Annotated in this window: 88 protein-coding genes and 2 pseudogenes (1 of these 90 only partly in view); 55 read left to right on the top strand and 35 right to left on the bottom strand. The window is 56.6% G+C overall.

Features of this window, described 5'->3' with window-relative positions; all coding sequences use genetic code 11:
- From ACR0BU_RS10895 to ACR0BU_RS10885, 3 genes are all read right to left on the bottom strand, one after another.
- The coding region (locus ACR0BU_RS10895; protein WP_480737298.1) for a hypothetical protein at positions 1-188 on the bottom strand (188 nt) is incomplete at its 3' end.
- Between the two features lie 294 nt (positions 189-482).
- Positions 483-1,736 (bottom strand): ArsB/NhaD family transporter, encoded by a 1,254-nt coding sequence (locus ACR0BU_RS10890; protein ID WP_480737297.1) that lies wholly within the window; start codon positions 1,734-1,736, stop codon positions 483-485.
- 24 nt (positions 1,737-1,760) lie between these two features.
- The gene (locus tag ACR0BU_RS10885) at positions 1,761-2,972 is read right to left on the bottom strand and encodes an MFS transporter (protein ID WP_299079511.1); all 1,212 of its coding nucleotides are present in this window, start codon (positions 2,970-2,972) and stop codon (positions 1,761-1,763) included.
- Positions 2,973-3,745: 773 nt separating this feature from the next.
- On the opposite strand from ACR0BU_RS10885, the gene ACR0BU_RS10880 reads away from it, so the two are divergent.
- The 6 genes from ACR0BU_RS10880 (at position 3,746) to ACR0BU_RS10855 (ending at position 8,185) form a co-directional block, all read left to right on the top strand.
- Positions 3,746-5,560: a BCCT family transporter gene (locus ACR0BU_RS10880; protein WP_480737295.1), complete on the top strand. Its 1,815-nt coding sequence runs from the start codon at positions 3,746-3,748 to the stop codon at positions 5,558-5,560.
- A 131-nt stretch (positions 5,561-5,691) separates the two neighbouring features.
- A protein-coding gene (locus tag ACR0BU_RS10875) for an IS5 family transposase (RefSeq protein WP_480737294.1) occupies positions 5,692-6,494 on the top strand; the annotation gives its coding sequence in 2 pieces (ribosomal slippage) (positions 5,692-6,040 and positions 6,040-6,494; 804 coding nt in all).
- 57 nt (positions 6,495-6,551) lie between these two features.
- Positions 6,552-6,905, top strand: a complete 354-nt coding sequence (locus ACR0BU_RS10870; RefSeq protein ID WP_480737292.1) for a DUF1801 domain-containing protein — start codon at positions 6,552-6,554, stop codon at positions 6,903-6,905.
- A 71-nt stretch (positions 6,906-6,976) separates the two neighbouring features.
- A complete protein-coding gene (locus tag ACR0BU_RS10865) occupies positions 6,977-7,309 on the top strand; it encodes an ArsR/SmtB family transcription factor (protein ID WP_480737290.1) in 333 nt (110 codons plus the stop codon).
- The gene (locus tag ACR0BU_RS10860) at positions 7,309-7,764 is read left to right on the top strand and encodes an SRPBCC family protein (protein WP_480737288.1); all 456 of its coding nucleotides are present in this window, start codon (positions 7,309-7,311) and stop codon (positions 7,762-7,764) included. Before ACR0BU_RS10865 ends, ACR0BU_RS10860 begins: the two co-directional genes overlap by 1 nt.
- Entirely contained in the window at positions 7,739-8,185 is a 447-nt protein-coding gene (locus tag ACR0BU_RS10855) for an SRPBCC family protein (protein ID WP_298934075.1), read from the top strand. Before ACR0BU_RS10860 ends, ACR0BU_RS10855 begins: the two co-directional genes overlap by 26 nt.
- 527 nt (positions 8,186-8,712) lie before the next feature.
- Here the strand turns inward: ACR0BU_RS10855 and ACR0BU_RS10850 are convergent.
- From ACR0BU_RS10850 to ACR0BU_RS10835, 4 genes are read right to left on the bottom strand one after another with little or no spacing between them, the layout of a single operon-like run.
- Positions 8,713-9,495, bottom strand: coding sequence for a dimethylarginine dimethylaminohydrolase family protein (locus tag ACR0BU_RS10850; protein ID WP_300073598.1), 783 nt, complete (start codon positions 9,493-9,495; stop codon positions 8,713-8,715).
- Positions 9,496-9,497: 2 nt separating this feature from the next.
- Positions 9,498-11,102 carry a 5-guanidino-2-oxopentanoate decarboxylase gene (locus ACR0BU_RS10845; protein ID WP_480737286.1) on the bottom strand — a complete coding sequence of 535 codons (1,605 nt, stop codon included), beginning with the start codon at positions 11,100-11,102 and terminating at the stop codon, positions 9,498-9,500.
- Positions 11,099-12,283 carry a pyridoxal phosphate-dependent aminotransferase gene (locus ACR0BU_RS10840; protein ID WP_480737285.1) on the bottom strand — a complete coding sequence of 395 codons (1,185 nt, stop codon included), beginning with the start codon at positions 12,281-12,283 and terminating at the stop codon, positions 11,099-11,101. Before ACR0BU_RS10840 ends, ACR0BU_RS10845 begins: the two co-directional genes overlap by 4 nt.
- A complete protein-coding gene (locus ACR0BU_RS10835) occupies positions 12,280-12,936 on the bottom strand; it encodes a TetR/AcrR family transcriptional regulator (RefSeq protein ID WP_298934079.1) in 657 nt (218 codons plus the stop codon). The genes ACR0BU_RS10840 and ACR0BU_RS10835 overlap by 4 nt, the downstream gene beginning before the upstream one ends.
- A gap of 78 nt (positions 12,937-13,014) precedes the next feature.
- Between ACR0BU_RS10835 and ACR0BU_RS10830 the strand changes: the two genes are divergently transcribed.
- The 5 genes from ACR0BU_RS10830 to ACR0BU_RS10810 all read left to right on the top strand — a co-directional run bounded on the left by ACR0BU_RS10830 (position 13,015) and on the right by ACR0BU_RS10810 (position 16,914).
- A complete protein-coding gene (locus tag ACR0BU_RS10830; RefSeq protein WP_480737284.1) occupies positions 13,015-13,812 on the top strand; it encodes an ABC transporter ATP-binding protein in 798 nt (265 codons plus the stop codon).
- A 41-nt stretch (positions 13,813-13,853) separates the two neighbouring features.
- Complete coding sequence (locus tag ACR0BU_RS10825) at positions 13,854-14,618, top strand: transporter substrate-binding domain-containing protein (RefSeq protein ID WP_480737282.1); 765 nt, start codon at positions 13,854-13,856, stop codon at positions 14,616-14,618.
- Positions 14,619-14,624: 6 nt separating this feature from the next.
- Positions 14,625-15,377: an ABC transporter permease gene (locus ACR0BU_RS10820; RefSeq protein ID WP_480737280.1), complete on the top strand. Its 753-nt coding sequence runs from the start codon at positions 14,625-14,627 to the stop codon at positions 15,375-15,377.
- Positions 15,374-16,171 carry an ABC transporter permease gene (locus tag ACR0BU_RS10815; RefSeq protein ID WP_480737279.1) on the top strand — a complete coding sequence of 266 codons (798 nt, stop codon included), beginning with the start codon at positions 15,374-15,376 and terminating at the stop codon, positions 16,169-16,171. Before ACR0BU_RS10820 ends, ACR0BU_RS10815 begins: the two co-directional genes overlap by 4 nt.
- Positions 16,172-16,542: 371 nt before the next feature.
- Positions 16,543-16,914 carry a DUF6614 family protein gene (locus tag ACR0BU_RS10810; RefSeq protein WP_298934086.1) on the top strand — a complete coding sequence of 124 codons (372 nt, stop codon included), beginning with the start codon at positions 16,543-16,545 and terminating at the stop codon, positions 16,912-16,914.
- 120 nt (positions 16,915-17,034) lie between these two features.
- Here the strand turns inward: ACR0BU_RS10810 and ACR0BU_RS10805 are convergent, their stop codons facing one another.
- From ACR0BU_RS10805 to ACR0BU_RS10795, 3 genes are all read right to left on the bottom strand, one after another.
- A complete protein-coding gene (locus ACR0BU_RS10805) occupies positions 17,035-17,814 on the bottom strand; it encodes a HalD/BesD family halogenase (RefSeq protein ID WP_480737277.1) in 780 nt (259 codons plus the stop codon).
- 845 nt (positions 17,815-18,659) lie between these two features.
- Positions 18,660-18,875, bottom strand: coding sequence for a hypothetical protein (locus ACR0BU_RS10800; protein WP_480737276.1), 216 nt, complete (start codon positions 18,873-18,875; stop codon positions 18,660-18,662).
- A gap of 373 nt (positions 18,876-19,248) precedes the next feature.
- The gene (locus ACR0BU_RS10795; protein ID WP_299079473.1) at positions 19,249-19,491 is read right to left on the bottom strand and encodes an EF-hand domain-containing protein; all 243 of its coding nucleotides are present in this window, start codon (positions 19,489-19,491) and stop codon (positions 19,249-19,251) included.
- 499 nt (positions 19,492-19,990) lie between these two features.
- Here ACR0BU_RS10795 and ACR0BU_RS10790 point away from each other — a divergent pair, with 499 nt between their 5' ends.
- Positions 19,991-20,761 (top strand): leishmanolysin-related zinc metalloendopeptidase, encoded by a 771-nt coding sequence (locus tag ACR0BU_RS10790; protein ID WP_298934096.1) that lies wholly within the window; start codon positions 19,991-19,993, stop codon positions 20,759-20,761.
- A gap of 614 nt (positions 20,762-21,375) precedes the next feature.
- On the opposite strand, the gene ACR0BU_RS10785 is transcribed toward ACR0BU_RS10790, so the two are convergent.
- From ACR0BU_RS10785 to ACR0BU_RS10770, 4 genes are all read right to left on the bottom strand, one after another.
- On the bottom strand, positions 21,376-21,540 hold the full coding sequence (locus tag ACR0BU_RS10785; RefSeq protein ID WP_366140878.1) for an HGGxSTG domain-containing protein: 165 nt from the start codon (positions 21,538-21,540) through the stop codon (positions 21,376-21,378).
- 182 nt (positions 21,541-21,722) lie between these two features.
- Entirely contained in the window at positions 21,723-22,172 is a 450-nt protein-coding gene (locus ACR0BU_RS10780; protein ID WP_298934098.1) for a MarR family winged helix-turn-helix transcriptional regulator, read from the bottom strand.
- Positions 22,169-23,305 (bottom strand): Acg family FMN-binding oxidoreductase, encoded by a 1,137-nt coding sequence (locus tag ACR0BU_RS10775; RefSeq protein ID WP_480737274.1) that lies wholly within the window; start codon positions 23,303-23,305, stop codon positions 22,169-22,171. The genes ACR0BU_RS10780 and ACR0BU_RS10775 overlap by 4 nt, the downstream gene beginning before the upstream one ends.
- A 423-nt stretch (positions 23,306-23,728) precedes the next feature.
- Entirely contained in the window at positions 23,729-24,709 is a 981-nt protein-coding gene (locus tag ACR0BU_RS10770; protein ID WP_480737272.1) for a LacI family DNA-binding transcriptional regulator, read from the bottom strand.
- 178 nt (positions 24,710-24,887) lie between these two features.
- On the opposite strand from ACR0BU_RS10770, the gene ACR0BU_RS10765 reads away from it, so the two are divergent.
- The 10 genes and pseudogenes from ACR0BU_RS10765 to ACR0BU_RS10720 all read left to right on the top strand — a co-directional run bounded on the left by ACR0BU_RS10765 (position 24,888) and on the right by ACR0BU_RS10720 (position 35,403).
- Positions 24,888-25,967 carry a sugar ABC transporter substrate-binding protein gene (locus tag ACR0BU_RS10765; RefSeq protein WP_480737270.1) on the top strand — a complete coding sequence of 360 codons (1,080 nt, stop codon included), beginning with the start codon at positions 24,888-24,890 and terminating at the stop codon, positions 25,965-25,967.
- A gap of 83 nt (positions 25,968-26,050) precedes the next feature.
- Positions 26,051-27,568 (top strand): sugar ABC transporter ATP-binding protein, encoded by a 1,518-nt coding sequence (locus ACR0BU_RS10760; RefSeq protein ID WP_480737269.1) that lies wholly within the window; start codon positions 26,051-26,053, stop codon positions 27,566-27,568.
- Positions 27,561-28,523, top strand: coding sequence for an ABC transporter permease (locus ACR0BU_RS10755; protein WP_480737268.1), 963 nt, complete (start codon positions 27,561-27,563; stop codon positions 28,521-28,523). Before ACR0BU_RS10760 ends, ACR0BU_RS10755 begins: the two co-directional genes overlap by 8 nt.
- On the top strand, positions 28,523-29,467 hold the full coding sequence (locus tag ACR0BU_RS10750; protein WP_480737267.1) for an ABC transporter permease: 945 nt from the start codon (positions 28,523-28,525) through the stop codon (positions 29,465-29,467). The genes ACR0BU_RS10755 and ACR0BU_RS10750 overlap by 1 nt, the downstream gene beginning before the upstream one ends.
- Positions 29,464-30,420 carry an SMP-30/gluconolactonase/LRE family protein gene (locus ACR0BU_RS10745; RefSeq protein ID WP_480737266.1) on the top strand — a complete coding sequence of 319 codons (957 nt, stop codon included), beginning with the start codon at positions 29,464-29,466 and terminating at the stop codon, positions 30,418-30,420. The genes ACR0BU_RS10750 and ACR0BU_RS10745 overlap by 4 nt, the downstream gene beginning before the upstream one ends.
- A complete protein-coding gene (gene ltnD, locus ACR0BU_RS10740; RefSeq protein ID WP_480737265.1) occupies positions 30,417-31,316 on the top strand; it encodes an L-threonate dehydrogenase in 900 nt (299 codons plus the stop codon). The genes ACR0BU_RS10745 and ltnD overlap by 4 nt, the downstream gene beginning before the upstream one ends.
- Positions 31,313-32,545, top strand: a complete 1,233-nt coding sequence (gene otnK / locus ACR0BU_RS10735) for a 3-oxo-tetronate kinase (protein ID WP_480737263.1) — start codon at positions 31,313-31,315, stop codon at positions 32,543-32,545. The genes ltnD and otnK overlap by 4 nt, the downstream gene beginning before the upstream one ends.
- Positions 32,542-33,189, top strand: a complete 648-nt coding sequence (gene otnC / locus ACR0BU_RS10730; RefSeq protein ID WP_480737262.1) for a 3-oxo-tetronate 4-phosphate decarboxylase — start codon at positions 32,542-32,544, stop codon at positions 33,187-33,189. Before otnK ends, otnC begins: the two co-directional genes overlap by 4 nt.
- The gene (locus ACR0BU_RS10725; protein ID WP_480737260.1) at positions 33,186-33,953 is read left to right on the top strand and encodes a hydroxypyruvate isomerase family protein; all 768 of its coding nucleotides are present in this window, start codon (positions 33,186-33,188) and stop codon (positions 33,951-33,953) included. Before otnC ends, ACR0BU_RS10725 begins: the two co-directional genes overlap by 4 nt.
- A 773-nt stretch (positions 33,954-34,726) precedes the next feature.
- Positions 34,727-35,403 (top strand): annotated as a pseudogene (locus ACR0BU_RS10720) (IS6 family transposase).
- 267 nt (positions 35,404-35,670) lie between these two features.
- On the opposite strand, the gene ACR0BU_RS10715 reads toward ACR0BU_RS10720, so the two are convergent.
- Complete coding sequence (locus ACR0BU_RS10715) at positions 35,671-36,681, bottom strand: LacI family DNA-binding transcriptional regulator (protein WP_298934123.1); 1,011 nt, start codon at positions 36,679-36,681, stop codon at positions 35,671-35,673.
- A 212-nt stretch (positions 36,682-36,893) separates the two neighbouring features.
- Between ACR0BU_RS10715 and ACR0BU_RS10710 the strand changes: the two genes are divergently transcribed.
- The 7 genes from ACR0BU_RS10710 (at position 36,894) to ACR0BU_RS10680 (ending at position 43,367) form a co-directional block, all read left to right on the top strand.
- Positions 36,894-38,162 carry an ABC transporter substrate-binding protein gene (locus ACR0BU_RS10710; RefSeq protein ID WP_480737259.1) on the top strand — a complete coding sequence of 423 codons (1,269 nt, stop codon included), beginning with the start codon at positions 36,894-36,896 and terminating at the stop codon, positions 38,160-38,162.
- Positions 38,163-38,238: 76 nt separating this feature from the next.
- Positions 38,239-39,084 (top strand): carbohydrate ABC transporter permease, encoded by an 846-nt coding sequence (locus ACR0BU_RS10705; RefSeq protein WP_299079430.1) that lies wholly within the window; start codon positions 38,239-38,241, stop codon positions 39,082-39,084.
- Complete coding sequence (locus ACR0BU_RS10700) at positions 39,081-39,917, top strand: carbohydrate ABC transporter permease (protein WP_170411550.1); 837 nt, start codon at positions 39,081-39,083, stop codon at positions 39,915-39,917. The genes ACR0BU_RS10705 and ACR0BU_RS10700 overlap by 4 nt, the downstream gene beginning before the upstream one ends.
- A gap of 23 nt (positions 39,918-39,940) precedes the next feature.
- Positions 39,941-40,981, top strand: a complete 1,041-nt coding sequence (locus tag ACR0BU_RS10695; protein WP_480737257.1) for an ABC transporter ATP-binding protein — start codon at positions 39,941-39,943, stop codon at positions 40,979-40,981.
- A 12-nt stretch (positions 40,982-40,993) separates the two neighbouring features.
- Entirely contained in the window at positions 40,994-42,271 is a 1,278-nt protein-coding gene (locus ACR0BU_RS10690; protein ID WP_480737255.1) for an MGH1-like glycoside hydrolase domain-containing protein, read from the top strand.
- A complete protein-coding gene (locus ACR0BU_RS10685; RefSeq protein ID WP_480737253.1) occupies positions 42,268-42,954 on the top strand; it encodes a D-lyxose/D-mannose family sugar isomerase in 687 nt (228 codons plus the stop codon). Before ACR0BU_RS10690 ends, ACR0BU_RS10685 begins: the two co-directional genes overlap by 4 nt.
- Positions 42,942-43,367 (top strand): GNAT family N-acetyltransferase, encoded by a 426-nt coding sequence (locus ACR0BU_RS10680; RefSeq protein WP_480737252.1) that lies wholly within the window; start codon positions 42,942-42,944, stop codon positions 43,365-43,367. The genes ACR0BU_RS10685 and ACR0BU_RS10680 overlap by 13 nt, the downstream gene beginning before the upstream one ends.
- A 58-nt stretch (positions 43,368-43,425) precedes the next feature.
- On the opposite strand, the pseudogene ACR0BU_RS10675 reads toward ACR0BU_RS10680, so the two are convergent.
- Positions 43,426-43,605 (bottom strand): annotated as a pseudogene (locus ACR0BU_RS10675) (DDE-type integrase/transposase/recombinase); the annotation flags it as partial.
- Between the two features lie 59 nt (positions 43,606-43,664).
- Between ACR0BU_RS10675 and ACR0BU_RS10670 the strand changes: the two are divergent.
- From ACR0BU_RS10670 to ACR0BU_RS10645, 6 genes are all read left to right on the top strand, one after another.
- Positions 43,665-43,961 carry an ABC transporter permease gene (locus tag ACR0BU_RS10670; RefSeq protein ID WP_480737251.1) on the top strand — a complete coding sequence of 99 codons (297 nt, stop codon included), beginning with the start codon at positions 43,665-43,667 and terminating at the stop codon, positions 43,959-43,961.
- Between the two features lie 11 nt (positions 43,962-43,972).
- Entirely contained in the window at positions 43,973-44,722 is a 750-nt protein-coding gene (locus ACR0BU_RS10665; RefSeq protein ID WP_480737249.1) for a L,D-transpeptidase family protein, read from the top strand.
- 42 nt (positions 44,723-44,764) lie between these two features.
- Positions 44,765-46,069 carry a ferredoxin reductase family protein gene (locus tag ACR0BU_RS10660; protein ID WP_480737248.1) on the top strand — a complete coding sequence of 435 codons (1,305 nt, stop codon included), beginning with the start codon at positions 44,765-44,767 and terminating at the stop codon, positions 46,067-46,069.
- A 152-nt stretch (positions 46,070-46,221) separates the two neighbouring features.
- Positions 46,222-47,625, top strand: coding sequence for an SLC13 family permease (locus ACR0BU_RS10655; RefSeq protein ID WP_480737246.1), 1,404 nt, complete (start codon positions 46,222-46,224; stop codon positions 47,623-47,625).
- 174 nt (positions 47,626-47,799) lie between these two features.
- A complete protein-coding gene (locus ACR0BU_RS10650; RefSeq protein ID WP_480737244.1) occupies positions 47,800-48,294 on the top strand; it encodes a hypothetical protein in 495 nt (164 codons plus the stop codon).
- A 1,383-nt stretch (positions 48,295-49,677) separates the two neighbouring features.
- Complete coding sequence (locus ACR0BU_RS10645) at positions 49,678-49,869, top strand: hypothetical protein (protein WP_298934149.1); 192 nt, start codon at positions 49,678-49,680, stop codon at positions 49,867-49,869.
- A 92-nt stretch (positions 49,870-49,961) separates the two neighbouring features.
- Here the strand turns inward: ACR0BU_RS10645 and ACR0BU_RS10640 are convergent, their stop codons facing one another.
- Genes ACR0BU_RS10640 through ACR0BU_RS10620 form a run of 5 tightly spaced genes read right to left on the bottom strand, consistent with a single transcriptional unit; the run spans position 49,962 to position 54,168 of the window.
- Positions 49,962-50,504, bottom strand: a complete 543-nt coding sequence (locus tag ACR0BU_RS10640) for a DUF3833 domain-containing protein (protein ID WP_298934151.1) — start codon at positions 50,502-50,504, stop codon at positions 49,962-49,964.
- Positions 50,501-51,118, bottom strand: a complete 618-nt coding sequence (locus ACR0BU_RS10635; RefSeq protein WP_480737242.1) for a DUF3833 domain-containing protein — start codon at positions 51,116-51,118, stop codon at positions 50,501-50,503. The genes ACR0BU_RS10640 and ACR0BU_RS10635 overlap by 4 nt, the downstream gene beginning before the upstream one ends.
- Positions 51,115-52,338, bottom strand: coding sequence for an MFS transporter (locus ACR0BU_RS10630; protein ID WP_299889721.1), 1,224 nt, complete (start codon positions 52,336-52,338; stop codon positions 51,115-51,117). The genes ACR0BU_RS10635 and ACR0BU_RS10630 overlap by 4 nt, the downstream gene beginning before the upstream one ends.
- Positions 52,338-52,883, bottom strand: coding sequence for a chalcone isomerase family protein (locus ACR0BU_RS10625; RefSeq protein ID WP_480737241.1), 546 nt, complete (start codon positions 52,881-52,883; stop codon positions 52,338-52,340). Before ACR0BU_RS10625 ends, ACR0BU_RS10630 begins: the two co-directional genes overlap by 1 nt.
- A complete protein-coding gene (locus tag ACR0BU_RS10620) occupies positions 52,837-54,168 on the bottom strand; it encodes an NAD(P)/FAD-dependent oxidoreductase (protein WP_298934158.1) in 1,332 nt (443 codons plus the stop codon). The genes ACR0BU_RS10625 and ACR0BU_RS10620 overlap by 47 nt, the downstream gene beginning before the upstream one ends.
- 230 nt (positions 54,169-54,398) lie before the next feature.
- Between ACR0BU_RS10620 and ACR0BU_RS10615 the strand changes: the two genes are divergently transcribed.
- Positions 54,399-55,124, top strand: coding sequence for an SDR family NAD(P)-dependent oxidoreductase (locus tag ACR0BU_RS10615; RefSeq protein WP_480737240.1), 726 nt, complete (start codon positions 54,399-54,401; stop codon positions 55,122-55,124).
- Positions 55,125-55,184: 60 nt separating this feature from the next.
- Here the strand turns inward: ACR0BU_RS10615 and ACR0BU_RS10610 are convergent, their stop codons facing one another.
- On the bottom strand, positions 55,185-55,472 hold the full coding sequence (locus tag ACR0BU_RS10610) for an I78 family peptidase inhibitor (RefSeq protein WP_480737239.1): 288 nt from the start codon (positions 55,470-55,472) through the stop codon (positions 55,185-55,187).
- 129 nt (positions 55,473-55,601) lie between these two features.
- Here ACR0BU_RS10610 and ACR0BU_RS10605 point away from each other — a divergent pair, with 129 nt between their 5' ends.
- Positions 55,602-56,714, top strand: a complete 1,113-nt coding sequence (locus ACR0BU_RS10605; RefSeq protein WP_480737238.1) for an S-(hydroxymethyl)glutathione dehydrogenase/class III alcohol dehydrogenase — start codon at positions 55,602-55,604, stop codon at positions 56,712-56,714.
- A gap of 78 nt (positions 56,715-56,792) precedes the next feature.
- Here the strand turns inward: ACR0BU_RS10605 and ACR0BU_RS10600 are convergent, their stop codons facing one another.
- The 3 genes from ACR0BU_RS10600 to ACR0BU_RS10590 all read right to left on the bottom strand — a co-directional run bounded on the left by ACR0BU_RS10600 (position 56,793) and on the right by ACR0BU_RS10590 (position 58,537).
- Positions 56,793-57,728: a DMT family transporter gene (locus ACR0BU_RS10600; RefSeq protein WP_480737237.1), complete on the bottom strand. Its 936-nt coding sequence runs from the start codon at positions 57,726-57,728 to the stop codon at positions 56,793-56,795.
- A gap of 155 nt (positions 57,729-57,883) precedes the next feature.
- Complete coding sequence (locus ACR0BU_RS10595; protein ID WP_298934166.1) at positions 57,884-58,297, bottom strand: group III truncated hemoglobin; 414 nt, start codon at positions 58,295-58,297, stop codon at positions 57,884-57,886.
- 51 nt (positions 58,298-58,348) lie between these two features.
- Complete coding sequence (locus tag ACR0BU_RS10590) at positions 58,349-58,537, bottom strand: hypothetical protein (protein ID WP_480737235.1); 189 nt, start codon at positions 58,535-58,537, stop codon at positions 58,349-58,351.
- On the opposite strand from ACR0BU_RS10590, the gene ACR0BU_RS10585 reads away from it, so the two are divergent.
- Positions 58,532-58,999 carry a DUF1203 domain-containing protein gene (locus tag ACR0BU_RS10585; protein WP_480737233.1) on the top strand — a complete coding sequence of 156 codons (468 nt, stop codon included), beginning with the start codon at positions 58,532-58,534 and terminating at the stop codon, positions 58,997-58,999. The genes ACR0BU_RS10590 and ACR0BU_RS10585 overlap by 6 nt on opposite strands.
- Here ACR0BU_RS10585 and ACR0BU_RS10580 read toward each other — a convergent pair.
- On the bottom strand, positions 58,996-59,988 hold the full coding sequence (locus ACR0BU_RS10580; protein WP_298934170.1) for an ABC transporter ATP-binding protein: 993 nt from the start codon (positions 59,986-59,988) through the stop codon (positions 58,996-58,998). The genes ACR0BU_RS10585 and ACR0BU_RS10580 overlap by 4 nt on opposite strands.
- A gap of 89 nt (positions 59,989-60,077) precedes the next feature.
- On the opposite strand from ACR0BU_RS10580, the gene ACR0BU_RS10575 reads away from it, so the two are divergent.
- The 3 genes from ACR0BU_RS10575 to polA all read left to right on the top strand — a co-directional run bounded on the left by ACR0BU_RS10575 (position 60,078) and on the right by polA (position 63,664).
- A complete protein-coding gene (locus ACR0BU_RS10575) occupies positions 60,078-60,254 on the top strand; it encodes a zinc-finger domain-containing protein (protein ID WP_299079370.1) in 177 nt (58 codons plus the stop codon).
- A gap of 70 nt (positions 60,255-60,324) precedes the next feature.
- Positions 60,325-60,795, top strand: a complete 471-nt coding sequence (locus tag ACR0BU_RS10570) for a hypothetical protein (protein ID WP_299889336.1) — start codon at positions 60,325-60,327, stop codon at positions 60,793-60,795.
- A gap of 70 nt (positions 60,796-60,865) precedes the next feature.
- Positions 60,866-63,664, top strand: a complete 2,799-nt coding sequence (gene polA, locus ACR0BU_RS10565; protein WP_480737231.1) for a DNA polymerase I — start codon at positions 60,866-60,868, stop codon at positions 63,662-63,664.
- Positions 63,665-63,709: 45 nt separating this feature from the next.
- Here the strand turns inward: polA and ACR0BU_RS10560 are convergent, their stop codons facing one another.
- Together ACR0BU_RS10560 and ACR0BU_RS10555 are read right to left on the bottom strand one after the other, a co-directional pair.
- Positions 63,710-63,940, bottom strand: coding sequence for a DUF2798 domain-containing protein (locus tag ACR0BU_RS10560; RefSeq protein ID WP_298934178.1), 231 nt, complete (start codon positions 63,938-63,940; stop codon positions 63,710-63,712).
- A 74-nt stretch (positions 63,941-64,014) separates the two neighbouring features.
- A complete protein-coding gene (locus ACR0BU_RS10555; protein WP_480737229.1) occupies positions 64,015-64,428 on the bottom strand; it encodes a TIM barrel protein in 414 nt (137 codons plus the stop codon).
- A gap of 180 nt (positions 64,429-64,608) precedes the next feature.
- Between ACR0BU_RS10555 and ACR0BU_RS10550 the strand changes: the two genes are divergently transcribed.
- The gene (locus ACR0BU_RS10550; RefSeq protein WP_480737227.1) at positions 64,609-65,547 is read left to right on the top strand and encodes a DMT family transporter; all 939 of its coding nucleotides are present in this window, start codon (positions 64,609-64,611) and stop codon (positions 65,545-65,547) included.
- Here the strand turns inward: ACR0BU_RS10550 and ACR0BU_RS10545 are convergent.
- Positions 65,544-66,122, bottom strand: coding sequence for a DUF1285 domain-containing protein (locus ACR0BU_RS10545; RefSeq protein ID WP_299079355.1), 579 nt, complete (start codon positions 66,120-66,122; stop codon positions 65,544-65,546). The two genes, ACR0BU_RS10550 and ACR0BU_RS10545, sit on opposite strands and share 4 nt — an antisense overlap.
- Positions 66,123-66,186: 64 nt before the next feature.
- On the opposite strand from ACR0BU_RS10545, the gene ACR0BU_RS10540 reads away from it, so the two are divergent.
- Genes ACR0BU_RS10540 through ACR0BU_RS10525 form a run of 4 tightly spaced genes read left to right on the top strand, consistent with a single transcriptional unit; the run spans position 66,187 to position 72,864 of the window.
- Positions 66,187-67,194, top strand: coding sequence for an AAA family ATPase (locus tag ACR0BU_RS10540; protein ID WP_299079353.1), 1,008 nt, complete (start codon positions 66,187-66,189; stop codon positions 67,192-67,194).
- Positions 67,191-68,066, top strand: a complete 876-nt coding sequence (locus ACR0BU_RS10535) for a DUF58 domain-containing protein (protein ID WP_298934185.1) — start codon at positions 67,191-67,193, stop codon at positions 68,064-68,066. The genes ACR0BU_RS10540 and ACR0BU_RS10535 overlap by 4 nt, the downstream gene beginning before the upstream one ends.
- Positions 68,063-70,825: a DUF4159 domain-containing protein gene (locus ACR0BU_RS10530; protein ID WP_480737224.1), complete on the top strand. Its 2,763-nt coding sequence runs from the start codon at positions 68,063-68,065 to the stop codon at positions 70,823-70,825. The genes ACR0BU_RS10535 and ACR0BU_RS10530 overlap by 4 nt, the downstream gene beginning before the upstream one ends.
- Entirely contained in the window at positions 70,822-72,864 is a 2,043-nt protein-coding gene (locus ACR0BU_RS10525; protein WP_480737222.1) for a hypothetical protein, read from the top strand. Before ACR0BU_RS10530 ends, ACR0BU_RS10525 begins: the two co-directional genes overlap by 4 nt.
- A gap of 9 nt (positions 72,865-72,873) precedes the next feature.
- Here ACR0BU_RS10525 and pbpC read toward each other — a convergent pair whose 3' ends face one another.
- Genes pbpC through ACR0BU_RS10510 form a run of 3 tightly spaced genes read right to left on the bottom strand, consistent with a single transcriptional unit; the run spans position 72,874 to position 80,889 of the window.
- Complete coding sequence (pbpC, locus tag ACR0BU_RS10520; protein ID WP_480737221.1) at positions 72,874-74,910, bottom strand: penicillin-binding protein 1C; 2,037 nt, start codon at positions 74,908-74,910, stop codon at positions 72,874-72,876.
- The gene (locus ACR0BU_RS10515) at positions 74,903-75,466 is read right to left on the bottom strand and encodes a putative glycolipid-binding domain-containing protein (protein WP_480737220.1); all 564 of its coding nucleotides are present in this window, start codon (positions 75,464-75,466) and stop codon (positions 74,903-74,905) included. Before ACR0BU_RS10515 ends, pbpC begins: the two co-directional genes overlap by 8 nt.
- On the bottom strand, positions 75,463-80,889 hold the full coding sequence (locus tag ACR0BU_RS10510) for an alpha-2-macroglobulin family protein (protein ID WP_480737218.1): 5,427 nt from the start codon (positions 80,887-80,889) through the stop codon (positions 75,463-75,465). Before ACR0BU_RS10510 ends, ACR0BU_RS10515 begins: the two co-directional genes overlap by 4 nt.
- A gap of 116 nt (positions 80,890-81,005) precedes the next feature.
- Here ACR0BU_RS10510 and ACR0BU_RS10505 point away from each other — a divergent pair, with 116 nt between their 5' ends.
- Both ACR0BU_RS10505 and ACR0BU_RS10500 read left to right on the top strand, forming a co-directional pair.
- Positions 81,006-83,219, top strand: coding sequence for a response regulator (locus ACR0BU_RS10505; protein ID WP_480737217.1), 2,214 nt, complete (start codon positions 81,006-81,008; stop codon positions 83,217-83,219).
- Between the two features lie 9 nt (positions 83,220-83,228).
- Positions 83,229-83,690, top strand: coding sequence for a VOC family protein (locus tag ACR0BU_RS10500; RefSeq protein ID WP_480737216.1), 462 nt, complete (start codon positions 83,229-83,231; stop codon positions 83,688-83,690).
- Here the strand turns inward: ACR0BU_RS10500 and yaaA are convergent.
- The 3 genes from yaaA to ACR0BU_RS10485 all read right to left on the bottom strand — a co-directional run bounded on the left by yaaA (position 83,681) and on the right by ACR0BU_RS10485 (position 86,902).
- Positions 83,681-84,451: a peroxide stress protein YaaA gene (gene yaaA, locus ACR0BU_RS10495; protein ID WP_300069034.1), complete on the bottom strand. Its 771-nt coding sequence runs from the start codon at positions 84,449-84,451 to the stop codon at positions 83,681-83,683. The two genes, ACR0BU_RS10500 and yaaA, sit on opposite strands and share 10 nt — an antisense overlap.
- 33 nt (positions 84,452-84,484) lie before the next feature.
- Positions 84,485-86,524, bottom strand: a complete 2,040-nt coding sequence (recQ, locus tag ACR0BU_RS10490) for a DNA helicase RecQ (protein ID WP_298934201.1) — start codon at positions 86,522-86,524, stop codon at positions 84,485-84,487.
- Positions 86,525-86,614: 90 nt separating this feature from the next.
- The gene (locus tag ACR0BU_RS10485; protein WP_298934203.1) at positions 86,615-86,902 is read right to left on the bottom strand and encodes a YggT family protein; all 288 of its coding nucleotides are present in this window, start codon (positions 86,900-86,902) and stop codon (positions 86,615-86,617) included.
- 132 nt (positions 86,903-87,034) lie between these two features.
- On the opposite strand from ACR0BU_RS10485, the gene ACR0BU_RS10480 reads away from it, so the two are divergent.
- From ACR0BU_RS10480 to ACR0BU_RS10450, 7 genes are all read left to right on the top strand, one after another.
- Positions 87,035-88,402: an MFS transporter gene (locus ACR0BU_RS10480; protein WP_480737214.1), complete on the top strand. Its 1,368-nt coding sequence runs from the start codon at positions 87,035-87,037 to the stop codon at positions 88,400-88,402.
- Positions 88,399-89,262 carry a penicillin-insensitive murein endopeptidase gene (mepA, locus tag ACR0BU_RS10475; protein ID WP_298934207.1) on the top strand — a complete coding sequence of 288 codons (864 nt, stop codon included), beginning with the start codon at positions 88,399-88,401 and terminating at the stop codon, positions 89,260-89,262. Before ACR0BU_RS10480 ends, mepA begins: the two co-directional genes overlap by 4 nt.
- A complete protein-coding gene (locus ACR0BU_RS10470) occupies positions 89,235-90,119 on the top strand; it encodes an esterase-like activity of phytase family protein (RefSeq protein ID WP_480737213.1) in 885 nt (294 codons plus the stop codon). The genes mepA and ACR0BU_RS10470 overlap by 28 nt, the downstream gene beginning before the upstream one ends.
- A 96-nt stretch (positions 90,120-90,215) precedes the next feature.
- On the top strand, positions 90,216-90,860 hold the full coding sequence (locus tag ACR0BU_RS10465) for a queuosine precursor transporter (protein ID WP_480737211.1): 645 nt from the start codon (positions 90,216-90,218) through the stop codon (positions 90,858-90,860).
- Positions 90,861-91,123: 263 nt separating this feature from the next.
- Positions 91,124-91,543, top strand: coding sequence for an alternative ribosome rescue aminoacyl-tRNA hydrolase ArfB (gene arfB / locus ACR0BU_RS10460; RefSeq protein WP_299079313.1), 420 nt, complete (start codon positions 91,124-91,126; stop codon positions 91,541-91,543).
- Positions 91,544-91,603: 60 nt separating this feature from the next.
- Positions 91,604-92,350, top strand: a complete 747-nt coding sequence (locus ACR0BU_RS10455) for an SDR family oxidoreductase (protein WP_480737210.1) — start codon at positions 91,604-91,606, stop codon at positions 92,348-92,350.
- 24 nt (positions 92,351-92,374) lie between these two features.
- On the top strand, positions 92,375-93,239 hold the 5' portion of the coding sequence (locus tag ACR0BU_RS10450) for a P1 family peptidase (RefSeq protein WP_480737208.1). Its footprint extends 152 nt past the window's final position; only the first 865 of its 1,017 coding nucleotides appear in the window; its start codon is at positions 92,375-92,377; the stop codon falls past the right edge of the window.

Below are 93,239 nucleotides of genomic sequence, written 5' to 3'. Positions count from 1 at the left end.
GGATGCACCCAACGCTGCGGGACAACCCAGCCTTTATCAAAGTAAGCCGTGTCCAGCTCATAGATCCCAGCCGCTTCGTTCAACGCCTTGTGTTGAGAGGGAATGGAAAACGTATGTAGGCGACAAATAGTACTGCCGCCAGCGACAGGACCTTTGCTTTTTTTGGCCTCACATCTTTCACCCAGCATCCAAACTGATTCCGTTGATCCTGACCTCTTTTCGGAAAAATCAGGGCAGGTTTTTGGGAACAGACACCGTAGGCGCCTGTTCCTGCTGATCTGCCACGTGGCGAATGCGGATGGGGCAAGGCAACTTAACTAGATTAGTCAAGGGCGAAAGCAGAAGTTCGCCGCATGTGCAAAACTCAACTTGTGGTTATGTGATAGGAGACATTCGGGTAGGAATTCTCAGATCAATTGATAGCGTCTGTCCCCAGAGCAGCGAAGTCTACCTCATGCCGCAACAGTCGCTCGGTTATTTGCCTAAAACGCTTTGCCTGACAGGTGTTCTTCAAGTAGCAATACCCACCCGATCGTTACGAGCGTCGAGACAATGCCAATTGGCAGAACCGCCTTCATGAATTGAGTGAAAGTCACCTCGGCAGTCCCCATGCGATCAGCCATTTGCAGCACTATCACATTGCTGGCGGCGCTGATGATGAACACGTTTCCGGCAAGTGTTGACACTCCGGCCAGCATCATAAGGTTCGGGACCTCATACGAAGGCAACAGCTTGAGGTACATATCCACCAGCGGCACGTTCGAAAAGACCTGACTACCAAAGAAGCTGATCCCGGCGGTAACCAGTGGCTCGTTCATATGTTCGCGTTCTTCACCTAGAGTCGCCTGTAGCGAGCCAGAATCCAGCAGCGCACCGGTTACGATGAACATGGCAACGAAAAACACCAACGTTGGCCAGTCCAACCGTACAAAGGTTTTTGCGCGCGCACCGTCAAACAGATAGACCGGAAGACAGGCAATTGCCGCTGCGACGCCCAACGGATAGCCGAAATCGGAACCAGTGGCAGCCAGAACGCTTTCGACCGTAACCAATACGACCAGAACCGCGATGGCCGAAAGGACGGGCCACTGGGTGCCCTCGGCCTCTTGCACCAGATCAGATTGTTCATCGTCGGGCGTGGAGATAATCATGCGTTTTGACAGCCACAATGCGCTGCCCCCCAAACAGATCAACGTTGGTACGATCAGCCAATGCACGAATGTGACCATCGGAGCCGGCACTTCTCCGCTTGCGGCGATCAGCAGGTTCTGTGGGTTGCCGATGGGCGTGGCCATACTGCCAATGGTCACGGCCACACAGAGCGCCACTAGAAACGTCTTTTGATCCGCTCCAGTTTGACTTGCCAGCATCAAGGCAATGGGCGTGCCGATAATTGCAGCGGCGTCATTCGTCAGAACCGCGGCAACCAGCGCGAACAAGAGCATGAAGGCGACAAGAGACACTCCGGGCGTCCTCCAGCCAACCATCCATCCCGCAATCCGGTGCGAGATACCGTTTTCATACAGCGCCCGGCCAATGGAAAAGACCGAGAACAGATACAGCATGACGTTCCAGTCAATCGCCTCATACGCGGTCTTGGGCGTAATCGTTCCACTGATCAGCAGAACGACAGCACCTGCGGTCATCACGTGCCAAATCTTCAGAAAGGAGGGCAACCATTCGCGAATGGCGATGAGCGTGAAGACGGCGATGGAAACAGCAAGACTGAAGGACAAAGGGATCTCTCCGTTTTCTAGGGATCAGGAGGATTCGGCAGCGGGCTGTTTGTGGGCCGCCGTTTCGGGCATCAGGGTTGCAAAGATGATTGCGCCAAGGATGGACACTCCGGCCAGAAAGTAGAAGGCTAGGTCATAGCTGGCGAACTGTACGATTTCTTCCGCAATCAAGTTACTCGCAGACGCGCCAATACCCACAAGTGTCGCCAAAGCGCCCTGAGCAATGTTGAACCGCCCGGTTCCTTTGGTAACGTCCGAGACAATCAGTATGAACAAGACCGCAAAGATGCCATTTGCTACTCCATCCAGTGACTGGATCGCCACCAGAGCTACTGAGTTGTCCGTCATAGTATATAAGATCGCGCGAACTGGCAGAATCGCAAATGCCATCAAGAACAGAGGTTTACGTCCCCAGCTATCCGCTGTTTTACCGCACAGTATCGCCATGCCGATCATGATGAACTGGGCCGAGATGATGCAGGCCGAGGTGAACGCAATGCCCGATTTTGTATCCCCGCCACTGGCGACCTTTTGGCTGACCAATGGCAGCATGCTGGCGTTGGCGCAGTGAAACAGCACGATCGAAGCACCAAAGACAATCAATGTCCGATTGCCTAGTATGGTGGCGAACCCGCTAGGTCTTTCCTCGCCTAAGTCGTCCTCGGCCACGCCACCGCGGGCAGCTTCATGGTCGATATCTGAGGGTTTGATCATAAGCGTGCAAAAGATCATCCCGATACACATGACTGAGATCAGCACAAACACACCATCCACATACCCAGCCAGCGCCAGTCCTGCGGCGATTGCAGCGGCAACCACATTGCCCGCATGGTTCCAGGCCTGATTGGCGCTGGTCTGACGCGTGAACGCGCGTCGACCGACAACACCCAGGGTGATCGCCGCTATCAGTGGACCAAGAAAGGCAAGGGCCACACCCATCGTGGCCTGTGCGCTGTAAATGGCGTATTTCGCATCCGAAAATACAAGCATCAGCGCGGCCAAGCCCACAGCCGAGACGCATGCCACCATCAACAGGCGTTTTGCACTCGTCCAGTCAATCAATGCACCCGCCGGGGTTTGCGCCAGAACCGTCACAATCGATCCCAGCGCCAATGCAAATCCGATACTTTGCGGGGACCAGTGCAATTGTGCCAGAAGATAGATCGCAAGATAGGGCCCAAACCCCGCAGTCACATCACCGGCAAAAAAATTAATCCCTAAAAGCGGGCGGTTCAAAGCTTTACTGCTCTGTCCAGTGCTGCCGCCGCCTACCAAGATTCCTCGCGCAAGATGCCCGCCTCCCAAGTTGCTTTTTCCGATCTCAGCGCGCTCACGCCGGGCAGCGTTTGTCACGAATGTCGCTTACTTTGCGTCATCAAACAACCCACGCGTGTTTCTCAATTTGAAAACTATTAGTTAGCGATTTTGTTGTGGGGAACAATTTGGAGTCAGATTGACCCCAGACCCGTTCAATTTGGGCGATGCATTCATACGCCGCACGAAAGCCGCGCTAATTGCTCCAGCGGCTACACGCGACACCGAGATTGGGTTCACGCAGACGACGGTACGGCTGCTCAAGCTCTCTAAGAGCTGAAAATAGCTTGTCCAGATCTGATCCAATCTCGAACCGGACATTGCGGGCGCCTACCCGACGTTGAAAAGGGACAATATCACAGGATGCTGCGCTGCATCCGAGGCCAGCTTCGAGCCCAGACCCACAAAAATGTCGCGCTGCTCCGATGGTAGCTTTTGTCAAATAGTTGTTTCGTTGGTCTCGCAGTTCATTTCCCGACCCGCTGTTACTCAGCCCCAATGAGTAAGAACTTAATTAACGATATTTTCAGTGATTTGGGTCAGCCAAACGGTCACAGAGTTGATTCTAAGAAGTGAAAGGTGTTGCAGTCCTGACCCATATTTTGGATGTTTAATGCCTGCGGCGCAAATCTGTGAGGGACAAAAACCGACAGACCTGCGTGCGAAGTAATTGAAATTTGTTAAACCGGAACAAAATGGCGCTTGAGGACCCCTTCACAGACCTCAAAATAGAAACGCAATCGACCGGGTTTTACCAAGGGTACAATCTGCCAATTGCTTTGGCCAGCAAGCTCTCGGTGTCGCTGTTGGTCATTTGGGCGTTGGTTTGGCCGTTCTCGGCAAACGATACTCTTCGATCTTGGAAGTCCGGATTGCTGTCCGAATTCAATACATTCTACGATTTTTCAGTAGCGCTGTTTGCATTCTTTTTGTTTATCGTCGCACTCATCCCGGCAACTGGACGCATGCGGCTTGGCGCAGATGATGAACTGCCCGAATTTTCTAACTTCTCCTGGTTTTCCATGATGTTTGGTGCGGGATTGGGTGTGGGCCTGATGGTGTACGCAACGGCCGAGCCGCTAGGTCTGTGGGAAACGAATCCGCTGACCGTCTCGGGCGAGGTGAATTCCAAGAGCGAAGAGGCCATACGAGGGGCATACCGTTACACGTTCCTGCACACGGGTTTCCATGCCTGGGCCATCTACGTTGTAACTGGTCTAAGTCTCGCATACTACGCTTACACCCGTGACATGCCGTTGACGATCCGCGCGGCGTTGACCCCTCTTCTGGGGGAACATGCAAATGGAGTTACTGGTCATGTGATCGACATCCTCGGGGTTGTGGCGACGATACTCGGGGTGGCGGTCACCATCGGCTATGGCGTGTCTCAACTGGTCGACGGCGCATTTCTGATTACGGGTATGCAATGGTTAACGGACAATGCAGATTCGGCGATGAAACCTTCGACTGCGGGTCTGATTGCAGCGCTGGCTTTGGTCATGACTATGTCGACCTTGTCTGCCGTTTCTGGTGTCGGACTTGGTGTGAAATACTTGTCTAACCTCAATCTGATACTTTCGATGGTTCTGCTTGCGGTCTTCATAGCCTTTGGGTCGTTTACCTTTGCGATGACAACATACCTTCGAGCGCTGATCGACTACATCGTCAACTTCATCCCGCTGAGTTTCCAAACCCACAGCCCCGCGTCGCAAGAGGAATTTGCATCAGTCCTGCCGGTCGAAGCTGCGCCATTTATAGGTGAATTGTTTGCCGGAGCAACAGAGGCCTGGGGAACGAAAGAGACCTTTCTGCAGGCGTTGAGTGATGATGCGGCGGCCCTGCCTGATGCGACCAAAACCGCAGCTTACGATGCGGGCACCCAGGGGCGGTTATTTGAGTGGCAATCTGGTTGGACGACGTTCTACTGGGCTTGGTGGATTGCTTTTTCGCCCTTTGTGGGTCTGTTCCTTGCACGCATCTCGAAAGGACGTACAGTACGCGAGTTCATTTTGGGGGCAGTTGTTGCCCCATCTCTTGTTTGCTTTGGCTGGATGACGATCCTTGGCGGCTCGGCCATTGATCTGGAACTAAATGGTGATGCGAATGGTGCGATCCTCGCAGCCTCAACGACGGCAACCCTGTTTGTCACGCTGAGTGAGATGATCTCGGGCAATTTTTTGACGATCATCAGCATTATGTGCGTGATCCTGACCATGACTTTCCTGGTCACTTCCGCCGATTCCGGGATATTGGTAATGAACACGATCATGTCAGGCGGTGCCGAAGAAACGGACCTTAAACACCGTGTGATCTGGGGCGTTTTGCTGACACTCGTGATCGGAACACTGTTGATCGCGGGTGGTGGAGGTTTGGAGGCGCTAACCAATTCAATGATTATCGGTGCGCTTCCATTCAGCGTTGTTTTACTGCTGATGTGCGTCTCATTGGCGAAGGCAATGATCAATGACCTTCGGCGATCAAGCCAAAACGGATGGTCAAGCGCATCGTGAAATCAAGAACCAATGCTGCTGGATTTCCAATGAGCTACTAGTCCTATCCGGATTTGTCATACCCACATGAAGACCTTCAACCGAGTTCATTGCAAACCGGCGCTAGGCGGCGTTTACAACGCACCACAGGCATGCTTCAAGCTGGAATCCTCGATCAAGACCAGCTTGTCACGAGATCTGATGAGGAATGGGCGTTCTTTGAACACTTCATCCTCGCTATCCGTGCCACTAAAGGGAGCAAACCGACCAACCACCGCCTTGTTCTGGTTGGGATTTTCTGGATCTCCAGAACCGGCTCCCAGTGGCGGGACCTACCTGAGGAGTTCGGCAAATGGTCCAGCGTTTACCGCCAGTTCAGGCGCTGGACTCTGGCAGGGCTTTGGGAGGGCATCCTGGATGCCCTAAACCAAAGCGGAGCCGTTCCCGACGCCCTGCAAATGGTTGATAGCACCGTGATCGGCGCGCACCACCAAGCCGCTGATGCAAAAGGCGGACTCAGGAACAGGATTTTCGCCGCTCAAGAGGTGGGCTTTCGACCAAGATCCACCTCCGTTTCAACGCGCACGGCTTGCCAATGAGAACCGAGATCACGCCGGGGCAAACGTCAGATTACCTTGGCTTTGACCTTGTCATGGCTGACAACCTACCTAAGCCGAAAGTGCTGCTAGCAGATCGTGGATATGACGCTGATCCCATTCGGAAAAACATGAACGAGAGCATTATCCAGCCGCAAATCCCGATGCGAAAGACCCGCAAGATGCGTGTTGGAGTGGATCATACGCTTTACCCGCTGCGCAATATGATCGAGCGGTGCTGCAATAAGCACAAGGGCGCGCGCCGTGTCGTAACCCGCTACGACAAAACCGCTGAAAGTTTTCTGGGTTTCATCGACATCACGTCAATCCGTCTATGGTTCCGCCATTTGTCAACATGACTAGCGATTGGAGTCACGGCCTGTTCTGTCGTGATTACGTCGTTCTTGAAGCACGCTTTGAAACAGGGCCTCGGTTTCCGCCTGTCCAATTATGACAATCCGATGAAACCTGTGGTCGCAGAAATACGGAGGCTCGTGCTGGATGCAGACAGCAGAATTGGAGAGACGATCAAGTGGCAAGCTCCGACCTTCACATACAAGGGCAACATTGCGAGCTTCTTTCCACGTGCCAAAAAACATGCCTCGCTGATGTTTCACAAAGGGCCGTTCATCGAAGGCGAACTTCCCAACCTGGAAGGAGGCGGTAAAGAGGCCCGGAGTTTCAAAGTTGCCAACTTGGAAGAGCTCAAAAACAAGGCCGACGAACTTATGGCTATATGTATCGCCTGGTGCGATCAGCAGGATAGGTGAGAGTCTCACGCAATCAACTCGGTCTTGGCATTGATATTGACATTTAAGCATAAACTTAAATATAAATAGTAATGCCGCCAAGCAAAGCATCATCGGACGTCTTTCACGCCATCGCCGACGCCAACCGTCGGACGCTTTTGGGGTTTCTGGCACGTGAGGCCCGCCCTGTAGGCGATTGTGTCGAAGAACTTGGGATCACCTATGCAGCAGTGTCGCAGCACCTGAATGTGCTGCATGAAGTGGGGCTGGTCGAACGGAAGGTACATGGTCGACAAAGGCTGTACCGGAGCCGGTTTGAACCTCTTCAGGAAGTTCATGACTGGACAGATAGGTATCGTCCTTTCTGGCAGCATCGGCTGAAACGGCTGGGTGATTATCTGGACAAGTACGAGGGTGATAAGTGATGCAGGATCTCCGTCTGACGCTGAAAGAATTTTACCCACACCCTGTCGAATCCGTCTGGCAAGCTCTAACTGATCCGGCGGCCATCGCTGAATGGCTAATGCCCTGCGATTTTCGTCCAATTGCCGGCCACCAGTTTTTCATTCGAGGCACCGCGACAAACAATTGGCGGGGGTTTACGGAGTGTGTTGTCGTCTTAGTTGAACCGCCACGACGGATGGAGTGGCAATGGGCCAGCGCGGACATTCCTGAGCCGACCTGCGTGCGGTTTGAACTGGAACCCGTCGATGGCGGAACTCAACTCACTCTGAGCCACAAAGGGATGACCACACAGGCCGATATCGAAAGCCTGTCGCAGGGATGGCCCGTGAAACTCAAGCAATTGCGCGTTTGCCTAGCGAATTCTAACCGATTGTTGTGGGAGACAGATTATGACTGGATTCAGCAGAACCTTTGAAATCAACGCCTCCGCAGAAGAGGTGTACCAGGCCATTACCATGGGCATTACGCATTGGTGGACAACAGGGTCCGGGAGTGCCTCACAAGTTGGCACTGTCTTTGCAACCCGGTTTGGTAAGACGTACAACCACATCAAAGTGAGCCAATTGATCGCAAACCAGCGGGTCGAATGGGACATTGAGGAACATTTCCATGACAACGAATCTCTGACCCGGGATGATGAATGGACAGGAACGAAAATCCATTGGAACCTGTCTCCCGTAGGGGAAACCAAAACCCGGCTGAGTTTCACACATGAAGGTTTGGTCGAAAGCATGGAATGCTGGGAGATTTGCGAGGCAGGTTGGGACTTTTTTCTATTTGAAAGTCTCAAGACCTACCTCGAAAGCGGCAAAGGCCAACCCTTTCAGCACGAATGATGTCAATATGACGTGGCGCTATTGCAGCATTGGTCAATTGAGTCCGCTTGGCCCAAGGACGGCAGGTTTGTCCCCGCACTCAGGCTAATAAAACTACGAACTCGCGCCCATAGCGAATGTCGGGAAAGCGGGTTGCGGCTGCAGCATCTTGAGGGTTGGCCGAAGGTCTGGAACGGGCCGCTTCCTCTGGAACGAAATGTGTTTCCCGTGCAGTTGTAGTGCTTGCTCAGGCGGCGGAAGTGAGCCCATAGTAGATTGCTGGATGATCTACACATATCTGTTCAGTGGATCTCATGACGACGAATCCACCTGTTTCTTAGATCCGATTCTTTGAACAAAAAACAATCGTCAAAGGCATGCTTCCAGCCATCCACAGAACGCCACTGACACGTATTTCGCAGCCAAACTCCTCCGAATTTTGCGCGCATTCGAAGGCAATCATGAGTTAGTTTCGGTCAAATAAACTTGATATTCATTCAGTTGTTGGTTCCAAGAACGCCAATGATCAAAAGCTACTTGTCAAACCCTCAAAACCTTAGCGAAAGGCAGGACATACCACCATCCAGCTTTGCGCAGTCGGTATTGTCGATCTCAACGACCTTATATCCTTCACGATCCAGCAACTCTGCGGTGCGCGGGAAGCCTGCAGCCATCATAACCAGACTGTTGAAACGGATAGCATTGGCGGCAGCCTCTTCCCCATCAGCAACATGCAGCACCCGGTAGCCCTCAAAGCAGCCAGATGCATCCAACCGCCGGGTTGACAGGATTGTCTCGGCATCCATCAGCGAACAATCTGTCTTGAAGTGCAAAACGCCTTCGGGCGTAAACACCTCGCGCAGTTTGTGGCCCCACTCGGAGGTGATTTTAGCCAGCTCGCTGACACCTTCAGCGTCAGTGCGGTCTGACCGGCCCACCAGTATTTCGCGACCGGTTACAAGGATATCCCCACCTTCGATATGACCAGGGCCTTTGATTTCGAAGACAGTTTCGTAGCATGCATGAAGTGTCGAGGCCATTTCGGCCACCTCACCCATTCGCGATGGTGCACCCGGCCGCATCAGCACAGCACCCTGCGGCAGGCAAAGGGCTGTGTCCTCGACAAACTGCGCGTCAGGGAACGCATCAAGGGGATCAAGTTCGATCACCTCAGCTCCGGTGCTTTTTAGTGCTGCCACGTAAGCCTTATGCGCCGCCATCATTCCTTCGAAATCCGGGTTTCCGATATCTTCTGCACGCAATCCGCCAGCTATGGTCGGAGCCGGGCGACGGGTGATGGCGTGGGAAAACTCAAAGGTCGGGTCTGACATGTTCAATCTTTCTGAGGTTCGAATTTCGAGGCGGTGACTTCGATCATTGACGGACCATCCAAGGCCGCGATTTTGCGCAACGCGTGCGCGACGGCCTGTGGTTCGGCTTGAGCCGTGGTGAAAGGAATGCCAAATGACTTGGCCGTTGCAGCAAAATCGGGGGGCGAGGGATCACATCCTATGACTGATACCCCCACATCCTGCATCGATGCCGCAATTTCCCGGTACCCGTGATTGTTCCAGATCACGAAAGTGACAGGCAGATTTTCGTCTACTGCTGCCATGATTTCAGGCAAAGAGAACTGCGCGCCTCCATCACCGATAATGCAGATCACCCGTGCTGCAGGATCGGCGATTGATGCACCGATGGCCGCGGGTATCCCATAGCCGAGCGCCCCATAACCCGTCGCTGCGTTGAACCAGCCACCGGCCCGGTCGTGGTCATAGAAAAGATTGCCGGCATAAATTGGTTGGGTGGAGTCTCCGACTATTAGCATATTTGGGGCCGCAGAGCGTATCGCATTCAGGATTTCTACCAGATGGCGATACTCGGGACCAATTTCCTCCCAGGCGGCGTCGCGTGTCTTGCTGGCACGGTCCGCACCATCGCTTTGCTTTGGCTTATGCGGCAAGGCCTCAAACAGCGCCGGCACAACCAGGTCAACGTCACCTTGGATGGTGAGTGCTGCCTCATGTCGTGTTAGTTGATCGCTGCACCGATCAACCCGTATCAGGCCTGACAGTTCCGCAAATTGACCGGTGGCATACATGTCATAGTCGGTCGGCCCCAGCTCCGTTCCCAGGGCCAGTACGCAATCGGCGCTTCCTATTAGTGCGCGTACCGCGTTCAGGCTGGGGCTGGCCGGAACGGTCAGGGAATGTCCGTGCATCAGGCCGCGCGCGTTGACGGTTTGCACCACGGGGGCATCCAGAGCTTCGGCCAGTGCTTGCAATCCGGCCTCAACACGTTTCGCGCCGCCACCCACCAGAACGACAGTTTTCTTCGCTTCAGCCAGTTGCTTTGCGGCTTGTGTGATCAATACCGGGTCGACCGGGGGCTCTGGATCGAATGTCTCAACGGGTGTTTCCTGATACTCCGCCGCTGCGATATCCAACGGAACCTCGATATGTAAGGGCCCGGGGCGACCGTTTGTGAGGCTGTGAAAAACACGGTCCAAGATCGGGTCCAGTGCTTTGGTGTCAGCAACTTGCTCGGATACCAGCGCAACCGTTTTAGCCAACCCAAGTTGGTCAGGCAATTCATGCAGATGTCCTAAGCCCTTGCCGAGCGATGCGGTTTTGTTGACACCGGAAACCACTAGCATTGGTACTGAATCGGCGCGCGCCTGGGCCATCGGCGTCAGCGTATTGGTCAACCCGGGGCCGGTGATCACAAAGGCCACGCCCGGTTTGCCCGAAACACGCGCATAGCCATCGGCCATAAAGCCCGCACCCTGTTCGTGCCTGGGCGTAACATGGCGAATTCCCGAGGCCGCGAGCCCTCGGTACAGCTCAACCGTGTGAACGCCCGGAATTCCGAAAACGCAGGTCACACCCCTTTGGCGAAGCTTGGCAACCAGAGCTTCGCCGATTGTAATTCCGTTCATGCAACCTCGCGTGATTTGCTGTTGGCGTGATCGATGATGCGATCGATCGCGGTGGCAAAGCCGGTGTCGCTGATGGTCAGCGCGACCCGCACCCAGTCTTTCAGGCTATCCCCAAAGGCAGATCCCGGCATGACAGCCACCCCGGCCTGCAACAGGTCCCATGCATACGCTTCGCCATCCAGCCCGGTGGCGGAGACGTTGATGAGGGCGAACATTCCCGCTTCGGGTCGGTGAACAGTCAGATCCGTTTCCGCTTCAAGGCGATCGGCCAGCAAGGTGGCGCGCCCTGAGAAACGGGCGGCCATGCCGGGGGCCACCTCGGACCCGTCGCGGATCGCCTTTTCCGTCATGTCTGCGATGAAAGGCTGATTACCAAAGAGCATGGTCTCGGAGTACGGCAGCAGCGCTTCACAAAATGCTGCGGGTCCGACACACCAACCGCTGCGGAACCCCGGGGCAGCATGCGACTTTGAGATTGATGATACGCCTATGACACGATTCACCAACTCCGGATTGGCTAAAGGCGAAACGAATTGGGCACCGTCAAAGATCAGTTCTTCATAGACCTCGTCCGAGATGATCCACAAGTCATGCGCAATCGCAAGCTGCCCGATCTCGACAATTTCGGCAGCGGTCAGGATCGCGCCCGTCGGGTTGTGCGGTGTTGTCAGAAGAATGGCGCGGCTGCGCGGAGTGATGCGGGCCGCGATATCTTCGGCCTGCATGCGAAATCCATGCTCGGGCCGCAGCGGAACGGGCACCATTTCCGCCCCAGATGCACGAACGACACCTTCATAGGTCGCGTACATCGGATCGCCGACTAGAACTTCGTCACCGGCCTCTGCAACACCGGCCATGGCTGCAAATAGGGCGGTTTGCGTTCCGGGAAAGCACAGAAAGTTCTCGGGTCTGAACACCCGCCCGCGAGCGGCTGAATAGCGCGCAGCAAGTGCGTCAAGCAGCCCGGCTTCGCCGCGCCCATTGGAATACCCTGTCCGCTGTGCTCGCAATGAGGTGACTGTAGCTTCGGTCAATGCTTCCGGCACAGGTACATCCGGCTCTCCAATCGTCATTTCGACGATATCCGCTCCGGCTTTGATAAGTTCGCGCGCTTTCAGGTGTACGCCCCATTTGGTGCCACCCAAGCCCGCTAACCGTTCTGTCACCGATGTGGTCTTCATGACTGCTCCACCTCTTTGGTCAATGGAATCCCGACGATGGCGCCGACAGAATCCAAACCGATCTGCGCCAGTTGGCCTTCGGAAAAAGCATCCGGAAGCGCGCCTCCTTCCAGCCAGAGGCCGTCAATCACCGCGTTGCAGGCAATGGCCAGCTGCGTTGCTTCCGATGCTTCGACTGACCGCCCGGTTTCTTGCAATGCGGCGACGATCAGCTTTTCGAGTTGATCCCGGAAGTAGTTATAGGTTTGCTGGTGGATGCGCTGCATTTTCGCATCATGCTGCACCTTGTTCAGGAAACCGGCCCACAAGGCCACAGCACTTGGATCAACGATTGGTGGCCGCAGCGATGCGTCAACGAAGTTGGTCAATTGAGAAACCGCGCTTCCCTGTCCTGACGAAGCAGCTGTCTGATCGGTCAGCGTATTCATGTGGTGTTCATATGCGGCCTGAACCAGCTCTTCCTTCGACGAGAAGTAGTGCCGGATTAACCCTTGCGTCACGTTCGCGCGGGCAGCGATCTCTCGCACCGTGGCGCCCCGAACGCCCATCTCGGCGATCAGGTCCAAAGTTGCCAGTATCAGCGCCTCGCGCCGAAACTCGGCAGACTCACGTTTGAATTTGCGGCTGTCGTCCTGCACGTCAGTGTCATCCATGGTATGGAGTTATTATACACTTGCATAATTGCGAGATTCGGGGCTTACTGCAAGCTGAAAATCAAAAGATTCTTGGATATGGACACAGCCAAAGCAGTATCACCCACACTCGAAGCAGCCGCATCCATTGAGGCGATAAAGGTTGACGACCTGCACAAATCCTTCGGTACGCTGGAGGTTCTGAAGGGTGTGTCCCTGACGGCTAACAAGGGGGATGTTGTTGCCGTCATCGGGGGGTCGGGTTCTGGCAAATCCACTATGCTGCGCTGTATCAACTTCTTGGAAACGCCAAGCTCGGGAAAGATCACCATCGGCGGTGAGCTGGTTGAAATGCATACCGATGGTAGCCCCTCCAACCGCCGCCAGATTGAGCGTATCCGTACGCGGCTTGCCATGGTTTTCCAGCAGTTCAACCTGTGGACACACCGTACGCTTTTGGAGAACGTGATCGAAGTGCCGGTACATGTCCTCAAGGTTCCAAAGGCAGAGGCTATCGCGCGGGCGCACGAATTACTGAAGAGGGTAGGGCTCGGGGACAAGGCCGACACCTATCCGGCCTATCTTTCAGGCGGTCAGCAACAACGCGCCGCCATTGCCCGGGCGCTTGCAGTAGACCCTTCGGTAATGCTTTTTGACGAGCCCACCTCGGCACTTGACCCCGAGTTGGTGGGTGAAGTTCTCACTGTAATCCGCGATCTTGCTGCGGAAGGGCGCACCATGCTGCTTGTCACCCATGAAATGAAATTCGCGCGCGAAGTCGCCGACCACGTCGTCTATCTCTTCGAGGGCCGCATTGAAGAGCAGGGGCCACCTGCCGAGGTCTTCGGTAACCCAAAATCAGAACGGCTGAAGCAGTTCCTCAGCTCAGTTGCCTGATCCAGTCAAAACAAACGAATGAACCAAAAGGGAGTAATAAAATGAACGTCAAGAAACTGCTCGCGTCCGGCCTTGCCGCCGCTATCCTTTCGGCTGGTGTCGCCAGCGCCGAAGAGGTCAAGATCGGCATTGCGGCCGAACCTTATCCGCCATTCGCTTCGCTGGACAGCTCAGGCAACTGGGTGGGTTGGGAGATTGATGTAATCAATGCTGTTTGCGCAGCTGCGGAACTTGACTGTGTTATCACGCCGGTGGCCTGGGACGGTATCATCCCGTCGCTGACCGGGCAGCAAATCGATGCCATCATGGCCTCCATGTCGATCACCGAAGAGCGGCTGAAAACCATTGATTTCAGCGATCCCTACTACAACACACCTGCGGTCATCGTCGCAGATAAATCGATGGATATCGAAGCGACCCCAGAGTCGCTGGCTGATAAAGTTGTTGGCATTCAGGCTTCGACCATCCACCAGGCCTATGCGCAGGAATACTTCAAAGATGCCGAGCTGCGTGTATACCAGACTCAGGATGAGGCTAATCAGGACCTGTTCGCCGGCCGCATTGATGCCACCCAGGCCGACAGCATCGCCATGGCTGATTTTGTGAACTCGGATGCCGGTGCCTGCTGCGAAATCAAAGGCGCAGTTGCAGATGATCCAGCCATTCTGGGACGGGGTGTTGGTGCCGGTGTGCGCAAAGGGCAGGATGACCTGCTTGCGGCGTTGAACAAAGGCATCGCCGCCATTCTGGCCGATGGCACACATGAGAAGATCACCTCGAACTACTTCACAGCCAGCATCTACTAAGCTGCTGTGTCCGGACTGTTAGACTCACTAGGTTTGGCGCAGAGCGCAGAGCTTCTGTCGCTCTCGCCACCGGGGTGGGGAGCCAATTTGCTGCGCGGATTGTCTCACTCATTGCAGATCGCTTTTGGTGCGTATGCGCTTGGCCTCGTGATCGGATTGCTCGGAGCTTATGGCAAACTTTACGGCGGGAAGGTCACGCGCGATCTTCTCGCCATTTATACGACTGTGATCCGGGCTGTCCCGGAACTGGTTCTGATCCTGATCCTGTATTACGTAGGATCTGACATCATCAATAAGATCTCCGCCGCAATGGGCGGTGGGCGGGTTGAGGTTAATGGTGTTGCCGCGGGCATTTGGGTGCTAGGTGTCGTTCAGGGCGCATACGCGACCGAGATTCTGCGCGGTGCCATTCAGGCGGTTCCACCCGGTCAGATCGAGGCCGCCAAATCCTATGGGATGCCTGCCATTATGACCATGCGCCGCGTGACAATCCCGGCCATGATGAGCTTCGCTGTACCTGGTCTGGCCAACCTGTGGCTGATTGCAACCAAAGACACCGCGTTACTTGCCGTTGTGGGCTTTAACGAACTGACGCTGGAAACCCGACAGGCTGCCAGCAGCACACGCGCCTATTTCACCTTCTTTCTGGCAGCGGGTTTTCTCTATCTCATGGTCACGCTGTGCTCAGGCGGTATCTTCGCCCGGATTGAGAAATGGGCCCGTCGCGGCCAACCCTCTCTGAAGGGAGGGAGCAGATGATCGATTTCAGATCGCTGATGCAGCCACATCGCATCGTGATGATGCTGATATTCGCCGGTATCGTTATCTGGTGCGCAGTATCGCTGCAGTGGGACTGGATGCCGAAGTACGTCCCGCTGGCCCTCCAGGGCATTTGGACGACAATCTGGCTGTTGATTGTTACCGTTGTTCTCGGTTTCCTGCTCGCGATCCCGCTTGGGTTGGCGCAGGCGGTTGGGCCCTGGTATCTTGCCGCTCCTGCGAAGGCATTTTGCACCATCATCCGTGGCACGCCGCTGCTGCTGCAGCTTTGGCTATTGTACTATGGGCTAGGCTCGCTCTTCCCCCAGTTTCCTTGGATTCGTTCGTCAGAACTCTGGCCTTATCTGCGACAGGCGTGGCCCTATGCAGTGCTGGCGCTGACGTTGTCCTATGCCGGGTACGAAGGCGAGGTTATGCGTGGCGCTTTCAAGGGCGTCGCTAAGGGGCAGCTTGAAGCGGCCAAGTCATTTGGAATGCCACGGCTTACCATGTTCCGCCGTATCTGGTTACCACAGGCGATCCGCAATGTTCTTCCGACTTTGGGTGGTGAAACCATCCTACAACTGAAAGCCACGCCGTTGGTTGCGACCATCACTGTTGTCGACATTTACGCGGTGTCTTCGCGCGTGCGGTCCGACACGTTCATAATTTATGAGCCGCTCATACTTTTGGCCATATTCTATATTCTCGTTGCGGGTGTGATAGCTTTGGGTTTCCACTGGCTGGAAGTAAAGGTCCTTGGGACTGGACGTCGCAACGGGGCTGTCGGTTAGTACCGGCCAGAAGCCGAAGCCTAAACTCACTGCCTACAGGGTCGCGCTTCTTAACGAATTGTCCTGACCTACTGGCGTTGCGAGTATACCGGCAAGGCGGTCAATTGAAGCGGCATAGAGAGGGCCAGTATTATCTCGCGAAGTGCTAGTTCAACGAGTCGTTTGTTTTGCGCTCGCAGCGAATGGCTGGTTTGACGGGCCGCGCTGCAGCATCGAGGTTATGTGGTGAAGGTCTCAGGAGAGCCCAAACCTACAATTTTGTCATGACGCGGCGATTGGCCGAAATTGGATCTCTCTGTGTCGCATAGATCAAAGCAAGTTATGAGTTTCAGTCCAAATTTAGTTAAACCGGATGACGAGGAAGTGGCGAAGTGACCCCGAAAACGTCAGACACATGCTCGATGCTTGGAGCCTTCAATCTCAGAAAGGGATATGATCTTGAAACGTTCAAGGCAGCCTTTGATGCGTTCTGCGACCATCTAAAACAAACTGGGTATCTGCACTCACACCGACTTTGGCAACGCGCTTACCACTCCGGTTACGACACCCTTTTTCCAAATGCTAGAATCGTTATCGAAATGCGTTTTCACAGCCACCAGGCCTCGCTGGATGCTTGGGACTATGTTGAAGATCACTGTGAACCCCTACGGAGTCTGCATGTTGCCATGAACAAACAGGTCACGGAAACCCACTTTGTGCTGCTGCATGAGGCTGGATCAAAAACGGTGGAAGACTGCGGCTAATGTCAGGAGTGTCCGCAGAGCTGCCACTCACGATAATTCGCTGAATGTGCACCAAAGTCGGCTTTCAAGCTGCGTCACGTGCTTCGCCTCGCGGGACGTTATGATCGGATCAATATACTCTCAGTTCAGCCGCCCATAAAATGTCATTCGGGCCGCCTCGGAAAGCTCGATGCCAGGCTCTGCATTATAGGCCAGCACCGCCAGAATGCGCGTCAGGTCTCCTTCGTTCGGTGCGACCCGATGTATCGAATTGCGCCCACGGAAGAATACGAGTGTCCCGGCTTCAACAGAGACGGCTTCCACTGGTTTTTTTCCGTCCAGGATTTCGTCAACCTTCTCGAATCCCATCTCACCCACATCGGCATCGCGAACAGCATTGACGTACTCGAATGTTCCGCCCTTTTCTGGCGCCTGCACCATCAGCGTGATCGCAAAAGACGAATTGTCGAAGTGCCAGCCAAGCTCTTCTCCCTTCTCTGCAAAGTGTAGGTTGATAGAGGACAACGGGTCGGCATATTCGTGCATTGCCTCTTCGCCCAGGACATCGCACAAAAAGCTGCGAAAAACCGGGGCGTTGTAGAGCGTGCGCAGGGCCGAATTCTGCGGCATCAGGTCGTCGGTGATGCATCCCTTGGATGAGGTCACAAGTCGGTTGCGCGCGTGATCATCAGGGAAACTTTCATCCTTGTGGGTCAGATAGACATTGTGCTGCTTCGTGGACTTGAAGACTTTCTCCTTGTTGGCAAGGCCTTCATCCCTGATCGCGTCAATTGCTTGCTTCTGAACAAAGCCAGGCATCAGGAAAACGCCCGTATGGTCGAACTCTTTCTTACAGGCTGCCCGAAATTCGGCGTCATCAATTGGAAAGGTGTTGAAGTCGATAATGTCGCGCAGTTTCATGGATATCTCCTGCGTTCGCGTTCCTTCAAAAAAAGGATAATCAAGGTCAAAGAACAAATAAAACTGTTTTTGTTGCCGTGGGGATGGAGAATCTCATTTAGAATCCATGACCAAGATAAAACTCAAGCAATGTCGTTACTTCAGAGCCGTGGCGCAGACTGCCGGCATCGCATCGGCGTGTAGGTCGTAAGTATCTCGCACCCCGCTGCGGCCCAAGCTATAGCCAATTCGGAAGACTAGACCAGCCTTGTGCTGTTTCGGCGTTTGCACGCGCGCAGCATGGAACTGACGGCGCAAGGCATTGAATTTCAGTTGGCAAGTACACCCACCCTATCGCCTGATATACTTTCATGATGGTTTCCATGGCCGTCTCACATCGGAAGAAATTTTGGGATTTTCTGCTTCGAGGTACTTGCAGTCTAGTATTGGCGAGATTTCAATACGCCTTTGCCATGGCAATGAGTGCAACGTACGTCTCCGCTCTCGTAATTGTGCCTGCCAGAGCCACCGCAGACATGGCACCCTTCTTCAACGGAGGCGTTACCGGAAGATCCAACATCATCAGGTGAAGCAACCTTTTTGAAAGTTGATTGCGTAGTTTTCCTTCCGCGAAATTTGGATGGGCTAACCTTCGGTTAGCCAGCCAACGCTTGCTCACGTTTGTTCCGGTCGCCACCAAAGTTACGTTCCAAGAATTTAGCAGTCTGCAAATCTACCCCAGGCCATCGTTTTTTGAGTGTCTCATCATCCATGACAGCCTCTATGGAGTTAACTCTCAACTGATGCTCAATTAGCCATTCAATTGCGTTACGATGTAAGCCAATACGCACCGTCGATGGTCCGCATCAAACCCCACGCTTTCGGCTGAGCAAACCATACTTGACGGCCCATGAGCGAAACGATCGTCGTCTGCGTTTGTCTTGCTTCATCGTCCGCTTCGGCTGTACGCCGCCCTTACGGTTGAATTCGAACACGTCGATAATCCGCTCGGCGCAGCCACAGGCTTCGCCCATGCCAACCTTAGCGAAATAGAACTTTTCGAAACTTTCCGGGTTTTGCATGGTGATCCTCCTGCACTTTTCACTCTGTTGGAAGATAGGTTTCAAATCAACTCTTCGGGATTTGCCCGGACCCACAGGTAGCTCCGACCGCATCAGCCGCATTGAAATGGGAATGAAAGCACTTAACTCGGTGACATGATAGTCCTCATCGCACTTTCCATCTTATGCGGCATCGTCTGCGCCTATATCGCCAACACCAAGGGCTTAAGCGTCGGACTGCACACGGCCTTTGGCGTAATGCTGGGTCCAATTGGGATAGTTATCACACTGATGTGCAACAGAGCCAAACGTGGCCAAGTCTAATCTGAAAATGCGGTAGGACCTGAAGGCAGGCGGCCCGGGGAGGATCGGGCCGCCATTCTCAAGAAGCAGTTTAGCCGTTATCTGGCGGCAGTATGCCCGCTTCTTGCGCAATCTGAATCTCGCTCTGATCCAGAGAACCATCTCCATTGGCGTCCATTGCCGTAAAGGTATCGGCATCAACGTCTGGCGCAACAACCTGCACCTCTTCAATGGTCAAAACGCCATCTCCATTGGTGTCCGCAGATTGCGCGGCGACCAGTGTGGGCAATCCAAACGCGACAGTTGCAAGTGCGGTGATATATTTAGGTTTCATTGCATTGGCTCCTAAGTAAAAGCTGAGTGGTTGTGTCCGGACAGGCACCAGAAACACCCAGACGCATCGGGCGTCACCCATGTGGAGTGTGCAGGACGATTTTGCGCCGATCTCCGCGTGTTTGTGAGAGTCGCGCCTGCAAACACCTGCTCGGCAAAATTCCCCCACTGCGACTAGGCGGTTAGTATCCGAGCCAAAACATGTCGCACGGCAAGGCTCCGCTGAGAATCCGCAGACTCGAAATGCGGGTCTGTGAGGGAGTTGAAAAGTGTTAGGTGGCCCATTAGTGCCCTAACCGCATAAATTCGCCTGCCGGGCATATCTGAGGGCTCTACGATGAAATGCTGGTTTCCGACTAGAATACAACCGTTCGGAATGCGGAAGTTTCACTATTTCCAACCTGCGGAATAAGCTTTCCAAGTTTGAACAGATAGTGTCAAAAGTGGATTTTTAGTCGGTTTTTTGGTATTGTTGTTCCATTATTTTAGGAGGTGTTTTTATGGCTAGTGACTTCTCACTTGAAATCGAATTCTCTGGCGGACTTTCAGTGACGCAACAGGCAGCCTTTACGTCTGCTCGCGATCGGTGGCGCGAAGTAATCGTCGGAGCTTTGACGCCTGTCGTCGTAGACGGACAACAAATTGATGGATTGGTAATCGAAGCGCAAGGAATATTCATTGACGGTCCGAGTGGCGTTCTTGGTCAGGCGGGTCCAACCATTCTTCGAGATGACAATGACCTTCCAGCAAGGGGGTTGATGTCATTTGATACGGGCGACTTGGCCGAGATGGAGACCAATGGCGGTCTGACGGATGTAATCCTGCACGAAATGGGCCATGTGTTGGGCATCGGCACGCTGTGGAGTTCTGACTTCTTCGACTTTATCGAAGGATCTGGCGGGGATGATCCAGCCTATACAGGCCCCAACGCTTCACGCGAATATGGCGACTTGCTCGGACAAGGAACCGCAACGAAAGTACCGATTGCAAACACCGGCGGCCCGGGAACACGCGAGGGCCATTGGCGTGAAAAGACATTCGCCCATGAATTGATGACAGGATTCTTGTCGGGAGCAACGCGACCGCTTAGTCGCATGACCATCGGGACATTGGAAGATATGGGGTATGAGGTCGATTATAGTCAGGCCGATCCGTACGCATTGCCCGATTCAAACCTCTTGGCGATGATTGCTTTGACAGCTCCCACGATTCCATGTTGCCAGGTAATTCGCACGAAACCTGTTCGATTGTCGGAATGGGAGAATGGTTAATTGCGTAAGACCCTGCTTGTATCAACTCTGGTGGGGCTAATGTCGTCTCCGATACAATCCGACGAATTGACGCGAATTCTCACTTGGACTGTCGAAAGTGCCAACAGTAGTCGTTCCGTGGCGATTTCAGAGAACGGAAATATGGAGAGGACTTTTAATGGTGCGTCAGTTTCTTCACGGGCTTTGACTTCTGAAGAAACTGATAGGGTCTTTGCTGCCGCAGAGGAACTGATAGCCGTATTTCCAAGCCTTCTAATGTTTCAAGGACCGGAGGTTTCTGAAGCATCGGGTCTGCGTAATCTAGGCGCAAGTACGCAGTCCGAACCCATTAGAACTACGCTTAAGTTAACGAACGGGGAAATAGAGGTTATAGCTACATTTCACAATTACCCAGCCCTGACAGCGCTGACAAAGGACGCTCAACACTCAAACGCGCTTCGTCAGGCAAATCACGTGCTGGGGCGACTACTAGTCGACTGACAACCTCGCCCCAATTTGATTTGTGCCCTGCCACACATGGAGTGGGCGGTGTTCTTCTATCCAGATGTCTGCGCGGTCTGACATAGCGTGTACCTTTTCCCGAAACCGCCTCTGATATTGCTAGGTTTTCCGGGTTAACTAATGCGCGCTTCACGCTCTGCTTCCAACGCCAGAGCAATCAACCGATTACGTTCAGCCCAAAGCGCTGTGTTTGCTTCCGAGATACGCCCACGTCCTTCGGGCGTCTTTGCCCCAGTGGACTGACCACCGTGCAGGCGACACCGGGAACGCTCTGTAATGGGGCGTCAAGGAATACGCCGTCCTTGTCCTGGCTCCGCAAACTTTGAGTTCGCTTGTCATGTTGTATCTCATATCTGGACGAGGGCATAGGCGGGTAGCGGACTGACTAACCAAGCAACCGCAAAGTTTTGACATTTGCAAACGCTCGCTTGGAGGTCGCCGGGCATAGCAATATCGACTTCTATCGATTGTTGTCGAGATGTTTCCGAAATTCTGCAAGATCACCCTTTGTGCGTTTCATAATGGCCAGTTGATCAGGCCCAATAATGTGTCCGAAGACCTCGCTGACGCGAACAATTGCTTGGTCCCTAAAAGTGCGGCCGGCCTGGGTCAGATAGACCAGCTTCCCGCGCCTGTCTTCAGGATCAGGGCTTACGGTGATGTAGCCCCGGTCCTGAAGCACCTTAAGGGAATGTGTCATAGTGTTTTTCGTCACCTGCATCGCGGATGCGATGCGCACAGGTGGTTTTCCATCGCCAAGGCGAGCAAGATGGTTCAATATCGAGAAGTGTGACGGATGCACCCCATGGGGCAAGGTCTTGGCCAGTATCGTGGTCGACAACTGGTTGATGATCCCAATTTCGGTAAAGAACCCGAACACCTCAGCTGCGATCTCGTTGTCTTTTTTCACGAATTCCCAATCTTGCCTTCTATTGGCCAACGCGGGCTGAAGGCCACATTCGGACCGTAACCGATCCTTGCAAGCATTTGAACCGTTCCGCCGTTGGGTGCCAAACGAGCATGTGTTGTTTCATACTGCGTCGACATTTCAGGATACTCCTGCAAAGCTTGACTCAAGGGCTGGAAGCCCAGGCTCTCCGCAGTGCACGCCAGATTGATCCTAAGCCAATCAGCGCCAGCGCCAATCTGGTCGCGGCGCGTATTTCCAGGTGTCACCATCCAAAGGTGGCCCATGGCGGTTTCGGTGTTTTCCGTCACGGCCTTAAGACCTTGTTTGAAACCGGTGGATGTCGGATCTAATAGTGCTTCGCGAGTCATGACTCCGACAAGCGCAAGAGCTTCGAAGAATACGCCGCTAAAATCAATTCCGTCTGGGTTGGCATTTACTTCGGCCTTTCCAATGCGCATAAGATCTACGCTTTCCTTATATGTACGAGGTGTCTCGATCTCGACCGTCAGGGCTTCGGTTGTGAGTTGCCTCCAGAAGGCAACTTCTTCAGGATCAACCGATCCGCCAATCTGTGAGTGGCTTGCGACGGATAGAATCCGGGACAAAGCCTCGGACTGAACAGGCCGCCCCAGATCATAGGGTTCTTTGTTGGAGCGCCGGTCCTGCACGTGCGCAAAGAGCGGGTCGATCACCGTTGCGGTCTCTCTGAACTTCACGAAGGCAATAGGTCGCTGATCAAGGCCGGTTTGGTCTTCACCTTCGGGGAACAACGTTATGTCGACGTCGTATCCGTCTGCATTGGCAGCCATCCGCATAAGTTCGAGGAAACAACCCAGGCCAATGGTAAGTTGGCGATCAAACGGATCGGTGTACGGTAACTGCTTATCCGTATCGAAGAAGATGGTCGCTTCGTCATCGCCCTTCAACGAAACAATCCACGGTTGGCGGTTGTGAGGGTTTGGCGCGAGTATTGCATATGAAAGAGCGTTCATTCTTGGGTCGGAATAGGTTCCCGCTTGCGACCAGGGCGCAAGTGCTGAAGTTGGCGTTCGGGTCGTTGCGAAGGTCGTCACGCCGCCTGCCGCCAAAATGACTCCGCCACCCGCAAGTTTTAGAAAGCTTCTTCGGTTCACTGTAGTCTCCTAAAGTTCGATGTCGTACCATGTAGTACGATGTCGAACTAGTCAAGTAGTCGTGGCTGCATTTGAACGAGTGCTTCGAACAAACCGTCGCCAGATCAAGTAAGCGGACGGAAAGCAGCGACCGGCCCTTTGCGGACGTTGTTACGGGTTCGTTACGCTGCGGAGCAGCTTCCCCAAACCAGACTTGTGCAGCTGCGAATACTGCTGACGCAGAATGCACTCGCAAATAAGTAAGTTTACGCGATGGTGCCTGGAAGACTCCAGATGACGGCTACGCGTTAACAACACACCTAGAGTGCTGTGCCCCTTGTCCGACATTATGGATTGGTTTGATCGCTATAGGCGCAGTATTTCCGATCACTCAGCGATTTAGTTGGGCATGCCTGAACATCCAGAAGCTTCTTGAGCAAACGGCTATGAAGTCTGACCAACCCTAAGTTCCGCTGGAAGCTCAACCTTGTTCGCGGCCGCATTATTGTCCGCCGACTGAAGCAACCATTGCGCGGCGGCCTGACCGATGTCGAACCTTGGCGTTACGGTCGTCGTAATAAGCCTCGGCAGGGCGGACAGGAAACTCAATCCGTTGAACCCCGCCAACGCCACATCGCCGGGCGTCGACAGGCCTTCGGCGAGGCAGTGCATCAATCCGCCCGCAGCAAGGTCATCATTGGCGAAATAGATCGCTTGTGCCGGGCTATCTTGTTGCAAAAGCTGATGCGTCGCACGACGCCCCACATCCATCGAGGACGCACCCTCAAAGGTTTCGCACGCCACGATTTGCGCGCCAGCCTCTCGCACAATCCCCGCGAAGGCCTCGAACCTTTTGGTTGCGCGCAGGTCAAGCCCACCTTGGCTGCCGACATACGCGAATGTCCTGTAGCCGCGTTTTATCAGGTGCTTGGCCATATCCTCGCCAGCTTTGACATGAGAGAAGCCGAAGCAGGCAGAAATCGGGTCGCCGTCCGTGTCCATAATCTCAGCCACGCGGACACCGGTCTGGGCCACAATCTTTCGCAGGGCCTCGGTGTGCTCGAGGCCCGGGAGAATCAGTCCGCGCGGACGCCATGACAACAGGTCGAACACAAGATCTTCCTCGACCTCCGGAGCATATTCAGAGACGCCGAAAACCGGTCTCAGTCCGCTTTCATCAAGGGTTGCGTTTATGCCCGACAGCACTTCGGTAAAGACCCGGTTCTGCATCGTGGGCACCACCACGCCGACAATCGGATTGTCGTAGGTCGCATTTCCACCGGCCAATCTGTTGTGGACATAACCAATCTCTCGTGCGGCCCCAATTACCTGATTTCTCACGTCTTTTGATATGTAGCCTTTTCCACGCATTACGCGTGAGACCGTCATCTGGCTAACACCCGCCACCCGTGCGACGTCGTGCATGGTCGGTTGCGGCTTCTCTGAAATTGACGTTCGCCGTTTGACCATTTTCCAACTCTTTCTCACGACACGCTTGACGTATGTTTACATAAACATCTACGGTAAGCGCAATGTGTTTACGTAAACATATGAGCGCAGAAATACCGACACAGTCCGGCGGTAAACCCGCTAGGGAGGAAATATGAAAAATCTGCTTTTGAGCTCCGCCATCGCCATCGCGTCCACCAGCGTCGCCTATGCCGATACATATCGCCCAGAGTGCTTTGTGCCCGCGCCCGGCACATCCACGATCTCGTACGATGCCAAAGAAAAACCCTACCGCTTGGCCTTCGTGAACGGATTTGCTGGGAACGACTGGCGAATTCAGGCTATCCAGTCTGCTAAAGCATGGGCAAAGCGGCCCGAAAACGCCGATATGATCGAAGAATTCACTGTCGTGTCCGTGGGCAACGATAGCGCCGCGCAGATTGCCGCGATCGACAACTTTATCGCGGCAGGCTACGACGCCATCACCTTTATCGCTGTGAACCCAACAGCTTTTGAGCCGGTCATCCGGCGGGCCGAGCGTGCCGGAACGGTGCTTGTGCCCTTCGACAACGTCCTCGATACCGACAAGGTGGTGCAGATCAACGAAAGCCAGATGGCGCTGGGTGCGCTGAAGGCGCAGACGGTGATGGACATCCTCGGTGGCGAGGCGGGCAGGGTCCTCATGGTGAATGGTCTGCCCGGCAATGCCACCGACCGGGATCGTCGTCTTGGCATGATGAGCGTGCTTGAAGACGTCGATGGACTTGAGATAGTCGAAGTCGTTGGCAACTGGGACACGGGCACCAGCCAGAAGGTCGTCGCGGACGCGCTGGCCACCCATGGAGAGTTCGACGCCGTCGTATCGCAACACGGGTCTGCTGGTACGATCAACGCAATGCAGGCCGCTGGTCACCCCATCGTACCCATGGGTGTCGACGGCGAGAACGGTGTGCGCATGCTTATGGAAGAGCTGGATATTCCAGGTGTTTCCGCAAGCCAGGCACCAGCAATGTCTGCCATCGCGTTAGAGGCTGCCGTGGCGCTGCTGCAAGGCAATGAACTGCCGCAGACCGTCTTCCTGCCCATCCCTCAGGTGAACGCCGATGCGTTGGCGGCGGATGTGAACTACTTCCCTGATCTCCCAAAGTCTTTCAACACCGGCACAGGATTTGTTGAATGTTTCGAACCTTTCAGCCCCGAAGAGCTGCTGGGCCAATCGCCTGACAATACTTGATTTAGATAAGACCTAGCCTGACACCACTCACAAAGGCGGCGCGCAAATCAAGGTGCGCCGTCGCAATTTTCCGGGTTAACGATATGTCTGAACTCAACCCGCCTCTTTTAGAGATGCGGAAAGTTTCCAAGCACTTCGGGGCCACCAAGGCCCTTGATGATGTCGATTTCATTTGCAATTCCGGCGAAGTGCATGCGGTCCTTGGCGAGAACGGCGCCGGAAAATCAACGCTGATGAAGCTCATCGCGGGGGCATTGCAACCGACCCAAGGCCAAATTTGCCTGGATGGTCAGGATGTAAAGCTAACATCACCGCAGGATGCATTGCAGCACGGGTTGGTCTGTATGTTTCAAGAGCTGTCGCTGGTGCCTGACCTTACGGTACGGGAAAACCTTCTTCTCGGCGCGCCCGGTGCCGGAATTGGATGGCTGCGCGGAACCGGCTTTGATACGGCGCGCACCGTCATTGAACGCATTGGTGGAGCGGACATCCGCATGGGTGTGCGGGTGGCTGATCTGACGCTTCCACAACGTCAACAGGTCGAGATTGCCAAGGCGCTGATGAAAAAGCCAAGGCTGCTGATCCTGGATGAGGCGACATCCGCGCTCGGCGCCTCGGTCGTCGAACGCGTGTTTGACCTCGTGCGCGAGGAGCGCGACGGCGGCACGGCTGTACTCTTTATTTCGCACCGTTTTCACGAGATCGAAGCGCTGGCGGACCGTATTTCCGTCTTTCGCAACGGTCGGCGGGTCGAAACCTTTGAGAAGGGCGACCACGACTATGGTGAGATCATCGACATGATGGTCGGCCAGAAGATCGAAGAGCTCTTTCCTGATAAACCGCCAACCGACGATGACGCGGGCATCGTCCTCGATATCCGCGACTTTAACTGGGAAGGTCGGGTCCAGAACGTCAGTCTCGTAGTTCGCCGTGGACAGATTGTCGGCCTCGGTGGGCTTGACGGTCAGGGACAGGGGGCGTTTCTGATGGGGCTTTTTGGTCTTTTGCGAAAGACCACGGGAGAAACCGCGATCTCGGGCCACATGGCTAGGATCAAAGACCCGAAAACCGCCAAGCAGAAGGATATCGCGCTTGCCTACATCCCAGAGGATCGTAAGACTGAAGGCCTGATCCTCGATCAGAGCATCCGCGAAAATCTGGAACTGGCGGCCCTCGGTCGCGCTGACCTTGATGCCGCCGATGAGTCGCTTTACTCGGGATCGATCGGTCAGCTTGCGCTCAAGCATGGGGGGCTTGGCCTGCCTGTGTCGTCGCTTTCGGGGGGCAATCAGCAAAAAGTCGTTTTGTCGAAGTGGCTGGCGATTAAACCTCGGTGTCTGTTGCTGGCCGACCCGACCCGCGGGATCGACGTCAAGACTAAGACACAGATCTACTCTATTCTTCGTCAACTGGCCGATCAGGGTACGGCAATCCTGCTGCTCAGCACCGACTACGAGGAACTGATCCAGCTTTGCGATGAAACGCACGTCTTCTTCGACGGTGAAGTCGTCGCGTCATTCAGCGGCGATGATCTGACCCCACAGAACATCATCGCAGCGACACTGAATGTCACACAGCAACCGCGCGCCGCCGATGCTTGATTATATGAGATCGAACCGCCGCGAGGTGATTGCGGGCGTGGTGCTTATCGTCCTTCTGGCGGCCTATATTGGCACGCACCCGCGCGGTGCATCAACCTACGTGATTACAATCTGGGTCAACCAATGCCTGATCCTAGGACTTGCCGCCTGCGCGCAGTTCTTTGCCGTTGTTGTCCGGGGGATCGACCTCTCGGTGGGTGCTGTCATGGCGCTGACCAACTGCCTCGCTTCTTATCTGCTGGACGGCTCAGCGCTGGGTATTGCGGCAGGGATGGTGGCAGTCGTCGCTGCCGGGGCCCTGTGCGGGTTGCTCAACGGAGTGATCATTGTCTATGGCCGCATTCAGCCGATTGTCGTGACCCTTGCCACGGCTTCCGTTTTCGTTGGCGTAGCACTTTTGCTGCGACCAACACCGGGTGGTGCGATCAACTACGACCTTGCTGATGCGCTCACGCTGGAGGTGCTTGGCATCCCTACTTCGCTCATCATCACTGGCGTTGCGATCCTGGGTTTCTGGCTGCCGTTTCGACGCACGGGGCTTGGTCTCAGCCTATATGCGGTTGGATCGTCTGAGCAAGCTGCCTTTCAGTCGGGCATCAATACAAAACTCATTCGTCTTGCGGCTTTCACACTGGCGGGAACCTTTGGAGGACTTGCAGGTCTCTACTACAGCTTCGTTACCACCACGGGGGATGCCGGTATCGCGCCGGGCTTTACCCTGAATTCCATCGCAGCGGTGGTTCTTGGTGGTGTGCTTCTGCGCGGCGGGGTTGGTTCACTGATCGGGGCTTTGGCGGGCGCTTTTATTTTGAAGACAATCGCGTCGCTAATGTTTTTCTCGGGTATCCCGTCGCTTGCGCAGCCCCTCTTCGAGGGCCTGATCCTTGCCGCTGCCATCGCCATAGGCGGTGCTGACGTGCTGCGCGCGCGAAACAAGTTGGAGGCGTTTTCCTGATGCTGCGTCGTGTCTCTGTCGACAGCTTGATGCCCTACATCGGCGTTTTCATTCTGATTTTTACAGGGAGCGCGTTTTTCCCGCAGGTGCTAAGCGTGGACTACCTGACCCAACAGTTGCAGATCGCCGCCTTTTTGGGGCTGCTCGCCACAGGTGCGACGATCGTCATTCTGCTGGGTCACATCGACCTCTCGGTGCCGTGGGTACTTACGGGTGCTGCGATCCTTTCGACAGCGTTCGTCGGCTCCGGTAACCCAGTGCTTGGAGCGCTCGCGGTTCCGGCAGCCCTTGCCTTTGGCGCGCTGATCGGGATGATCAATGCGGCGGGTGTGGCGATCCTGCGCATTCCGTCGATGGTCTGGACTCTGGCGATGAATTCGATGCTGCTGGGGTTGGCAGTTCTGAACACCGGCGGTTTCAACCCGAGGGGTGAATCGAGCGAACTGATGATCACTATGGCTTCGGGTGATCTACTTGGGTTGCCCGTCAGCTTTCTGATCTGGATCGTGATATCACTCGCGCTGACTTGGCTTTTGACGCGCACGCCATTCGGGCGTTATCTGCGCTCTATCGGCTATAACGAGAAGGCAACGTTCCTGTCGGGTGTGGCCACACCTTCGGTGCTCTTTGCAGCCTTCGCGATCGCGGGCATGTGTTCGGCTCTTGGTGGCGTCATGCTGGCGGGCTATGCCAACCAAGCGTATCAGAGCATGGGCGATCCGTTTCTCTTACCAACGATTGCCGCGGTCGTGATCGGCGGCACATCGATCTTGGGTGGTCGCGGTGGGCTTTTTGGCACGATTGGCGGGGCGCTTTTTATTACGCTGCTGACATCCATCCTGTCGGTGATGCAGATCGGGGATGCCTGGCGCAACATCATTTTTGGGGTCATCATCTTGGTGATGCTCTTGTTTCAGACTTTACGAAAAGGAGCGCCAACATGACAGAACCCCGTTTCATCACCGTCGACCAGCGCTTTGACGATTTCGTCGATACAGAACGCGCACCCGAGCAGATCGTCGACGGCTGTATCTGGACGGAAGGTCCGGTCTGGCTGGACGACGCGCTTTACTTCAACGACATTCCAAACAAACGGATGATGCGCTGGACGGAAAAGGCAGGCGCATCAGTCGCGCTGGCACAAAGCGAGTTTGCCAATGGCAATACGCTGGATGTCGAAGGCCGGATAGTGTCCTGCGAACATGGCGGGCGCAGGGTGATCCGCAGACTTGACCCCCATGACCCCGAAGCGGTTGAGGTCGTTGCGGACAGTTTCAATGGCAAACGGCTCAACTCACCCAACGATGTGGTCGTGCGGTCGGATGGCAGTGTCTGGTTTACCGATCCGCCCTACGGCATCAATTCCGATGTCGAAGGCTACCCGGCAGAGAGCGAACTTGCAGGCTGCTACGTCTTCTGCACCAAGCCGGACGGGGCACTGCATGCGGTGGCGACGGATTTCGACAAACCCAACGGCTTGGCGTTCTCCCCCGATGAAAGCCGCCTTTATGTCGCCGATTCCGGTGCGATCCGGGGGGCGAGCTTTCCCGGCATCGACTACGACCTGCCGCATCATATTCGGATTTTCGATGTAAACGGGATGACGCTCTCTAACCCTCGTGTCTTTGCCGTTGTTGCCCCCGGCGTGCCGGATGGATTCCGAGTGGATCACGAAGGGTATGTCTGGACTTCGGCGCTGGACGGCATTCACTGCTTATCGCCGGAAGGGGCTTTGATCGGAAAAATTGTCCTGCCACAGCAGACATCAAACATCTGTATTGGCGGCGCGGCCGGCCAGACGATGTTCATCACGTCTTCGGACAAAGTTTACCGAGTGGAGAGCGGTCGACGCGACGCCGCCCACATTCTGAAAGACCGCGAAAGGAGCGCATCATGAGCATGAACATCGCCGTCTTCGGGCTTGGTTCCATGGGGTACGGCATGGCGCAGTCTTGCCTGAAGGCAGGAATGAATGTGCATGGTTTCGATTTGATCCCCGACCGGGTCGCGCGCTTCGTCGAAGAGGGTGGCACGACTGGCACCTTTGCCGAAGTTGCATCGTCGCTTGATGCGGTCGTCGTGGTTGTCCTGAATGCGGCGCAGGTCGAGCATGTCTTATTCGGCGACGATGGTGCGGTTGCGCATTTGCACCAGGGCGCGGTGGTGAAGGCCTGTGCAACAGTGCCGCCAGAATTCGCCAAAGAGATGGAGCGACGCTGCGCAGAACGGGGCATCCACTATCTCGATGCGCCGATATCGGGTGGCTCGGTCAAGGCCGCGATAGGTCAGCTTGGCATCATGGCCTCTGGGTCTGCATCCGCCTTTGCGGCAGCCGAGCCCATTTTGGAGGCAACCGCAGAGACCGTATTTAGGCTGGGTGACACAGCAGGCGCCGGGTCGGCGATGAAGGCCGTAAATCAGTTACTTGCGGGTGTGCACATCGCCACCATGGCCGAGGCGGTGACCTTTGGCATGACCCAGGGGATTCATCCAAACACCGTCCTAGAGGTGATCAGCAAATGCGCCGGGACGTCTTGGATGCTGGAAAATCGCGCGCCACATGTCATATCGGGCGACTACACACCGCACAGCCAGGTGAACATCTGGCCGAAGGATCTGGGCATTGTGCTGGAGGCAGCGCAGGCAGCGGGCTTTGATGCCCACATCACTGAAACGGCACTTGCGCGTTATAGAGAGGCCGTAGAAATGGGGTTGGGCGGCGAAGACGACGCAGCGGTCGCCAAGGTCTACGCTGCGCAAGCCGGCCTCACCCTGCCAGGGACAGAATCATGAAGCTTGGATGCATAGGCGACGATTTCACCGGGTCCAGTGACCTTGCCAACACCCTCGCAAAGCAGGGCATGCGCGTGGTGCAATATTCCGGCATCCCGTCCCGCGATGCCGATGCCGGTGTGGAAGCGGGCGTCGTGTCTCTGAAGTCCCGTTCGATCGATCCGGTAGAGGCGGTGGCACAGTCGCTCAGGGCGCTTGAATGGCTGCGCGCGCAGGGCTGCTCGCAATTCTTCTTCAAGTACTGCTCGACTTTCGATTCAACGCCAGCAGGGAATATCGGACCTGTGGCCGACGCGCTAGCCGAGGCACTTGGGGCGGATCGCGTCATTGTCTGTCCTGCCTTTCCCGGCACGGGGCGGTCGGTGTTTCAGGGCTGTCTGTTTGTGAACGACCGACTTCTGAATGAATCGGGCATGGAAAATCACCCGTTGACGCCGATGACCGACGCCGACCTGCGCCGTTGGTTGGCAATGCAAAGCACGTTTCCGGTTGGGCATGTGCCCGCGCAGGTCGTCTTCGACGGTGCTGACGCTATGAAAGGCGCGCTTGACGCGGAACACGCAGCGGGCAAACGGCACATTGTTGTCGATGCGATCCGCGACGAAGACCTGATGGAAATCGGAGCCGCCGCGCAAGACCTCAAGCTCATCACTGGTGGGTCAGGTGTCGCCCTTGGTCTGCCTCGGAACTTCGGCTGTTCACCCTGCACGCCAGATTGGCAGGGCCAGACGGGTCCCCTGCTTGTGCTGTCGGGGTCTTGTTCAAAGGCGACGCGCGCCCAGGTGGCCCGACATGTCACATCTCACCCGGCCCGCGAAATTCTGGCCGAAGATGTAATCGAAGCCCGCATCACACCCGCTGGCATGCTGGAATGGGCGTTGGGCGCGGGCGGTCTTCCGCTTTTATATAGTTCTGCTGACCCAGACGTGGTCCGGGCGGTCCAGGACCGTTTTGGCCGCGAGGAAGCGGCGAATGCGATCGAAAACTTCTTCGCTGATCTAGCGCAGTGCGCTGTCGCGGCGGGGGTGACTCGGATCATTGTTGCGGGCGGAGAAACCTCGGGTTCCGTCGTCGAAGCGCTGCAGATTGAAGACCTGACCATTGGGCCAGAGATCGACCCAGGCGTACCGGCCTTGCGTGCGGGCCCCAATCTTGCCGTTGCCCTCAAATCCGGGAATTTCGGCACAGAGGATTTCTTTAGTAAAGCCGCAGGAGTTCTTGGACCATGAGCGATACCAAGCTACGCGACGAAATGTGTCGGCTGGCGGCGTCGCTGTTTGACCGTGGTCTCACGCACGGCTCCACCGGGAACATCTCATCGCGCACTGAGGACGGCGGCCTTCTCGTGTCGCCAACAGGCACGAGCTTTGGTCGGCTTGATCCTGAGCGTCTCAGCCGGTTCGATGCCAATGGTCGCCTGATAGATGGCGCCCCCCCCACCAAGGAAATGCCGCTTCACACAGCGTTCTACGACACACGCAACACCGCTGGGGCAGTCGTTCATTTGCATTCCTGCCATTCCGTTGCGCTGTCGCTTTTTCCGGACGTCGATGAAGACAGCTTCCTGCCGCCGCTCACACCCTATGCGATCATGCAGTTGGGGCGCGTCAAGCTTTTGCCGTTCTTCGTCCCGGGCGATCCTGGGATGGGCGAGGCGGTCCGTGGTCTCGCCGGAAAGCGTGCGGCCGTGATGCTTGCCAACCACGGCCCAGTGGTCGCGGGAAAATCGGTCGAGGCGGCCTGCAACGCCATCGAAGAACTTGAGGCGACGGCGCGTCTTGCGCTGATGATGCGTGGACTTCCGGTGCGCGCACTGTCCTCCGAGCAGATTTCGCAAGTTGTGACTAAGTTTGATGTGGAGTGGGATGTATGACCGCGTTTTCGGCCAATCTGGGATTTCTTTGGGTCGACCGGCCTTTGCCGGACGCCATTCGCGCCGCGAAGGCCGCCGGGTTTGACGCGGTGGAATGCCATTGGCCTTACGAGACCCCCGCAGAACAGGTGAAGGCGGCGCTCGACCAAACCGGCCTGCCGATGCTGGGCCTAAACACAATCCGCGGCAATCCGGGTGAAAACGGCCTTGCGGCGTTGACAGGCCGCGAGGTCGAGGCGCGTGCCGCCATTGATCAGGCAGTTCGCTACGCCGATACGGTGGACGCAGGTGCAATTCACGTCATGGCTGGTTTTGGAGCTGGTCCAAAGGCGCGCACTACGTTTGAGGAGAACCTGAAATATGCGACATCCCAGACAGATCGCACGATCCTGATCGAACCTCTGAACAGACATGATGCCCCGGGATACTTCCTGCAGACCACTGACCAGGCGCGTGCGATCATTGAAACCGTCGGAGCGCCCAGCCTGCGTCTGATGTTCGACTGCTACCATGTCGGCCGGACCGAAGGCGATATCATGACACGCCTGAGTGAGTTGCTGCCGCTGATCGGCCACATCCAATTTGCGTCGGTTCCTGACCGAGGCGCACCAGATCGTGGCGAACTGAACTATGCCGAGATCTTTTCCCACATCACCACTCTCGGCTGGCGAGCGCCGCTGGGGGCTGAATTCAAGCCTCGTGAGAATGAAGAGTTTACTGACTGGCTCAATGTATTCCGTTCAGGCGGCCAGGTGTTTGCTTAAGCTGTATCACGCAATTCTACCTGACCCCAACCTTCAATGTCGGTTTGACGCTATCTGGCATAACTTGGGCTTAATATATGAACTGCGATGTTTTTTTGAATGTCAGCTTCGCTGGAGCGTTCAGGGTCAGGGCGCATATGCGGCGACGGTCAGTTTTCCCCCTTAAGCTGAAAATAACGCCTTCCGAACGGAGATAGTGATCGTTTAGGCTCCCTGCCCTCCTATAGCTTCGCGCGTCTATCAAGCCGCTCACCACATGCAGGAAATTGGAGCCGGAAACATGTTGTCTGCGAAGGGTAAAACCTGATCCCGTGCAAAGCGAAGTTCAGAGCATAAACGTGGAAAACTACCTCCCATCTGATCAGCAAAGACCTGAATCTGAGAAAGTTGTTCTTCTTTAACTCCCGGACTCAAAGAGTCCTCTTTGTGCCCCTCACTTTCAGTGTCATTGTCACTCAAATCTAATGTATTGGTTTACGTAATCCCCGAGATTTCCACAGATATTTCATACAGTAATTCGCTGAGTACTTTAGCGTCCGTTTTGCGGCTCAGAGCGTTGCGCACAGTCGCCATCAAGTCTGAGATCCCGCTATCGTCTGCTACAAATTATTTGAGACCAGTCAGAGCGGCCGATATTTTGTTGCGGAGTACAGTGAACTCGAGAACTCGATCAGAATACCTCTGAGCTGGATCTGTTGCAAACATTTGACCATTAGCGCTCGCGCCATCAGCGGGTGGGTGACTTTTGGAATTATCAAGTCGAAAGCCAGTTCATGATCTCTTTCAAAGGTGCTCAGTATCCAAAGGGCGCTTCCCCGGTCTCAGTGTTCTTCTATGTCCGATACGGAGTGTCATACCGGGATCGGGAAGAAATCATGCACGATCGAGGCGTCTCTGTTGATCGCACCACACTGAACCGATGGGTCATACGGTATTCCGGCGCGATTGCAGAAGCAGCGCGCCGCCGCAAACGACCATGCGATCGCTCCCGGAGAATGGATGAAACTTACATCCGAGTGAAAGGGGCGCGGGTCTATCTCTATCGAGCAGTCAAGAACTATGGCAGGACACTTGATTTCATGCTCTCCCAACGCCGAAACAAACTGGCCGCCACGAAGTCTTTCGCCCGGATGTTTGAAACCAATAGTTTGGCGAGGAAGCGTGTGATCGACAAGAGCGGCGCCGACACCGCGGGCCTCGAAGCGATCAACAAATGCTGAAGAGCTTCGATTGCCCGATACCAATAGAGATGGTGAGCAGGAAATACCTGAGTAACATCGTCGAACAGGACCACCGTTTCATCAAGAGGCGCACTCGGCCAATGCTGGGGTTCAAGGCCTTCGCTGCGGCGGCGGATCTGGCAGGCATCGAAGTGGCGCACATGATCCGCAAGGGCCAATTGTCGCATGGAATCTGTGCGTTTTGTCAACTCTCCGGGTTGGTAATCTGAACCTGAAGTAATCACAAATTCATTTGACCGCCCTAAAACCTTGCGACAGAGGCGGTCTGCAAGGGTTGTTACCCTTAGGCCAACCTTTCTCGAGTGTTTTTTCTTGTTTCCATCCGACATAACGCTGTTCGATGTTTTTGGGGCAAACGATGTTTAGTTTCCAAGTTTCCGACTTGCCAAAAAGCAAAATAGCTCTTTGTTCTAGACACGCAAAGATCAGAGATTTGTTGTGACCAGAGACATGGGCAATTTCTGAGCCGGAACGACTTAGTGATCAGGCGCGACTCCTGATGTTCCCCGAACTTTCAGGGTCGCAGAATACTCAACATGTCGAATCGGGAGATCTGGTGTTCGCATTCGGTCCAGAAGGATCTCGGCCAATCTTGCGCCCAACTTCTTAGGGTTAACTGCCAAGGTTGTCAGGCCAGGAGTTGAAACGGCGGCATCTTCAATGTCATCGAAACCCACTACCGAAAAATCATGCCCTGGTTTCAAACCGGACTGGATCAAGCCGAAGCATGCGCCAAGCGCCACAACGTCTCCGTTGCATACAACGCCCGTCACCTCGGGGTGTTGATGGCGGAGTGCCGCAATGGCATCAACACCGGCGCGCTTGTTTTCATCGCATGGCCAGACAATTGGCTGCGCGGCACCCAGTTGCTTTAGAGTGTCAAGATAGCCAGCAATGCGTTCCTCACGAACGGACGATTGCTCGGTGCCGCCCAAATACGCGATGTGCCTGTGCCCCAAGTCAATCAGGTGCTGCGTGGCTTGTGCGAGAGCTTCGGTGTTGAGTATACCGACATGGTCAAGAGACAGTGACACTTTTCGCATGAATGTCACGGCGGGAACACCGTGAGCATTCAGGAGCTCCATAGATACTTCGCTTGTGTCGAGCGCCGGAACCCAGATCAAACCACGGCGACCGAATCTGATGCAGGCTTCCAGAAGGCGGTCCTGGCGCTGAAGATCTCCTTGCGCATCGAGGATTGATACCATGAAACCTTCGGTCTCGAGCAAGTCGACGGCGCCACTGACAACTTCTGCGTTAAACGGGTTGGCCAGTTTGTTAATGATGAAACCGATTTCGCGATTGTCACCCGAACGCATTGTGGCTGCTGCTTGATTTGGGACGTAGCGCAGACGCTTGGCTGCGCTCAGGACTTTCTGACGTGTCTTCTCTGAAATTCGGCCGGTGTCACGCATAACTTGGCTGACGGTTGGAACCGACACGCCCGCTTCTTTGGCAACGCTGGATAAGGTGGGTTTTTTCGTCATGGGTCACTGTTGAGGTATAACGTTTGCATAAGATCGCAAGTGATTTTGCAAATGACAAGTAAATTATGGCGAATACTTGACGGCAACATACTTGACTCAAGATACAACGATATATCATATTAACTGCATTCGCCCGCGGACTGACCCAAAGGTGTCGGCGAGGGAGAGAGGTTGCCTGTTTCTTTGTCAGCCTCAGACATAGGGAGGAAAACATGTCTATTCATTCGAAGCTAGCGGGAGCCGTGTCCGGTGTGGCCATGCTTGTCGGCGCTGTCGCCGTGCAAGCTGAAACTCTGTTCTGGTCGACCCAGGCCCGGCCTGCCGAAGAAGCGCAGGCTATGCGGACCGAGGTTCTTGGTGGCTTCGATGGCGGAGTGGATTACCAGCCGAACGAAGATGGCCCTTGGCTGACCCGTTTGCAAGCTGAACTACAAGCGGGCTCGGGCAGTATTGACTTGCTGGGTTCTTTGCACGGCAACTTCTCGGCGATGAACCCTGATGACCTAATGGATCTCAGTGATCTTGGCGTCATGTCGGCCTCAGACACTTTCAATGATCTGGCCAAGTTGGGAACTGACAGCCTGCACTACATGCCGTGGATGCAAGCGAGCTACATCATGGCCGCCAACACAGAGGCGCTGCAGTACCTGCCTGAAGGCGCGGACATCAATGCACTGACCTATGACCAGTTGATCGCGTGGGCGGCGAATGTGGAAGAAGCAACTGGACAGAAGAAATTCGGCTTTCCTGCAGGTCCCAAGGGCCTGAAACACCGCTTCTTCCAGGGCTACCTCTACCCGTCCTACACTGACGGTGTTGTGCGGACATTTGCATCGCCCGAGGCCGTGACTGCATGGGAGAAGTTCAAAGAGCTTTGGAGCCATACGAACCCCGCATCGACCAACTTCTCATTCATGCAAGAGCAGCTGTTGAACGGCGATGCCTGGATTGTCTTTGACCACACCTCGCGTCTTGCGCAGGCGTTTAATGAGCGCCCCGACGATTTCGTCGCCTTCCCAGCGCCTGCTGGTCCGACCGGCCGCGGCTTCATGCCTGTTCTGGCAGGTGTTGCCATACCGCGGACCGCGCCAGATGCTGAAGGTGCCAAAGCATTGCTGACTTATCTGATGCAACCCGAAACGCAGATCGCGACCCTGAAAGCGACAAACTTCTTCCCTGTGGTTGAAGTCGAACTGCCAGACGATCTGCCGCCTTCGGTCAAAGCCGCCGGCGAAGCGGTTGCCAAGATGAGCGGCTCACCAGATGCTAATCCTGGCCTGCTGCCTGCAGGTCTGGGTAGCATGGGTGGGGATTTCAATCGTGTTTACGTAGATTCGTTCGAACGCATTGTTTTGGCTGGTCAGCCTATTGAGCAGGTTCTGGAAGATCAAAAGAAACAGCTGGAAAAGATCATGAACGAAACTGGCGCGCCTTGCTGGGCACCAGATGCACCTTCGGAAGGTGCTTGCCCGGTCGAGTAAGACCTTCCCTGACTGCCGGGCCACCGAGGCGGTGGCCCGGTTCCCCAGCAAAATCCCAACTCAAAGGAGCGGTCCGATGGAAGCGCGGCTATTGCCTTACTTTCTGATCCTCCCGGTGACGCTATTTCTCTGCCTGTTTTTCCTCTACCCGTTTGCGCTGGTTGCGCAGCAGGCTTTTGGAACAGGGAACGGCTTTTCACTGGATAACTTTCGCGAAGTTGTGAGCTACTGGAAGTTCCCGATTTCTATGAAGAACACCTTTCTTCTGGCCGCGGCCGTGGTGCCGATTCAGTTGGCGCTGTCACTTCTGATGGCCACGATGGTCACGAAGATGCAAAAGGGCCGCGATCTGGTTCTGTATATTTGGACCATTCCGCTGGGTATCTCTGATCTAGCAGCCGGTATCATCTGGCTGGCGATCTTCGAGCAGTCGGGTTTTCTGAACTCGATGATGGTCGGGCTTGGTGTCACCGACCAACCTGTAAGTTTGCTGAGCTATCAAACTCCCTGGATTGTGTTCCTGGCGATCATGTTGGCCGAGATTTGGCGCGCTACAGCGATAATGCTTGTGATCCTTGTGGCGGGCATCGGCCTGATCCCCAAGGAATACTACGAGGCTGCGGATGTGTTTGGCGCCTCGCGCTGGAAACAGTTCACCCGGATCACCCTGCCGCTTTTGCGCCCGTCGCTGCAAACGGCCCTGGTCCTGCGCGTCATCCTGGCCTTCGAGGTCTTCGCCGTGGTTGCTGCTCTTGGAGGCACGATCTTCCCGGTACTAATGGGCGAAATTTACGCCTATCAGTTTGACCTGCAAAATGGTGGGGCAGCAGCAGCGCTGGCGATCATCGTTCTGATTATCTCGATCGTCTTCACTCTGATCATCATGCGCGCTCTGCGCGTCCCGAAAGGAGCTACGATATGACGGCTGTAGCAGACGTTGTAGCCCCTGACACCCGCAAGGCGGGAAGGGGGCTCTACCGAGCAGGAGTGATCTTGCTGTGTGCCTGGGTGATCATACCGCTTTACCTGCTGTTCGTGAACACAATGTCGTCACCGGATACGGTGAACAGTTTCCCCAAGAGCTTCATACCGGAGTTCAATATGGGATCCCTGGAATTCTTTATGGGGTTCCAGGGGATGCTGAGAGCGCTCTGGAACTCGGTTGTGGTGGCTTTGATGACGATGGTGATGTCCATCGCCATCGGAGCGCCCGCGGGCTACGCCCTATCGCGGTTCGACTTCCGTGGGAAAGAGCTGTTCCGGCTGCTGATCCTGCTGACCCGGGCCTTTCCGCTGCCCTTGCTGGCACTACCCCTTGCGGTTCTCTTTATCCGCACAGGTCTGGATGACACGGCCTTCGGTCTGGCGCTGGTCCACACGACCCTGGCGATCCCATTCGCGGTGCTCATCACCTTTTCGCTCTTCTCTGGTATCCCACTGGAGCTTGAGGAAGCAGCGTGGACGCTGGGCTGCACACGGCTGACCGCCTTCACCAAAGTGATCTTGCCTCTGGTACTGCCTGGGATCACGGCCTCGGCGATCTTCGCCTTCGTCATTTCGTGGAACGAGGTGTTCGCGGCCGCCGTGCTGACCATCGAGAACCGCACGTTGCCCGCATTCCTGTTGCAAACCCTGGGCGAGGCCCCTTTGCACCTGAAATTTGCAGGCGGCTTCATCCTCGTGGTGCCTGCGCTGATCTTTATCTTCGCTGTGCGCAAATACCTCTTTGCCATGTGGGGCATTGCCAACCGCTGAACGGTGGCTGAAAGGAAACTGTTATGGCTGAAATACAGATTAAAAACGTTGCCAAGAATTTTGGGTCTTATCAGGCTCTGCACGACATTAACCTGACCATCGCAGATCAGGAATTCATGGTCCTTCTGGGGGCATCGGGCTGCGGTAAATCCACGCTTCTGCGCATCATCGCAGGGCTTGAGACAGCAACGACCGGCGAAATCTGGATCGGGGGCCGCCGGGTGGATCACCTGTCACCCAAGGATCGCGGCATCTCGATGGTGTTCCAGAACTATGCGGTGTTTCCGCACCTGACAGTGTTTGAAAACATCGGCTTTGGTTTGCGGATGCAAAAACTGCCGGATGATGAGGTCAAACGCCGGGTCGAACGCACCGCAGGGTTAATGCATATTGAGCAGCTTCTGAAGCGCTATTCGGGAGAATTGTCAGGCGGTCAACGTCAACGAGTCGCTGTTGCCCGTGCATTGGCAATGGAGCCGGACGTGATCCTGATGGATGAACCGTTATCGAACCTTGACGCATTGTTGCGGATGGAGATGCGGGCGGAGCTGAAGGGTGTTCTGGCAGAAAGCAAGACTACCGCCATATATGTGACCCACGATCAGGTCGAAGCTATGTCCATGGCCGACCGGATCAGCGTTATGCATCAGGGCAAAATTGTTCAGGCAGCCTCTCCCATCGAGGTGTACAGGGATCCAGCGGCCGAGTTTGTGGCCAGTTTCATCGGCAATCCGCCTATGAATTTCCTCCCCGCAGAAGCTGCGGGCTCTGGTCGCTGGACAGTTGCCGGGCAGAACCTTGACGGTCCTGCAAATGGCAAGGATCTGAAATGGGCTATTCGCCCGGAAGATTTGAGCATTGCGGATCAGGGGTTTGGAGCACGAGCCAAGGTTGTTGAGCCTTTGGGCGCACATTTGCTGGTGACTTGCGATGTAGACGGACACCAGTTCCGCGCAGTCTTGGACAGTGAGCTCAACGTGAAACCTGGTGACGTACTTACGCTGGCGCCGCAAGAAGGCCGGGGACGCTGGTTTGACCCCGAAACTACTTTGGCTGTCGCGTAAAGGAGAATTTATATGAGCCAAGCGCTGATTGATCAGGCTCGTGAAGTCATGGAAGGAAATGACCGAGGTCGCTATACAGTTCCCACCCATGGCCTCTATCCCTTCCAGTGGAATTGGGACAGCGCATTGTCCGCGCTTGGCTTCTCGCATTTTGACATGAATCGGGCATGGGTCGAGGTCGAGACTCTTATGGCTCATCAATGGGACGATGGTATGGTGCCACATATCATTTTCCACGAACCAGATGATGGATATTTCCCAGGTCCCAACGTCTGGCAAACAAGGCGAGTAGTGCCCACGACTGGAATCACCCAGCCAGCGGTTGCGGGTTTTGCGCTGCGCAAGTTGTATGATCGGACTGAAGACAAAGCAGTCGCACGCGAGCGTCTTGCCAGGCTCCTGCCCCAGGTCCATGCATGGCACAGATGGTTCTACCGCGATCGCGATCCCAAAAGCACGGGACTGGTCGCAATCATTCACCCGTGGGAGTCTGGCAGAGACAACTCGGTGGATTGGGATGAAGGGCTGGACGCCGTGCCGATCGAGGGTGTCGCGCCATTCACTCGGCGCGATACGACACACGCCAACCCAGATCACCGCCCGTCGGACGAGCAATACAAGTGCTATATCTGGCTGGTCGAGTACTTCCGAGGGCTTGGGTGGGATAATGCGAAGCTCCACGATGCCTCGCCCTTTTGCCTCGTTGATCCGGGCTTTAACGGCATCCTGATACGGTCTTGCGATGATGTCGCGGAATTAGCCGAGTTCTTAGGCGAATCTTCGATGGCTTCTGAGGCGCGTAAGATGGCCGCCGATGGCCGCTCGGCGCTGGAAAGCCTGTGGAACCCTGCTCTGGGGCAATATACGTGTTACAACCGCGCCGCAGGTCATCTGCAAGACACACCTTCGATTGGTGGGTTGCTCGCGGCAATTGCCCATGTCCCTCATGCTCGAGCTGATGCGCTCGCACGGAGGATCGCTTTGTTGGCTGAGCGATGTGGCTATCTGGTGCCCAGTCATGACCCGGCAGATGGCGCTTTTGACAGCCTGCGCTACTGGCGCGGACCGACATGGTTAATCGTGAATTATTTGATTGCTGAAGGCCTGATTCGGTCAGGGCAGGGGGCCATGGCGCAGCGTATCCTGGCTGACAGTTTGCGCCTCATCGAGAAAAGTGGCTTTGCAGAATACTATGACCCAAACAGCGGCGAGCCCTGTGGTGGTGGAGATTTTACCTGGACCGCAGCCATGGTGATCGAAATCCTCAAGACCCAAAAAGTGTCAGCATGAAACGTTCGCGCATCAATGAGATCATGGAGCAAGCAGCTGAGTTCATTTGCTCTCATGGCTTTGCTTTGCCGGCCTTCGCCTATTGGAGTCCAGAGGAATTCAAGGCTCGTGAAAGTGCTGCGCGTCATGTGATTGACGCACGTTGCGGATGGGACATCACTGATTACGGTGACGGTGATTTTGACAGGATGGGACTGTTCCTATTCACCCTGCGCAACGGGCTGCAGAGTGATTTAGCCAAGGGCGGCGGCATGTGTTACGCCGAGAAACTGTTGATTTCGAGGCGGGACCAGCTGTCGCCAATGCACACGCATGTTCTGAAAGCTGAGGATATCATCAACCGCGGTGGCGCAACTCTGATTGTTGAGCTTTTCGGCTCAGACGACGCGGGTGGATTTGCAGTGGATCGCGGCGGTGTGGTCTTGCTGGACGGCATCCGACATAACTACCGACCGGGCGAGAAGCTGCGCCTGGCTCCTGGTGAAAGCGTTACCCTGCGTCCTGGTGATTGGCACGCGTTCTGGGGCGAAGGAGGGGATGTGTTGATCGGTGAGGTCTCGACCGTCAATGACGATGAGACCGACAATATCTTTTGCGAACCCATTGGCCGGTTTGCCGAGGTTGAGGAGGATGTTGCGCCGACGCATCTTTTGGTCAGCGACTATACCAAATGGCTTGGCTGATTGATGAAATTTGTGATGACCAACTGGCGTTGGCGTTGGAACGCAACTTGTTGGACGAGCTGCGTTGCCAACAACCGCAAGGTGTTAACAGCACAATTAATTTGGTCTGCCAAAAGGATGGCACCCTGAAGGGCGGGCTTCTGGGCACAACATCTTATGGTTGGTTGTTGCTCAAAGTCTTGTGGGTGGCCCCGCCTTTCCGGCGTCAGGGGTTGGCACGCGCGTTGTTCGACCGCGCTTCTACCTTGGCCGTAGCGAGGGGTTGTCACAGCGTCTGGCTCGACACCTCCGATCCCAAGGCACGCGAGATTTATTTCCGCTGGGGGTTTGTACAGTTCGGCAAGCTAGAAAACGGACCGGATCGTGGGCCGTCAGAACACAGCCGTTGGTTCTTGCGACGGCCCATCGCCTGATCCGCAATAGGAACCCTATGATTGACCACGTCAACAACCCTCGAAGCTTTCTAGAACACCTCTTTAGCATCTTGTTGATCGCCTTGATCCTAGCCGTATTCGCTCCGCTTTTGTTGATCGCAATTTTGAGCGGCAACCCGTTCGTCTCGAGCGCGCGGGCGAAAAACTTCGTTGCGGCAGCCTTGTTTCGGCGCCTGGATAGCATGAACTCCAGTGTCTTGCCGTATTTGTCGATGGACCAAAGGCCGGTCATGCACTAACAATCAAACTGGACCACTCAAGTGGGGCTGATCAACTATGTTGGTCTCAGTCACCAAACGAACCCGTGAGATCGGCATTCGGCTGGCGATCGGCGCAAAGTCCGGGCAGGTTTTGCTGCAGTTTCTGGTCGAAGCCATTGTCCTGTTGCTCATTGATGGTTTGATCGGGGTCTTTTCGGGACTGGTTCTGGCCTATTTCGGTGCACGAATTCTGTCCGTCCCCTTTATCTCGGACCCCGGGGATCATCCTGATCGCTTTTGGGGTCTCGGCAGCTGTTGGCGTGGTCTTCGGCTGTTTTCCTGCCCGGCGCGCGGCCAGAATGGATCCCACTGAGGCACTCAGGCATGAATAAGACCAACGCTAAAAACCTACAGTTGACCCTCACCTGCACAGTGTTTTTCTGTTGCTTGTTTGTCGGCGTTTTATTGGCCAAGCCCATCGAATTTGATAACCGGTTTCAGACTGTGCTCGACCGGTACGACATCGATTACCAAATACCGCGCGAGGGTAAAGCTATCCTTGTGAATACTCCTTCATACGAAATGATCGCGCTCGAGCGTGGCCGTCCAGTTTTGCGTAGCCGGATTATCCTTGGAACGCCGTGGCACCCGACCCCATTGCTTGAGACGTACACGCCCATCGTACGCTTCCGCCCTTCGTGGCCGCCGCCCCCTTCGATGGTGGTAAGCGGAGAGTACCTGGATCGGATATGGCCACCAGGTGAGAGCAATCCGCTGGGGCTGGCAGCGGTGCACCTACGCGACGGGTGGAGTGGCTACCTTCATGACACCAATTGCCCAGAGTTGTTCCAGCGGCCAGATCACGCTCCTTCGCATGGCTGCATCCGCGTGCAAGATTGGGACGATTTGGTTGCGTTTGTGCTTGATACACCATTGGAGCAAGTTCACCGTCTGGCAAATGGGCGTCAGACCATGGACATCGAAACCCCATCCATCCCGTTTAGTGTGCGGTATCTGCGCAATTTCATGGACATCACTGGGCAGTTGGTTTCGTCCCGCGATATCTACCGGCGCGACCCCTTTTCCAATGCTTGGGAACAACCAGTCAAGGTGACTTGTGATGCCGCGAAATAACTCTGTTCTTCACGTTTCCGGTGACTGGGACACTCTCCTGAAATGAGAGCCTTGTTCCTCATATTGGCCTATCTGATGGTCCTTTTGCTTCCACTTGGGCTAAGCTGGAGCTTGGGCGGACCGCCGCGCCCATGGCATCAGGAAATTGCCTCAGGTCTGGGCATGGTGGCCTACTCCATCATTCTTGTTGAGTTCGTCCTGTCAGGGCGGTTTAGATCTATTTCAGCCGGTATTGGTATGGATGTAACGATGCGAGTGCATCAGTTCATGGCACGCGTGGCTTTGGTATTCGCGTTGCTGCATCCCTTATTCTACCAAGGCTCGAATTCTGGTGGGCCGCGCCCTTGGGACGGAACCCGGCAACTGACGCTCACAACCGATTTGTCGGTGCTAGTGACCGGAATCATCGCCTATCTTCTTCTGCCTGTTCTCGTCCTGTCAGCGATCGCACGGACAAAGCAGAACTACCGCTACGAAGCATGGCGCTTGATGCACGGAGCTATCGCTCTGGCGATTGCGGCCCTGTTGCTGCATCACACGATCACGGCGGGGCGTTACGGATCACAGCTGGCCCTGACAACGATCTGGTCCATTATGGCGGCAGTCGCAGTTGGGTCGCTGCTATTTGTGTATCTGATTGAACCGATGCGGCAGCACCGCCAACCTTGGAAAGTTGAATCGGTGCACAGGCTCACACCCAGACAATGGGAGCTTAAGCTCAGACCAGACGGGCACGACGGGCTGGCCTTTCAGGCGGGCCAGTTCGCGTGGCTGAATATCGGGAACAGTGCGTTTTCGGTATATGAGAACCCCTTTTCGATAAGCTCGGCGCCGGCGGCAGGACCCGAGATATCCTTCGTGATCAAAGAGCTTGGCGATCTTACCAGCGCGCTTGAGCACATTAAGCAAGATACGCGCGCATTTCTGGATGGTCCTCATGGCGGCCTTACGGTGGATGATCGAACAGAGGCCGGAATTGTACTTGTCGCAGGTGGTGTCGGAATAGCGCCAATGCTCAGCATCTTTTTCCAGAACCGGCTGACAAGTGATCCTCGGTCCGTCAAGCTTATCTATGGAAACCGTGAAGAAAGTCAGATCGTTTATCGCGAGGAACTGGCCGCGGAAGACGTGGTGTTCACCCTGTCGGAGCCCAAAGAAGATTGGAACGGTGAGACCGGAGTAATAGATGGGGCGCTATTGGACCGCGTCCTGTCGCCAGAGCAGTATTCGCAATGGCTTTTCATGCTTTGTGGGCCTGCAATCATGATGGACATCGTTGAAGATCACCTGATTGCGCGCGGTACTCCTTCGAACCGCATTCTTTCGGAAAGGTTTGACTATGACTGATCTATTCAAGCGTATTTCCCTGCGCCGCCGAGTTTCGCTGGCGATTTGGATTGTGGTCATTGCTTTAAATGCCGCCATACTTGGCTTCGCGCTTCGGTAGGGGGGGAGTAAGTGGCCCGTCAGGTGCTGGAAAATCCTTGTTGGTGGATAAGATGAACCTAAGCACGCTTGCGATTGCAATAGGCGTGATGTGCCTGGCTGGGCCTGTCATACTGGATCCACCCGAAGGCATGCCCGCCAGTGCTTGGCAGGCCGCTGGCCTCGCGGCCCTCATGGCGTTGTGGTGGCTGACTGAACCCATACCTTTGGCGGCAACCGCGCTTCTGCCGCTTGCGGCTGCACCGGTTCTTGGCCTCATACCGTTTGCGAATGTTGCTTCCTATTACAGCCACCCGATCATCATTCTGTTTCTCGGGGGTTTCCTGCTGGCCAAGGCAATCGAGAAATGGGGCCTGCATCAAAGGCTGGCTCAAAGAATGCTCGGCATTGCAGGCCAGAGTCAGCGAGGTATTTTGGCTGCGGTAATGATGACAACCGCATTCCTAAGTCTTTGGATCAGCAACACCGCCTCCGCTATGGTCATCGCACCGATCGTGGCAGCAATTGCCGGATCGCAGAAATCACACGAAAAATTCGGGACCGCCCTAATGCTGGGCGTTGCCTTTTCTGCCACCATCGGCGGCATGGGGTCCTTGATCGGGACCCCTCCAAACGCAATTTTCGCGGCCTATGTCGGAACGACGTATGGGATCGAGATCGGATTTGCGCAATGGGCCGCTATTGGATTGCCTGTTTCTGCAGTCTTGCTGGTCATCACCTGGCTTGTTTTGGTGTGTGTGACACCAGGCGTCTCTGCTGATATGCCGCATATGTCCTTTGACCCTCCCGAAAGCGGCATGTCGGTCGCAGAGCGACGAACGGCGGTGGTTGCAGTTCTTACCGCGTTGGCGTGGATCATGCGCCCTGTGGTCGATTGGTTGATCCCTGGGCTTAGCCTGACCGATGCGGGTATCGCTATGATAGCCGCAGTGGCCCTATTCCTTTTGCCCGCAGGGCGGGGTGAAAGGCTACTCGATTGGGATATGGCGGCATCATTGCGCTGGGATGTTCTTGTGTTGTTTGGCGGCGGGTTGGCGTTGGCCGGAATAATGGAGCGATCTGGTTTGGCAAGCTGGATTGGGGGTCAGACCGAGGCATTGCATTCGATGCCGACCTTGTTGCTGATCTTTCTGATAGCCGCACTGATCGTTTATGTTGGCGAATTGACTAGTAACACCGCCATGGCTGCGGTTTTCCTGCCGGTCGCCAGCGCTGCGGCAGTTGCTCTGGGCAGGGATCCCATAGGCTTCCTGCTTCCGGTGGCTCTTGCCGCATCGGTCGGGTTCATGCTTCCTGTTGCTACCCCGCCAAATGCAATTGTGTTTGGCACATCCTATGTCACCCGGACGGACATGTTGCGCGCCGGAGTCCCGTTGGACGTGATTGGCATCGTTGCGGCTGTCCTTGTGAGTGTTTTCCTTGGGCCGATGGTGTTCAACCCTGACGCGGCCTGGTGATCCACCGTCTTTGTACCAGCATTATTGCGCAGGTGCTTCGGGGTCATTTGTGGCACTCTTTTCCTATAGGCCTATTGATGATGATCAAATCCATATCGTTTGAATTTGAATAAACTTCTGACTGCATAGGGCGAGTACAACTGCGCTTTCTCCCGGATTGGGATCAGAATGAACATGACACATATCGCAATATTTTTTTGGGCAATAAGTCTACAGTTTTTCTGCTTTCCCGCAGCCGCGCAAGGTATCGACCCGCATCTTGTTTACGAACAAAACTGTGCGGGCTGTCACGTTCCGCATGCCGGGGAATTTGTTGCAGAAAATCTTACGATCTCCGTCGGAGAACTTGTGGGTAAGGGGTCAAAGCGGCCTGTTTCTGATCTGCTGGCAACCGGGCACGGAAAGCTGTCAAAGCCTGAAATAGAAGTGCTTCTACAGCACTTTTCGACCATACAGGAAACCGGCAATCTATTTAGGGAAAGATGTATTTACTGCCACGATCGCGCCGTTGCTTTTGCGCGCGGGGAGCTGATCCTTCGCGATGGAACACTGTTCGGGCGCTATTCGAAAAGGACCGTCGAGGAGTTTCTTCCGGGCCACGGTCGACTCGACAACTCGCAAGCCGAGATGATGGTTGACGTTCTCAAACGCCAGTTGAATACACCTTAGCGACATGCGATTTGGACCGCGACAGATAGTTCTACTCGAGCCGAGGTCCGGGACAACACATGGGAGATTCCGGCACTTCACACAAACCGGATGTTATCGCACCGACGCCTCGAAACGACAAAATCTTTTAGGGTGACGGAGAACGCGTGCTTGGAAACGGTGGGGAACAAGCGGTGCTTGCCTCCAATCTGCTGGTCTGGCTGCTCTCAGTTCCAGCGCCGCCGCTGAGCGTTCCAGTTCGTTCAACAGGCGATCCGTACGAGGTCGACCAAGGACAAGGTGTAGCTTCACAACACCTGCCCTGCCGGACATTTCCTTGACAAGTTGCATTGCCTCACGGGTGTCTGTGTTTGGATTTGTGATGGTGCGGCGAACGTTGGACAGGCCATGATTCAGGTAGTGTTCCGTTGACGCCAATGTAGCTGTCCGACATTTTTTTCGAAGTTGGAGAACTCTCGCACCGAGCAGGTTTAACAAAACCGCCATATTCCGGACACGGGTCGCGTCTAGTCAAAAAATTGCGACGCGCCCAGATGGGTTTGCGATTTCCATGAGGGGGTACGAGTTCGGCGCGTCGCACCGCTACCTCCCCGTTAGAAACTCGCCTGTCTTTTATCGACAGGTGAAATTTGGCTGACTGGGCCTCTTGGCTTTGAATGACTTTGAGAGCTGCAGGGACTCTACACAGGCAAAACCGACAACACTTTGAGCGCAATCGCGGTTTTCGAACGCTTTTTGTTAGAAGCACCTGGGCGACCTTCCAAGAAAACAAACTTCTAAAAACGTTTATGCTGTGTGAACGGCGTCACTGATAAGCTCGTCAAAACCTTTCATGTTGAATGTATTAACGAGTTAGCGCTTATGTTGTGTTTCAAGCGCGAAATTTAATTCTCCCCATGGATCGGGCGCGCTGGTGGTGGCGCGCCCTTTTTCATTCTTAAATGAAGATGCACGGCCCTTTATAGCTCCATGACTGTTTCCGCGGGTCATGGTTTTAGAGAATTGACTGCTCATGCCGTAAGTTTGAAATTCAACAAGGGGCTATGTGCGGGCGAATTCCATGGGATTCGCTGATTGAAAGCTCCTGATCATCGGATTTTTTTCAGCAACTGAATTTGACGTAACGTCGCAAAAACCAGTCTCTTTGTTGAGGTAGTTGACGTAAACGTAAGCTTTTCCTCTTTTTTTTGACTGGCCAGTCAAAAAGTGACGCAAAACCACGATTTCTTCCCCCTTACGACAGGCGGCGTTCCTCCTACATGGGCCGTGTCGCTGCGGACCAAGGGAACCACTCACGAAATTCCTTGAGCCCACTCTCCCTCGGGGTTCGGATCAGGTCCGCAGCGACAGCGCCGTGAAGCTTAGCTGTTGTTGGAGTCGACTATGCCGATGAAGTCATTTTTGAGCTACCTGATGGACAACAAGGTCGTCAGGGTTTCAACGTCCGACGAGTCCCTTCAGGGCAATTCGGTATTCGAGGACGGCAAGCAAGCGCTTGAGAAGGCCGAGGTCGAGATGCTGTTCCAGAACATTCTGAAGGAAAAGCAAAACGATCTGCTGACCGATCGTAAATGACACGCGCCCAAATCCGCAGGCTAGACGCCCAAATCTAGCAGTGAGCCAAGGGAGTTTGGCGGCATTTCGCGATGCTGGTCGAGTGCCACGGGCTAATTCTTTTCGAAGAACAAGATGACCTCACCCAGCCGAACCCCAAAGCGTGAGACATAGGCGCGATTAAGAAGGCGGTCATCTTCCAACAGCCACATCCAGTCGTCGAACTTTACACGCATTGTGCCGTCCTTGATGGGCAGGTCGATTTTGTATTTCCAGTTAAAGGTATCTCCGCGTTCGATCCCGCTGGCGGTTCCCAACACACCGGGGGCCGTCCCGGTCCAGGTGTCATCGCCGGTTTTGGTCAGAGTCCAGATGCGTTGTTCGGTTGCGCCATCATCGTAAACGAAATCTTCCACCAGCGTCAGGGTCTCGCCATCCCATGTGCCGTCGATATCTACCGTGAAGCGCCGTGGAACGTTCCCTAGAATATCCTGAAACTGACCATAGGCGACGGTTTTGCCTTCAAAGAACTCTTCAAGATTCAGTTGCCGGTCTGACAGAAAGGTTTTTGGCACGCGCGGCTTGCTTGAGCACGCGGCCAATAAAGCCAGGCTGGCGACAGCGACAAAGGCAACAAAAGACCGATAGGATATCATTGCAGCGGCTTTCCCTCGGATGCGGAATCATACCCATTCGTGCCGTTTACATAAACGTGTTTGGTTCTTGGGGCCGGGCGCATGGTGGCCACCAGTTCCGCAACCTTGATGCCGAACTTTCGCATCTCTGAGCGGTTCATGATCGCTCCATTCTCGGTCAGATACATCCAGTCAGTGACATCCAGCGTGTGCCCTCCGGCATCTTCGGGCAAAATGATCTTGTAGGTGAGTTTGACAGTCGAGCCGGAGATGGTGCCTTTTCCTTCGCCCACGATATCGTCTGCGGTGGCGGTGAAACTGTTGCCGGTGCCCATGGTCAGGTACCACTTGCGCGTCATCTGTTTCCCGTTCGAATAGGTGAAATACTCAGACAGCGTGCCTGAGTTACCCGTCCATTCGCCAACCATACGCGCGACGAAGCTGTTCGACATCTTACCGTTGGGACCATAGATCAGGCCTTCGGACAGGATTTCCCCGTTCAGATTGTCTTTGAGTGAAAACACCGGCCCGGTGCCAGTGTAATCCGACGGCGATTGGGCGCGAAAGCTCAGCAGGCGGCTTCTTACGATGATTACGACAAGAAGCGTCAACAGGGTGATGGCGATGGCGTTCATTTGCTTGTGACCTCTGTGGGCAGTGTCAAAACCATACCGAAAGCTCCGAGTTTCAGGATGCAGGGCAGGACCGCGTAGGCGAGGTTGAGTGTATTCAGCGCCTGCGCGGAATTGGTTTGACCAGGATTGAAACCGCTGCGCTCCAGCAGCGGCAGGGTGAAAAAGGCAGCCAGAGCGAGGCCCAGCTTGCCTGCGAATGACCAGATGCCAAACGCGGCGGATGCATTCAGACCTGCGCGGGTCAGAACGACCGAGAACATGGCGGGCAGCACCACCATATCGGCTCCAAGGGCCGCGCCCGACGCCAGGCAGATCACGGCAAACCCGGCAAGGTTTCCTGCTGATAAGGTTGCTGCACCGATGAAGCCTGCGATCGATAGGGGCATCGCGATCATCAGAGTTCGTTTCGGACCAATTCGGTTGCTGAGCTTTGCCCAGAGCGGAACGCTGGCGCCGGCACTGAGGAAAAACAGGATGAGCAACGGACCCGCCTTGCCGGGCAGCTGTAACCGATCTTCGACAAAGAACAGAAACAGCGTAGACGTGATCGCCACAGGCAGGCTGTTGACCAGCGCAAGTGCCAACAACCGCAACCCACCGGCTTGACCAAGGCCTGAGAAGGACAGGCCTTGTCCCGTGATTGGAGTGCGGCGCCACATCGGCAGCGTCAGGATCATGGTCAAAATTGCGAGCAGCCCCAAAAACATACCAAATGCAGGATACCCCTGCGCTTGCGCCCCAAGGGCAAAAAACAGGGCCGGGGCGCTGGCGGCGATGACAACGCCAGTGAGTTGTCCCCCCTCACGGAACGCGGCCAGCGTCATCAGCTCTTTCGGGTCGGTGCTTTTGGCAAGCGTCGCACTGCGCCCATAAAGCAGGATGGTTCCAAGGCTGTAGGCCGAAAACAACAGCACGAGTATGGCGATCAGGGCTGTCACACTTGCGCCTTCTGGCAGGGAAAACAGCAAGGGAAACCCGATCGCCAAACCAATTGCGGCCAGTGAGGCAAACAGAATCTGTCCGCCCGGCCATCGGTCAATGGCCCAGCCGATCAGCGGATCCTGCACCAAGTCCACCAGTCTGATCACCAGCAGAACGGTTCCGATCACCCCCAGGCTGATGCCCAGATTGACTGCGGCAAATCGCGGCAAATGGATATAAAGCGGGATACCCGCCGCTGCGAGCATCAGCGCATACAGGCTGACACGGGGATACAGCATCATTGCCCCTTCAATTGCCGCGTAAAGCTTGCGGATCGCGTGTTGTCGCCAAGAAAGATAGACATGAAAGCGCGCTTGATGCCGGGATAGGATAGCGTGCAGGTCTTGGTCCCGTTTCGCCAGAACCCGACCTTGTCAGGACCCTGCGATACAGCAAGATAAGTGTCGCCTTTGCTGACCGCCTGAAAGCATTGTTCCAACTGGCTTTGAACGGGCGCGCCGTTGCCTTGCCGATCCATTTCTTCAAGCGTCGATTCAACCAGCGCCTTTTGCTTCAGATTCTTGCGATAGGTCAGTAGCAGACCGAAATCCTGACTCCAGCTGAAGGGCGCGCCCTGAGGCGTGTAAAGTTTGGCGTCATAAAGCGGCAGGCCTAGAAACCGAAAAGTTGCATCGCCGCGCAATTGGGCATTGTTCAACACGTCTGTCACCGTTGAGGCCGCCAGCCCGCCCGGGGCCAGCAACACAAGCGCAAGTAGCGCGGTACGCCAGCTTCGGTTATTCGGCCGCAACAGGGATGGCCGGATCTTTTTCAAGAATGCCATTGTCAGCTCCGATGGTTTGCGGGGCGCCATTCAAGCGGTCGACGACGTGCATCGCACTGGCTATCCCGTCTTCGTGGAACCCGTGCCGGTTATAAGCTCCGGCAAACCAGGTTCGGTTTTGTCCCTGCATTTCACGGATTTGCCCTTGTGCCTTCAGGGCCGCCTTGTCGAACACCGGATGGGCGAATTCGACCTGATCATATATTTTGTCTGCGGGAATCTCCGACGCCGCGTTCAGGGACACAAACAGCGGATCGCTGTCCGGGATGTTCTGAAGGCGGTTCATCCAATATGTCACACTCACGTTTCCGCCCTGCGAGCGATAGGTCCAACTGGACCAGCACCCGCGCCGTTTGGGCATCTGCGACGGGTCGCAATGCAAAACGGCCGAGTTCGGCTGATACCGGATTGCGCCAAGCGCGGCGGCCTCGTCGGCGGTTGCGTTTTCACCCAGAATGGCCAGTGATTGGTCGGAATGAGTGGCCAGAATTATCTCGTCGAACTGATCAGACTGTCCCTGACTGGTGACCGTCACGCCAGTTTCGTCGCGTCGAACGTTTTCAACTGGGCTGGCCAACCGGATATCGCAACCCCGGGCGCGCAGGGCGGCATCGACCCGGCGGACATATTCGATACTGCCGCCTTTTACCGTCCACCATTGGTGCTGATTGGCCCGGCCGCTGGCCAGCAGTGCGTGATTGCGGAAGAACTGCACCAGCGAGCGGGCAGGGAACTGGTCGACGAACTCGGTCGGAGTGGACCAGATCGCGCCGCACATGGGCATCAGGTAGTTGTGGCGGAACCAATGACCGAGGCGGAGCTGATCAACCAGTTCGCCAATCGTGGTGTCATCGTCCTTGGCGGCCTCGGGCGCTTCTTTGCCAAAGCGCAGGATGTCCGCGATCATCTTGTAGTAGGCGGGCCGCACCAGATTGCGTTTTTGCGCGGTCAGGGTGCGTAACGTATTCAGCCCGTATTCAATGCGACCGTTATCGATTGTTGCTCCAAAGCTCATCTCGCTTTTGGTGACCGGGACGTTCAGTTCTTCGAACAGCTTTGTAAGATAGGGATAGGTCGCATAGTTGAAAACGATGAACCCGGTATCCACCGGCTGGTCCCCGTTTTTACCAGCCATCACTGTGCGGGCATGTCCGCCCAGCCTGGGTTCAGCTTCGAATAGAGTGATATCGTGGTCTTCTGATAAGTAGTAAGCTGCGGAAAGACCTGAAATGCCTGCACCTACAACCGCGATTTTTTTGCGTACGCCCCGTGTCTCGTCGAACATATGATCCTCTTTGTGCGACTTTTTACAAAGGGATACGTAGCAGATCTGGTGCTGGATCAATCAGGTTAGATTATTTTCCCAAGTGCTCTAGGTTATGATGTCTTGCCGGATTTTCATGCGCATCCACGTGATCCAGCTGTATCCCGCGCCCGTAAGACCATTAACATGGTTCAAATAAAATAAACTCAATGCCCGGGACTGCTGTCCCCGGTATCCCGGATGGCCCACGCATGAGCAGTTTTGCAGGAAAGACCTATTGGATTATTGGCGCGAGCGAGGGCCTGGGTCGTGCATTGGCCGAAAAGCTAAGCGATCAGGGCGCTCATCTGGTTTTGTCGGCGCGCAATGCCGAACGTTTGACCGAGATCTGCGATAGTCTGCCCAACGCGCGGGCGGTACCGTTCGATGTGACCGATCTGACCGCTGTGCGCCGTGCGGTGGCCTATCTCGGAGACGTGGATGGGTTGGTCTATAACGCCGGGGCGTATGATCCGATGCGATCAGCGGATTGGGATACGGAGGCAGCGCTGGCCATGAACGACGTGAATTTTGTCGGGGCGTTGCGAGTGCTGGGTGAAACGATTCCGGGGTTTGTTCAGGCGGGGCGGGGGGAAATAACCCTGATTGGCTCGCTTGCAGGCTATCACGGCTTGCCTGCTGCCATCGGATATGGGTCCAGCAAGGCGGCGCTGATCTCGCTGGCGGAAACGATGCGGCATGATTTGGCCGATACGGGTGTGACGGTGCGCATCGTCAATCCGGGGTTCATCAAGACTCGTCTGACCGAGAAGAATAACTTCAAGATGCCAATGTTGATGACGCCCGAAGATGCTGCGGACCGGGTGGTAAAGGCGATGTCTCGTCGTCGCTTCCGCACCGATTTTCCAGCACCGTTTTCATGGGCGATCCGACTGATCGATTATCTGCCGGATCTGCTGGTCTACCGCGGAAAATAGACCCTAACAAAACCAGCCCGCCGACACGGCGGTGCCAGTCCGGTCTGCGCTGTCTTGCCCTTATCCGCAGGTCAGTCGCTGAATGACAGCCGCATCGTTCACGAACACATTCAGACGGTCGATGCGATAGTCTTGCGTTGCAATGTCATTTGGGCCCAGCACGCGGGATCGTTCGGGCAGATTGGCCTGAATTGTCGAAACGGGCTGGCCGACCGAATCCGCAAAAGCCTCGCCTTTGCAGAAAGCCAGATCAACAGGGGCATCCTCGGACGCGGTTGAGGTTTGTTCGGGCGGGGGCGTCTCGGTGCAGGCCGCCAGAAGGATCAGGATCGGGATAAAACGGTACATTGGCGTTCCTCGTTCTGGCTATGTCGTTTCTGCAATAACAAACAATTGGCCAGCCTGCCATGAAAGCGCAGTTGAAAACACCCTGTAGTTCACGCAGTGTCAGGGGAAATGGACAGGGAGAAGTGCACTATGCGTACCCGCGCCGCCGTTGCCGTTCAGGCCGGTAAACCTTTGGAAGTGATGGATGTAAACCTTGAAGGCCCCAAAGCCGGAGAGGTTCTGGTCGAGATCAAAGCAACCGGCATTTGCCACACCGATGAATTCACCCTGTCGGGTGCCGACCCCGAAGGCCTGTTTCCAGCCATTCTGGGGCACGAGGGCGCAGGTGTTGTGGTCGAGGTCGGCCCAGGTGTGACCAGCCTGAAGCCGGGTGATCATGTGATTCCGCTATACACACCGGAATGCCGGGAATGCGAATACTGTCTGCACCCCAAGACCAACCTGTGTCAGGCAATCCGGACAACTCAGGGCCAGGGCCTGATGCCCGATGGCACCTCGCGCTTCTCGACGTTGGATGGGGATCCGATCCTGCATTACATGGGCTGCTCGACCTTTTCGAACCACACGGTGTTGCCCGAGATCGCGCTGGCCAAAGTGCGCCCGGACGCGCCGTTCGACAAGATTTGCTATATCGGCTGTGGCGTAACCACCGGCATCGGGGCGGTGATCAACACCGCCAAGGTCGAGATCGGCAGCCGCGCGATCGTCTTTGGTCTGGGCGGGATTGGCCTAAACGTGATTCAGGGGCTGCGACTGGCCGGAGCAGACCAGATCGTCGGCGTTGACCTGAACCCGTCCAAGGTGGAAATGGCCACCCGGTTTGGCATGACCGATTTCGTCAACCCGGCTGAGGTCGAGGGCGACCTGGTGCCCTATCTGGTTGACCTGACCAAAGGCGGCGCGGACTACACATTCGATGCCACCGGCAATGTCGGTGTGATGCGCACAGCACTGGAATCGGCGCACAAGGGTTGGGGTGAATCGATCATCATCGGCGTGGCGCCTGCCGGAGCCGAAATTTCAACCCGCCCCTTCCAGCTGGTCACAGGCCGGTCGTGGCGCGGTACCGCTTTTGGCGGCGCCCGTGGTCGCACCGACGTGCCCAAGATCGTTGACTGGTACATGGAAGGCAAGATCGAGATCGACCCGATGATCACCCACAGCATGGGTCTGGACGATATCAACCAAGGCTTTGACCTGATGCACAAGGGTGAAAGCATCCGATCGGTTGTCGTTTACTAAGTCTGCAACACAATTGAAGTCATTCAGCGATGGCCAAAGCGGCGTGCAAAAAGCGCGCCGCTTTTGTTTTGCTGAGGGTTACTCACCCGGCCGCGTTGCACCTGTATCCGACCGTGGCGAGCGTACCCTCAGAACTGGCGTATTGGCCGAGGCGTTTGTGCGCGTTTCGCGCCAGACGACAAAAACACCCGATGCAATGATGACGCTGGCGCCAACCGCAACCCAGACATCCGGTCTTTCGCCAAAGAAGATCATGCCGAACAATGTGGCCCAGATGATCTGACTGTACTGGCTAGGCGCAATAACCCCGGCGGGTGCTGCGCGGTAGGCCAGAATGATCAGGTGCTGCGCTATGACGGAAAACACGCCCACCAAAGCCATCATCGCCAGATGCAGCAATGAGGGCGGCTGGTAGACGGCGGGCTGGGCAAGGCTCATAACCACGATGGCCAGCAGCATTGGATACAGGATCAGCACGGCCGAGCGTTCCTCGTTCCCGATCTTACGCACCAGAACGGATGCAAAGGCGCTGCAAAAGGCGGCCATCAGGGCGGCGAGGTGGCCCAGCGTGATATCGGTTGTACCGGGTCGCAAAACGATCAGCACGCCGACAAGACCGACGCCTACAGCGGCCCAGCGCTGGGCGCGAACCACTTCGCCAAGGATCGGGATCGACAATACCGTGACGATCAAGGGGAAGGAGAACAACAGCGAGTAGACCTCGGCCAGCGGCAGAACGGAAAAGGAATAGAAGGCGCAGGACATGCCTGTCACCATCAACGTCGACCGTAGCAAAACCAGCCACGGATGATGCGGCACGAAGTTGCCTGTTGCCCGGTCCGTCAGGATTGTGACCGCCATCGGGACAAAGGAAAACAAGGTGGCAAAGAAGATGATCTGCAGCACCGAATAAGTGCCGCCCAATACCTTGATCAGCGCGTCATGGCTGGCAAAAACGGCAAAGCCCAGAAAGGCAAAGCCAAGTCCCTGAAGGGTCGTATTCTGAGCGCTCATCAATCTGGCCTCGGATACATGTTAGGTGTTTAGTAGTCCGTCATCGCAGCTTGCGGAGATTCGGCAGCTGTCGTTTGATGTTGATTAAACCCATTTGACAGAGTCTGATAGCCCCCAATTTACCGCTAACATGTCATAGCCGACATGATCTGTGCTCATCGCAGGATGGGTGGTGCATCCTTCGGTTGGCGCGCGGATTGCACCCCCGCTTTCATCCCCACACCGATGCGCCGTGCCAGCGCAACCCACGGGGTGGCGGTTTCCGGTGACAGCGTTTGGGTGGCGACCTCTTCGAACAGATTCAGCCAGTGAGCAAACATTTCGGGCTGGACGTCGGGCCGCTGGATATGAACCCGCTGCGGGTTTCCGTCATAGCAGCGCTCGAACAGAATGGCGTTGCGCCAGAAGGCCGCTATCTTTTCCTCGTGCGCGGGCCAGTCGGTGACATGGTTTGCAAAGACAGGACCCAGCACTTTGTCCTGCCGGACACGGGCGTAAAAAACAGCAACTTGAACGTTGATCTGTTCGGGTGTGGCTGGAAAACGCGGGGGCAGGGTTGGTCTGGACATGGATGTGCGGCCTGATTTCGACTCTGTACAGGGCCATATCCCGAACAGCTTTCAAACCACAGGGGTGGTTTTGTCGCGCGTGTGGCGCCAGCGGATTCGGCGGCAAAGCAATCGGATGCAATTGCGGGCGGCGACGTATTCCCAAGCCGTCAGCATACCAAGCGCCTTTGCGCAGGAAACGGGTCGCTCGACCGCGGACAGCTGGGCATGTTCGGCACAGAAAAGGAGATAATCATGCATAGAATATCAGCTCTCCCGACCGATCAGGTCCAGGCCTATCGCGACGGCGCGTCAGACGGGTACGGCAATCCACCCGAACGTGCAATTTCAAACGGGCAGGGGAACCCATGCCGACACTGCCTGACCTATATTCCGGAAGGTCATGAGATGCTGGTCCTGGCGCATCGTCCTTTTCCAGGCACTCAGCCTTTTGCCGAAACGGGACCCATTTACCTTTGTGCAGAGCCTTGTGAGCGGTACGAAGATGCTGCGGAGCTGCCCGAGGCGCTGACCTCTTCGCCCAACTATCTGATCAAGGGATACGGGCCGGATGATCGGATCGTCTATGGGACAGGGGTCATCGCCCCACAAAGCCAGCTGCACGATGCGGCACAGACCATCTTTGCGCGCGAGGATGTCGCCTATATCCACATTCGATCCGCGCTCAACAATTGCTATCATGCGCGGATCGACCGGGCCTAAAGCTTGACGCGGTGTAGTCCCCGGCGCGGCTGGTTCTGATCATCGGCCGGGGGATCATCTGCGCGCGAAGATGTGAGTGCGAGGAACACATCTTCCAGATCAGCCTCTTCTGTGCGCACATCGCGGATTCGAATATCCGCGGAACGGACCGCTTCCAAGACCTGCTCGGCGCTGGTGTGAGTGCTGCGGTACTGCATGATCAGACTGCCATCGTCGCGCAGTGTGGCGTCGACACCTTCAGCCACAGGCAGATCAGACACAGGGTTGTCCGGCACAATGACCATGGTGCGGCTGTCCATACGACCCAGCAGGTTGGCAGTACTGTCCTGAGCAACCTTTTCGCCATGGTTGATAATGGCGATTTCGTCACACATTTCCTGCGCTTCTTCCAGATAATGCGTGGTCAGGATGATGGTCATACCCTGTTCATTCAGCTTACGTACATTGGCCCAAAGCATCTGGCGCAGCTCGATATCGACACCAGCTGTGGGTTCGTCCAGTACCAATATTTTCGGATGATGCACCAGCGCCTTGGCCAGCAACAGCCGGCGACGCATCCCGCCGGACAAAGTACGGGCATAGGCCTCGGCCTTGTCGCTGAGGCCGACAAGTTCGAGGATCTCATCACTGCGCCGTTCTGACTTTGGTACGCCATATAGCCCCGCTTGAACTTCCAGCGCACCGCGCGGGCTGAAGAAGGGGTCCAGATTCAGCTCTTGTGGCATCACGCCAATGGCGGCACGGGATTGGCGCGGGTTTTGATCCTGATCGAAGCCCCAGATCGACACATGGCCTGCAGATTTCACGACCAACCCAGCCAGAATGTTGATCAGTGTTGATTTTCCGGCCCCGTTCGGCCCGAGCAGCCCAAAAACCGACCCGCGAGGAACGGTCAGGTCAATCCCTTTCAGAGCCTGCTTTTCCGGCTGTCCTTTGCTGCCACGATAGGTTTTGCGCAACCCTTCGATCCTGATTGCTGCCTGGCTCATTTGTGGCACTTGCCCCTCAATTGCTCATCGCCCATAAACGCACCTAAAGCATGCCCGCGAGGCCGACAACCAGTGAAGGATCGCCAGCCGTGACAATGGAAGCGCCGGAAACCAAGATCGTTGAAAAAAGCCGCATAGCCTGTGACGGCGGTGAAGGTGCATTGGGCCATCCACGTGTATGGCTACAGATTCCGGAAGACACCGGCTGGGTCGAGTGCCCCTATTGCGACTGTAAATACGTGCTGAAAGGGTCGGAGCACGCCTGAGCATATCAGGTGCCTAAGTCTTGCCGCCTTTCTTTGGTATCCAGCGGGCGCAACGTTAAGAGAGAGCGCAATGACCGACGTGACCGCAAGTGACAATCATAGCCCTGTTTTTGGTTGGCTTGGCTTTGTTGTGGCATCGATAACCCTGCTGGCTGCTTTGTTTGTCTTTTGGGCGGGACCATTTGCGCCGCAGCAAACGGCGGGCGTGTCGCTGGGGGAACTTGCGGCTGAAATTGGCAAATCCACGTTGCGCTCGGCGGCCGGCATCGATCAGCCAGACCCTGTGGTGCCCACGCGCGATCTGGATGACTACCTGCAAATCGGCGTTGCCATGCTGGGTGGGATCGCGATTATTCTCGCCGCTGTCGGCCTGTTGCGTCATGAAAGAAGGCGCCCAGCAATTGCTGGCATCGTGGTCGGAACTGGTGCGATCCTGTTTCAGTTCTTCGCAATGGCGTTTTTCGCCCTTTTGGGGGTGTTGGTTATCATGGCGTTGCTGAACAGCTTTTCGGATGTCTTCTCGGGCCTCTTTGGTGGATAGTTAACCATCTTAGCTGGCCACCCGCGCGGCCCTGTGGCAGAACCGTTTCTAACCAGAACGGAGAGAGCGCATGAGCGAGTTCGGAAAAGGGTGTCACCTGCATCTGATCGATGGATCAGCGTTTATTTTTCGGGCCTATCACGCGCTTCCACCGCTGACGCGGAAATCGGATGGCTTGCCGATTGGCGCGGTCTCGGGCTTTTGCAACATGCTGCAAAAATATGTCGAGGATAACGCCGGTCCGGATGCACCGACCCATGTTGCGGTGATCTTCGATAAGGGATCGCATACGTTTCGAAACGACATGTATGACCTCTACAAGGCCAATCGCGAGGCGATGCCCGAGGATTTGCGCCCGCAGATGCCGCTGACACGTGAGGCAACCAAAGCCTTCAACATCGCCTGCAAAGAACTTGAGGGATACGAGGCTGACGATATCATCGCAACGCTTGCCGTTCAGGCGCGCGAGGCCGGTGGCCGGGTGACCATCGTCAGCTCCGACAAGGATCTGATGCAACTGGTTGGCGACGGGGTCGAGATGTTGGATGCGATGAAGAACAAGCGCATTGATCGCGATGGTGTGATCGAGAAATTCGGCGTCGGGCCCGAACGGGTTGTTGACGTGCAAGCGCTGGCTGGGGACAGCGTAGACAATGTGCCCGGTGCGCCCGGCATCGGGATCAAAACCGCCGCGCTGTTGATCAACGAATATGGCGATCTGGAATCGCTGCTGGACCGCGCTGAGGAGATCAAACAACCCAAGCGACGCCAAACCCTGATCGAAAAGCGTGACCAGATTGAACTGTCGAAAAGGCTAGTTCAACTGGACGAGCAGACGCCGCTGGATTTCACTTTGGCAGATCTTGAGGTGAAGGACCCTGATCCCGAAACTTTGCTTGGTTTTCTGGCCGAGATGGAGTTCCGCACTCTGACCAAGCGTATCGCGGATAAGCTGGGGGCTGAAGCCCCGCTTATTGTCGATGCTCCCGCGCCGGCCGTTGAAGAGGCTGAGGCCGAAGCCATCCCGTTTGACGCGTCGAAATACGAATGTATACGCGACGCGGCAGCTTTACAGAAATGGATCGATCAAGCTTATGAGCGCGGCTGGGTTGCGGTGGATACCGAAACCACGGGCCTGAACGAAATGATCGCAGATCTGGTGGGAATTTCACTTTGCACCGAGCCAGGTGAGGCTTGCTACATCCCACTCATCCACCACGAAAGCGCAAGCGACGATCTGTTCGGGTCAGACGCACTGGCCGAGGGGCAAATGCCCGTGGATGAGGCTCTATCCCTGCTGAAACCGATGTTCGAAGATCCGTCGATGCTGAAAATCGGGCAGAACATGAAGTATGATGCCAAGATCTTTGCGCGGTATGGCGTGAACGTCGCGCCCATCGATGACACGATGTTGATGTCTTATGCGATGCATGGTGGTGAGCACGGGCACGGTATGGATACGCTGTCTGAACGGTACCTGGGCCACACGCCGATTCCGATCAAGCCACTGCTGGGGTCGGGAAAGTCGGCGATCACCTTCGACAAGGTGCCGATTGACGAGGCCACTGCTTATGCCGCTGAGGATGCGGATATCACGCTGCGTCTGTGGCAGCTGTTCAAGCCGCAACTGCATCAGGTGCAGGTGACGACAGTCTACGAGACTTTGGAACGCCCCTTGGTACCGGTTCTGGCCGAAATGGAGATGCACGGCATCAAGGTTGATCGCGATGTGCTGTCGCGCATGTCCAACGCCTTTGCCCAGAAAATGGCAGGGTTAGAGGCTGAAATCCACGAGTTGGCGGGTGAAAATTTCAACGTTGGCTCACCCGCGCAACTGGGTGAGATTCTGTTCGACAAGATGGGCTTGGAAGGCGGTAAGAAGGGAAAAACCGGAAAATACTCGACCGGAGCGGATATTCTGGAAGATCTGGCGACTGAGCATGAGTTGCCACGTCGGGTGCTGGATTGGCGTCAGCTGTCCAAACTGAAATCGACCTATACGGACGCGCTGCAGACCCATATCAACCCGGACACGGGTCGGGTACATACCTCCTATTCGATCACCGGGGCCAATACGGGTCGTCTGGCCTCGACCGATCCGAACCTGCAGAACATCCCGGTGCGCACCGAGGAGGGTCGGCGCATTCGCGAGGCATTTATTGCCGAGCCGGGCAATGTGTTGGTCAGCCTCGACTACAGCCAGATCGAGCTGCGTATTTTGGCGCATATTGCAGAGATTCCGGCTCTGAAGCAGGCGTTTTCGGATGGTTTGGACATTCACGCCATGACCGCGTCCGAGATGTTCGATGTGCCGCTGGATGAGATGACGCCGGACATTCGCCGTCAGGCCAAAGCAATCAATTTTGGAGTGATCTACGGCATTTCAGGCTTTGGTTTGGCGCGCAACCTGCGCATCCCGCGGGCCGAGGCGCAGGGCTTTATCGACCGGTATTTCGAGCGGTTCCCCGGTATTCGTCAATACATGGACGACACGATCGCCTTCGCCAAAGAGCATGGCTATGTCCAGACGTTGTTTGGCCGCAAAATCCATACGCCCGAGATCAATGCGAAGGGTCCACATGCTGGATTCTCGCGCCGTGCGGCCATCAATGCGCCGATTCAAGGGACGGCTGCCGATGTGATCCGGCGCGCTATGGTGCGAATGCCGGGCGCGATCAACGGGTTGCCTGCCAAGATGCTGCTGCAGGTTCACGACGAGTTATTGTTCGAAGTGGCTGAGGACTCTGTAGACGATCTGGTCGCGGTGGCGCGAGACGTTATGGAAGGGGCGTCGGATCCAGCGGTCAAACTGGCAGTGAAGCTGGATGTCGATGCCGGGCAGGGTGCCAATTGGGCAGAGGCGCATTAAGGGCGGCGCTGCTTATCAGACCCGACGGGCCATCTTCGCATCGGATCAGTCCTGTGGACTGATCAGGCGATTGACCAGACGTTGTACTGTGGGGCCCAGCAGCAGGATGACAGTAAATGCGATGGGCCAGCAAAAGGCCCAGGATGCCATCCAGTCGCCGGCGGTGCCCGGGCCAAACCCAATGGCTTTGACCGTGGCGATGCCGGTCACGATGCAGGACATCAGCCCGGACATGATCAGGCTGAATACGGCGCGGGCATAGCGGGCAGGCAACATTAACTGCATCCTTTTGAGTGCATCGCAAAGATGTGCGGCAGTTTGACGAAAAATACCAGCGTTGTTCGGCGGCGTTATTGCCACATCCAGTCCAGCGACTCGGAGGTTTGCGCTGTGGATGGGGTGTATTCGGCGCTGACCCAACCGGAATAACCACTGCTGTCCATGGTGTCGAACAGGCGGCGAAAATCCGTTGGTCCGCGTCCGGGTTCTGATCGGTTAGGTGCAGCGCCAGTTTGTGCGTGAACCACGCGATCATGAAACCTGTCCCAGATGGTCAGCGCATTCCTATGACTCGTCTGCGCGTGAAACCTGTCAAATTGCAGGCCGACATTGGGGCGACTTACCCGGTCCAGCACATCTGCGGCCAGGTCGTAGGGGAACAGTATCTCAACTGCTTTGAACCCTGCCGGAGCGGCGGCCTGAAAGCGATCAAGATATGGCAGCTCGGTAAAAAGCAAAGAAAGATTGGCAGCAAATTTGGGCATGAGTGGTCCCCGCGTTTGGTGAGCCAAACCTAGCGTTTGGGTGATTTTCTGGAAAGGGACTGAAAACGACAGATTGTCGAAAATCAGCCAGAACGCCCAGCGCTTTTCAGAGAGGGTCAGCCTAACGCGGCGAATCATTTCAACGGCGCCGTGCCAACAGAAGGTGTCCAAGTGATGGCCATGAGCCCTGACCCCGCGCGCGGGAACACTGCCTTTGTGTCTGGCGGACGGAACTCCGCATTGTCTGGCAATGGCTTGGCGGTTGCTTCGATGTTGACCTGGGCGGCAGGGTTTCCAGCGGCGGAAGTCCTGTTGCAAAGCTGGCCACCCGTCGCCCTGCTGGCTGCAAGGCTGGCGCTTGCGGTTGTCTTCATGGTGCCGCTCTGGCTTCTGATTGATGGGCCGCGCCGAGTTCTTAACGCCCGTTGGGGTCATGCGATGGTCGTTGGCGGTGTCGGCATTGGGACGGGTATGTTCCTGATCATTCTGGCGCAAAAGCTGACGGATCCGGTCACAGTGGCCATCATTGCGTCCTCCGCGCCGCTGTCGGCCACGTTGCTTGAACTGGCCGCTGGTGAAAGGCGTCTGAGGTGGAACTTTGCAGCTGGGGTCTCGTTGTCCATAATCGGGGGCCTGATTGCGACCAGCGCTGTTGCTCCGGCGCAATTGGGGTTGGGGGCTGCTTGTGCCGTCGCCTCGACTGCGTTGTTTTGCTGGGCCAGTATGGCAACGTCGCGGGATTTCCCGGATCTCAGCCAGACCGGGCGCACAACGATCACTTTTGTGGGTGGGCTGATTACGGCGTCACTTTTGATGTTCGGATCCCACATGCTGAATCTGGACATTGTACCATCGACCCCATTTGACACTCAGCAAGCTGGTATGCTTGTCATCTATGCGCTGATATCGATGGCCCTCAGTCAGGTTCTGTTCGTCGGGTCGATCGGAAAGCTGGGGGTCGCGCTGGCGTCGTTTCACATCAACATCGCGCCCTTCTATGTCATGGTGATCATGGTGGTCCTGGGGGATGACTGGAATTGGACGCGCGCGCTGGGCGCCGGGATCGTCGCCCTGGCCGTGGTGTTGGCCCAAGATCGCAAAACACGGCAGCCAGCTTAAACATCCAATGTGTCGGATGAGACAAGAGGGAAAAACTGCCCCGCAGACCAGACGCCGAACCATCCGTCGCGATGCACTCCGATATCGACGAGGCGATAAAAACTTTTGCGGTCGATACGTGCCTCTAAGTTCGCGCGCACCATTATGTAGGGTGACGGTTCCTGCGAATCCGGATCAATGACGATGCGGATCGGATGATCCGGTCCTGCCTCAACAGAATCGCCGACTTTCGTAACAAATGTCAGCGTTCTTGCGTCCCCGTCATCGGATTGATCGAAATCGACAGCAATGAACGGCGCGTCCTCTACGGTGATTCCCACCTTTTCGACCGGGGTCACGAGGTAGTATTTGCCATCTTCTTTCTTAAGAATTGAGGAAAATAGCTTCACAAGCTCGAACCTGTTGATGGGCGACCCTAAGTAAGACCAAGTGCCATCTTTTGCGATCTTGATGTCCAGATCGCCGCAAAACGGAGGATTCCACAGGTGAACGGGCGGTAAACCCCTGGTTTTGGCGGCTTTGACTGATGCAGCCAGGCCATCGGGCGAGGGTTTCACAGGTTTTTGTCCGCTCATTGCTTTTGCCATTTCCTATTAGCGAGATACACTTCAACCATAATAGTCCACGGAAGGGAAAGTCATGACCGAACCCGCCGACCTCGTCGCCGAGATCGAAGCGCTGGAAAACAAGCTACAAGAGGCCAAGTCCTCGATCACCCGTCGCTTTATCGGACAGGAGCGGGTTGTGGATCTGACCCTGACCGCGCTTTTGTGCGGTGGCCATGCGTTGCTGATCGGGCTTCCCGGGCTGGGCAAGACGCGATTGGTTGAAACGCTGTCGACTGTCATGGGGCTGCATGGCAACCGTATTCAGTTCACTCCTGACCTGATGCCAGCCGATATTTTGGGGTCCGAGGTTCTGGATACGGCCGAGGATGGCAGCCGCCATTTCCGGTTTATTTCCGGTCCAATTTTTTGTGAGCTGCTGATGGCGGATGAGATCAACCGCGCCAGTCCCCGGACTCAATCGGCGCTGCTGCAGGCGATGCAGGAACAGACTGTTACAGTTGCAGGCGAAGATCGCGCGCTGGGTGTTCCCTTCCATGTGCTGGCCACACAGAACCCGATCGAGCAAGAGGGCACCTATCCATTGCCCGAGGCACAGCTGGACCGGTTCCTGGTGCAGATCGATGTAGATTACCCCGACCGTCAGACTGAACGGGATATCCTGCTGGCCACCACAGGTATTGAAGAGGATGAGTCGGCTCAGGTTTTCACCAAAGAAGACTTGTTGGCGGCGCAAACCTTGCTGCGGCGAATGCCGGTTGGGGAGTCTGTGGTCGAACTGATCCTGGATCTGGTTCGCGCGTTCCGTCCCGAAGAACAAGGTGTTTCAGATCGGGTGGCTGAAACCGTTGCCTGGGGCCCCGGTCCGCGGGCGGCGCAGGCGCTGATGATGACAGTTCGGGCCAACGCGATGTTGCAGGGGCGTCTGGCACCCAATGCCGAAGATGTTCTGGACATGGCGCGTCCTGTACTCAGCCACCGCATGGCGCTGAACTTTGCGGCACGCGCGCGGGGCGACAGCCTTGCTGATCTGATTGACACGACCGCCGCTGGTTTGATCCGGACAGAGGCTGCGGCGTGAATGCGGCGCTGACCCTTCGCGAAAGATCCGAAGCCGAGGCATCGCGGTTACCGCCCCTATTGGCGCGGGCCGAGCATTTGGCCGGAACCGTTCTGTTGGGAGATCACGGGCGGCGACGCTCAGGTATGGGTGATGATTTCTGGCAGTACCGCCCAGCGCAGATTGGCGACAGCCGTCGGATGATCGATCACCGCCGCTCGGCCAGAGGCGATCAGCAATTCGTGCGCGAAAGGGAATGGCAAATTGCGCAATCCATCATGCTGTGGGTGGATCAGGGGTCTTCGATGCGCTTTGCATCCGAAAAGACCCTGCCTACAAAGGCCGACCGTGCAAGGTTGCTGGGCCTTGCTACAGCGATCCTGCTGGCCCGCGGCGGCGAACGGGTTGGTCTGACCGGGACCACATTGCCGCCACGGCGAGGCAATGCTCAGATCATTCGGCTGGCGCAGGCCTGGTCCAAAGACGAACAAACCGACTATGCCCCGCCGGAACATCGCGCAATGATCCCCCATGCGCGTGCCGTGTTCATCTCGGATTTTCTTGGCCCAATGGATGAGGTCCAGCTTGCTCTGACCAAGGCCGCTGATCGAGGCGTCCGGGGCGTTGTCTTGCAAATCCTGGACCCCGGCGAAGAGACCTTTCCGTATCAGGGACGCACCATTTTCGAAAGCGTAGCCGGGTCGGTTCGGCACGAGACGCTGAAGGCAGGGGAACTGCGCGAGCGGTATTTGGATCGTCTTGCCCGGCGAAAGGATGCGCTGACGCAGCTGTGTCGCGCGACCGGTTGGCGATTGGGCCTGCATCATACCGGTGACAGTGCTCAGGCCGCCCTATTGTGGCTCTATCGGGCGCTGGACGGGGGAACGCGATGACGATTCTGGCGGGCATTGGCTTCACTGCCCCTTGGATTTTGTTGGGTCTTTTGACCCTTCCAATCCTGTGGTTGATCCTGCGTGCCGTGCCACCGGCACCGATCCGCAGGCTGTTCCCGGCTGTGACACTGTTGCTGGGCCTGAGGGATGACGAAAGCGTTTCGGATCGGACGCCGTGGTGGCTGTTGTTGCTGCGCATGCTGGCTGCGGCTGCGATCATCATTGGGCTCGCCGGTCCGGTTCTGAACCCGTCACGCGATCAAGCGGGATCTGGGCCATTGCTGTTGGTGCTGGACGCGACCTGGGCTGGTGCGTCGCGCTGGTCGTCGACGTTAGATCAGATCGACGCACAATTGGCCGAGGCTGGGCGGGCCGGACGCCCGGTTTCCATCCTGCGTTTGTCAGAACCGGAACCCCCCGTGTTTCAGGCGGCAGAAGCGTGGCGCGGTCGCTTGCCGGGCCTGACCCCAAACCCCTGGCAGCCAACAGAGCCGCAGCTTGAACAGGTTCTGGGTGTATTGAACGAGGTTGAAGGCGGCTTTGATACCCATTGGTTCAGCGACCGGCTAGACTATGATGGCCACGACCAAATGGTATCAGCGCTTCAAGCGCGTGGTGGGGTCACTGTCTATCGCGGGCCTACGCCAGCCAGGGCAGTTTTGCCTGCGTCTTATCAGGATGGTCTCATTCAACTGACCATTCTGCGTGGGGAGCCGGGGCCGATGGAAACGGTGACGGTGTTGGCGCAGGGCCGGGACCCTGCAGGCACGGCCCGGGTTCTGCACGCGGCTGAACTGACCTTTGAAAGCGGCGCCACTGAGGCGCAAATAGAATTGGCGTTGCCCTCAGAGCTGCGTGCCCGGATCACCCGGTTCGAGATTCAGGGACAGCGTTCTGCCGGTGCGGTGACCCTGACCGATGACAGCCTGCGGCGGCGCGAAGTTGCGTTGATTGCAGGAACCGTGAATCGCGAAGGGTTAGAGCTGCTTTCGCCCCTGCACTATCTGACCCAGGTTTTGATCCCGACAGCAGACTTTGTCGATGGTGGTTTGCTGGAGGTGCTGCCCGCGAATCCGGACGTCATCGTCTTGTCCGACGTCGCGCAAATGTCTGACACGGAACAAGCTGGCTTGATTGAGTGGGTCGAACAAGGTGGTCTACTGCTGCGCTTCGCTGGCCCTCGGATGGCGGCAAGTGATCTAGGGCGCGATGAAGAAGACACGTTGCTACCCGCACGATTGCGCAGCGGTGGCCGTTCTGTTGGTGGCGCGATGAGCTGGGGCGAGGCCAAGACCTTGGCCCCCTTCCCGGAAAACTCGCCCTTCTTTGGATTGCAAATACCGGACGATGTCGTTGTCACAACTCAGGTCATGGCGCAACCAGACCCTAATCTCGCGGATAGGGTGATTGCGTCGCTGTCGGATGGCACACCTTTGGTGACACGCAAGGCGCTGGGCTTGGGGCAGGTGGTCCTGTTCCATGTCACGGCGGATGCCGAATGGTCCAGCCTGCCTTTGTCGGGTCTGTTTGTTGAAATGTTGGATCGTCTTGCCGTGGCCTCGGCTGCGAAGTCGCGGCAAGTGGCACAGTTGCAGGGCACCACGTGGGAGCCGATCCAAACCCTGGACGGGTTCGGAACATTGTCGGATGCAGGTACTTTGGCCGGGGTTGACGGCGTTCAGCTGGTTTCCGGCCAGATCGGCCCTGACCTGCGCCCGGGGCTGTATGAAAGCGGCAAACAGAAACTGGCGCTGAATGTTTTGTCCGAAGATGCTGTGCTAAGCCCAGCCAAATGGCCCGCAGATGTTCCTATCAAGGGGCAAGAAGTTACCGTTGAGACACCGCTTGGAGGTATCTTATTGAGCCTGGCATTGATATTGCTGACGGTGGACGTGATTGCCTCGCTGGCGCTTTCGGGTCGGTTGGGGCTGGCTCGTGCCGCTGCAATCGGACTTGGCGCTTTGCTGATTGTGCCGGAAGCCCAGGCGCAGACTGCCGAGGAAACTGATTATGCCCTTGCAGCCACGCACGAACTGGTGCTGGCAAATGTGCTGACGGGCGACAGGCAAGTGGATGATATTGCACAGGCCGGGTTGCGTGGACTTGGCCAGACGCTGTACTTTCGGACATCGGTTGAACCGGCCGACCCTATCGGCGTGGACCTGGAGCGGGATGAACTGGCGTTCTTCCCGTTGCTATATTGGCCTATTACGCCGGACCAGTCACAACCTTCGACCGAAGCTTATGCCAAGCTCAACGCCTATCTGCGATCGGGTGGTATGATCCTGTTTGATACGCGTGATGCGGATATTGCTGGTTTTGGCGCCTCCAGCCCCAACGGACGAAAACTGCAGCAACTGGCTGGTCCGCTGAACATCCCGTCGTTAGAGCCGATTCCGCGCGACCATGTTCTGACGCGGACGTTTTACCTGCTGCAGGACTTTCCCGGCCGGTATTCCGGGACCGAGGTTTGGGTCGAAGCGGCGCCCCAAGATGCCGAGCAAATTGAAGGCATGCCCTTCCGCAACCTCAACGACAACGTGACGCCGGTGGTGATCGGCGGCAATGATTGGGCCGGAGCATGGGCCGTAGACCGCAACGGACAGGCCTTGTTGCCTGTCGGGCGCGGGTATGCGGGTGAGCGGCAGCGCGAGCTTGCCAATCGGTTTGGAGTCAATCTGGTGATGCATGTGCTGACCGGCAATTACAAATCTGATCAGGTTCATGTGCCCGCCCTTCTGGACAGGTTGGGACAATGACCGGAACCGTCATATTCGACCCGCTGATTCTGTGGCCCATTCTGGCGGCTGTTGCCGCGATTGCCGTTGCGGGGATCGTGCTGGCCGTATGGCGCGGCCTATCGGGTTGGGCCCTGCGCGGATTGGCAGCTTTGGTGGTGATCGCAGCCCTGTCCGGCCCGGTCTATCAGGCTGAAGATCGTGCGCCGCTGACGGATATTGTGCTGATGATCGAGGATGAGAGCGCCAGTCAAACGCTATCAGACCGAGCAGAGCAGACAGCACAGGCAGCCGAGGATCTTGCCGCAGAAATTGAATCGCGTGACAACACCGAACTGCGCCGCATTCGAATTGGCGATAGTGACGGAGACGAAGGCACGCAGGTGATGGCGGCGCTGAACGCGGCGCTGGCAGAAGAACCCCGGGCGCGCATTGCAGGGATTCTTGTTGTATCAGATGGTATCGTTCACGACGTCGATCAGGCGCCTGACCTGCCTGCGCCCATGCATTTGCTGCAAACCGGCCGCGAAGGCGATTGGGATCGTCGGTTGATCGTCCGCAATGCCCCTGCCTTTGCTATTATCGGTGAGCCGGTGACTCTGACATTGCGCGTAGAAGACAGTGGCGCGTACCCCGCCGGTGCAACCACTGCACCGCTGGAGATTTCAGTGGATGGCGGTGAACCCGAGGAGTTCAGTATTCCTATCGGACTGGATGTTGAGCTGCCGGTGACACTTCCACATGGTGGGCGCAACGTTATTCAATTCTCGGTTCCGCAGGCCGAGGGCGAGCTGACAGACCGCAACAACACCGCGCTGATCCAGATGAACGGCGTTCGTGACCGTCTGCGTGTGCTGCTGGTTTCAGGTGAGCCGCATCCCGGTGGGCGCACCTGGCGCAACTTGTTGAAATCAGACAGTTCTGTTGATCTGGTGCATTTCACAATCCTGCGCCCACCAGAAAAGCAGGACGGCGTACCTGTGGACGAGCTTTCGCTGATCGCTTTTCCGACACGCGAGCTGTTTCTGGAAAAGATCAACGATTTTGATTTGATCATTTTCGACCGCTACAAGCGACGCGGTATCCTTCCGGCAATTTATCTGGATAACGTCACCAATTATATCAACGATGGCGGTGCCGTCCTGATTGCCGCCGGTCCCGATTTTGCCACTGCTGACAGTATCTTCCGGTCTCCTCTTGCTCCGATCCTGCCCGCGCAGCCGACGGCACGGGTAATCGAAGAACGCTTTGTTCCGATGGTCAGCGATTTGGGCCACCGTCACCCGGTGACCACTAATCTGGGTGATTCCGAAGACTGGGGTGCATGGTTGCGTCAGATCGATGTGAACCAACGCCGGGGTGAGGTGTTGATGACCGGCGTCGATGAACGCCCGCTTCTGGTGCTGGACCGCGTGGGCGAAGGCCGCGTCGCCATGCTTGCGTCAGACCATGCCTGGCTGTGGAGCCGGGGGTTCGAGGGTGGTGGGCCGCAGTTGGAGATGCTGCGGCGGTTGGCGCATTGGATGATGAAGGAACCCGAGCTTGAGGAAGAGGCCCTGTGGGCTGAGGCCAATGGACAGTCTATGCGGATCATTCGGCAGACCCTTGAAGATGAAGTCGGGTCAGTGACCGTTACTCGTCCAAACGGGGAAACGCTCGAGATCACTTTGGACGAGGTCTCTCCGGGTCGTTTTGAGGCGCAGTATTTTGGCCCTGAGATTGGTCTCTATCGCCTTGAAGAAGGTGACCATATGGCGGTGATCGGCCTCGGCCCTGCGGCGCCGCGTGAATTTGAACGTACGATTGCCACAGGCGAAATCCTGGACCCGGTTCTAAGCAGCTTGCGTGGCGGCGTGGTGCGTTTGGAAGATGGTCTGCCGTCGATCCGCAATGTGCGCGCGGGCCGACCTGCGGCAGGTCGTGGTTGGATTGGGCTGACCCCGCGTGAGGCGTATGAAACCCGTGATGTCACGCAAGCCGGATTGCTGCCGCCTTGGCTGGTCCTGCTTTTGGCTGGTGGGTTTTTGCTGGGTGGCTGGCTGCGCGAAGGGCGGCGCTGACGCCTTAGATCAGTCGATACGCACAGTGACCCGATCAGATTGCCCTTCGGCGTCAACAACCACCAGCGCAGCGTGGCCTGGGCCAGGGTTAGGTATGTCGAATTCGTGATGATACTGGCCTGTTGCGACAGGTGTCCCATTTGCCAGCACAGAAAAAGGGCCGACCCCACCACGCAGCTTTATGGTTAAGGCAGCTCCATCAGTCTCTAGCACAGCATTTTCTGGAGGAAACAAAAGGCGGGGCGCAGATACGCTGCCCTGAAACACAGCCGCGCGCGGGCGAAAGCGCTGCAAGGGTGGTGGCAACTGAGCCGCGCCCACCATCAGCGTCGCAGGCGGGGGCGGGCGCAATGGCGTGAATTCGGGCTTCAGGTGCCCAAAAGCCTCGAACAGCAAAGGTGCGGCCAGATCGCCGCCAAACGCACCCGGAACCGGGGTTCCATCGGGACGGCCCAACCAGACGCCGATGACATGCTGGCCGTCAAACCCGATAGCCCAGGCATCTCGATGGCCGTAAGATGTGCCGGTCTTATAGGCCAGTCCCTTCGATGGCGTGCCTTGTGGCGGTGTCAGGCCCGCAAGAATATCACCAATCTGCCAGGCGGATGTGTCTGACAGGATGCGCTCGGTTTGCCCCGGCTGGCTTAACACCCCGTGGTGCAGCACGGGCCCTTGCCCACCAGCCGCCAACGCGGCGTAGAGTTGGACCAGATCACTCAGGCTCAGCCCGACACCGCCCAGCGAGATGGCAAGGCCCGGTCTACCACCCGTAAGTTCAGGATTGGTTCCGGCCTTTCGCAGGGCAGCCATCAGGCGGGCAGCGCCAAGCTCATGCGTCAGCCGGACAACGGGAATATTCAGCGACATTTGCAGCGCATCGCGAACCCGTACATCGCCCCGGAATACACCGTCGAAATTGCGCGGTGCGTAGCGACCGAACATCACGGGGCTGTCGCTGATCAGAGTTTCGGGATGTACCAGCCCCTGATCAAAGGCAAGCCCGTAAACCAGTGGCTTCAGTGTCGACCCCGGGGAGCGAAGCGCGCGTGTCATGTCCACAAAGCCCTGACGGGCATCCTGATATCCGGACGATCCGACGGAGGCCAGAACCTCACCACTGCGGTGATCTGCAACCACAAGTGCCCCGGACACGCTGGACCCGGCGCGCGCGGCGGCTTTAGAAACCAAGGGTTCCAACTGCGCTTGCAACTGGGCGTCCAAGGTCAGGTCATGCGTTTCGGCTCCAGGCGACTGACGGCGGGCACGTTCGGTCAAATGGGGGGCCAGCCGGGGAAACGGTCTCATCTCCAAGGGAACCGCTTCGGTCAAGGCGCTGCGCAACTCAGGGTCTGACAGGGCGCCGTAGCGGTGCATCCGGCGCAGAACGCGATCGCGCGCGTTACGGGCGGCTTCGCGGTTTCGATCAGGCCTGCGGGCTTCGGGTGACTGCGGCAAGGCGACCAGAAGGGCAGCCTGCGCTGGTGTCAACCGGTTCGGGTCTTTGCCGAACCACGCGCGCGCGCCCGCGCGAATGCCTTCCAGATTGCCGCCGTACGGTGTATGGGTCAGATACAGGTTCAGGATCTGCTGCTTGTTCAGACGCTGCTCCAGCGCCAAGGCAACTCTCATCTGGCGGATTTTACCGCTCCACCGTCCGGTTGATCCGTCCTCGATTAACCGCGCGACCTGCATCGTCAGGGTCGAGCCCCCGGACACGGCGCGCCCATTCCACAACGTCTGCGTTGCAGCGCGAACCATGGCCAGCGGGTCAACACCGGCATGGGACCAGAACCGCTTATCTTCATACCGTATCAGCATAGCCGCAAAGGCCGGGTCGACCGGACCAGGGCGCATGCGCCAGATCCCATCTTCGACCGGGAAACTGCGCAGAAGTGATCCGTTGCGGTCACGCATCTCGACCGAGGTTTCGGCGAGCACGGGTGGTAACACGGTGGAGTCTATCCAGCTCTCGACGCGATCCCGCGCGAATGCTGACAGGTACAGCACGCCAGCGAGTGCAAGCAAAAGGCGGCTGGATCTAGGCATCGATCCATCCTTCCCACACGCCGGGATAGTGGGTGACGAACCCAGATGGATGGACAGACAAGTCCGCCTGATGATTGGTCGAGCTATATCGGATCAGACCAGGCGATAACCAAGTATAGACCTGATCGAGCCTTTCCATCGAAGCCAGGTCCGGCTTCAACCAAGCCGCTTTGATACGGGCGCTCTGGGCCTTAGCGATCTCTTCCCGCCGTATGGGCAAAAGGTTGGTCGCAGGGGTGAAGCTCAGGTCAAGATCAAGACACTCTGCGTCGCACTTCTGTAGCGCATCGTTCAAAGCCCAACCCTGATCGGTGCATCGCAGTCGCAGGGCGACATCGCACCCGTCAAGCTCGCCACTGACATCCGCTGACAAGCTGCGCCAGTTCATCGCGCAACGCACGTCATAGGTCAGGATATTGTCAGTGCCATCATCATGCCATGTGGCCTGACCGACCAACATCCAGCCACTGTCGAGCCGCGACAGCGTGCAGCGATCCGTGCCCTGCACGTCCAACCGACGCCAATGGGCAGTGGCTATGGCGGTTCTGCTGGTCACTTCACCACGACCCGGTCCGTATCGGTGCGCGCACGGTTTTGCGGGCGGTACATGTCTTCGACCGACGCCGCCGGGTGATGGAAGTCACCCGGTGTGACCGCGCGGGCTACGTAGGCCAGTGTCACGGTCTCGCGGCCTGACAGATCAACTGCCGCCAGAAACCGATCTGAACGGAATTCCGTGTGTGTCGCCTCGGATAGGTTCAGCCAGTCCAGCGATCGGACATCGCCGGACCGCAACAGGCTGGGGTTGTCGATCTCAATCCCTGCCGCCAGCGGATCGTCTATCATCAGCCGTGCGCCACCGTTTTCAAACGGCGTGACGGTCAGAACAGTCACAAAACGATCCCCTGCCGCGAAGGTCGAAGGGTCCAGCAGGTCACCCTCCATCGAATAATACTGGCGTTCGATGGCGTAACCAGTGCCGCCAGCCTCGGGTGGTACATCGGGAATACCGGTGACAGTCAGGGTGATATCGGTGGGTTGGCCGTCTTTGGCTGTGATGTTCAGTTCTTCATCTTGACCCGTCTCCAGAACCTCAACGAACGGGCCTGAGACAGGCGCACCATTGACCAATAGGCCTGCGCCGTCCGGATCGGTGATCAGTGCATGCGCGGCCAGCAGCGACCAAGCGGCTTCTTGTGTCGAACGGTGGGACCGCCCGGCGCTGACCCGTTGGATCAGGGCGCTGCGATCAACGGCTTCGCTGCCCGCATCCACGGCCAATGTCAGCAAACCGGCCGCGTCTCGTAAGGTGCTGCCGTAATCTGCGCGCCAATATGTTTGGCTTTGTGCCGGTCGCTGGGCCAGCATTTGCGCGGCGCGGGCAAACATCGCATCGGCGCGGGTCTGATCCCCATAAGACGCCAGCGCAGCGCCGAGCTGTGCCGCAGCCAGAGGCGTGTCGAATGCCTCGCCTTTGACATCGGCATAATACCTGAGGTCGCCCATCGAGGCCGCACCTTCGCGTGCGAGAACCATCAAGGCATAGGCGATGTCCCGTCCGCCCTCGTCGAAATCCGGGGCATAGTTGATGCGATTGCGCAAGTTATCCATCGCTTGGGCAAATGCGCGGTCTGGCACGACATATCCTTGCGCACGCGCGCGCGACAGGAAGTCGGTGACATAGGCGTCCAGCCAGAAGTCACCGCTGCCAGCCCGCCACAGGCCAAAGGCCCCGTTGGCCGCCTGCCTCGTCAGGACGCTGCGGATCGAGTCGGCAATGCGTCGGTCAACCACCGGACCGTCGCCCAACCCCGTAGCCTTTGCGACCGATGACAAATACAGCAGCGGCAGCGCCTGGCTAGTGATTTGTTCGGTGCAGCCGTAAGGATAGCGGTTCAGCTGATCCAGCAGGCCGGGCGTGTCGAATTTTGCCAGTGCCCCGGCCGATAGAATGGCTTTGGCTGAGCCGGGCTGAAACCCGTCGAACACATCCTGCGAGAACAGGAAGCTGTCATCCGAGCCGAGCGCAAAACGCCGTGTCAGAGCCATAACTGGATCATTGGCGCGCACCGGCATGCGCAATGTCTGCGACAGGTCGCGGCCATCTGGTGTGGTGATGGACACGTTGATTTCGGGGTCTCCGATTGCGTTGGCGCGGATCGGAACCTCGAACACGGCTTTGCCGCCTTCGTCGAGCGTGAAGCTGGCGGGCGCGGCACCAAGCTCCAGTTCTGAAGAGGTCGCCAGCCCCAGCGCCATCTCACCGGCTGTCCCATCAGCGTGAACGATCTCCAGCAGCATCCGGCTTTGATCACCGGGGGCGAGAAAACGGGGCAGGCTGGAGGTGACCACCACCGGATTGCGCACGATCATGTCCGCCTCGGCCTGTCCGACTGCTGTGCGCGACCATGCGACGGCCATCAGGCGGACAGTGCCGTTGAAGGCGGGAAGGGGGATGTCGATCTCGACCTCGCCGTTCGCGCCAACCTCAACCGGGCCGCTGAACACTGCCATCAGGTCCTGTGTCGGCGGCGGCGACTGTCGGCGCATGCCGCTGTCATTGTCTCCACCAGACCGAACAGTGCCCATTGCACCGTTCATACCGTCGATCAAACGCCCATAAACATCGCGCAGCTCCACGCCAAGACGACGCTGGCCAAAATAGTAGTTCTGCGGGTCCGGGCTTTCGAACCCGGTCAGATTGAGAATGCCGACATCAACCGTCGCCAGGGTCAGCCAAACAGCGTCGCCTTCAGTCGCGTTTTCGACCCTGACAAGGGCTTTTTGCATCTGACGAGGCGCACTGACTTCGGGCACGTCGATGGATATGTCTAGCTTGCGGCCCACCGGATCAACGGCGGCATGGGCCACGCCCATAGCCCGCGCCGGGTTCTGGCCTGCGGCGACGTCCATGGGGCGGATCACCGTCGCGCTGACATAGGCACCTGCACCCCAATCCTGCGTGACCTCAATGGGGATGATGGTCTCGCCCTCTGGCACTTCAACCATCTGGCGGTGGATCAGCCGGTTCGACAGCACGTCGATCTGCGCCATGCCTGCCATGCGGGGTACGATGCGCAGCTGCGCTGTGTCTCCAGCCAGGTAAGTGTCGCGGTCCAGCGACATCTCAAGCCGGTCTGGTGTGGTCGACGCATCGGCCGCCCGAAACCAGCCAGCATAGAAATCAACCGCCGTCTCGGTATAGGTGCCGTCGACACGTTGTACGACCAGCTCGTACCGGCCCCAATCGACCGGTTGGGTCAGCGTTAACGGTTCCGAGGTGAAATCGACCTCGCCTGTTGCCACGCGGGTGCGTCTCGTGGTCGGTTCCCAATTCCAGTTGCCATAGAGCTGATACCATTGATAGCGCGTCTCGATCCGGTTCAGCGTCCAGCGCAGGCGCATGGAGCTGGGCATAAGATCCGAGGACAGGCCAACAACCTGAAACGCGGCCTCGGTGCCTTCTGGGATCACGTCGTCAAACATCGGTTTGATCCCGATTACTGGCTGGGGCGGTTGCACGGCAGCCGTCAAACGCCGTTCGACCGGGCGGCCCGATCCATCAGCCAGACGTGCGATGACAGTCGCTTCGATAGGTCGTCCGCCTGTCTTCAGCACCGGGATTTCGATTGCAATTGTGGCTTGCCCGGACGCGTCCGTTCGGGCGTCGCCGAAATACGTGCTTTTTGTCGAAACCTCGGCATCGTAACGTCCAAAGCGATAACCTTCAAAGCCAGCTACCGTTTCCGACGGACGCGCGATGACTTGCCCGTCGATCGCCAGATCCGAGCCAGGTGCCCCGAATAGGTAACGAGCGTCGATCTGCAGCGGGGGGCTGTCGCCGGGGCGCAGAGGCGCATCTGGCAGTGACAGTTCGAAATCGATCCGTTCCGGTAGAAAATCTTCAACCAGAACCGACTGACGCGACAGCGCGCCGCCTTTTGGGTCTGACTTGATTTCAATGTTCCAGGTGCCCCGTGGCGCATCAACCGCGACAGGTAGGGCAAAGACGTGACCCCCTGCGACACCCCCGTCTGAAACGAGGCGTCGGTACTCAACCCCATCGGGACGATACAGAATAGCAGTCAGAGGTAGGTCTTCGATGGCTAGTGCTTCATCATCACGGGACAGCGCCGTGACATGGATTACCTCTCCGGCGCGATAGGCGCCGCGGTCGGTGGTCATGAAAACATCAACCGGACCTGCGGGTGCACGCCCTTCGACGCCGCGATCAGACAGATCAAAGGCGGGGTCGGTCAGGGACAGAAAGCTGAAATCAACCTCGCCGTCCGAGGCCATGACCAAGGCAGGGGCGCTGGCCCCGGTGCCGCGTGTCAGGCCAGGCTCAAACCGGGCGTAGCCTCTGGCATCTGTCTGCGCCGTGGCAATGACCGCGTTGGCATTCGACACCAGCGAGACCTCGATCCCATTGCGTGGCTGGGCATCGTGTAGCCCGCGCACCGCGACGTGCAGTCCGTCAGTGCCCAGGGCGGTGCTGATGCCCAGATCGGACAGCACAAACCATTGTGTTGCGCCGGGATCGTCATAGGGGTCTGCGCCGGGCACACGCGCCGTCAGCGCATAGATGCCCGCTGGCTGATCCGCAATCGCATCGGCCATGGGCAAGCGCGCGGTCATGCTTTGGTTCAGCTGGTTTGAAACATCGGCAGTACCTGTCCAGATATCCTCAGCAATCTCGTCAGAAAATGCACGTTCCTGCCATTCAGAAAGCGGACGACCAAAGAAGTCCTGTTGGACGGCCCGCAGCAGGTTGCGGTCGCTGACACGTCGCAGGGTCAGGTCCAGTTCAGAGACATTGACCGTTTCCACCGGCAAAGCCGCATCTGCTGACTTTGGCAATACATAACTGCGCCCTGGAAATCGGACCGAGGGTGCGCGATCACGCACGTAGTGGGTTAGCTCCACATTGCGATTCAGCGTTTCGCTGGAGGCCGCTGGCAGGCCCTCGCGCAGGGTCAGGCGATACCGTTGGCCATGCGCGACACCATCTATGCAAAGCTGAGCGTCATTGACCTGCACAACAAGCCCGTCATCGTCGCGCTGCACAAATGGATCATAGTCGACACCGGCTTGGACCAGCGGTTCAGAGAATTCGACGCAGATCCGGGGTTGGGCCGCGTCGCTTTCAACGGTGCTGTCCATAACACGAAAGCCGTATTTTCCAATCGCGTCATCAAGCGCGGCCAGAACATCTTCGCGCGGTTGCACCTGTTCAGCCAGCCTGAGGACCGAGATCGTATCGCGCCCGCGCTCGACCTCTTCCAGTGCGGTGGCAAGTGTCATCAGGGCAGCAATTTGTGTGCCCGGTGTCTCGGCCCGCAGATATCCGTTCAGCGCAGCATTCATCGCCCGTTGGCGCAGATCGCGTTTTTCGGTCCAGCCAGATGGGTTCAGGGCCAACAAAAGCCGCGCGTATTCGACCCACAGATCTGGCGCGTCGCCCAGAGATACCGCGACGCCTATCCATTGCATCGCCTGCGTCACGTTGCTGGCATTGTGCGCCGCGTCCAGAACCGCATTCAGGTCGCGCCCGCTGGCATTGTGCAAAAAGCCCAGATCGCGGGCCTGTTGTGCTGCGCGATCAAAATCCGCAGCGCTTAAATTGTCTAGCGCAGCTGCGCGCGATTTGGTCAGTGTCAGGGTCTGGTCCGTGGTCGGAACCTTCTGTGCAGACAACGCGCCTTCGTAAGGGTCTTGCCGGGTTACACCGCTTTTAGGAAAGCACGCTTCCGAGCGCGTATTGTAGGTAAACGCCGTACAGCGCGCATTGGTCGAACACGCCCGAATGCAGGATTTTAGATCCGTATCAAACAACGCATCTAGGTCCGAGCCATAGAAATCCATATCCCGTGTGGTGATGTATCGAAATTCCGGCGCCACATTTTGCGCCGAAACAGCAGCGGGCAAAATGAAAAGCGAAACTATGTAAGTAATTGAAATCAATACAAAGCGGTGCATGACGCCCTCCTCTTTGCAGTCAGCCTTGCATGTCGCAAGCCCCTTGCGCAACGGCTTAAACACTTTTTCACGGTCTGTCGGGATGCTGGGCGGAAACTGTCCCGGAATTGATCGATATGAGTCTTGCAAGCAAACTGGCACAGGAACGGCGCGCGCGTCTGGCGGCCGAGCGGTTACTAGATCTGAAACAGGCAGAACTGTCCGCCGCGAACCGCGAATTGGGGCGCTACGCCATCGCGCTGACCAGGCGTATCGACGAAACCCAGGCCGAGGTTGAGACGGTTCGGGGGGAGAACGAAAAGGTCAAATCTGACCTGACCGTTGCCAACGCCAAGATTGAGGTGGCCGAACGTCGCCTTTGGCATTCGATCCAAACCATTCAGGACGGGTTTGCCTTTTTTGACGGTGACAGCAGGCTGATCAGTGCCAACGCGGCCTACCTGAGCGTGTTTGAGGGGTTGGATGACGTCGCGCCGGGTGTGTCTTACTCGCGGATTCTCGAGCTTTTGATGACCGAAGGGATTGTGGACACCGGACCTGAACCGGCCGAGGCATGGCGCGCCAGAATGCAGGATCGGTGGGCGCGTGCAAACCCGCCGCCGGTGGTGATCCAGCTTTGGAACGGGCACTACATTCGCCTCATCGATCAGCGCGGCAGTGGTGGTGACGTCGTGAGCCTGGCGCTCAACATCACCGCCACGGTCCGACACGAGACCGAGCTTAAGGCCGCGCGCGAACGCGCCGAGGCTGCGAACCGGGCAAAATCGGCATTTCTGGCCAATATGAGCCATGAAATACGAACGCCGATGAACGGTATTGTCGGAATGACTGAACTGCTGAGCGAAACGCCCTTGGACGAAGAACAGCGGCTGTACGTCAAGACGATTCGCAACTCGGGCGAAGCATTGCTGGTCATCATCAACGATGTTCTGGACTATTCCAAGATCGAGGCTGATAAGCTGACCTTGCATCCTGAAAAATTCGATCTGGAACGGTGCATCCTTGAGGTGGCGATGTTGTTGCAACCCAGTGTGCGGGACAAAGGACTGACGCTGCTGGTGGATTACGATCTGTTCCTGCCGACGTTGTTTGTGGGCGATCCGGGCCGGGTGCGGCAGGTCTTGACTAATCTGGTGGGCAACGCTGTGAAGTTTACCGCCGAAGGCCATGTGCTGATCAGGGTGACTGGTGTGCCGGATGCCAGTGATCAGACCTGTGACATCCATATTGCAATCGAAGACACAGGCATCGGCATCGATGCGGACAAGGTTGGGCACATCTTTGGGGAATTCAATCAGATCGAGGATGAACGCAACCGTCAGTTCGAAGGCACCGGGCTGGGTCTGGCGATCACCAAGCGTCTGATCACGATAATGGGCGGTTCGGTTTGGGTCGAAAGTGAGTCGGGTCAGGGGTCGTGTTTTGGCTTTCGTATGTCTTTGCCGGCTGCTGAAGGCCCGCAGCCTGCGCCGCCGGATCTGGCCGACCGCTTGAAGCATGTCATGGTAGTCGAAGATATGGCTGTCAACCGCGCCATTCTGGCCAAACAGCTGGGTCGTCTTGGAACCAATGTCACGGTCTGCGCATCAGGGGATGAGGCGCTTGCAAAGCTTGATACTTCGATTGACCTTGTCCTTTGCGATCACGACCTGCCGGACATGGATGGGGTCGAGCTGGCAACGCACTTGAAAGAACGGGGTTGGGGCGACCTGCCGGTTGTAGTGATGTCCAGCAACCCCGGTGCCATTCACGCCGACCCTGCACGCCATCTGATCGAAGGTGTTTTGCAAAAACCAATCCCCCGGTCCGAGCTGTATTCCCGATTGATGGCCCTTGGAAGCCCGGCGTTGACGTCAGTCTCGTCAACCGGCCCAGAAACCGTCGATGCAGAGCCTGCAGGGCTGCCCAAGGGGCGAAGGCTCATGCGGGTTCTGGCGGCTGAGGACAACCGAACCAATCAGTTGATCCTGAAAAAGATGGTCAAGGATCTGAACATCGACCTGCGCTTTGCCGCCAACGGGATAGAGGCCGTTGATGCCTTTGAGGACTTTGATCCTGATCTGATCTTCATGGACATCTCAATGCCCAAAATGGACGGAAAGCAAGCCACCGGGGAAATTCGTCGGTTCGAGATTGAAACAGGTCGTCATGTCCCGATTGTTGCCCTGACTGCCCATGCGATGACCGGAGACGATCAGGGAATTCTGGCCGCTGGTCTGGATCATTACCTGACCAAGCCGCTGCATAAAAAGCTGATCCATCAAATGATCCTGAAACACTGCCCCCAAAATGCTATTCCAATCATTGCTGAATCAGAACAGGCTGACTAGGCTGAGCACATGTCAAAGGATCGAGGCTTTCGCGCACGCGCCTTGGGCGAGATTGCCATTCGCTGCGCAGATATGAACGCCATGGTTGCGTTTTATGAAACTGTGATTGGTCTGGAACGGCTGCACGGGGACTATAACAGCGCAATCGTGTTTTTTCGCATTGCCGAAGGATTTGGCGGGCATACACAGGTGCTTGCCCTGTTTCACCACTCTGTCTCACTACGCCCCGGTCTGCATCCGTCAGGTACGGCCCGGCCCGTCACAGGCGCTGGCTCAGCGTTGCATCACATAGCACTTTCTCTGCCGTTTGAAGAACAGGATGCCGTGTTGCGCTGGTATAATGAGATCGGACAGCCTTATAGGATCGAGGAGTTCGGCTGGATCGGCTGGCGCGGCATTTTCACCGAAGACCCCGAGGGGAACACAGTTGAACTGGTGGCCTATGACTCTTCGATGTTGGATCAAGTCTGATAGGGTCGCACGAAGACGGGCTTGTCGTTTTCGGACAGGTCCGGGCGATATGCGTAGCCCCCGATATCGAAATCCAGCAGCCCTTTTGGATCGGTTAGACGATGCTGGATGACAAAGCGGGCCATGGCCCCACGCGCTTTCTTGGCAAAGAAACTGACAATCTTGGGGCTGCCTGCTTTGTCTTCCATAAAGACCGGCGTTATGGTGCGCAGTTTTAAGGCTTTGGGGTCGACTGCGCCAAAGTATTCCTGACTGGCGCAGTTCACCAATGTTTCGCTGCCCACTTCTGCGGCCTGCACGTTTAGCGCTTTGCTCAGCTGGTCGCGCCAGTATTCGTACAGGTTCTTGCCGCGTCGTGTTTTCAACCTGCTGCCCATCTCCAACCGGTATGCCTGAATGGCATCCAAGGGGCGCAAGACGCCATAGAGCCCTGACAGGATGCGCAAATGGTCCTGAGCCCACGCCATTTCATCGGCATCCAGCGACGTGGCCTCAAGACCTTGGTAGGTGTCTCCTGCAAAGGCCAGAGCAGCGGGTCGCGTTTTGTCAGACCCGGGATCATCGGAAAAGGCACGATAGCGATCACGATTTAGGCGGGCCAGATCATCGCTGAGGTCCATCAGCTTTTTAAGATCTCCAAGCGTCAGGTTGCGCGCGGTTTTGGACAAACGGATGGCGTCGTCCTGAAAAGCGGGGTCTGTCGCTGTCACATCTCGCTCTGCCCAGTCCAGCCGCTTGGCCGGGGAAATCACTACCAGCATATCCGCCCTCGTTTTTGCCTGTCAGACCCGTATCTAGCCTGCTGTCTGCAACACGTCCAGAAAGGCCGCGCCAAACCTTTCGTGACGACGGTCGCCCAGAAGTTGTTCCAGTGCACGCGCATCACAGCTGCGCAATTGCGCCACCTTGGCCAGTTGCGCAGCCGAGCAGGTCAGCGGCTTGTCAATCCCGTCCAGACCGCGGGACAGTTGGTTCTGTACGGCCAGCAATTGATCATAGATGTCGCCTTGTTCGCGCCCAGCCAGTTTGCGGCGCGCAGGGTGCACGGCCTCAGTTGCTCCAGCGACAACTTCCAGAAACGTATCCCCGTAGCGCTCCAGCTTTTTTGCGCCCACGCCGCCGATCCGGGCCATGTCATCCAGAGTCGTCGGGCGTTTCTCGGCCATTTCGATCAGGGTGCGGTCCGGGAAGATCACATAGGCCGGCACCCGCGCGGCCTCGGCCAGGGCGCGGCGTTTGGCTTTGAGGGCGGACAGCATCGGGGCGTCTTCTTCCGAAACCATCATTTTGACGGCTGGACGCCGCGTGGCTTTGCGCAGCGTGTCCTTCCGGAGGTTGATCTGGGCTTCACCTTTCAGGATCGGCTTTGCCGCTTCGGTCATGCGCAGTGCGCCGTGGCGTTCGGGGTCAGGCCGGACCAGATCATGCCCCATCATCTGCCGAAAGATCGCCTGCCATTGCGGGCGCGACCAGTCCTTGCCAATGCCATACGTGGACAGGGCATCGTGACGACGATCCCGGATTTTGTCCGTTTTATTCGCAAGAAGGATGTCGATCAGGTGGCCTACGCCAAACCACTCGTCTGTGCGCAAAATCGCAGACAGAGCCATACGGACCGGCGTGGTCCCGTCAAAAACCTCGGGCGGGGTATCGCAGAGATCGCATTTGCCACAGGGTTCAGCCTGTTCGCCAAAGTAGCCCAACAACGCTTTTCGACGGCACTCCAAGGCCTCGGCCAAACCCAGCAGAGCATTCAATCGCGCGTGATCAGCCATGCGACGTTCCGGTGGGGCAAGTCCTTCGTCAATCTGTGTTCGGCGCAGGCGAATGTCGTCGGGACCGAACAAAGTCAGTGTTTCGGCGGGGCCACCGTCGCGGCCCGCGCGGCCGATCTCTTGGTAATAGGCTTCGATGGATTTCGGCAGGTCCGCATGGGCGACCCAGCGTATGTCGGGTTTATCGATCCCCATGCCGAAAGCGACAGTCGCGACAACGATCAAACCGTCCTCGCGGGCAAACCGGGTTTCGACGATGCGGCGATCCTCGGCCTCCATCCCGCCATGATAGTGGCACGCGGTGTGACCTTCGGCGCGAAGCGCTTGGGCCAGAACCTCGGTCTTGTTACGAGTGCCGCAATAGACAATACCAGATTGAGTTTTACGGGCTTCGGCGAAATCGAGGATCTGCTTTCGCGGCCCATCCTTGGCGGCAAATGCCAGATGGATATTGGGTCGATCGAACCCACGCAGGAACTTGCGCGGGGCAGTGCCGTCGAACAGCTTCTCGACAATCTCGTCCTGTGTCTCTGCATCCGCGGTGGCAGTGAAGGCCGCCAGTGGGACATCCAGCGCGCGTCGCAGCTCTCCGATCCGCAGATAATCGGGTCGGAAATCGTGACCCCATTGGCTGATGCAATGGGCCTCGTCCACGGCGATCAGGCTGACATTGATCCGGCGTAGCATTCCCATCGCGGACCCTGCGGCCAGTCGTTCTGGCGCCATGTATAGCAGCTTGAGCCGTCCGGCTTCCAGCGCCTCCCACACGGCATCGGTTTCTTCGGGGGTGTTTCCGGATGTAAGTGCGCCGGACTCAACCCCGGCCTCTTGCAGCCCGCGCACCTGATCGCGCATCAGGGCGATCAGCGGGGAAATCACCACCGTGACCCCATCGCGTAGCAAGGCAGGCAATTGGAAACACAGGGATTTACCGCCACCTGTAGGCATAATGGCCAGCACGTTTTCGCCCGCCGTCACGGCATCGACGATCTCTTCCTGCCCGGGGCGGAAATCGTCGAATCCAAAGACATCTCGCAGCAACGGTGCGGCGTCGAACATGTGCGGGGTTGCCCTGTTTTAAGGTTCGTCTGCTCTTTAGACAGGACAATCACATACTAAGATTCAGTGAACAAGGGGGAATAGGTACGCCTATATCAGCCCAAACAATGTCGGAAGGATGTAGCTTCGGAGCGAGATAATTATGATGAACACGACCAAGGGTGTCAGATCAATGCCGCCCAAGTCTGGCATGACGTTTCGGATCGGGCGATAGATCGGTTCCAACAGCTTGTTCAAACCATACCAGAGTTGCGCAACAAATTGCTGGTTTAGATTCAAAACTTGGAAGTTGATCAGCCAGCTCATGATGACATGAACAATGACAAACCAATAAGCAATGCTCAGAATTAGGTCCAATGGACCGTATATTGCCATCATGTTTGCGAACTCCGATCTTGTTTGGCGAGAGGTAGTTGTTTGTTCGGCAAAGAGCAAGACTGCCGCAACAGAACGCTTGCGAAATGCAGCAAACACTCGTCTTATTAAAACAACAATAAAACAGAGGCAGGTATGGCAGAGATTTCCAAGCGCAAGCGCATCTGGGGCTGGTGGTTTTTTGATTGGGCCAGTCAGCCGTATCACACCTTGCTCGTCACATTTGTGTTTGGCCCCTATTTTGCGGGGATTGCTGCCGAGTTTTTCGTAAACTCAGGTCTGGATTCTGATGCCGCGGACGCGAGGGCGCAGACGGTATGGGCCAACTGCATGACCATCATTGGATTGATCATCGCATTTGGCGCGCCGTTGATGGGTGCGATGGCGGATGTATCGGGCCGTCGCATGCCATGGATTTTCGCCTTTTCGGTGATGTACGCGGTGGGCTCAGCTGCATTGTGGTACACGTTGCCGGATGGCTCGAACATGTGGTTGATGTTGTCGGCGTTTGGTCTGGGCTTTGTCGGTGCTGAATATGCGCTGATCTTCATCAATTCGCAGCTTCCGGATCTTGGCGATGACAGCGAAGTGGGTGAGATTTCTGGGTCAGGGTTTGCTTTTGGCTATTTCGGTGGGCTGATCTCGCTTGCCATCATGCTGGCTTTGTTTGTCGAGCAGGCCAATGGCAAGACATTGATCGGGATGGACCCGATGTTTGGTCTGAACGCGGCTGAACGCGAGGGCACCCGATTTGTCGGGCCCTTCACGGCCGGCTGGTTCATCCTTTTCATGGTTCCTTACTTCCTGTGGGTTCGCGACGATCCCGAACCGGACAAAAAAGGCAGTATCGGCGAGGCATTGCGATTGCTGGGCCATTCCATTTCCGCCTTGCGCCACCGGGTCAGCCTTGCCTCTTACCTTGGCTCGTCCATGCTGTATCGCGATGCCTTGAACGGGCTTTATACGTTTGGCGGCGTATATGCGCGGCTGGTGCTGGAATGGGATCTGATCAAGATCGGTGTGTTTGGCATTGTCAGTGTGCTGGCTGCGGCGGCTTTTGCCTGGATCGGCGGTAAGCTGGACAGGAAGTACGGTCCCAAGCCGGTCATTATCGCGGCCATCTGGGTACTGATTTTCGTCTGCGCTACTATCGTACTGATGGACCGGACACAGATCTATGGCATCACATTGCCCGAAGGATCGGGCCTTCCTGATCTGGTCTTTTTTGGCTGCGGTGTCCTGATCGGTGGCATGGGTGGGATTTTGCAATCGGCCAGCCGCTCGATGATGGTGCGCCACACCGATCCCAAAGCCCCGGTTGAAAGCTTTGGTCTTTACGGGCTTTCAGGCCGCGCCACGGCGTTTGCAGCGCCCATGCTGATCGGGATTGCAACAACTGTAACGGGGAGTGCACGTTTGGGGGTGTCACCCATCGTTCTGTTGTTTATTCTGGGTCTAGTCCTGATGCGCTGGGTCAGACCGGAAGGGGATCAGAGCAGATGATTTTACTACGTTTTTTGGCGATATTGGCCACGATAACTTTGGCAGGCACGGCTGGAGCACAGCCCTTGGCCAAACAGTTGTTCGGGGCCCAAAAGCAAAACTCACAACAAAAACCGGCCGCGTTCGGCAGTTACTCGCGCGGATGTGCTGCCGGGTCGGTGCAATTGCCCGAGACGGGGCCGACATGGCAAGCCATGCGTTTGTCGCGCAATCGCAATTGGGGACACCCCGAGGCGGTTGACTATGTACAGGACCTCAGCAAGTTTGCCGCCAAACAACCGGGATGGAACGGTCTCTATGTTGGGGATATCAGCCAGCCGCGCGGCGGACCGATGACATCCGGACACCGCAGTCACCAGTTGGGTTTGGACATCGATATCTGGATGCTGCCGGGCGACAACATGCGCCTGTCACGCAAAGCGCGCGAAAACCTCTCGTCCATTTCTTTGCGCCGGGCCAATGGCGCCTATGTGAACGGCAACTGGACCAAGCAACACCATGCGGTTTTGAAAGAGGCTGCCAAGGATAAGCGCGTGGCACGAATATTCGTATTCCCCGGCGCCAAAGTTCAGATGTGCAATGATGAGAAAGGCAACCGCGCCTATCTGCGCAAGATCAGGCCATGGTGGGGGCACCACTATCACTTCCACGTGCGGCTCAAATGCCCGCGCGGGTCCCGCGGATGCGTGAACCAGGACGCGCCACCCAAAGGGGATGGGTGCGCTGAGGCGCAACAATGGGTGCAAAACATACTGAACCCGCCGCCGCCGGATCCAAACGCGCCAGCGCCCAAGAAGCGCAGGGAATACCGTTTGGCAGATCTGCCCCAGCAATGCGCCGCAGTTTTACAATCCAACTAGTCGCGGCGCTGCTTCTGGCCGGATCGGTTTGGGCCGTTGACGTTAAGATGGCCTCTCATCTGGGCAGCTTTGCATGGCGGCACAATGCCGAATGGTTTGGCGGGTTTTCGGCCATCCATATCTCGGATGACGGTGGCAGTGCGATCGTTCTGAGCGACCGTGCCACGGTGTTGTCGGTCAGGTTCCAGCGAGACGGGGTCGAGATCAAAGATGTTCAGATCCTGGGTCGATGGCCGGTTCTGTCCAGCACTGGCCGCATCATGCTGGGCTATGCAGGTGATTCCGAAGGCATAGCGGTCGCGCCGGATGGCAGCTTTTTTGTGTCTTTCGAAGGTGTACATCGGGTGGCTTATTACTCAGCACCGGGGACCAATGCGCGGGTCTTACCACGCCCACAGGTGTTTGATGAGCTTGATCGCAATGGCTCGTTCGAAGGCCTGGCGATTGATGGACAGGGGCGCCTTTATACGCTGACCGAGAAAAACAGGACGGTTCAGGGAAACATCCCAGTGTATCGCTGGGACGGACAATCCTGGTCCACACCGTTCGTCCTGCCGCCGCGGGATGGGTTTTTGCCTGTTGCCGCCGATTTTGACCCGGATGGTCGGTTCTATGTTCTGGAGCGTAAGGTCACTCTGACCGGATTCCGCACGCGCTTGCGTCGGTGGCAGATCGAAAGTGATACGCCCGTCGCCGAAGAAACATTGTTTGAGACCGGCACAGGCACACATGACAATCTGGAAGGCCTGTCCGTCTGGCGTGACAATCATGGGGTCCTGCGCGCAACCATGGTGTCGGATGACAATTTCATTGGCCTGCAGCGGACAGAGATTGTCGAATACGCCTTGCCTGATTGACTTGCCAAACGCATTCCGACCCGCTAGAAGCGCGGCTTGCCTTGGGATGAGCCCTTGGCCAAGTCGCCGCTACCTTGTCAAAACGGGCATCAAAATATGCAACGCGCTTACATTCCCGGCATTATTGCCATGGCCACCATTGTTGTGGCCTCGAACTTTCTGGTCCAGTTCCTGATCCTTGACGGGCTGTTGACCTGGGGTGCTTTCACCTATCCGCTGGCCTTTCTGGTCACCGACATCATGAACCGCGTCTATGGCGTGGGTCCGGCCCGCAAGGTCGTGTTCGCCGGGTTTGTCACCGGTATCATCTGCTCGCTGATTGGCAGCCAGATCATGTTGCAAGGTGATGGGTTCACCTATGCCGCCGTGCCGCTGCGGATCGCCGTCGCGTCCGGTACCGCCTTTCTGATCGCTCAGTTGACCGATGTCACCGTGTTTAATTCGCTGCGTGGTGGCCGTTGGTGGCGGGCGCCGCTGGTGTCGACCCTCGTAGGATCGGCGCTGGATACGGCGATCTTTTTCACCATCGCCTTCTCGGCGTCGGTTGCGATCTTTGGTGCCAATGCAGACGCCGCGATCAGCTGGGCGTGGGAGCCTGTGCCCTTCATGCTGTCCGGTCCGATGGCCCCGCTTTGGGTGACTTTGGCGTTCGCTGATTGGCTGGTGAAACTGTCACTGGCGATGATTGCGTTGATCCCGTTTAAGGTAATCGTTGCGCGGTTGACCGCGCAACCAGCCTAAAAAAACGCTTTGAGAATGGCACAACTTGTGGCACGCTCCTTTTCAACCGCAACAGATAGAAAAGGAGGTGATCCAGTGTCGAGAAAGAGATTGGAGAGAGGTGTCGGAACAACCGGGGGGATTGCCTGTTAGGGCAGCCCTTGGCGGAGCGCTCGCTCCGGCTGGTCGATTGATCTAACCGACCCAACCTCCTGAACTTTCGAAGGGCCGTCCCGCAGGGGCGGCCCTTTTTGTTTCTGGCCAGCGCCTATAAGGTTCGCAGTATGTTGCGCATCAATGATGATATCGCTTTGCAAGACTGGGAACTGACGGAGAGCTTTGTCCGCTCTTCGGGGCCCGGGGGGCAAAACGTCAACAAAGTCTCAACGGCGGTTGAGCTGCGCTTTGAGGCTGCGCGTTCTCCTTCTTTGCCTGATCCCATCAAGGCGCGATTGAAGCGGCTTGCCGGGCGGCGTTGGACCAAAGAAGGTGCGATCATCATCCAGTGTGAAGAGACGCGGTCGCAGGCGCGCAACCGCGAAATCGCACGCACGCGCCTGACCGAACTGATCGCCCGAGCATTGGTCAAACCCAAGCGGCGTATTGCGACCAAACCCACCTACGGTTCCGTCAAACGTCGGTTGGCAACAAAAAAAGCGCGATCAGACGTCAAAGCCTTGCGCGGCAAGGTGGCCGAAGATTGATCTGGTAACTTCTTCGGGCGTTGCTACTCTGCTTCTCAAAGGCGTCAGGGAGGCAAAGCCATGAGGTTGGAGGGAAAAACCGCGATCGTAACAGGCGGCGCATCCGGTTTTGGTGCAGGCATCGTTCAAAAATTCCTGGCCGAAGGGGCCCGTGTCATGATTGCCGACATTAATGAGGATGCGGCCAGAGATATGGCGGATCAGCTTGGCGTGAATGCAGTTGCCCAAGCGGTCGATGTGGCCGATGCGACCTCGGTTCAAACCATGGCTGATGAAGCTCTTGGCCGTTTCGGACACCTAGATATTCTGGTGAACAATGCGGGGGTCACGCATCTTCCCACCCCGCTGGAGGATGTCAGCGAAGAGGATTTTGACCGCGTCTTCGCCGTGAATATGAAATCGGTTTACCTGACGGCGCGGGCATTGGTGCCGCATATGAAGTCTCGCAGCGCCGGGGCCATTCTGAATGTGGCGTCTACCGCCGGTCTGTCCCCGCGCCCGAACCTGAACTGGTACAACGCCTCCAAAGGCTGGATGATCACCGCGACCAAAACGATGGCCGTGGAACTGGCCCCATCTGGTGTACGCGTAAACGCGATTTGCCCGGTGGCAGGCGAAACGCCTTTGCTGAAGTCCTTCATGGGGGAAGACACACCTGAGATACGGGCCAAATTCCTGTCCACCATTCCACTGGGCCGTTTTTCAACACCCGAGGATATGGCCAATTCCGCCTGCTTTTTATGCTCGGACGAGGCCAGTATGATCACGGGCACCGCGCTGGAAGTGGATGGTGGACGGTGCATCTGATTTGGACAAACGGACGACACTCCTATGACACCCGGACCCCGAAATCTGATCACCGATGTGCCTGGCCTGAAGGTTGGGAATGCAAAGGATGACGCGCTGAAATCCGGTGTCACTGTTCTGACCGCTGATCGGTCCTTCGCTGCGTCCGTTCACGTGATGGGGGGCGCCCCTGGCACGCGGGAAACCGATCTGCTGGCGCCAGATAAATCTGTTACAAAAATCGATGCAATCGCCCTGTCAGGTGGATCCGCTTTCGGGCTGGACGCCTGTTCCGGGGTATCAGACGCGCTGCGATCGCGGGGCCGAGGCTACTCGGTCGGTAACATCCGGGTGCCAATCGTACCAGGCGCAATACTGTTCGACTTGCTGAACGGAGGAGACAAGGATTGGGATGAAAACCCCTATCGTGCCTTGGGACGTGCCGCGTTTGAAAACGCCACGGACACCTTTGCTTTGGGCACTGCGGGTGCGGGAACCGGGGCCTTGGCGGCGATGCAGAAGGGCGGGCTTGGATCAGCTTCGCTGATGCTGGACACCGGTGTCACTGTCGGTGCACTGGTTGCCGCCAATCCGTTGGGCAGTGTGACAACACCCAGCGACCGCCATTTTTGGGCTGCGCCATTTGAGATTGGTGGCGAGTTTGGCGGGTTGGGGCCCGATCCCTCAACCGGGTTGGGGCAGCCTTTGGTCAGTCGCAAGGCCTTGGCAATGCGACCTGCTGCTCCGGATAAAGCCAACACGACCATTGCAATCGTCGCAACCGACGCTGGTTTGTCGAAACCGCAATGCCACCGGCTGGCGGTGGCGGCACATGACGGTATCGCCCGTGCCATCCTTCCTGCGCATACTCCGGGCGATGGTGATCTGGTGTTTGGCATCAGTACGGGTG

Source organism: Ruegeria sp. CK2, from assembly GCF_056536585.1.
The sequence above is the reverse complement of the archived record's forward strand: the minus strand, read 5'-3'. Positions and strand labels throughout refer to the sequence as shown.

What these genes read in the sequence shown, in the direction of transcription:
- ACR0BU_RS10880 (WP_480737295.1), top strand. Translation starts at nt 3,746, where the DNA reads ATGGCGCTTGAGGACCCCTTCACAGACCTCAAAATAGAAACGCAATCG.
- ACR0BU_RS10865 (WP_480737290.1), top strand. Translation starts at nt 6,977, where the DNA reads ATGCCGCCAAGCAAAGCATCATCGGACGTCTTTCACGCCATCGCCGAC.
- ACR0BU_RS10860 (WP_480737288.1), top strand. Translation starts at nt 7,309, where the DNA reads ATGCAGGATCTCCGTCTGACGCTGAAAGAATTTTACCCACACCCTGTC.
- ACR0BU_RS10855 (WP_298934075.1), top strand. Translation starts at nt 7,739, where the DNA reads ATGACTGGATTCAGCAGAACCTTTGAAATCAACGCCTCCGCAGAAGAG.
- ACR0BU_RS10850 (WP_300073598.1), bottom strand. Translation starts at nt 9,495, where the DNA reads ATGTCAGACCCGACCTTTGAGTTTTCCCACGCCATCACCCGTCGCCCG.
- ACR0BU_RS10845 (WP_480737286.1), bottom strand. Translation starts at nt 11,102, where the DNA reads ATGAACGGAATTACAATCGGCGAAGCTCTGGTTGCCAAGCTTCGCCAA.
- ACR0BU_RS10840 (WP_480737285.1), bottom strand. Translation starts at nt 12,283, where the DNA reads ATGAAGACCACATCGGTGACAGAACGGTTAGCGGGCTTGGGTGGCACC.
- ACR0BU_RS10835 (WP_298934079.1), bottom strand. Translation starts at nt 12,936, where the DNA reads ATGGATGACACTGACGTGCAGGACGACAGCCGCAAATTCAAACGTGAG.
- ACR0BU_RS10830 (WP_480737284.1), top strand. Translation starts at nt 13,015, where the DNA reads ATGGACACAGCCAAAGCAGTATCACCCACACTCGAAGCAGCCGCATCC.
- ACR0BU_RS10825 (WP_480737282.1), top strand. Translation starts at nt 13,854, where the DNA reads ATGAACGTCAAGAAACTGCTCGCGTCCGGCCTTGCCGCCGCTATCCTT.
- ACR0BU_RS10815 (WP_480737279.1), top strand. Translation starts at nt 15,374, where the DNA reads ATGATCGATTTCAGATCGCTGATGCAGCCACATCGCATCGTGATGATG.
- ACR0BU_RS10805 (WP_480737277.1), bottom strand. Translation starts at nt 17,814, where the DNA reads ATGAAACTGCGCGACATTATCGACTTCAACACCTTTCCAATTGATGAC.
- ACR0BU_RS10800 (WP_480737276.1), bottom strand. Translation starts at nt 18,875, where the DNA reads ATGCAAAACCCGGAAAGTTTCGAAAAGTTCTATTTCGCTAAGGTTGGC.
- ACR0BU_RS10795 (WP_299079473.1), bottom strand. Translation starts at nt 19,491, where the DNA reads ATGAAACCTAAATATATCACCGCACTTGCAACTGTCGCGTTTGGATTG.
- ACR0BU_RS10790 (WP_298934096.1), top strand. Translation starts at nt 19,991, where the DNA reads ATGGCTAGTGACTTCTCACTTGAAATCGAATTCTCTGGCGGACTTTCA.
- ACR0BU_RS10770 (WP_480737272.1), bottom strand. Translation starts at nt 24,709, where the DNA reads ATGCACGACGTCGCACGGGTGGCGGGTGTTAGCCAGATGACGGTCTCA.
- ACR0BU_RS10765 (WP_480737270.1), top strand. Translation starts at nt 24,888, where the DNA reads ATGAAAAATCTGCTTTTGAGCTCCGCCATCGCCATCGCGTCCACCAGC.
- ACR0BU_RS10760 (WP_480737269.1), top strand. Translation starts at nt 26,051, where the DNA reads ATGTCTGAACTCAACCCGCCTCTTTTAGAGATGCGGAAAGTTTCCAAG.
- ACR0BU_RS10755 (WP_480737268.1), top strand. Translation starts at nt 27,561, where the DNA reads ATGCTTGATTATATGAGATCGAACCGCCGCGAGGTGATTGCGGGCGTG.
- ACR0BU_RS10750 (WP_480737267.1), top strand. Translation starts at nt 28,523, where the DNA reads ATGCTGCGTCGTGTCTCTGTCGACAGCTTGATGCCCTACATCGGCGTT.
- ACR0BU_RS10745 (WP_480737266.1), top strand. Translation starts at nt 29,464, where the DNA reads ATGACAGAACCCCGTTTCATCACCGTCGACCAGCGCTTTGACGATTTC.
- ltnD (WP_480737265.1), top strand. Translation starts at nt 30,417, where the DNA reads ATGAGCATGAACATCGCCGTCTTCGGGCTTGGTTCCATGGGGTACGGC.
- otnK (WP_480737263.1), top strand. Translation starts at nt 31,313, where the DNA reads ATGAAGCTTGGATGCATAGGCGACGATTTCACCGGGTCCAGTGACCTT.
- otnC (WP_480737262.1), top strand. Translation starts at nt 32,542, where the DNA reads ATGAGCGATACCAAGCTACGCGACGAAATGTGTCGGCTGGCGGCGTCG.
- ACR0BU_RS10725 (WP_480737260.1), top strand. Translation starts at nt 33,186, where the DNA reads ATGACCGCGTTTTCGGCCAATCTGGGATTTCTTTGGGTCGACCGGCCT.
- ACR0BU_RS10715 (WP_298934123.1), bottom strand. Translation starts at nt 36,681, where the DNA reads ATGACGAAAAAACCCACCTTATCCAGCGTTGCCAAAGAAGCGGGCGTG.
- ACR0BU_RS10710 (WP_480737259.1), top strand. Translation starts at nt 36,894, where the DNA reads ATGTCTATTCATTCGAAGCTAGCGGGAGCCGTGTCCGGTGTGGCCATG.
- ACR0BU_RS10705 (WP_299079430.1), top strand. Translation starts at nt 38,239, where the DNA reads ATGGAAGCGCGGCTATTGCCTTACTTTCTGATCCTCCCGGTGACGCTA.
- ACR0BU_RS10700 (WP_170411550.1), top strand. Translation starts at nt 39,081, where the DNA reads ATGACGGCTGTAGCAGACGTTGTAGCCCCTGACACCCGCAAGGCGGGA.
- ACR0BU_RS10695 (WP_480737257.1), top strand. Translation starts at nt 39,941, where the DNA reads ATGGCTGAAATACAGATTAAAAACGTTGCCAAGAATTTTGGGTCTTAT.
- ACR0BU_RS10690 (WP_480737255.1), top strand. Translation starts at nt 40,994, where the DNA reads ATGAGCCAAGCGCTGATTGATCAGGCTCGTGAAGTCATGGAAGGAAAT.
- ACR0BU_RS10685 (WP_480737253.1), top strand. Translation starts at nt 42,268, where the DNA reads ATGAAACGTTCGCGCATCAATGAGATCATGGAGCAAGCAGCTGAGTTC.
- ACR0BU_RS10680 (WP_480737252.1), top strand. Translation starts at nt 42,942, where the DNA reads ATGGCTTGGCTGATTGATGAAATTTGTGATGACCAACTGGCGTTGGCG.
- ACR0BU_RS10670 (WP_480737251.1), top strand. Translation starts at nt 43,665, where the DNA reads ATGTTGGTCTCAGTCACCAAACGAACCCGTGAGATCGGCATTCGGCTG.
- ACR0BU_RS10665 (WP_480737249.1), top strand. Translation starts at nt 43,973, where the DNA reads ATGAATAAGACCAACGCTAAAAACCTACAGTTGACCCTCACCTGCACA.
- ACR0BU_RS10660 (WP_480737248.1), top strand. Translation starts at nt 44,765, where the DNA reads ATGAGAGCCTTGTTCCTCATATTGGCCTATCTGATGGTCCTTTTGCTT.
- ACR0BU_RS10655 (WP_480737246.1), top strand. Translation starts at nt 46,222, where the DNA reads ATGAACCTAAGCACGCTTGCGATTGCAATAGGCGTGATGTGCCTGGCT.
- ACR0BU_RS10650 (WP_480737244.1), top strand. Translation starts at nt 47,800, where the DNA reads ATGACACATATCGCAATATTTTTTTGGGCAATAAGTCTACAGTTTTTC.
- ACR0BU_RS10645 (WP_298934149.1), top strand. Translation starts at nt 49,678, where the DNA reads ATGCCGATGAAGTCATTTTTGAGCTACCTGATGGACAACAAGGTCGTC.
- ACR0BU_RS10640 (WP_298934151.1), bottom strand. Translation starts at nt 50,504, where the DNA reads ATGATATCCTATCGGTCTTTTGTTGCCTTTGTCGCTGTCGCCAGCCTG.
- ACR0BU_RS10635 (WP_480737242.1), bottom strand. Translation starts at nt 51,118, where the DNA reads ATGAACGCCATCGCCATCACCCTGTTGACGCTTCTTGTCGTAATCATC.
- ACR0BU_RS10630 (WP_299889721.1), bottom strand. Translation starts at nt 52,338, where the DNA reads ATGCTGTATCCCCGTGTCAGCCTGTATGCGCTGATGCTCGCAGCGGCG.
- ACR0BU_RS10625 (WP_480737241.1), bottom strand. Translation starts at nt 52,883, where the DNA reads ATGGCATTCTTGAAAAAGATCCGGCCATCCCTGTTGCGGCCGAATAAC.
- ACR0BU_RS10620 (WP_298934158.1), bottom strand. Translation starts at nt 54,168, where the DNA reads ATGTTCGACGAGACACGGGGCGTACGCAAAAAAATCGCGGTTGTAGGT.
- ACR0BU_RS10615 (WP_480737240.1), top strand. Translation starts at nt 54,399, where the DNA reads ATGAGCAGTTTTGCAGGAAAGACCTATTGGATTATTGGCGCGAGCGAG.
- ACR0BU_RS10610 (WP_480737239.1), bottom strand. Translation starts at nt 55,472, where the DNA reads ATGTACCGTTTTATCCCGATCCTGATCCTTCTGGCGGCCTGCACCGAG.
- ACR0BU_RS10605 (WP_480737238.1), top strand. Translation starts at nt 55,602, where the DNA reads ATGCGTACCCGCGCCGCCGTTGCCGTTCAGGCCGGTAAACCTTTGGAA.
- ACR0BU_RS10600 (WP_480737237.1), bottom strand. Translation starts at nt 57,728, where the DNA reads ATGAGCGCTCAGAATACGACCCTTCAGGGACTTGGCTTTGCCTTTCTG.
- ACR0BU_RS10595 (WP_298934166.1), bottom strand. Translation starts at nt 58,297, where the DNA reads ATGTCCAGACCAACCCTGCCCCCGCGTTTTCCAGCCACACCCGAACAG.
- ACR0BU_RS10585 (WP_480737233.1), top strand. Translation starts at nt 58,532, where the DNA reads ATGCATAGAATATCAGCTCTCCCGACCGATCAGGTCCAGGCCTATCGC.
- ACR0BU_RS10590 (WP_480737235.1), bottom strand. Translation starts at nt 58,537, where the DNA reads ATGCATGATTATCTCCTTTTCTGTGCCGAACATGCCCAGCTGTCCGCG.
- ACR0BU_RS10580 (WP_298934170.1), bottom strand. Translation starts at nt 59,988, where the DNA reads ATGAGCCAGGCAGCAATCAGGATCGAAGGGTTGCGCAAAACCTATCGT.
- ACR0BU_RS10570 (WP_299889336.1), top strand. Translation starts at nt 60,325, where the DNA reads ATGACCGACGTGACCGCAAGTGACAATCATAGCCCTGTTTTTGGTTGG.
- polA (WP_480737231.1), top strand. Translation starts at nt 60,866, where the DNA reads ATGAGCGAGTTCGGAAAAGGGTGTCACCTGCATCTGATCGATGGATCA.
- ACR0BU_RS10560 (WP_298934178.1), bottom strand. Translation starts at nt 63,940, where the DNA reads ATGTTGCCTGCCCGCTATGCCCGCGCCGTATTCAGCCTGATCATGTCC.
- ACR0BU_RS10555 (WP_480737229.1), bottom strand. Translation starts at nt 64,428, where the DNA reads ATGCCCAAATTTGCTGCCAATCTTTCTTTGCTTTTTACCGAGCTGCCA.
- ACR0BU_RS10550 (WP_480737227.1), top strand. Translation starts at nt 64,609, where the DNA reads ATGAGCCCTGACCCCGCGCGCGGGAACACTGCCTTTGTGTCTGGCGGA.
- ACR0BU_RS10545 (WP_299079355.1), bottom strand. Translation starts at nt 66,122, where the DNA reads ATGAGCGGACAAAAACCTGTGAAACCCTCGCCCGATGGCCTGGCTGCA.
- ACR0BU_RS10540 (WP_299079353.1), top strand. Translation starts at nt 66,187, where the DNA reads ATGACCGAACCCGCCGACCTCGTCGCCGAGATCGAAGCGCTGGAAAAC.
- ACR0BU_RS10530 (WP_480737224.1), top strand. Translation starts at nt 68,063, where the DNA reads ATGACGATTCTGGCGGGCATTGGCTTCACTGCCCCTTGGATTTTGTTG.
- ACR0BU_RS10525 (WP_480737222.1), top strand. Translation starts at nt 70,822, where the DNA reads ATGACCGGAACCGTCATATTCGACCCGCTGATTCTGTGGCCCATTCTG.
- pbpC (WP_480737221.1), bottom strand. Translation starts at nt 74,910, where the DNA reads ATGCCTAGATCCAGCCGCCTTTTGCTTGCACTCGCTGGCGTGCTGTAC.
- ACR0BU_RS10510 (WP_480737218.1), bottom strand. Translation starts at nt 80,889, where the DNA reads ATGCACCGCTTTGTATTGATTTCAATTACTTACATAGTTTCGCTTTTC.
- ACR0BU_RS10505 (WP_480737217.1), top strand. Translation starts at nt 81,006, where the DNA reads ATGAGTCTTGCAAGCAAACTGGCACAGGAACGGCGCGCGCGTCTGGCG.
- ACR0BU_RS10500 (WP_480737216.1), top strand. Translation starts at nt 83,229, where the DNA reads ATGTCAAAGGATCGAGGCTTTCGCGCACGCGCCTTGGGCGAGATTGCC.
- yaaA (WP_300069034.1), bottom strand. Translation starts at nt 84,451, where the DNA reads ATGCTGGTAGTGATTTCCCCGGCCAAGCGGCTGGACTGGGCAGAGCGA.
- recQ (WP_298934201.1), bottom strand. Translation starts at nt 86,524, where the DNA reads ATGTTCGACGCCGCACCGTTGCTGCGAGATGTCTTTGGATTCGACGAT.
- ACR0BU_RS10485 (WP_298934203.1), bottom strand. Translation starts at nt 86,902, where the DNA reads ATGATGGCAATATACGGTCCATTGGACCTAATTCTGAGCATTGCTTAT.
- ACR0BU_RS10480 (WP_480737214.1), top strand. Translation starts at nt 87,035, where the DNA reads ATGGCAGAGATTTCCAAGCGCAAGCGCATCTGGGGCTGGTGGTTTTTT.
- mepA (WP_298934207.1), top strand. Translation starts at nt 88,399, where the DNA reads ATGATTTTACTACGTTTTTTGGCGATATTGGCCACGATAACTTTGGCA.
- ACR0BU_RS10470 (WP_480737213.1), top strand. Translation starts at nt 89,235, where the DNA reads ATGCGCCGCAGTTTTACAATCCAACTAGTCGCGGCGCTGCTTCTGGCC.
- ACR0BU_RS10465 (WP_480737211.1), top strand. Translation starts at nt 90,216, where the DNA reads ATGCAACGCGCTTACATTCCCGGCATTATTGCCATGGCCACCATTGTT.
- arfB (WP_299079313.1), top strand. Translation starts at nt 91,124, where the DNA reads ATGTTGCGCATCAATGATGATATCGCTTTGCAAGACTGGGAACTGACG.
- ACR0BU_RS10455 (WP_480737210.1), top strand. Translation starts at nt 91,604, where the DNA reads ATGAGGTTGGAGGGAAAAACCGCGATCGTAACAGGCGGCGCATCCGGT.